Here is a 91087-nt window from a genome sequence, read left to right as displayed (position 1 = left end):
GTTGGCTCCCCGAACAGGACTCGAACCTGTGACCCAATGATTAACAGTCATTTGCTCTACCAACTGAGCTATCGGGGAATGACCGCATGCCGCATGGTGTTCGTCGCCGCGTGTAGCGTGACACGCTGAGCGAAGTTGGCTCCCCGAACAGGACTCGAACCTGTGACCCAATGATTAACAGTCATTTGCTCTACCAACTGAGCTATCGGGGAATGACCTCGAACACGGGGCGTAGTATACGGATCGGGCTCGCAAGGTCAAGCCGCGATTGGCAATTTGGTGCCCGCACGGCCGGCCGGCACCCACGAAACAGGCCCAACGAAAAACGCCCGACGGGCCGGAGCCTGACGGGCGTTTCTGCGTGTTCTGGTGGCTACGCCCTGATTCGAACAGGGGACCCCATCATTATGAGTGATGTGCTCTAACCAGCTGAGCTACGTAGCCTTATCAACAGGTTGCCCGACCAAGGCCGGGCAACGGGGATGAATTATGCACGCGGGCTCGCGCCATGGCAAGCCCGCGAGGCACTCAGCTCTCGATATCGAGCGCCTCCTTCACCGCCGGCAGCCCCGGCTCGCCCTCGCGGGTAGTGACACCCTCGAGCCAGGTCTCGAGCACCGCGGGATTAGCCTGCAGGTAGTCGCGGGCCGCCTCGCGGGGATCCTCGCCCTGATCCGAGATCTGCCCCATCAGCTGGTTCTCCATGGTGAGGGTGAACTCGAGGTTCTCGAGCAGCGTCCCGACGTTGCCACACTCCTCGGCATAGCCGCCGCGGGTGTTGGTATAGACGGTCGCCCCGCCCAGGTTGGGGCCGAAGTAATCGTCGGCCCCCGACAGGTAGGCCATGTCATAGTTGGTGTTCATGGGATGCGGCTCCCAACCGAGGAACACCATCCAGGTCTCGTCGGGGGTGCGTGCGCTCAGCTCGGCCAGCATGCCGGCCTCGCTGGAGTCGACCAGCGACCAGTCGCCGAGGCCGAAGGCATCGTCGTCGATCATGTCCTGGATCAGCTGGTTGCCGTCGTTGCCGGCCTCGATGCCGTGGATATTGCCGTCGAACTTCTCGGCATGCTCGGCGAGATCGGCCACCGAGGTGACGCCGGCATCGTGCACGTACTGCGGCACCGCCAGGGTGTACTTGGCGCCTTCGAGGTTGGCGCCCAGGCGATCGACGCTGCCATCCTCGACGTAGGGATCGCTGATCGAGGCCATGGAGGGCATCCAGTTGCCCAGGAAGACGTCGAAGTCGTCGTTCTTCATGCCGGAATAGGCGATCGGCACCGAGACGGTATCGATGCGGGTCTCGTAGCCCAGCGCCTCGAGCACCTCGGTGGTCAGGGCGGTGGTGGCCGTGATGTCGGTCCAGCCGACCTCGGCGAAGCGCACCTTCTCGCAGCTCTCGGGCTCGGCGGCCTGCAGCGGTGCGACGGCGAATCCAAGGGCGGCGGCGCCGACACCGAAGGTCATGCGACGATTCAGGAGGGTCGTATTCATGAAAGCGTTCCTCTTGTTGGACATCAAGTATAGCCGCGACGGCAGCGCCGCCGACCGATAGGGGAAGACCCCACCGGACCTTTATTGATTGAACGTTCAATAAAGAAATGGCATGCTACATGGTAACCACGCCTGATGCGTTGGGTGCAACATCAATTCTCGGGACAGGAGCCAGCAACGGTGCCAAAGGTCGGAATGGAACCCATCCGCCGCCAGCAGCTGATCAAGGCGACCATGGCGGCCATCGACGAGGTCGGCCTGGCCGACGCGACGGTGATGCGCATCGCCCGCCACGCGGGGGTCTCCGCCGGCATCATCAGCCACTACTTCGGCGGCAAGGACGGCCTGCTGGAGGCCACCATGCGCCAGATCCTGAGCGACCTGGGCGCGGCGGTGGCCGCACGGCGCAACGCGCTCAAGACCGCGAGCCCGCGGGCGCACCTGGGCGCCATCATCGATGGCAACTTCGATGGCAGCCAGGTCACCGGCCCGGTCGCCAAGACCTGGCTGGCCTTCTGGGCCAGCAGCATGCATCGGCCGACGCTGGCGCGCCTTCAGAACGTCAACGACCGGCGCCTCTACGCCAATCTCTGTCATCAGTTCCGCCGGCTGATGCCCCGTCACGAGGCGCGCGCCTGCGCCCGAGCCCTGGCCGCCCTGATCGACGGCCTCTGGCTGCGCGGCGCGCTGACGCCCAACGGCCTGGACAGCGACGAAGCGCGTCGTCTGGCCCACGACTACCTGGACCGACTGCTCGAGACGCACGACACCCTTTCCGCTACCTGAACGGAGGTCAGCATGGCACTTTCCGCCCCCCAGACCCTCTACATCGATGGCCGCCACACGGCCGCCACCTCGGGCGAGACCTTCCCCGTGGTCAACCCCTTCGACGGCTCGCTGCTCGCCGAGGTGCCCCAGGCCGCCGCGGCCGACGTGGACGCCGCCGTGGCCGCGGCGCGCCAGGGCCAGCGCGCCTGGGGAGCGATGAGCGGCATGGAGCGTGGCCGCATCCTTTACCGCGCCGTCGCGCTGCTGCGCGAGCGCAATGACGAGATCGCCGAGCTCGAGACCCGTAACACCGGCAAGCCGATCAGCGAGACCGCGGCCGTGGACATCGTCACCGGCGCCGACGTGCTCGAGTACTACGCCGGCCTGGCCCCGGCCCTCGAGGGCGCCCAGATCCCGCTGCGCGAGGACTCCTTCGTCTACACTCGCCGTGAGCCGCTGGGCGTGATCGGCGCCATCGGCGCCTGGAACTACCCGATCCAGATCGCCTGCTGGAAGAGCGCCCCGGCGCTGGCCGCCGGCAACGCCGTGGTCTTCAAGCCCAGCGAAGTCACCCCGCTGACCACCATGATCCTCGCCGAGATATTCAGCGAGGCCGGTCTGCCCGACGGCGTCTTCAACGTGGTCCAGGGCGATGCCCGGGTCGGGGAGATGCTCACCGGCCACCGCGGCATCGACAAGATCTCGTTCACCGGCGAGGCGGGCACGGGCCGCAAGGTGATGGCCGCGGCCGGCGGCTCGACGCTCAAGGACGTGACCATGGAGCTCGGCGGCAAGTCGCCGCTGATCGTCTTCGCCGATGCCGACCTGGACCGCGCCGCCGACGCCGCGATGATGGCCAACTTCTACTCCAGCGGGCAGATCTGTACCAACGGCACCCGGGTCTTCGTCGATCGCGCCGTGAAGGCGGCCTTCGAGGCGAAGCTCGTCGAGCGGGTGGCGCGCATCCGCGCCGGCGACCCGCTGGATCCGAGCGTCAACTTCGGGCCCTTGGTGAGCTTCGAGCACCAGGACAAGGTGCTCGCCTACATCGCGCTGGGCCAGCAGGAAGGCGCCCGGGTGCTGGCCGGCGGCGAGGCCTGGGACCAGGGCGACGCAGATGGCCTCGACTGGGCCAAGGGCGCCTGGGCCGCACCAACCATCTTCACCGACTGCACCGACGAGATGCGCATCGTTCGCGAGGAGATCTTCGGCCCGGTGATGTCCGTGCTCGCCTTCGACGACGAGGAGGAGGTGATCCGCCGCGCCAACGACACCGAGTACGGCCTGGCCGCCGGCGTCTTCACCGAGGGGCTCAACCGCGCCCACCGCGTGATCCGGCGCCTGGAGGCGGGCATCTGCTGGATCAACACTTGGGGCGAGTCCCCCGCCGAGATGCCCGTGGGCGGCGTCAAGCAGTCCGGCGTGGGTCGCGAGAACGGCATCGAGACCCTGGCTCACTACACCCAGACCAAGTCGGTGCAGGTCGAGATGGGCCCCTTCGAATCGGTGTTCTGAGGCCACGTCGTGACCCCGGGAGCGAGGCGCTTCGCCGGGGACCGCTCTTCGAGGAGGCGCTGTGAACCCCTCCATGGGCGCTACCGACGCCATCCCTGGCGTCGGACCTCCTCTTCGAGCGATCCCCGGCGCGCCTCTCGCCCGGCACCGGAGACGTCTCCTCCGGCACCCTTAATCGCGCATAAACGGAACGCGAGGGTACTTGGCGTTTCCGACCGGCAAACGTCCCCTGCGCCGCTTGCAACGCGCCCCTTTTGACTGTTTCAGGGAGGCCCCATGTCCCCGTCCCGTGAATTCGATTACGTCATCATCGGCGCCGGCTCCGCCGGCAACGTCCTGGCCACCCGCCTGACCGAGGACCCGGACGTCAGCGTGCTGCTGCTCGAGGCCGGCGGCCCCGATCATCGCTTCGACTTCCGCACCCAGATGCCGGCGGCCCTGGCCTACCCGCTGCAGGGCAAGCGCTACAACTGGGCCTTCGAGACCGACCCGGAGCCCCACATGGACGGCCGGCGCATGGAATGCGGCCGCGGCAAGGGCCTCGGCGGCTCCTCGCTGATCAACGGCATGTGCTACATCCGCGGCAATGCCCTGGACTATGACGGCTGGGCCAAGCAGAAGGGTCTCGGGGACTGGACCTACGCCGACTGCTTGCCCTACTTCAGGAAGTCCGAGACCCGCGACATCGGCCCCAACGCCTACCACGGCGGCGACGGCCCGGTCAGCGTGACCACGCCCAAGGAAGGCAACAATCCGCTCTATCACGCCTTCATCGAGGCGGGCCAGCAGGCCGGCTATCCGGCCACCGAGGACGTCAACGGCTACCAGCAGGAGGGCTTCGGCCCCATGGACCGCTTCGTCACCCCAAAAGGGCGACGCGCCTCCACCGCCAGGGGCTACCTCGACCAGGCCAAGGGCCGGGCAAACCTGACCATCGAGACTCGCGCCATCACCGATGTCATCACCTTCGAGGACAAGCGCGCCACCGGCGTGCGCTACGCCCGCCACGGCAAGCCCCAGGCGGTTCACGCCCGCCGCGAGGTACTGCTGTGCGCCGGCGCCATCGCCTCGCCGCAGATCCTGCAGCGCTCCGGCGTGGGTCCCAAGGACGTGCTCGACGAATTCGGCATCGAGGCCGTTCAGGTCAACGACAACGTCGGCGCGCACCTGCAGGACCACCTGGAGATGTACATCCAGTACGAGTGCACCCAGCCGATCTCGCTCTACCCGGCGCTCAAGTGGTACAACCAGCCGAAGATCGGCGCCGAGTGGATGCTGTTCGGCAAAGGCATTGGCGCCAGCAACCAGTTCGAGGCGGCGGGTTTCATCCGCTCGAGCGACGAGGAGGCGTGGCCCAATCTGCAGTACCACTTCCTGCCCATCGCCATCAGCTACAACGGCAAGAGCGCGGTGCAGGCCCACGGCTTCCAGGCCCACGTGGGCTCCATGCGCTCGGAGAGCCGCGGCCGCGTGCGCCTGACCTCCCGCGATCCCGAGGCCGCACCCTCGATACTGTTCAACTACATGGCCACCGAGAAGGACTGGCAGGAGTTTCGCGACGCCATTCGCCTGACCCGCGAGATCATCGCCCAGCCGGCCTTCGACAAATACCGCGGCCGGGAGGTCTCGCCGGGGCCGGACGTGCAGTCCGATGAAGCGCTCGACGCCTTCGTCAAGGCCCATGCCGAGACCGCCTACCACCCCTGCGGCAGCTGCCGGATGGGCGAGGGGGACGATGCCGTGGTCGACGGCGCCGGCCGGGTCCACGGCCTGGAGGGCCTGCGGGTGGTCGACGCCTCGCTGTTCCCGGTGATCCCCACCGGCAACCTCAACGCGCCGACGATCATGCTCGCCGAGAAGATGGCCGACAAGATCCGCGGCCGAGAGCCGCTGCCGAGAAGCGACGCCCCCTACTACGTGGCGGGCGACGCCCCCGCCCAGCGGGAACCGCAGCGCCGTACGGCCTGATCGGTTAGCCGAGCAACACCGAGCCGCCCCGCCCCCGTGCGGGGCAACTTGCGTTGAACGGTCGGACATCGAGGGTGAATGGAGGCAGGTCGAAGAGGGGTCTTTTGCCATGGATGTCAAAAGTAGCGCCCAGGGAAGGGTTCACGGCGCCCCGCGTAGACCTGCCTCCATGATCCTCTCGGACTTGGAGAGGGAAAACTGCATCGAGGGGATTGGCCGCCGGGCTCGGGATGCGCTAGGCTGAGGGCATTCAAACAAGTGTTCGAATCTGTCGGAGCCCACCATGCTGACCCTGACCCTGCTCGTGCTGGCCATTGCCGGCCTGCTCATCGTGATGCGCCGGGAGGCCGGCGCCCTGCCCGCCCTGGCCGTGACCGCGGGGCTCGGCCTCGTCGGCCTGGTCGCCGGCGCGTCGATCCTCGGCGTGCTGCTGATGATCGCCGCCGCGGCCATCACCGTCTGCGGCTTGCCCGCCCTGCGTACCCGCTGGCTCACGCCACGACTCTTCGCCCTGTTCAAGAAGGTCGCCCCCAAGGTCTCGGATACCGAGCGCACCGCACTCGAAGCCGGCAGCGTGGCCTGGGACGGCGAACTCTTCACCGGGCGTCCCGACTGGAAAAAGCTGCTCGACTATCGCGACGAGGGGCTCTCGGACGAGGAGCGCGCCTTCCTCGATCACCAGTGCAGCGTGGCCGCCGGCATGTGCAACGCCTGGGAGATCGCCCGGGAACGCGCCGACCTGCCCCAGGAACTCTGGGACTACCTCAAGCAGGAAGGCTTCTTCGGCATGATCATCCCCAAGGCCTACGGCGGCCTGGGCTTCTCGGCCAAGGCGCAGTCCCTGGTGCTGCAGAAGCTCTCGGTCAGCGAGACGCTGATGGTCACCGTGGGCGTGCCCAACTCCCTGGGGCCGGGCGAGCTGCTGCTGAAGTACGGCACCGAACAGCAGAAGGATCACTATCTGCCGCGCCTGGCCGACGGCCGCGAGATCCCCTGCTTCGGCCTGACCGGCCCGCGGGCCGGCAGCGATGCCACGGCCCTTCCCGACACCGGCGTGGTCTGCAAGCAGATGGTCGACGGCGAGGAGGTCCTGGGCCTCCGGCTGAACTTCGAGAAGCGCTGGATCACCCTGGCGCCCATCGCCAGCGTCGTGGGCCTGGCCTTCCGGCTCTTCGACCCGGACCAGCTGCTCGGCGAGGAGGAAGATCGCGGCATCACCCTGGCGCTGATTCCCCGCGACACCGACGGCATGGAGATCGGCCGCCGCCACCATCCCATCGGCAGCCCCTTCCTCAACGGGCCGATCAAGGGCCACGACGTCTTCGTGCCGCTCTCCACCATCATCGGCGGCCCGGAGATGATCGGCCAGGGCTGGCGGATGCTGGTCGAGTGCCTCTCCATCGGGCGCTGCATCACCCTGCCCTCCGGCGCCACCGGCACCGCCCGCTATGCGCTGGGCTGGAGCGGCGGCTTCGCGCGGATCCGCCGCCAGTTCAACGTGCCGGTGGCCGAGATGGAGGGCATCCAGGAGCCCCTGGCGCGCATGGCTGCGCTGGCCTATGTCTCCCGGGCCGCCGTCTACCAGACCGCCAACACCATCGATCATGGCGAGAAGCCGGCGGTGCCCTCGGCGATCCTCAAGAGCCAGCTCACCGAGTTCCAGCGGGTGATCCTCGGCGATGCCATGGACATCCACGGCGGCAAGGCGGTCACCCTGGGGCCGCGCAACTACCTCGGCATCGGCTACAGCGCCAACCCGGTGGCGATCACCGTCGAGGGCGCCAACATCATGACCCGCAACCTGATGATCTTCGGTCAGGGCGCCATCCGCTGCCATCCCTACGTGCTCGAGGAGCTGGCCGCCAAGGATGCAGACGACGCCGCGGCCTTCGACCGGTCTTTCTTCGGCCACGCCGGGCTGATCTTCGGCAACGCCGCCCGCGCCCTCACCCAGGGCCTGGGGCTCGGCCAGCCGAGCGTGCCCTTCGACGAGATCGCCGCCCCCTACGCCCGGGACATCGCGCGGCTCTCCGCCGGCTTCGGGCTCTGCGCCGACGCCGCCATGGCGAGCCTGGGGTCGCAGCTCAAGCAGCGTGAGATGCTCTCCGCGCGCCTCGGCGACGTGCTCTCCAACCTCTATCTCGCCTCGATGACGCTCAAGCAGTGGCACGAAGGCCACAAGGTCGAGGGCGAGGCGGCCCTGCTGCACTACGGCTGCCGGTTCCTGCTGGGGCGTGCCGAGCAGGCCCTGGACGAGCTGTTCGACAACCTGCCGAGCCGCGCCCTGGGCCGCACGCTGCGCGTCATCGTGATGCCGACGGGTCGGCGCTGGAAGCGCCCCGAGGACACCCTGACCCGCGAGATCGCCCAGAACGTCTCCCGGGACACGCCCCTGCGCCGCCACCTGCTCGACGCCACCTGGCAGGAGAACGATGGCAGCCGGGACAACCCGCTGGCCCGCTACAACGCGCTGCTGGCGAGCCAGGAACGCGCCGAGGCGCTCTATCGCCGGGTCAACAAGGCCTACGCCAAGGGCCAGCTGCCGGCCGAGGCGCTGCATCCGGAAGCGCGGGTCGAGGCGGCCCTGGCGGCGGGGCTGATCGGCGAGGAGGACGCCACCTTCATGCAGGAGCGCGAGGCTGCGGTGCTGGAGCTGCTCACCGTGGATGACTTCGCCTACGACGCCTTCGTCACCGACAAGACCAAGGTGCTGCGCCACCAGCCGGCCTGAGCCTCTGGATTAACCCTCTGAACCAGGTACCACACAACGCCCCGGCCAGCCGCCGGGGCGTCTTGTTATTCCCTTGCAGCTCCCAAGAGCCGAATAAAATAGAGTCTGAGCGGCGGGACAGGTCAAAGAGAGGATCCTATGCCAGGGGTGAGAAGCACTGCTTCGAACGGGCTGGCCAGAGATGGTCAGCACCGGCCCTGCAAGCGGACGGGACGCGGGAGCGCCGCAGGGCATCGGTAGCGTACAGGGACGTATTCACAGCGCCCTCTCGGAGACCCATCCCGGCGCAGGATGCGTTCTCGCTAAAGGCTACAGCGGCCAGACGATCAGGATCAGCGGGATCGCCACCGCCATCACCGCCAGGGTCAGCGGCAGCCCCAGCTTCCAGTAGTCGCCGAAGCGATAGCCGCCCGGGCCCATCACCAGGGTATTGGACTGGTGACCGATGGGCGTCAGGAAGGCGCAGGAGGCGCTGATCGCCACCACCATCAGGAAAGGATCCAGGGAGACGCCGAAGCCCTCGGCGAGGCTCGCCGCGATGGGCGCCATCAGCAGCGCCGCCGCGGCGTTGTTGACCACGTTGGAGAGCAGCGTGCAGATCAAGAACAGTCCCACCAGGGTGGCCACCACCGGCCACTCGCGGCCCATGGCCAGCAGGGTCTCGGCGATCAGGGAGGCCCCGCCGCTGGTCTCCAGCGCCTGCCCCACGGGGATCATCGCCCCCAGCAGCACGATCACCGGGCCATCAATGGCCTGATAGGCCTCGCGCAGCGACAGCACGCCCACCATCAGCGAGACCAGGGCGGCAGCGGTCAGCGCCACCGACGAGGGCACGAGGTCCAGCACCATGGCGATCACCGCCACCGCGAAGATCGCCACCGAGACCGCCAGCATGCGCGGCCGCCCCAGGGTCAGGTTGCGGCTGGCCAGCGGCAGGCAACCCAGGGTAGTGAGGCTCTCGCCGATCTCGCCCTCACCGCCCTGCAGCAGCAGCACGTCGCCGGCCCGGAAGCGAATATCGCGCAGGCGCTGGTTGAGGCGGCCGCCGTCCCGGGCCACCGCCACCAGGTGCAGGCCGAACTGGTTGTGCAGGCGCAGCTGGGTGACGGTGCGATGGATCATCATGGAGTCGTTGCGCACCACCGCCTCGACCAGCTGCAGGCCCTCGGTATCCACCGAGGAACGCTGTGCCTCCTCCTCCTCACCCTGCGACTCGTCATCCTGCGACTCACCTGATTGGGCCTTGCGAGGCGCGTCCTGCTCATCGCTCTCCTGTGACTCGCTCTCCTGTACCTCATCGTCCGGCGGCGGCTCGGGACCGACCACCAGGCCCGCCTTGTCTTCGATCAGCTTCATCTCCTCGGGCCCGGCCTCCACCAGCAGGATATCGCCCTCGTCGAGGGTGCCGTGGAAGGCGTGACCGGCATGGCGCTTGTCACCGCGCACCACCGCCAGCACCGGGATGGTCTCCTCCAGGGCCTGGTGCAGGTCGCGCAGCGTCCAGCCTACCGCCTTGCCGTCCTCGGGGACGCGCAGCTCCACGAGGTAGTGAGCGGTATCGAACATCTCCTCCGTGGAAGCCTTGCCGGCTCGCTGGGGCACCAGGCGCCAGCCCATCAGCACGATGAAGGCAAGGCCGACCAGGGCCACGCTGGCACCGACGGGAAAGAAGGAGAACATGCCGAAGCTCTCCCCCACCGCCTCATGACGGTAGCTGGAGATGATGATGTTGGGCGGGGTGCCGATCAGGGTGGTGAGGCCGCCGAGCAGCGAGCCGAAGGCCAGCGGCATCAGCAGCAGCGAGGGCGGGCTGTCGTGCTCCCGCGCCATGCGGATCGCCACCGGCAGCATCAGCGCCAGGGCACCGACGTTATTCATCACCCCGGAGAGCACCAGCACGGTGCCGGAGAGCACCAGCATCTGCAGGATCAGGCGGTCGCCGACCCTGAGGGCCTGCTCGGCGATCAGATCGACGAGCCCGGAACGCTCGAAGCCGCGGCTGAGCACCAGCACCGCGGCGACGGTGATCACGGCGGGATGGCCGAAGCCGTAGAAGGCCTCGTCGGTGGGCACCAGGCCCAGCAGCACGGAGGCCAGCAGCGCACCCAGCGCCACCAGGTCGTAGCGAAAGCGGCCCCACACGAAGGCCGCGAGCGTCGCGCCGAGAACCATAAATACCTGGGTGCTGTCGCTCATCGCCGATCACCTCCCTGTGCCGTCAGGATGATGTCAGCACAACAGCCGAGGCCGAGAAAAGCCAGCGTTTCCCGCTTTCCCCCGCCCCATACGCACACCCCGGCACATGGCCAGGGCGCGCAGGCCGCGAGAACGTCGGTCGGCTCGGCGCGGTCCTGCAGACCGCCCGTCACGTCAGGGCTCGGCGAACGGCAGCGGCTCGCTGCCGCGGCGCACCTCGAAGACGTTGAGCGTCATGGCCACCAGGGCGTAGTAGCCGAACACCCCCACCAGCTCCACCACCGCCGGCTCGCCGAAGGCCGCCACCGCCTCGGCGTAGAGCGCCTCGTCGACGCGCCGGGTGGTGTAGAGCGTCTTGCCCAGGCGATGTATCAGCGCCTCGTCGTCGCGCTCGAAATCGGGCTCGCGCCCATCCTGGAGCGCCTCGATCACCGCCTCGCTGACCCCGGCCTCGCGGGCGATGGGCGCGTGGATCTGCCACTCCGCCTGGGACTGCCACCAGGACGCGGTGAAGAGTATCGCCAGCTCGGTGAGTCGCAGCTCCAGGCGGGTGCCGTAGCGGCAGAAGGCGCCGAGGCGCTGGGCATGATCGGCCAGTTCGGGGCTGTGGATCCAGGCCAGGAAGGGGCCGTCCAGGTTGCCGCGGGGGCCGCTCAGGATGGCGTCCAGCACGCGGCGCTGGTCGGGCGCCATGCTGGCCTCGTCCAGGGGGGAGAGGCGGGAGTCGATCGACATCGGGCGAGGCTCCATTACGAGTGGGTGAGAACGCGCTTGAGGGCAGCATCGAGCTTGTCGACGATCTCGTCCAGGTGGGCGTCGTCGAGGATAAAGGGCGGCGCCAGCAGGATATGATCGCCCCGGCGGCCATCCAGGGTGCCGCCCATGGGATAGCACATCAGCCCCTCATCCATGGCCGCGCGCTTGATCGCCGCGTGCAGCTTGCGCTCGGGGGCGAACGGCGTCTTGGCGTCGCGCTCGGCGACCAGCTCGAGCCCGCGGAAGAGCCCCCGACCGCGGATGTCGCCGACGTGGGGATGCTCGCCGAAACGCGCCTCTAGCCGCTGCTGCAGCCCCTCGCCCAGACTCACGACCCGCGACAGCAGGCCACGCTCCTCGACGGCGCGCTGCACCGCCAGGGCGGCGGCGCAGGCCGTGGCGTGACCGATGTAGGTGTGCCCGTGCTGGAAGAAGCCCGACCCCTCGGCGATCGCCGCGCGAATCCGCTCGCCGACCAGGGTCGCGCCGATCGGTTGGTAGCCGGCGCCGAGGCCCTTCGCCACGGTCAGCAGGTCCGGCGTCACGCCCTCCTGCTCGGCGGCGAACAGTGTGCCGGTGCGTCCCATGCCGCACATCACCTCGTCGAGGATCAGCAGGATGCCGTGACGGTCGCAGATCTCGCGCACCCGCTTGAAGTAGCCCGGCACCGGCGGCACCGCACCGAGGGTCGCGCCGACCACCGGCTCGGCGACGAAGGCCATCACCGTCTCCGGCCCCAGGGCCTGGATCTCGGCCTCGAGTTCCGCCGCCAGCCGCTCGCCGTAGGCCTCGGAGGTCTCGCCGGGGGCCTGGCCACGGTAGGCATAGCAGGGGCTGACGTGGCTTACCCCGACCAGCAGCGGCTCGAACTGCTGCCGGCGCCAGGCGTTGCCGCCGGTGGCGAGCGCCCCCAGGGTATTGCCGTGGTAGCTCTGGCGCCGGGCGATCAGGTGCTTGCGCTGGGGCTCACCGCGCTCGATGAAGTATTGGCGCGCCAGCTTCAGCGCAGACTCCACCGCCTCGGAGCCGCCCGAGACGAAGTAGACCGAGGAGAGCCCCGACGGCGCGCGCTCGACCAGAAAATCGGCCAGCGCCTCCATCGGCTCGTTGGTGAAGAAGGAGGTGTGGGCATAGGCGAGACGACCGATCTGGTCACGCACCGCCTCAATCACCTCGGCATCGCTGTGGCCCAGGCAGGAGACCGCGGCACCGCCGCAGGCGTCCAGGTAGCGCTGGCCCTGGGCATCGATCAGGTAGGGACCCTCGCCGCCCACGGCGGTCGGATAGGAGTGCTTCAGATGACGGTGGAATACGTGGCTCATGCGGCCCTCTCGCAAATATGCAAACACAATAACCATTCTGCAAAAAAGGAAATATATTTGCAAATCTATCCGGCAGCGGCCTGACGCCACGCCCGACGAGCGCTACAATGCCCCACCTCAATCCCCCAGGCCGCGCCGAAACCGACATGACACTCCCCAAGCCCCAGCGACCGGACACCCTCGGCGACCTCGAGCGCCTGCTCGCCACCATCGAGCAGGGCGAGGGATCGTTGCGGCTGGGTAAGCGCTCGCGTCGGGTGCTGTCGGCGATGGTCACCGCGCCGCAGCAGGCCGCGGTATCCTCGATCAGCGACCTGGCGGAGCGCCTGGGCGTCAGCCCCTCGACCCTGTCGCGGCTGGCCCAGCGGCTGGGCTTCGAGGGTTTCGCCGGCCTGCAGGCGGTGTTTCGCCGCCACGTCACCGAGGGCAAGAGCTTCTACAGCGATCAGGTCTCGCGCCTGCTGGACGGCGACGGGGACGACGACGCCCTCGCCCGACTGGCCCGGCTGGGGCGACAGGAGAGCGCCAATATCGCCGACACGGTGGCGAGCATCGACGGCGAGGCCTTCACCGAGGCGGCGCGGCTGCTGGTGGAGGCGAAGCGGGTGAGGGTCCACGGCATGCGCCAGTTCGCCTCGCTGGCCTCGTTCCTGGCCTATGGCCTGGGCATGCTGCGCGCCGATGCCGCACCGCTGGACGCCGTCCGCCACGGCGTCGCGGATGCGCTGGCCCAGCTCGAGGCGGGGGACGTGCTGGTGGTGGCGAGCTGCTTTCCCTACACCCCCAGCGTGCTGGCCACGGCGGAGGTGGCGGCGCGCCAGGGCATCCGCGTCATCGCCCTGACCGACTCCCGGGGCTCGCCGCTCGCCCGGGTGGCGCACCACGTCTTTCCGGTCCCCGACCACAGCCTCTTCTTCAGCAACAGCATGTGCGCCTTCATGCTGCTGGCCGAGGGCCTGCTGAGCGAGGCGGCGAACCTGCTGGGCGACGAGGGGCTCGCCGCGCTCAAGCGGCGCGAGCAGCTGATCGGCGAGCTCAACGAGTCGCTGTAGGCTTTGTCTGAAAAGTCGGCGAGCTAAGGTCAGACAAGGCAAAAATCGGCGAAAAGACGGACCGGGCTCGCGCACGAGTTTACGGGGTGTAAATGAGTACTTTGAGTCGATTTTTAACGCCGTATGGCCGAGCGCAGCCAGTTTTCGGACATAGCCGAGGCGCCGCCCGCGCCTCGGCAGGAGATCAGATCACGGCAGCAGGATGGTCGACCCGGTGGTCCGGCGGGCCGCCAGGGCCGCCTGAGCATCGCCCGCCTCGGCCAGCGGATAACGATTCGAGATATCGATGGTGACCTGGCCGCTCTCGAGCATCGCGAAGAGCTCGCCGGCCATCCACTCCAGCCGCTCGCGAGTGTCGGCATAGCCGTTGAGACTCGGGCGCGTGACGTAAAGCGACCCCTTCTGGTTGAGGATGCCGATGTTGACGCCCTCGACCGCGCCAGAGGCGTTGCCGAAGCTGACCATCAGGCCGCGCTTCTTCAGGCAGTCCAGCGACGTCTCCCAGGTGTCCTTGCCCACCGAGTCGTAGACCACGTCGCACATCGCGCCGTCCGTCAACTCGCGCACCCGCTCGACCACGTCCTCCCGGGTGTAGTCGATGGTCGCCCAGGCGCCGTTCTGCGTGGCCAGCGCCGCCTTCTCCGGGGAGCTGACCGTGCCGATCAGCCGCACGCCGAGCGCCTTGGCCCACTGGCAGGCGATGGAGCCGACGCCACCGGCGGCGGCATGCCAGAGGATGGTCTCGCCGCCCTTCAGGGGGTAGGTCTGGCGCAGCAGGTACTGCACCGTGAGGCCCTTGAGCATGCCGGCCGCGGCGGTCTCGACATCGATCGCCTCGGGCAGCGCCACCACCTTGTCGGCCGGCAGCACGTGCTGTTCGGCGTAGGCGCCGAGAGGTCCCTGGGCGTAGGCCACCCGATCGCCTACCGCCAGGTGAGTGACGCCCTCGCCGACCGCCTCGACCACGCCGGCGCCCTCGGTGCCGAGCCCCGAGGGCAGGCCGGGCGCCGGATAGAGGCCGGTGCGAAAATAGATGTCGATGAAGTTGAGGCCGACCGCCTGGTTGCGGACGCGTACCTCACCGGCGGCCGGTTCGGCCGGCGTGACATCGACGAGCTCGAGGACTTCGGGGCCGCCGGTGCGGGCGAACTGGATACGCTGGGCCATGGGGTATTGTCCTTGTGACGTTGACGGATGGGCCCATCAGTCAAGCGTCCGGACACCCCCGGGGTCAAGGCGCGGGCGGCTGATGTCGCCCGCCGCCTGCGATTCATGTCGCCCGACCATGCGACTCAGAGCGTGGCGGGGAAGGACTCTAGCCCGCGGACGAAGCGCGCCTTGTAGTCGTCGAAGAGCGCGCGGTCGCGCTTGAACGACTGGACCACCGAGGCCTCGTCGAAGGTCAGCGCCCGGGGCAGCTCCGCCACGGAGGTGGCGGGATGCTTGGGGCCGAGGCCGATGCGCACGCCGGCCTTGCCGTCGAGCCAGCGGGTGATGCCCGCCTCGCGGAAGCGCGCCTCCTGCTCGGGGCCCGTGGCGTCCACGCGCAGCGGCGCCTTGAGGGCCAGCTCGGCGACCAGCCGCTCGGACGGCCGGGTCACGCTCTCACCGTCGAGGTCGGCCAGCAGCATCACGGTCATGCTGCTGCCGATCTCATCGAGCACCAGCAGGGCCAGCGCCACCGGGCGCGACTGATCATCTACCAGCGCCAGCACCCGGGCGGCCTCCTGCTTGACCAGCACGCCCAGGGTGCCGGCGAAGGTCGCCAGCGGCGTGAGCCCGGCGTCCTGGCCGTAGGCCTCGGCGCACAGCCGAGCCAGGCAGGCATCGCGCTGCTCGGGATTCTTGATGTGCACGACTCTCATCTCGGTGTCCTCGCATCGTCGTATGTCCGGCGCCAGCGCCAGGATCGAAAGCGCGCAGCCTACCACATCCTGGCCCGATCGCGCGGTGCTCGGCGACCGCCGCGCCGGGGCGTTTCCCGTCCCAGTCCGATGGCGCTACGCTGTCCCTCTTCGCCCCGCCGATCAGGAACCGCCCCATGCCCGACGCCGCGCTCGCCCTGCCCCGCCTGATCGCCCATCGCGGCCTCTCCGCCCGCGCCCCGGAGAACACTCTCGCGGCCGTGCGCGCCGCCCACGGCGTGGGCGTCGACTGGGTGGAGCTCGACGTGCAGCTGCTCGGCGACGGCACCCCGGTGATCTGGCACGACGCCGGCCTGCGCCGCTGCTCCGATCGCCGCGGCCGGCTGGCCGACCTGGATCTTGCCGCGGCGCGACGCCTCGATGCCGGCGGCTGGTTCGGTGAGGCCTTTCGGGGCGAGCCCATGGCCACCCTCACGGAAATGCTGGCGCTGCTCAACGAGCTCGACATGGGCGTCAACCTGGAACTCAAGGTCAATCGCGGCCGCGATCCCCGCGCCCTGGTGGCGGCCGCCGTGCCCGCCGTGATGGAGGCGCTGCCGCCATCGCGCCGGCTGCTCTCCTCCTTCAACGACGCGGCCCTCGCCCACGCCCGCGCCCTGGCCGGACCCGAGGCGCTGTCGCTGGGCGTACTCTTCGAGGGGATCGGCCGCGACTGGCGGCGACGCTGCGAGGCGGTGGAAGCCTTCAGCGTGCATGCCGACTGGAAGCGCCTGAAGGCGCCTCGCGCCCGGGAGGTGACCGCGGCGGGGTATCGGCTGCTCTGCTACACGGCCAACGACCCGCTCGCTTTCGCCCCACGCTGGGCCTGGGGCGTCGAGGCGGTGATCAGCGACGCCCCAACCAGGTTCATGACATGACGCCGATGACTCAGGAGCGCTCGGCAGCGCCCGCCATCACCCGCGCATAGTCGCGCGGATTGAAGCGCAGGGTGACCAGCAGCATCGCCGCCGCGCCGAGGGCCAGCAGCACCCAGGCGGCCAGGAAGCCGCCGGTGGCCTCACGCAGGGCGCCGCTGATCCAGGGCGAGAGCGCGTTGAGCATGAAGCCGAAGCCCTGCATGAAGGCGGCCAGGCGTCCCGCCGCGCGGGGATCGGAGAGATGATCCAGAGCGAGGATCAGGCCCAGGGAGAAGCTGGATCCCAGGCCGAAACCGGCGATGGCCACCCAGACGAGCGCCCCCTGGCCGGGCAGCAGGATCAGCCCCAGGTAGCCGGTCAGCTGAGCCAGCAGGCTGACGGCCAGCAGCCAGCGACGATCCGCATGGGACTGACGCTGCGCCAGGATTGGCATTGCCAGGGCGGCGATCACCTGAAAGATGGTCATCCAGGCCAGCAGCTGGCCGCTGGACGAGGCGCTCCAGCCGAGCTCCCGATAGTAGACCGGCAGCCAGGTGACCAGGCTGGAGTAGCCCGCGTTGATCACCCCGAAATAGAGTGCCAGCAGCCAGGCCCGAGGCAGTCGCCAGGGCCGCGGACCGGCCAGGGCCACCCAGGCGGGCTCCGGCGCCCGGGGGCGGCGGGAGAGCCACACCCAGGCCAGCAGGGTGATCAGCGCCGGCACCCACCACAGGCCCACGCCCAGCTGCCAGCCGCCGAGGCTCGCCAGCCAGGGACTCGCCCAGGCAGACAGGCCGCCGCCGGACATCAGCGCCGCGGAGTAGACGCCCATGGCGAGCGGCATGCGCCGGCCGAATCGGCGCTTGGCGAGCCCCGGCACCAGCGCCTGGATCAGCGCGATGCCGGCGCCGCCCAGCAGCGCCGTGGCCAGCAGGGTCGCACCGCTGCCGTCGAGCTGGCGCAGGGCGCAGGCCACCGCGATGGCCACCAGGGCCAGACTGATGCCGCGCTGCTCACCCAGCCAGGCCTGCAGGCGGCCGCTGGCGAGTGCCACGCCGCCCATGCAGAGGAAGGGCAGGGTGGTCAGCCAGGCCAGCACCGTGTAGCTGAGCCCGGTGGCCACCCGGATCTCCTCCATCAGCGGGCTGGCGGCGGCCAGCAGCGGACGCAGGTTCAGGCCGAGCGCCACCAGCAGCGCCAGTCCGCCGATGAACTGCCAGGTCGTGAGATCCCCTCGGGTCGTGCCGCTCCGTGCCGTCATTACCGCCTCGCGTGGTCACATTGTGAGGCGGCTATTGTATATAAAACTAACGATAATTGGATACAGGGTCGCTGCCGCCCGTCGCCAGCGCCTCGATGGCGGCCATGTCCAGGCTCGCCTCCAGGCCATCGGCCAGGCGGTCGAGTTCGCGTTCGCGATGGGCGGCGAAGTCCACGGCGGCCTCCCCGGCCTTCTCCGGCAGGCCGAGCCGGGCGAGCAGCGCCGCACAGGCAGCCGCCTCCTCGAAGAGGCCATGCAGGTAGGTGCCCAGCACCTGGCCGTCCTCGCTGATGGCACCGTCCGGTCGACCCTCGAGCTCCATCAACGGCCGGGCCAGGGCCGGCCCCTCGCTCACGCCGTTGTGGATCTCGTAACCGCTCACCGGCGTGCCCTCCCCGGCTGGGGTGTCCAAGAGGCGGCCGCGGATGTTGCGCAGCTGCTTGCCTGCCACCATCCGGGTGCGCATCGCCAGCAGGCCGAGTCCCGGCACGCTACCGGCAGGGCCTTCCAGGCCGTCCGGATCGTCGATGGCCTCGCCAAGCATCTGGAAGCCGCCACAGATGCCGAGCACCCGGCCGCCGTAGCGCAGGTGGCGGCGGATCGCCGTCTCCCAGCCCTGGGCGCGCAGCCAGGCCAGATCGCTTGCCGTCGCCTTGCTGCCCGGCAGCAGGATCACGTCGGCGGGGGGAATCGGCCGGTCCGGGCCGACGATGCTCAGCGACACCCGCGGATGCAGGCGCAGCGGATCCAGGTCGGTGTGATTGCTGATCCTCGGCAGCGCCGGCACTACCACGCGCAGGTCGGGCATACCCGCTTCGTGACCGGTGAGGCCCACCCCATCTTCGGCGTCGAGCAGCAGGCCCTGCAGGTAGGGCAACACGCCGTGCACCGGCTTGCCGGTGTGCGCGGTGAGCCAGTCGAGGCCGGGCTCGAGCAGGGCGATGTCGCCGCGGAAGCGGTTGATGACGAAGCCCCGGGTGCGCGCGCGTTCGAACTCGGAGAGCAGTGCGAGCGTGCCCACCAGCTGGGCGAAGACGCCGCCGCGGTCGATGTCACCGACCAGCAGCACCGGACAGTCGATGGCCTCGGCGAAGCCCATGTTGGCGATGTCGCCCTCGCGCAGGTTGACCTCGGCTGGGCTGCCCGCCCCCTCGGCGATGATCACGTCGAATCGCGCCGACAGCCGTTCCCAGGCCGCCAGCACGCTCTGCCGCGCCTGGCGCTTGAAGGCGTGATAGTCGATCGCGTCCATGTGGCCGTAGACCTGGCCGTCGACGATCACCTGGGCGCCCCGGTCACTCTCGGGCTTGAGCAGCACCGGGTTCATGTCGGCATGGGGCGCGAGGCCCGCGGCTCGGGCCTGCAGCGCCGTGGAGCGCCCGATCTCGCCGCCCTGTGGCGTCACGGCGCTGTTGAGCGCCATGTTCTGGGGCTTGAAGGGCGCCACCGAGATGCCCCGACGGGCCAGCGCCCGACATAGCCCCGCGACCACGGTGCTCTTGCCGGCGTCGGAAGTGGTGCCCTGGATCATCAGCGTCGGCATGGCAGCGTCCTCACTGTCGGGGGGCCAGGGCATCGACGGCACGCGTCAGCGCCGAATCCGCCGGTGGGGTCTGCCAGCCGTTGCCGTGCACCCGATCGGCCAGCGGCAGGCGCTGTCGCCAGCCGGCCCGGGCAAGTTCCGGCCCATCGAGGAAGTCGTCGACGTAGCCCAGGCACAGGTAGGCGAGCGGGTATACGTGATCCGGCAGGCCCAGCACCTCGGCCAGATCCTCCTGATCGAGGATGCTGACCCAGCCTACGCCGATGCCCTCGGCGCGGGCCGCCAGCCAGAGGTTCTGGACCGCCAGGCAGGTGCTGAACAGATCCATCTCGACGATGCTCTGGCGGCCCAGCACCTGCTCGCCGCCACGCTCCCGATCGCAGGTGATGCAGAGGTTAAGCGGGCCCTCGAGGATGCCCTCGAGCTTGAGGCGTCGATAGAGTGCGCCGCGCTCGCCACTGTGGGCCTCGGCCGCCCTGGCGTTCTCGCGCTCGAAAATGGCGTGGACGCGGCTTCGCACCTCGCGGCTGTCGATCAGCAGGAAGTCCCAGGGCTGCATGAAGCCCACCGAGGGCGCATGGTGGGCGGCCTCCAGCAGCCGCGCCAGCACCTCCGGCGGGATCGGGTCCGGGCGGAACTGGGCGCGCACGTCGCGGCGCTCGAAGATGGCCCGGTAGAGGCCCTTGCGCTGCGCCTCGGGGAAGGCGTGATCGGGTCGTCCGCTGGGATCTGCCATGCGACGGTCTCCTGGAAAGCTGGGTGGTGGGATTACGCTGCCCCGTGGGCTGATAAGCTTACCCGGGGACAACCCGCCGCGAGGGCGCTGTGAACCCCTCCCTGGGCGCTACTTTTGCCCTGCGGCGCTCTCGCATCCTGCTCCGCTTGCAGGACCGGTGTTGGCCATCCTTGGCCAACCCGTTCGGCGAGGATCGCCTCACCCATGGCGAAAGACCCTCGCTTCGGCTTGTCCCCGGCGCTCATTCGGAGAGTTCATAGCCGGAGCTACTACAGTTCGATTCCTTTCTGAGCCTTGATCCCCTGATCCTTGAAGGCGTGCTTGACCACCTTCATCTCGGTCACGGTGTCCGCCAGCTCGATCAGCGCCTCGGGGGCGTGACGACCGGTGACCACCGCGTGCTGCATGGCCGGGCGCGCCTGAAGGTCGTCGAGCACGGCGTCGAGATCCAGGTAGCCGTGGCGCAGGGCGATATTGAGCTCGTCGAGCAGCACCAGCGCATAGTCCGGGTCCGCGAGCATGCGTCGCGCCTCGGCCCAGGCCGCCTCGGCGGCGCGCACGTCGCGTTCGCGGTCCTGGGTATCCCAGGTGTAGCCCTCGCCCATGACGTGGTAGTCCACCCCCGGCAGGTCGCGGAAGAAGGCCTCCTCGCCGGTGCTGAAGGCGCCCTTGATGAACTGCACCACGCCCACCTTCATGCCGTGGCCCAAGGCGCGAGCCAGCATGCCGAAGCCCGAGCTGCTCTTGCCCTTGCCGGGGCCGGTGAGCACCAGCAGCACGCCCTGCTCCTTGTCGGCGGCCTTGATCCGCTCGTTCATGATCTTCTGCTTGGCGGCCATGCGCTCGGCGTGACGTTCAGGGTCGATCGAGGGTCGGCTCATGCCGGGTCTCCTGTGAAGGGGATGAGAAGAAAAGCGTCAGCGCTGTGGCACGAAGACGGGGGCGCCCTCGACCTCGACGCGAGTCAGCGCCTGGTCGTAGAGCCGCTCCAGGGCCGCGGGCACCAGCATGGCCTCGGCGGGGCCCCAGCAGGCCTCGCCGTCGGGATAGAGCAGCAGCAAGTGGCTGCACCAGCGGGCCGCCAGGTTGAGGTCATGCAGGCACATCATCACCGCGCCGCCGCGCCTGGCCTGCTCGGCCAGCAGGCCCATGACCGCCACCTGATGATGCAGGTCGAGATGGTTGGTGGGCTCGTCGGCGAGCCAGATCGCCGGCGCCTGGGTCAGCACCGTGGCCAGGCTGACCCGCTGGCGCTCGCCGCCGGAGAGGGTCGCGAGCTCGCGCTCGGCCAGATGGGACAGATCCAGGCGCGCCAGGGCCGCCGCGGCGAGGGCGTGGTCCTGGGGACCCTCCTGCTGCCAGGGCGACAGGAAGGGGTGGCGGCCGATCAGCGCGGTCTCCCGCACCGTGGCCGGGAAGTCGTCGTGGCGCTCCTGGAAGACCAGGCCCAGCCGGCGCGCCAGCGCACGCCGCCGCCATCCGGTCAACGGTCGGCCCTCGAGGCACACCTCCCCTGCGCGCGGCGGCCGCAGCCCGGCCAGGGTGTGCAGCAGGGTCGTCTTGCCGGCGCCGTTGGGGCCCAGCACGCCCCACACCTGGCCCGGCGCGATGCCCAGCGTGAGCGCCCGCCCATCCTGGCGTCCCGGCACGTCGACCACCAGCTCTCGCGCCTCCAGCGTCGGGGTCGGCATGACCATCAGCGGCTCCGATGCAGCAGGTAGAGAAAGCTCGGCACGCCGAGCAGCGCGGTGATCACCCCCACCGGCAGCTGCTGGGGCGCGATCAGGGTACGTGCCAGGGTATCGGCGAGCGTCAGCAGGGTGCCGCCGGCCAGCAGGCTCGCCGGCAGGATCCGCCGCTGGTCGCTGCCGAGTCGCAGGCGCAGCATGTGCGGCACCATCAGGCCCACGAATCCGATACTGCCGGCGGTGGTGACCGCCACGGCGGTGAGCAGGCTGGCCAGCAGGTAGAGCGTCCACTCCAGCGGGCGCACCGCCACGCCCAGCGCGGCGGCCTGCAGCCCGCCGCGGGCCAGCACGTTGAGGGTGCGCCCCAGGGGCAGCACGACGACCAGGGCCAGCACGGCCACCGAGAGCACCGGCCAGGGCGTGCCCGCGTAGGCGAGATCGCCCATCAGCCAGTAGAGCATGCCGGGCAGCCGCTCCACCGGGCTCACCGCCAGCAGGAAGGTGATCACGGCGCCCCAGCCGGCGGCCATCACCACCCCGGTGAGCAGCAGGCGGGTGGGCGTCCAGCTTCCGGTGCCGTGGGCCAGGCCGAAGACGATCAGCGTCGAGACGAGCGCCCCGGCGAAGGCCGCGCCGCCCACCAGGGCGGCGCCGAGGCCCGCCAGCATGGCGGCCAGCGCCGCCACCGAGGCGCCGCCAGAGAGCCCCAGCACGTAGGGGTCGGCCAGCGGATTGCGCAGCAGCACCTGCATCAGCGCCCCGGCGAGCGCCAGCAGCGCGCCGGTGCCGAAGGCGGCCAGCGAGCGGGGCAGGCGCAGCTCAAGCACCAGGGTACGATGCAGCGCCTCGCCGCCGCCGGTCAGCACCCGCAGCAGCTCATCCACACCGATCGATACGCTGCCCAGCGCCAGGGCCACGCCCTGGGCCAGCAGCGCGGCCAGCGCGAGCCAGACCAGCGGCCCGGGGCGCGCCAGCACGGCTCTAGCGCCGCTCAAGGGCGCTCTCCAAGCGGGCGCAGAGCGCCCGAGTGCCCTCCAGCAACCGCGGCGTGGCGCGCTGCACCAGGTCCGGGTCGACGAAGAAGAGGTTGTCGCGGCGTACCGCAGTCATCTCCGGGTAGTCGCGCCAGGCCTCGAGCCAAGTGGAGTCGGGCTTGCCCATGCCGCCGGTGATGATCGCCTCCGGGTCGCGGGCCAGTACCGCCTCGACGCCGATGCGCGGCACCAGCGGCGCCTCAGCGGCGAAGAGGTTCTCGCCCCCGCACAGCGACAGCGCCTGGCTGATCCAGTGCTCGCCGTTGACGGTCATCAACGGCTGTTCCCACACCTGATAGAAGACCGGGACCGGCGCGGCGTCGGCGTGCTGAGCGCGCAGCGCCGCCACTTGCTGGCGCAGCGTGCTAGCGGCCTCGTCCGCCACCGCCTCGCTGCCGGCCAGCGCTCCGAAGCGCTCGAGGCTCGAGGCGATGGCGGCGAAGTCGCCAGCGTCGGAGAAGAAGACGGGAAGGCCGAGCCGCGGCAGCCGATCGACCTGCTCGCGGGGATTGCCGCCGGCCCAGGCCACTACGAGGTCGGGTTCCAGGGCCAGCAGCGCCTCCATATCGAGGCGATCATAGCTGCCCACCCGAGGCAGCTCGGTGGCCTCGGCCGGATAGTCGCTGAAGCTGACCGCCCCGACCAAGTGCTCCCCGGCCCCAGCGGCGTAAAGCAGCTCGGTGACGCCCGGCGAGAGCGCGACGATGCGCCTCGCCGGGGCGTCCAGGCAGACCTCGCGCCCGGCGTCATCAATGACGCAGATGCCCGAGACGCTATTGCCCGAATTGGCCATCACCGACGTCGCCACACTCAAGGTGGCGGCCATGATCAGCCGCCGCCCTCTTTGCGCCCCGCGTGGCGTGTTTTTCTTACAGGGCACCAAAGTTCACGCTCAGGTATGCAGCGCGGCCGGCATTGAGATAATTTCTGACTGTCTCGTACTCCTTATCCAGCGCATTTTCCAGTGTCAGGCGAGTCGACCACCCGGGGGAAAATTCCCAACCAGCTCGCAGATTGGCCAAGCCAAAGCCACCGAGGCGCTCTTCGTTTTCCTTGTCACCGTAGCGATGATTCTGCACGACCCAGGAGCCACCCAGCGACCAGTCGCCCAATTCGCGATCAAGGTCCAGTCGCAGGCTCTGAGTGGCACGTCCAGGAAGACGTTTCTCTTCCTTGCGATCTTCGGGATCGAGATAGGTCAGTGCTGCTGCAAGCGTCCAGTCGTTGATCTGAGCTCCGACAGCTAGCTCCGCACCACGTATACGAGCCTCTTCAATATTGGTCGGCTGATAACGCACGACGTTGGGCGACGGTTCATCTTTCGCCCAATCGATCATGTCCTCGACATCAGTTTGATACAGGGCCAGATCCCAGAAATATTGTTGGTACTGGCCACGGACACCCAGCTCAAATGTGGCCGATGTCTCGGGAGTAATATTTTCATTTCCTTCGGTAATATACGTGGTACCAAAGAACGTCGAGGACTGATAAGGGTAATAAAGATCATTGAACGTCGGCGCTCGGAATGCTGTGCCATAGCTAGCCCTGAGGGTGTGATACTCACTCAGGTCATAGCCCAGCGCCAGGCTTCCGGTAAGTTCCTCTCCATAAGCCTCGTTGTCGTCGTGGCGCAGCCCGGCCTGCACGGAGACCGGGGCAAAATCCATCAGCGCCTGGGCAAAAACGGCCAGGTTATCGCGACTCTCCTCGGCATAGGTGCCGGACCCGGTGTCGCTGCCGGCGATGTCGTCCTCCTGGTATTCGGCGCCGGCCACCAGTTCGTGGGGACCAAACCAGGCGCTGTTCTCCCAGCGCAGGGTCTGTGTCGTGGTGTCGAAGAGGCTGTCGTAGGCCGCGGTCTCCGTCTTGTCCCGGGCCTCGCTGAGCGTCAGGCGACTCTTCCAGACCTCGGTCACCAGCAGCTCGCCATAGAGACCGGCGACCTGCTGAACGTAGTCGGTATCGGCGGGAGTCCCGTTAGCATCGAACTCGGTGTTTCCCCGGGCGCGCAGGGCCAGCACGCCCACTTCAGCGCCATTGTTGAAACCGTGAGAGAGCCTGACCAGGCCGGTGGTGTTGTCGTAGCCCTTGTCGCCCTCGCCTTCGATGATCTCGTAGCCGTCGGTATCCAGGCGGCTGGCGGCGACATGGTAGCGAGTGCCGCCCTCGCTACCGGAGAGCGAGGCGCTGGCGCGCCGAGTATCGAAGCTGCCGCCGCCCAGCGAGATGCGCGGCGTGGGCGCCCCCTCCCCTTGCGGGGTGAACAGCTGCACCACGCCGCCCACGGCATCGGCGCCGTAGAGGCTGCCTCGCGGGCCGCGCACGATTTCAGCGCGGTCGAACATCCGCGGATCGAGGAACTGCCAGGACGCTCCCCCAAGCGTTGCCGAACGCAGGCGGATACCGTCGATCATCAGCAGGCTCTGGTCATTGCCGGTGCCACGAATATAGACGCTACTGGTCTTGCCGAAGCCGCCGTTGGTCGAGACGTCGACGCCGGGCTGGCCGCGCAGCAGGTCGGTGATGTCGGTGGGGTCCTGACGGCGCAGCGCGGCCTCGTCGATCACGGTGACCGAGGCCAGCGTCTCATCGGCGGTGCGCGGTGCGCGGGTGGCGGTCACCGTCAGCGGGTTGAGGGTCTCGGTGGCGACCTCATCGTCGGAGGCGCTCGACGGGCTCTGGGCCTGGACGGCCAGGGGCAGAGCGGCCAGGGCGAAGGCCGCCAGGCCACGGAAAGCGTGAGTGGTGTTCATGTGGGTCCCTTGCTGCCGTGCTCACCCGCACGGCACCTTGCGTTTTTTCTGATGGGCCGGCAGAAGGGAGCGAGAACACGGGCGTAGGCGGCATGGCGCCGGGATCCCCGCCTCGTGATCGCCCTCCGCGATCCGGCATGTGCTCTCAGGCCGGTCTCCGGGCTGACGAACGAAGGGCCTGGCAGATGAGCCATGGGGCACCTTCCGGACCGCCGCCTTCCCATGCCGCAGGGGCACAGTGGCATACCAATAGGAGGTAGTGGCGGACCTTGATTCGATCACCGTTGCGGGGGCAGCGTCGGACTCGCCCTGGGGCGCACCGACTTCCCGTTTATCCGATGGAGCGAGCTCCACCGGCACCTGAGAGTGCGGGTAAGCTAGCAACCGGCCCCTGAAGCGTCAACGCGAATCGCCGGCGACGTTGACGCGGCTCATGCCCAGAGCAGGCAGAGTTCAGGTAACGGTCAGACAGCGAGCCAGTCCGTGGCGCACATACCACACCGCCTCGGCGAGAGCCACCGCGTCCTGACCCACCCAGCCGGCGAGATCGCGAAGGCGACGATCCGCCGGGTCGATCGGCACGATGCCGCGGCCCACTTCCGGCAGGATCAGCACGATCTCGCCCTGCCCCCGCCGCTCGGCCTCGACCATCGCCGCCAACTCCGCATCGAGCCGGGCGCGCAGCCGATCGTCGTCGGACTCGTCGGCATCATCTCCCAGGGCGCCGGCGAGCCAGTCGAGCCAGCCGCTGATCACCAGGCACTGCCCCGGGGCAAGCCGATCACGCCAGCCGGAAAGGTCCGCGCCCTTCTCCATCTTCAGCCAAACCGCCTCGGGGAAGCGGCTCGCTACGAGGTCGCGCTTTCCGGCGCAGGCACCGCCGATGAACAGCTGCATTGCCAGCCCTCCTCGCCATGGGTGAAGACGAACCGCCGGCCCTGGGCCTGGCCCACCACGCCGGCCCAGAAGTCGGCGCCCTCCAGGCGCCGGGAGAGCTCGCGGATGGCGCCGCCGTGGCTGACCGCCAGCACCCGCCGGTGGCCGTGCTCGCTGGCCTGCGCCAGCACCTCGTCGAGCCAGGCGGAGAGCCGCGCCCAGAGGTCGTGGGCCGACTCGCCGCCGGGCGTCGCCCGCATGCCGCGGCTGTCGACCCAGGCCCGGTAGTCCGGGTCGTCCTTGAGCGCCTCCCAGGTGCGCCCCTCGTAGTCACCGAAGTCCAGCTCGCGCAGGCGGCGATCGAAACGCGGCGTCTCGGGGTGGGCCGCCCATGCGCTGCCATCCCGGATATGGGCGAGCGTCTGACGACAGCGGGTAAGATCGCTCGCGTGCACGGCATCGAAGACGCTGTCGGCCAGCGCCACGCGCAGCCGATCCAGGTCCGGCAGCGCCTCGGGTAGCAGCAGCGGAATGTCACGCTGGCCCTGGTAGCGTCGTTCACTGTTCCAGCTCGTCAGGCCGTGACGAACGACCACCAGCTCCAGGCGATCAGCAGCAGCCATAGTTCTCCTCCTTCGATGGCGGCCCCGACGATATCGCCGTTGATGCCGCCGAAGGCCCGGCGCATCGCCAGGCCATATCCCATGATAAAGACGACCAGGCCGGCCGCCAGCCAGGCGCCGCCAGGCAACCAGATCGAGAGCGCCAGAGGCAGCGCGGCGGCCAGCGCTAGGTCGCCGCGGGTCAGGCTCTGCTGCCAGGCGTGGGCCATCCCCTCCGCGCGAGCCGCCGGCACCGTCACCAGCAGGCCGACCCCCCCGAGGCGTCCCAGAGCCAGCAGCGCGACCAGCCCCCAGGGGGAGGCACCGGCGTCGAGCAGCGCCCACAGCAGGGCGAGCTTCCAGGCCAGCAGGAAGACCAGCGCCAGGATCCCGAAGCTGCCCACCTGGGGATCTTTCATGATCGCGAAGCGCTTCTCCAGGGGCGCATTGCTGCCCAGCGCATCGGCCAGATCCATCACGCCATCCAGGTGCAGGCCGCCGGTAAGCGCCACCCACAGGCTGAGCAGCGCCAGGGCCAGCAGCGGCGTGGGCAGCAGTGGCTCCAGCAGCGTGCCCGCCCCGGCTACCAGGGCCCCGAGCAGTGCGCCCACTAGCGGATAGGCCCGGGCCGCCCAGCGCCGGGTGGCCGGCGTCCAGGGGCAGGCCAGCGGCACCGGCAGCCGGCTCAGGAACTGGATCGCCAGCAGCACGCCGAAGACCGCGTTTTTCATGAACTCGCTCCTTTCACATCCCTGCCCTGCCCCTCGATATCCTTCTCCTCAATGCCCTTCCCCTCGATGTCCTTCCAATAGACGGCCCGTCCGGCCACCACCTCGATCACCCGATCCGCCTCCTCGGCCAGGTCGCGATGGAGCCGCTGCAGGAAGGCCAGGTAGCGCCATACCAGGGCGTCCCGGGGCGGCAGGTCCTCGTTGAGGTCGTTGGAGACCACCACCAGGGCGATGTCGCGTCGCCGGGCCGAGGTGATCAGCCACTCGAGCATCGCCCGGCCGGCAGCCTCGTCGCGTTCGGCCTCGAACAGCCACTGGCCGGCCCACAGGGTCAGACAGTCGAGCAGCACGCTGCTGCCCGCCTTCACTCCATCCAGGGCGTCGGCCAGCTCCAGGGGCGCCTCGCACGTCAGCCAGCCCTCGCCGCGCTCGCGGCGGTGGCGAGCGACCCTTGCTGCCATCTCGTCGTCACCGACTCGGGCCGTGGCGAGATAGACAAGCGCCCCTCTCGCCTCTCGAGGCTGGTGAGCGAGGTGCCCCATGGCCAGGGCCTCGGCCACGGCGCTCTTGCCCGATCGCGCCCCGCCGGCGACGAAGGCGATCATCCGCGCCTCCAGGCCGCCAGGGCCGCGAGCAGGCGGGCGTTATCCCGCCCATCGCGCAGGGCGAGGCGCAGCCAGCGGCCGTCGAGGCCGGGGAAGTTGTGGGTGTGGCGTGCCAGCAGACCACGGCGCAGCAGGAAGGCGAACAGCGCCTCGGTCTCAGCGGCGTCTCCGCCGTGCAGCAGCAGAAAGTTGGCGGCGGCCGGCGCCACCGTATAGCCCAGGGCGCGCACCTTGTGGGGCAGATCGCGCTGGTCGGCCAGCCAGGCCCGGGTGCGCGCGAGGTAGTCGGCATCAGCGAGCAGCGGCGCCACCAGCTCGAGCGCCAGGGCATTGACGCTCCAGGGCAGCTGGCGCTCGGCGAGGCGCGCCACCGTCTCGGTTGCGCCCAGCAGGTAGCCGAGCCGCAGGCCCGGCAGGTCATAGAGCTTGGTCAACGAGCGCAGCAGCAGCAGGTTCGGCGATTCAGCCAGCAAGGACGTCAGCCGCTCGTCGTTCTCGGTGAAGTCGACGAAGGCCTCGTCCACCACCAGGGTGGTGCCGGTCTCATCGCACCGTGCCAGCAGGCGCTCGATGGTCTTCCGGGGAATCAGCGTGCCGGTGGGGTTGTTGGGACGGCAGAGGAACAGCACCTCGGCGGCCACCATGGCTCGCTCGGCCGCGTCAACGTCGAGCCGGAAGGCCTCGCCGTTAAGCGCCAGGGACGAGACGCCGAGGCCATAGTGGGCGCAGGCGCGGGCGTATTCGCTGAAGGTGGGCTGCACGATCAACGCGCGACCGCCCGCATGCAGGCCCGCGGCGAGAAAGATCGCCTCGGCCCCGCCGGCGGTCACCAGCACCCGCTCGGGGGCCACGCCCTCGTGCTCGGCGATGGCCCGACGGGCGCGGTCGTCGTCCGGGTCCGGGTAGCGGGTCAGGCACTCGGCGGCGCCGGCCAGCCAGTCGCCGAGCCAGGGCGGCGGCCCCAGGGGATTGAGGTTGGCGCTGAAGTCGATCAGCGGATAGTCCGCCGGCAGGCCGTAGCGCGCGAGCAGCGGTGCGGCGCGCCCGCCGTGACCGGGCCAGGACGATGCGGCCCCCAGGCTCATGAAAGAAGCTCCCCCGCCAGGATCGGCAGGCCCATCAGCAGCAGGAAGGCCAGCCAGCCGCCATGCATGAGGCGGATGGCGCAGCCGATATGGACAACGCTCAGGGGCTCGAGGGCCGTGCCCAGGGTGGCGCGGTGCGAGGAGCGCCCGGCGTAGTGGTTGAGGCCGCCGAGCCGCACCCCCAGCAGGTTGGCCACCATCGCCTCCGGCCAGCCGGCATTGGGGCTGGGGTGGCGGGGGGCCTCTCGGCGCGTGGCGGCGAGCGCTCCGGCCAGGCGGCTGCCGGGTATCGCCCAGGCGGCCAGCCACAGCGCCAGTGCGGTGAGCCGCGCCGGCAGCCAGTTGACGGCGTCATCGAACCGCGCCGAGGCGCGGCCGAAGTCCAGGTAGCGCGGGCTTTGGTAGCCGACCATGGAGTCCAGGGTATTGGCGGCCTTGTAGGCCAGCGCCAGAGGTGCGCCGCCGAGCAACGCCCAGAACAGCGGCGCGGTGATGCCGTCCACGGTGTTCTCGGCCACGGTCTCCACAGCGCCGCGGGCGAGCTCCCCCTCGTCGAGCGCGGTGGTGTCGCGCCCGACGATCATCGAGAGCGCCTGTCGCGCCTCGGCCAGGTCGCCGCGGGCCAGCGGCCCGGCCAGCGGCCCGGCCACCGCCCGGCCGGCCTCGGCGAGCCCCCGGGCGGCCAGGGTGGTGGCGAGCAGGCCGAGCTCCGCGGCGAGCGCCAGCCAGGGACTGAGCCAGGCGAGGGCCGCCAGCAGCGCCCAGCCAAGCGCCCAGCTGCCGCCCACCACCACCAGCACCAACCAACGGCCGCGCCGGCGTCGCGCGGCGGCGGCCCCGTGGTTCCAGGCCCCCTCGAGCCGGGCGATCACCTTGCCCATGCCCACCACGGGATGCGGCAGCCAGGGCGGATCGCCGAGCGCCAGGTCGAGCAGCACGGCGGCGACGACCAGACCCAGCAGTGACAGGGAGAAGGGCTCGACGAGCGGGCTCATCGCGCCTCCTCCGTCATCGCAAGGGAGGCCAGGACGGCCCGATACACGGCGTCGCCGATGGCGCGCCCGAGCCGGGTGCCCGAGCCCGCATAGGGCGTCGGGTCACCGCGCTGGGTGGCGGCGATGGCCAGGCAATCGGTGGAGGTGCCGGTGGCCGAAGTGCCGGTATGCGAATCGCGCACGCCCCAGCTCCCCAGGGCCTGCACCTTGGCCTCGGTGACCGACTGGACGGCATTGACCATCGCGCCGTCGTCGAGGTGGCCGTCGATGAAGACCAGGATATTGATCGTGCCGACCACCGGGCGCGGGTCGCCCAGGGCCGGCGCTGTGATGTCCACGGCGTTGCCGACGCCGGCGGTGACCGCGGCCAGCACAGAGCGCTCTCCGGCGTCGGCCGCCTCCAGCGCCAGGTGGGCCGGCGAGACCGCGGTCATCATCGCCACGCTCTGCTCACCGTCGAGGCCGCACCGGGCGAGCCAGTCGAGCAGGTCGGCCCGGGGCGCGTGGCCGGCATAGTCCTTGTCGACGTGGAAGTTGCAGAAGTGGCCCGATCCACTGAACCCTTCGCCCACCAGGGCGCTGCTCAGGGTGCGCAGCGGGGTGGCGTGGTGAAAATGCACGCAGCCAGCGTCCACACTCAGCGCCAGGCCGTCGCCGAAGGCCAGGTCACACCTGTACGGGTAGGAGGGGCGCACGGACGGACGCGTGGCGGCAGTGAGCGAGATCGCCACGGCTCAGCGCGCCTCGCGATCGTCAACGCCGGCGGTGGCGAAGGTAGCCATCTCGGCCAGCATGGCGGTGGTCGCCTCGAGCAGCGGGAAGGCCAGCACGGCCCCGCTGCCCTCGCCCAGGCGCAGCGCCAGGTCGAGCAGCGGCTCGGCGCCGAGGGCCTCGAGGGCCAGGCGGTGGCCCGGCTCGTGGGAGCGGTGACCGAAGATCAGGTAGGGGCGCAGGGCGGGCTCGAGCCGACAGGCGGTCAGCGCGGCCACCGTAGCGATGAAGCCGTCCACCAGGATCGGCAGGCGGTGTGACGCGGCCTCCAGAAAGGCCCCCGCCATGGCGGCGATCTCCAGCCCGCCCAGCCGGGCCAGCACCTCCAGCGGATCGTCGCGATCGGGGGCGCGTTCGAGAAGCGCCGCTTCGATGACCGCACGCTTGTGGGCCAGGGTGTCGCCCGCCACGCCGGTGCCCGCCCCGACCAGCTCACTCACCGGGGCGCCGGTCAGGGCCGCCAGCATGGCGCTGCTGGCCGTGGTGTTGGCGATGCCCATCTCGCCGGCGATCAGGCAGCGACAGCCGGCCGCCTGGACGCGCCGGGCGGCGCGCCGCCCCACCGCGATGGCGGCCAGCGCCTCGTCGCGGCTCATGGCGTCCTCGCGGGCCAGGTTGGCGGTGCCGGGGCGGACCCGGTCGCGCACGATGCCGTGCGCCGGCAGCTCGCTGGCCACACCCACGTCGACCACCTCCAGGCGCGCGCCGATGCGCCGCGAGAAGACGTTGATCGCCGCGCCGCCGGCGACGAAGTTGGCCACCATCTGCGCCGTGACGGCCTGGGGAAAGGCCGAGACGCCCTCCTCGGCCACGCCGTGATCGGCGGCGAAGACCACCACCGCGGGTGGGGTCACGCCCGGGAAATCCTCGCCGGTCAGGCCGGCCAGGGTCACCGCCAGGTCCTCGAGACGCCCCAGGCTGCCGGGCGGCTTGGTCAGGGTATCGAGGTAGCGGCCAACCCGTTCGGCACAGGCCGCGTCGGGCGCGGCGATCGATGGCGAGGGATCATTCACGGGGGGGGCTCTCCAGGCATCGTGATAAGGCCGCACATGCTACCAGAGCCGCGGCCTTCGCACCGCCGTCCAGCCTGCGCCGGGGGTGCTACGCTTGAGGGTGGCAGCACAATCACAACAAGACCCGGCCGAGCGCCTGCCAGCCGCCCGCCGGGCATGCCAGGAGCCACGTCATGACCAGACAGCCCCCCGATACCAGGACGCGCGGCATTCACGAGCTCTACGCCGAGGACCCCGAGGCAGCGGATCGCAAGCTCTGGGATCGCGAAGTCGATCCCGTCACCCGCCGCGGTTTCCTGAAACGCTCGAGCCTGCTCGCCATGGCCGCCGCCGTGGGGGGAACGATCCCCTTCGCCGATCGCATGCCCGGCGGCCTGATTCCCGCCGCCCTGGCGCAGAGCGATGCCCCCTTCACCCTTAAGGGCAAGGAGGGCCTGACCGTCCTCAACGACCGCCCTATCAACGCCGAGACGCCGCCCCACCTCCTCGACGACGACATCACCCCCGGGAGGGTCATGTTCGTGCGCAACAACGGCATCCCGCCGGCCCTGGAGAACATCGACGCCGATACCTGGCAGCTGGAGATCGGCGGAGAGTCCTGCGAGAACCCCCAGAGCTTCTCGATCGCCGAGCTGAAGGAGCGCTTCGAGCATCACACCTACCAGCTGCAGGTGGAGTGCGGCGGCAACGGGCGCAGCGAGTACGTGCCCTCGGCGAGCGGCAACCAGTGGACCACCGGCGCGGTGGCCTGTCCGACCTTCACCGGGGTGCGCCTGCGCGACGTGCTCGAGGCCTGCGGCATCAAGGACGACGCCGTCTATACCGGCTACTACGGCGCCGATGCCCATGCCAGCGGCGACCCCAACAAGGATCCGATCTCCCGAGGCGTCCCCATGGAGAAGGCCCTGGAAGACGAGTCGCTGATCGCCTGGGCGATGAACGGCGAGGACATCCCCTACCTCAACGGCTATCCCCTGCGCGTGGTCTGCGGCGGCTGGCCGGGGTCGGTCTCAGGCAAGTGGCTGCAGCGCATCGTGATCCGCAACCAGAAGCACGACGGCACCAAGATGGGCGCGCCCTCCTACAGCGTGCCCGAGCATCCGGTCGCACCGGGCAGCCAGGTGCCCCTGGAGGACTTCGTCACCATCCAGTCGATGCCGGTCAAGTCGCTGGTGACCTACCCCCGCTCCGGGATCGATCACGCCCTCGGCGAGGCCATGACGGTACGCGGCCATGCCTGGGCCGGCGACCTGGCCGTCAAGGAGGTGCATGTCTCGATCGACTTCGGGGCGACCTGGCATAAGGCCGAGCTGAAGGATCCGCCCAACCGGTTGGCCTGGCAGCGCTGGACGACCCGGGTGGAGTTCCCAGAGCCCGGCTATTTCGAGGTCTGGGCCAAGGCCACCGATGAGAACGGTCGCTCACAGCCCATGGTGGTGCCGGGCTGGAACCCCAAGGGATACCTCAACAACGCCTGCCATCGCATCGCGGTCCAGGTGGCCTAGGAGGTCGTCATGAAACGCTTGCAAGTGCTGGCCATGACCACCCTGGGCGTCGCCTTGATCTGCCTGCCGCTGGCGGCAGGCGCCCAGGAGGGGGAGGCCCCGCCCAAGGACCCGGAGACCGGCCTGATCAAGGCGGAGGGATGGGAGACGGTGCGCAGCAACTGCACGGCCTGCCACTCGGCCAGGCTGGTCACCCAGAACAGCGGCTCGCGCAACCACTGGCAGTATCTGATCCGCTGGATGCAGGACACCCAGGGGCTCTGGGAATTCGATGCCGAGACCGAGTCGACCATCCTCGATTACCTGGCGGAGCACTACGGGCCCAAGGAGGGTGCGCGTCGCCCGCCGATCCCCCGGGCGATGATGCCGGACAATCCCTACTCGACGATGGCCGAGTCGAGCTGAACCGGCGCGCTGCTCGCCATCACAGGCCCCTCGCGAGGGGCCTTTCTTGTGTGGGGAAGCGGCTCGCCTGCGACGACCAGGTTCGAGATCGAATTCGAGGTCAGCGTCAGACTCGGAATCGGAGAGGACGGAGGAGGCACCAGGTTCCGGGTCGGACGAAGCGCCAGGCTCGATATCAGCCCTGGCTCAGGGAATCAGCACCGCCGCGCCGGAGAGTCGCCCCTCGCGCAGGTCCTCGAGCGCCTGATTCGCCTCTTCCAGGGGATAGGCGCGCGTCTCGGTGCGAATCGGCACCTCGGGCGCGAGCGCCAGGAACTCCTCGCCGTCCCGGCGGGTGAGGTTGGCCACCGACTTCAGGCTGCGCTCCTCCCAGAGCAGGCGGTAGGGAAAGGCGGGAATGTCGGACATATGGATGCCCCCGGAGACCACCGTCCCGCCGGGGCGCACCGCGGCCAGCGCCGTGGGGATGAGCGCGCCCACCGGAGCGAAGAGCAACGCGGCATCCAGCGGCTCGGGCGGGGCCTCGTCGCTGCCGCCGGCCCAGACGGCGCCGAGGCGACGAGCGAACGCCTGGGCCTGGGTATCGCCGGGCCGGGTGAAGGCGTAGACCGACTGCCCACGGGCGACGGCGAGCTGGGCGAGGATATGTGCCGCGGCGCCGAAGCCGTAGAGGCCGAGGCGCCGGTTCGTCTCGCCACCGGCCAGCCGCCAGGTGCGATAGCCGATCAGCCCGGCGCAGAGCAGGGGTGCGGCGGCCTGGGCATCCTCGGCCGGCAGGGGAAAGCAGTAGCGGGCATCGGCCACGCAGTACTCCGCGTAGCCGCCGTCGCGGGTGTAGCCGGTGAACTCGGCGCGCTCACAGAGGTTCTCGCGTCCGGCGCGGCAGGGATCGCACTCGCCGCAGGTCCAGCCCAGCCACGGCACGCCGACCCGCTGTCCGATCGCCAGATCGGTCACGCCCTCCCCGCGCGCCGCCACCTCGCCGACGATCTCATGCCCGGGGATCAGCGGCAGCCGGGGCTCGGCGAGCTCGCCGTCGAGCACGTGGAGGTCGGTGCGACACACCCCGCAGGCCAGCACCCTGACCCGCACCTCGCCGGGGCCAGGCTCTGGCAGCGGCAGGCGCTCCAGGCGAAGCGGCTGGCCGGCGGCGTGCAGCCGCATGGCACGCATCTCGCTCATCGGGCTATTCTCCACGGGCTCTTCTCCACGGGCTCTCCTCCTCAGGCGAAGGGATGGCTCAGGGATTCGCTGTCCGAAGAATAGCCCAGGGCTCAGGCGGCGACCCGGACCTCGTAGCCGGTAAACTTGCGCAGGTTGATCACGCCGCTGTCCAGTATCAGGTACTGCCCCTTGATGCCCAGCAGGGTACCGTCGACGCGGGGGTTCTTGTCGAGGTTGTGGGAGACCACCTTGGTGGGGAACTCCAGCACCGGGTACTCGAAGCTCAGCGGCGAGGTGTCGAGGACCCGGATGGCGTCGGCGCCGAAACGCTCGCGCAGGTTATCGAGGCCGCTGCCCAGGCGCTCCAGCAGGCGATCGCGCTCGGCGGCGAGGTCGAGGCGCTCGGTGCTGCCCTTGAGCATGGCCCGCCAGTTGGTGCGATCCGAGACCTGCTCCTTGAACAGCACCTCGACGAAGCCCGACTGCTGACGAGTATCGACCTCGAGGATCGGCAGGGCCTGCACCGCCCCCTGGTCGAGCCAGCGCGTCGGCATCTGGCTGGCCCGGGTGATGCCGACCTTGAGCCCCGAGGCGTTGGCCAGGTAGACCACATGGGGCTGGAAGCAGTGGCGCTCGCCCCAGTCAGGCTCGCGGCAGGTGCCCTCGAAGAAGTGGCAGAGCTCCGGCTTCATGATGCAGGTGTCGCACTGGGCAAGCTTCTTGAAGCAGGGGTAACAGTGCCCCTGGGCGAAGCTCTTCCTGGTGGCCCGGCCGCAGTGAGTGCAGGCGATGGCGCCAGTCCACTCGAGGCTCAGCGGCTTGCCGAGGCAGGCGTTGAGCGCGAGACGCTCCTCGCCGGCGCGCAGCACGTAGCGGGCCGGCGCGCCGGGCTCGATGGCCATCTTGCTCAGGCAGCCCTGGTGCACCTGAGCGGCGTCGATCGACTCAGTCACCGCCGACGTCCCGGGCCAGGCCGGCCAGTTCGGGAGGCACGTCGGCCCCGCTGCTGGCGCCGCCACAGGTGCGGCGCTGCAGGTAGCCGACCCGCTGCTCCTCGGGTACCCGGTTCTCCGCCTCGTAGCGCATCACCGCCTCCAGGCAAAGCTCGGTCTGCTCGGCGGTGAGCATCCGGCCATCGGGCCATTTACGCAGCGACACGGCCTGCTTGAGGCTCTCGTAGATGGACGGGGTCATCTGCTGAATCATGCGATCGAAGGACATTTCGCTCATGACGGACTCTCTCAGAATGGGCGACCTAGGAGGCGCGGCCTTAGGGGGCTCGGCCTCAGGAGGGGCGGCGGGCACGGCCGGAATGATACCAGCCAAGCGCCAGCCCCACGACCAGCCCGCCGAGGTGCGCCTCGTTGGCCACGTTGCCGAATCCCACTGCGGCGGCCATGTCGGTCATGGCGAAGACCAGCCAGCCAAGCATGAAGACCACCAGCATCTGGGGCACGAAGAAGCCGCTGCGCGGCGCGCGCCGGGACATCAGCCAGACATAGCCCAGCAGCGCGAAGTCGACGCCGGACATGCCGCCGAACAGCACGGTGCCGGCGGCGTACTGGGCCAGGTTGGCGCCGATGCCGGCGACCAGGAGCAGCGTCAGCATGCGCCGGCTGCCCTGCAGCGCCTCGACCTGGCGGCCGAAGTACCAGAGCCAGAGCATGTTGAAGATCAGGTGCATCCAGCCGAAGTGCAGAAAGGCCGGCGACAGCAGCCGCCACACCTGCCCCGAGGCGAGGGTCTCGCCGAGATCGCCGAAGGCCAGCGCGCCCTTGACCACGACCACCGGCACGATGGTCAGCGCCGCGACCACGCGATCATCCAGCACGCCCATGATGGCGAAGACCACCAGGCAGAGCGCCAGGGTCAGCGAGGTCACCGGCACCTGCCTGAACGGCGCCAGCAGCTGGTCAGTCGGAACGCGCCCGGCCCGCGGCGCCTCAGGCATCAAGGACTCCCCTCGTCGCCAGCGCTCGATCAGCCCAAGCATCGCCTCGTGCTGCGCGGGGTCGACCAGCCACAGCACCTGCCCCTCGCCCTCCTCGGTGATCCGATGCCCGATACGGTGGGCCCATAGCGCCTGTCGCAACGCGCGGGTATCGACATCGTGGGGCAGCAGGATTACCCGGTACATGGTGTCTCCAGCGGTACGGTGTTCAGCGGCGCGTGCACTGACGGTGCGCTCATCAGGCGGTGAACGGTCGACCGTGACGACGCCGGCCAGTCATGCAAAGAAAAAGTCCGGCGGAGGGGGCCGCCGGACAAGAGCAAGGGATCATTCAAGGGAACACCTACTCTGATGGCGTCGGTCAACGAGAGTTCATCCCGATGACGCGCTTTTTGCGTAAAGAATTGTATCAATCGAAATCGATCTCCCAGGGCTGCGGTCGGGCCTCCTCCTCGCGGGGCACGCGGATCCACACGAAGTGGTTGGCATCGAGCCGCGACTCGCCGCTCCAGCGGTAGGCCACCAGGCGGCCGAACTTGACGGCGCTGTAGTCCAGGCAGGCGATATTGGCCGCCGGCAGGGCCGGAATCCCCTCGCACCAGTAGTGGCCGATGAACAGCGGCGGCTGCTCGGGTCCATAGTAGCTGAGCCGCGCGCGCTCCTCCTCGGTGAGCGCGCGGCGCTCCAGGTCGCCCGGCAGGTTGTCGGGCTGGAACACCACGTCGCCCCAGGTCCGCGGATGGTGCGCCCAGAAGTGGGCGCGGAAGCTGCGCCGGGTGAAACCATCCCCCGAGTGAATCGCCACGCCTTCGGGCAGAGGCACGTGGGTGCCGCGAGTCAGGCGGTCGAGGATCCGGAACTCGCGGGTTCCGGGTACCACCGAGGCGGCCAGGAAGTCCTCGTCGATGCGCCCGTCCGGATGGTCGCGGCGCAGCTCGTCGATCAGCGCCGGGTCCCAGCAGGCGTGCACCACCCTCAGGCCGTCGAGCTCGAGGAACAGGGGGATGTCCATGAACCAGGCCAGCGCCTCCTCCCACTCCTCGGGGTGGTCGCGATACTGCTCCAGGGTCTCCTCAATGATGCGGTTGTGCCGCGGCGTGTGCTCGCGCAGCCAGTCGCGGCCCATGCCGGCCGGCGCGCGGTGGCAGTAGGCCAGGGCGTTGAGCTCATGGTTGCCCATGACGATATGCGCCTCCCCCGCCTCGACCATGCGCCGAGCGATGGTGACGGCCAGGCGAATGCGCGGCCCCCGGTCGATCAGGTCGCCGAGGAAGATCACCTTGCGGCGAGGATGACGATAGACCCCGCCGCGCTGGTGGTAGCCGAGGCGTTCGAGCAGCGAGGCCAGGGTCGCCCCGCAGCCGTGCACGTCACCGATCAGGTCGTAGCCTTCTAGGGCACCCGACAGCGTACGTTGACGCGGGTGAGTCTCTGGAAGAGTGCCTTGCATGCTCACCTCAGTCGCCCAGGCGATTGCTCCAGCCCAGCTTGCTGCGCAGGACCTCGAAGAAGTTATGCCCCAGCGGATGGACCAGTTGGACCCGCCGCGGCTTGCGGCGGATCACCAGCACGTCGTCGGGCTTGGCCACCGCCCGCGTCTGGCCATCGCAGCTGATGTGCGGATAGGTCTGATTGGTCTCGCCGATATGGATGCGAATCTCGCTGGCGGCGTCGATGACGATGGGCCGACTCGACAGGGTATGCGGGAACATCGGCACCAGCGTGATGACGTCGAGCTTGGGGTGCATGATCGGCCCGCCGCCGGAGAGCGCATAGGCCGTGGAGCCGGTGGGCGTGGCGATGATCAGGCCGTCGCTACGCTGGCTGTAGACGAACTGGCCGTCGAGGAACAGCTCGAACTCGATCATGCGCACCGCCTTGCCCGGGTGCAGCACCACCTCGTTCAAGGCATCGCCGTTGCCGACCTGCACGCCGTCGCGGTAGAGCTCGGCATCCAGCAGGAAGCGCTCCTCCAGCTCATAGCGGCCCGCGAGGACCTCGCCGACCCGCGCCTCCAGCTCATCCGGAGAGATATCGGTGAGAAAGCCCAATCGCCCGCGGTTGACGCCCAGCACCAGGGTGCCGCTGTGGCAGAGGGTTCGCGCGGCGCCCAGCAGGCTGCCGTCGCCGCCGACCACGATCACCAGGTCACAGAGCTCCCCCAGCAGTCGGCGGCTGGCCTCGGGGTGTCCATGATCGAGCAGCACCGTGGCGGTCCGGTCCTCGATGATGACGTGATAGCCACCGTCCTCGAGAAAGCGGATCAGCCGCTTGAGGGTATCGACCACCTTGGCGCTTCCCAGACGACCGATCAGACCGATGTTCTTGAAAGTTGGCATGCACGGGCCTCTCGCTTCGCGGCCGCTCATTATGGCGATTGGCCACGGGGCGAGCAAACGCCCTCAGGCCGCGCTCAGGCGCCGGCGTTTCAGCCACCACTCATTGAGCCACAGCGAGCCGACGATGATCGCCCCGCCCATGACCAGGCGCGTGAGGTCGGCATCGCGATTCCAGATCAGCAGGTTGACCAGCAGCCCCGCGGGGATCAGCAGATTGTTCATGATGGCGAGCGCGCCGGCATCCACGCGAGTAGCCCCGAGGTTCCACAGGAAATAGCCGAGCCCCGAGGCCGCCAGGCCCAGCCACAGCAGCACGCCCCACTGAACGCCGGTGGTAGGCAGGCCCGCGGTGTTACCCAGCAGCGCGAAGGCCGGCACGGCCACCGCCAGGGCACCCAGGTAGAACCAGGCGAAGACGCTGTGGCGGGGCAGCGAATCCGGCAGGCTCGCCGACAGCCGGCGATAGCCCACCTGCCCCAGAGCGAAGCAGAGGTTGGCCCCCTGGACGACCAGAAAGCCCGACCAGAAGCCGCTGTCGAGCCCTTGGTAGCGAATCACCGCCGCGCCCAGCACTGCCAGCGACGCGGTCACCAGATAGAAGGGGGTGAAGCGGCCGAACAGGGCGTCGTCGAGCAGCGCGATGTAGAGCGGCGTGAAGATGGTGAAGAGCAGCACTTCCGGCACGGAGAGCAACAGGAAGGACTGATAGAAGAAGATGTACATCACGCCCAGCTGCAGCGCGCCCAGCCCCATGAGGGCCAGGCGCTGGCCGCCGCGCAGCAGCGAGGGGCGCAGAAAGGGCAGGAAGACCAGCGTCGCCAGGCCGATGCGCATCAGCACGGAGAAGTAACTGTCCACCTGACCGGCCAGATAGACGCCGATCAGCGAGAACGAGAATGCCCAGAGGACGGTGACGCCGACGAGAAGGCCCAAGGTAAACTCCTGGAAAATGAGTAGTTGACGGAGATTATACCCGCCCCGCTCACCCAGCCAAGGCCCCACGCCGCGTCAGGGCGACGGTCGACGCAACCACCAGAACGCATAGGCCACGCCGGGCAGCCAGCCGAGCAGGGTCAGCGCCAGGCTGAGCACCACGCGAGTCGCTCCGCCTCGCATGAGCCCCACGGCCAGCGGCGGCAGCAGCACGGCCAGGGCGTACAAAGCCACCGTGGGCCCGGCGGTGGGCGGCAGGTCCTGAGGCGGGGGCTCGGCGTGGCCCTGAACCTTACGCGCCCTTTGATCACCGCGAGGCGGCGCGCTTCCCAGCTCCTCGTCGACCTTGACGCGCTCGCCGGCGGCCGGCGTGAAGTGCCCGACGGCCGAGCTCGCCTCGTGGTCGAGCGCGCGACGGTGGGCCTCGTGATCGATCTTCTGCTCCAGCGTCTCGGCGCCATCGGCGAGCGTCTCGTGATAGCGCTCCCAATCCTCCCAGTCGAAGGGCGTGCCGGCGCGAGGCGGTTGCTCCCCCGCCTCGATAGCACGCGACCAGGCCTTCTCCTCCAGGGTGTTGGGGCGCTCCTGATCACGCCCCGTATCCAGCCCCTTGCGGGCCATGTACTCCCGAGCATCCATGATGCGACTCCCTCGGTCGGTCACCGCCGGCGACACCGACGGCTGGTGTGCATGAGTGTGCCATATTGGAGCCGGCAAGCGTTGTCGGGTTCCTGACCGAGCGCCGGACGCGGCGACGCACGCCGCCAGCGTTAACAGGCCCCTTCGCCGCGCGTGGGGGGTGTCGACTATGCTGGAGGCGAGACGAGGCAGCGCCACGAGTCGCCCTGGCCATCACCCCGGGTATCGCGGCGCCGTCCAGACCATGATTGCCCGGCACAAGGAGCTATGCCATGCCCAACAAGGCCCCCACGATCGTGCGTGAGATCATGTCCCGGGACTGCTACCGGGTCACCGGCCAGACCTCGGTCGCTACCCTGGCCGAGGGCCTCGCGCTACACCGCCTGCCCGGCGTGCCCGTGGTCGATGAGCGGGACCACTTGATCGGCTTCATCTCGGAGCAGGACGTGATGGGCAAGGTGCTGGAGAGCTCCTATCTCGGCGACGAGCCGCCGCTGGTTCGGGAGATGATGCGCAACGAGGTGCTCTCGGTGTCGCCCACCAAGAGCATCACCGATCTGGCTCAGGAGATGCTGGGTGCCAAGCCCAAGGTCTATCCGGTGGTCGAGCAGGGCCGGCTGGTGGGGATCGTCACCCGCCGCGACGTGCTGAGCGCATTGATCCGCATGCGCCACTCCTGATCCTCGACGACAGGACACCCGCCCTCGCCACTCGACCCCGCGCTGGGTGGCGAGGCCTGTTGGCTCGGGCCGACACGTGGCGGGTCAGGCCGGCTCAGGACAAAGCCCCAGCAGAACACCTGACATGCCCTAAAAGAAAAGCCGCCCCATGAACCATGGGGCGGCAAAGATCGATAATGCAAGCTAGGCAACAGTGTTAGCGACTGCTATCGCGTTGCTGCCTATGCAACATCTGACAGCGGTGAAGAGAAAAGTTCGGCAGAGCGCAAAAAAAACTCTGCTATGCCTTCCTGACACTCCCTGCCGACCGGCAAGGCACCGCGGAACAGCCACTTAGCGCGGATCCAAAAGAAAAAATCGGCGGCTCGCTTGCAAAGGCTAACCACTTGGTTTTACTATCCAAATCCCCTCGCGGGTGTAGCTCAATGGTAGAGCAGAAGCTTCCCAAGCTTAAGACGAGGGTTCGATTCCCTTCACCCGCTCCACGCCCCGGCGTGCCGCCTCAGCCCTTGAAGACATCCATCTACTGGATCCGCCGCACCTGCCGCTGAGCGATCGGTACCTGCTCGATTGCACGGAGCCGCGACCATGTCCATTTTCCTGCTGGTCCTCACCGTCTGCCTGGTCATCTTCGGCGGCATGATCGCCCTGATGATGCTCTCCGGCACCCCACGCTATCGCACGGAGCCCGAGCAGCTGATGGCGCTGTTCGACAAGGCGCTGGCGAGCAGCGTCAGCGAGACCGAGTGGAACACCATCATCGGCTACCCGATTCGCCACGACGACTACCTGGAGGGGATTCGCCGCCGGGCCGATCGACTGATGGACGAACATGGGCGGCACGGGCGCATGGCGCGCGGCAAGCCTCTGCTCGACGACGAGGGCCAGGAGGAGCTAGCGGCACTGCGTGATCACCTGGCGGCCCACACCGCCCTGCGCCGCCGCGAGGATTGACGCAAAGCGTTGAATCCTCGCCTGGTATACTGTGGTGTCATGCTGCTGACATGCCCCGCCGGAGGCCTCTCGTGACCAGTGCCATCCGCCAGATCCCCCTCGACACCGCGATTCACCACCACGCCCACGACTTTCACCAGATCGTGATCGGCCTGCGTGGCAAGGCGGAGTTCGAGATCGAGGGGCTGGGTGGATCCATCTCGGCCTTCTCCGGCTGCATCGTGCCGGCCAACCACCTGCACTACTACGCCGGCCACGGCGACAACCGCCAGCTGATTCTCGACCTGCCCCACGACGCCTTCGCCGTGACGGGCCACCAGCGCGACCTGATCCAGCTGTTCGACGCGCCGCGCTTCTTCTCCCTCGACCCCGCGCTGCGCCACTACCTGGATTTCCTGCTCCAGGAGCTGAGCCTGCTGACCCACGAGGGCAACCTTGCGCCGCTGCACAGCGAGCGACTGGCCGGCACCCTGCTAGGCTCCCTCCACGCGCGGCTGGCCAACGAGCCGGCCACGCCCGCGCGTCGACTCGACCTGACGGCCCTCGATCGCTTCATCGATCATCACCTGGGCGAGCGGCTGCGCGTCGCCGACCTGGCCGCCGAGGCCTGCCTCAGCGAGGCACACTTCAGCGAACGCTTCCGCCAGAGCACGGGGATGTCACCCTGGCAATACGTGATGCGCCGCCGACTGGATAGCGCTCGCCAGCTGGTGCAGCAGAGCCGGTTGCCGCTGTCGGAGATCGCCGCGCGAACGGGCTTCACCAGCCAGAGTGCCCTGTCGCGGGCCTGCCGGCAGGCCTTCGGGTATCCCCCCAGCCAGCTGCGTCGCGACCCGCGCGGTCAACTCGCCTCACCCGTCACCTCGCCGGCCCAAAGCGCAGCGGCCAGGACCCTTAGACCAAAGTAGAAATTTCAACCGTTTCACGGCCATAAACCGTGAAACCGTTAAATACTACCGAGAATTCGCCAAGCAGGACGACACTCGCGCTCCTACCCTCAACGCATCTCCCGCGCCGCCCGCGACAGCTCTCGGGCGGCCGGGCATCGCCCTCTGACGACGGCTTACACTCTGGGGAGTTAGATGCTAAACGCCAACAACATGCTGGCAGGTGAGACCTGGCAGCAGGACCTCGACACCCTCTTCGCCCGCATCAGTGATCACTATGCGGTCGACGAGGAAGCGTTCGTTCGCGAGCTGGTCGACCTGCTGTCCGCCGACGAGGCCGATTTCAAGCGCACCGCCCACCAGGCGGCGGAGCTGGTGCGAGAAGTCCGCGAGATGGACACCGCCGTGGACTCCATCGATGAGCTGCTTCAGCAGTACAGCCTGGACACCCACGAGGGCCTGATGCTGATGTGCCTGGCCGAAGCCATGCTGCGCATCCCCGACAAGGCCACCGCCGACGCCCTGATCGAGGACAAGCTGGGCCCGTCGGACTGGAAGTCACACCTGGGCCAGAGCGAGTCGTGGTTCGTCAATGCCTCGACCTGGGGCCTTTTGATGACCGGCCGCGTCATCAATCTGGACAAGCCCAAGGAAGGCAAGCCCGCGCACTTCATCAACAAGCTCGTCAATCGCATGGGCGAGCCGGTGATCCGCCGCGCCATGTACGAGGCGATGAAGATCATGGGCAAGCAGTTCGTGCTGGGGCGCGACATCGATGAGGCGCTCAAGCGCTCCAAGCCGCTGTTCGATAAGGGCTACACCTACTCCTACGACATGCTCGGCGAGGCCGCCCGCACCCGCGCGGACGCCAAGCGCTATTTCGAGTCCTACGCCGCCGCCATCAAGAGCGTCGGCAAGACCAGCAAGGCGCTCACGGCCAGCACGCCGTCGCCGTCGATCTCCATCAAGCTCTCGGCCCTGCACCCCCGCTACGAGTTCGGCCGCCGCGAGCAGGTGCTCGAGGAGCTGGTCGGCACCGTGCGCGAACTGGCCGCCATGGCCCGCGAGCGCGACGTCGCCATGACCATCGATGCCGAGGAAGTCGATCGCCTGGAGCTGTCGCTGGAGGTCTTCCGCGCCGTCTACGAGAGCGACACCTGCCGCGGCTGGGGGCACTTCGGCCTGGTCGTGCAGGCCTATGCCAAGCGCGCCCTGCCGGTGCTGCACTACCTCAACCGCCTGGCCGACCGCCAGGGCGACGAGATCCCCATGCGCCTGGTCAAGGGCGCCTACTGGGACACCGAGATCAAGGAATCCCAGCAGATCGGTGCCGACGGCTACCCGGTCTTCACCCGCAAGGCCAATACCGACGTCGCCTACCTGGCCTGCGTGAGCTTCCTGCTCTCGGACAACACCCGCGGGCGCATCTTCCCGCAGTTCGCGACGCACAACGCGCACACCATCAGCACCATCCTCGAGCTCGCCAACGAGGCCAGGCGCCCCTTCGAGTTCCAGCGCCTGCACGGCATGGGCGAGGCGCTCTATGACGCTGCCCTCAAGCGCGCGCCGAAGGGCACCTACTGCCGCATCTATGCGCCGGTGGGGGCTCACAAGGACCTGCTGCCCTACCTGGTGCGCCGCCTGCTCGAGAACGGCGCCAACTCCTCCTTCGTGCACCAGCTGGTCGACCCGCGGGTGCCGATCGAGTCGCTGTGCGTGCATCCGGTCGAGACGCTCAAGCAGTACAAGACCTATGCCAACCACCGGATCCCGCTGCCCAAGGACATCTATGGCCCGGCGCGGCAGAACTCCCGGGGCGTCAACCTGAACATCAACAGCCAGTACCGCCCGCTGATGGACGAGATGGCGACCTTCATGGATCGGGAGTACCACGCGCGGCCGCTGCTGGCCTTCGACGTCGCCGAGGACGCCGGCGCTCGCCACGACGTGCTCTGCCCCTTCGACCTCCGCGTCAGGGTCGGCAGCGTGCAGTGGACCTCCAGGGACCAGGCTGCCAGGGCCGTCGACGCCGCCTGGGCGGCCTTCCCGCGCTGGGACGCCACGCCGGTCGCCGAGCGCGCCGCCATCGTCAGCCGCCTGGGCGACCTGATGGAAGAGAACCTCGCCGAGCTGATGACGATGTGCTCCCGCGAGGGCGGCAAGCTCTTGACCGACGGGGTCGACGAGATCCGCGAGGCGGTGGACTTCTGCCGCTACTATGCGGTGCGCGCCGAGGAGCTCTTCGGCAACACGACCCGCCTGCCGGGGCCCACCGGTGAGTCCAACGAGCTGATGATGGGCGGCAAGGGCGTGTTCGCGGCGATCAGCCCCTGGAACTTCCCGATCGCGATCTTCTGCGGTCAGGTCGTGGCCGCCGCCGTCGCCGGCAACCCGGTGCTGGCCAAGCCCGCCGAGCAGACCTCGCTGGCCGCCAACCGCATCATCGAGCTGCTCCATGACGCCGGCATGCCGCGCGACGTGGTGCAGCTGCTGCCCGGCGACGGCCCCACCGTGGGCAGCGTGCTGAGCGGCGATCCGCGCATCACTGGGGTGGTCTTCACCGGCGGCACCGATACCGCCCAGATCATCAACCGTGCCCTGGCGGCTCGCGAGAACGCGCCCCTGCCGACGCTGATCGCCGAGACCGGCGGCATGAACGCCATGATCGTCGATTCCACCGCCCTGCCCGAGCAGGTGGTGGCCGACGTCATCCAGTCGGCCTTCCAGAGCGCCGGCCAGCGCTGCTCTGCCCTGCGCGTGCTCTACGTGCAGGACGACGTGGCCGACCGGGTCATCGAGATCCTCAAGGGCGCCATGGACGAGCTGCACGTGGGCGACCCGCGCCACCTGGGCACCGACGTGGGCCCGGTGATCGACGAGGACGCCCGCCGGGGCCTGATGGCGCATATCGACCGGCTCAAGGGCGAGGGTCGACTGGTCGCCGAGACGCGACTCGATCCGACCCACACCGCCAACGGCACCTTCGTCGCACCGGTGGCGTTCGAGATCGATGGCATCGAGGCCCTGGAGCGCGAGCAGTTCGGTCCCGTCCTGCACATCGTGCGCTACCGCGCCAGCGAGATCGATCGGGTGATCGACTCCATCAACGGCCGGGGCTATGGTCTGACCTTCGGCGTTCACAGCCGAAACCAGACCTTCGCCGACGAGATCGCACAGAAGATCCGTGCCGGCAACGTCTACATCAACCGCAATATCATCGGTGCGGTCGTGGGCGTACAGCCTTTCGGCGGACAAGGGCTCTCGGGCACCGGTCCCAAGGCCGGCGGTCCGCACTACCTGCTGCGTTTCGCCACCGAGAAGACCGTGACGGAAAACACTGCCGCCCTGGGTGGCAACGCGTCGCTGCTGGCGCTAGGCGACGAGTGATCCCCGCTCGTCATCACAACAAGACGGAAGGACCCTCTGATGATTAAAAGCAATGCCGCTACTGGCTTCATCTCCGTGCCCTGCCCGATCGCGATGCTCGCCATCGACGCGACGGCCTGAAGGCGCACTAACAACTTGTCGGTGCTACATCCGACCCAATAATTTGGAGAAGTTCATATGGCTATTGGCGTGTGGATCAGTCTATTTGCCTACTTTGCGCTCATGATCGCCATCGGCTTTTATGCGATGCGCAAATCCACTTCCACGTCTGAGGATTACATGCTGGGCGGCCGGGCCCTCAGCCCCCAGGTCGCCGCCCTGTCGGCGGGTGCGTCGGACATGAGCGGCTGGCTGCTGCTGGGCTTGCCAGGCGCCATGTTCGTGTCAGGGCTGGGGTCGGCCTGGATTGGCATCGGCCTGCTCGTGGGGGCGTTCTTCAACTGGACGCTGGTGGCACCGCGCCTTCGCGAACAGACGGTTCACTATGGTAACGCGATCACCATTCCGGAATTCCTGGCCAACCGGTTCCCGACTCGGGCCATGTCGCTGCGAACGGTATCCGCCATCGTTATCGTGGTCTTCTTCGCGGTCTACACGGCGTCGGGCCTGGTCGCGGGCGGCAAGCTGTTCGAAAGCGCGTTTTCCGGCGTTATCAACATCGGCGGCATGAGCGACTACGCTGCGGGCGTCGTCATCACACTGGGCGTGGTGCTGGCCTATACAGTCGTCGGCGGCTTTTTGGCCGTGAGCATGACGGACTTCGTGCAAGGCTGCATCATGATGCTGGCCCTGGTGATCATGCCGGCGGTGGTGCTCTTTGGCGAAGGTGGCGGCGGTTTCAACCAGGCGTCCCAGACGCTGAATGAAGTCGACCCCACGTTGCTCTCCTGGACGGAGGGGCTGACCATCGTCGGCTGGCTGTCGGCAGTGACCTGGGGGCTTGGGTATTTCGGGCAGCCGCACATCATCGTGCGCTTCATGGCCATCCGGACCCTGAAGGACGTCCCTGTTGCCCGTAACATCGGCATGAGCTGGATGCTCATCTCTCTGATCGGCGCAATCTCGCTGGGTGTGTTCGGGCGGGCCTATGCCGTCCGCAACGGCATGAATGTGGAAGATCCGGAAACGATCTTCATCATCCTGGCGGACCTGCTGTTCCACCCGCTGATCACCGGCTTCCTCTACGCGGCCCTGCTGGCGGCGATCATGAGCACCATTTCCAGCCAGCTGCTGGTGTCGTCTTCCTCACTGACCGAGGACTTCTACCGCCTGTTCCTGCGCAAGGAGGCCACGGACAAGGAGACCGTCACCATAGGCCGGATCAGTGTCGTCCTGGTGGGCCTGGTGGCAGCCGTCATTGCCTCCGATCCGGACTCCCAGGTTCTGGGCCTGGTCAGTAATGCCTGGGCAGGCTTCGGTGCGGCGTTCGGCCCGCTGATCATCCTGTCACTGATGTGGTCGCGCACCAACGGTGCCGGCGCCATCGCGGGCATGGTGGTCGGTGCCGTCACCGTCATGATCTGGATTTCACTGGGCTGGAACGCATCATTCCTGGGCGGACCCGGTGTGTACGAGATCATTCCCGGCTTCATCGCTGCCTTCGTTGCCATTATGGCGGTGAGCAGCGCGACGGCCGATGCCGGTGAGTATCAGCACATTACTCGCTAAAAGAGCGCGAATAACGCAATCCACGTAGTAAAAGGGCTCCCGCGGGAGCCTTACCCATCGATACGCCAGCGATGGGAGCACATGAAGAGAGCCGCCTTCGGGCGGCTTTTTTCGTCTCGGGTTCAGCGCCATGCCTCAAGGCAAACGATCACACTCGCGAATCCCCACAGGGTCCATCGGCTGAGCCCTGCGCCCGCCAGGCGCGAAAGTCCGCCTTCCCCCACCTCGAGGGCCATCGGCCGCACAAAAGCCGTCCCCAGCGCCCAGGCGCCGACCAGGATCAGTGGCAGGCGCCACGCCATCGGCAGAGCCTGGATGGGCTCGGGGCGAAGCAGCAGCCAGAGTGCCAGCAGCGCCGCCAGCAGCAGCGACAGCAGCGGATGGTCGAGGCGTCCGGCAAAATCGGCACTAACGAGAGGTCGGCCAGCCATGAGCGACTCCGGTGTCATCATCCCCCTTGAGTGAAGCCGAATTTCGGCGTGCTTTCGAGGCGCCGTGAAGGAAAAGTGAAAAAGTTATACAAGGGCTTTATTTATCGGCTATGGTAACTGCAAGTCTCGCAGAAAAATCCCCAAGACGCCTATCTCACCGGTAGCAAAATGCGACAAGACATTAACAAGATTCCTTCGCTACGCTAATAAGTGCCTTCTTCCCCACCACTCGCCCGAACGGTCGATGACACGAGGAACCCTCCCATGAATTCCAGACATCTGATCGCTATGGCCTCCCTCGCCACAACCGCCCTCGCCACCGCCCCGATCGCCGAGGCCTACCAGGTCGACGACACTGTCATGCGCGGAGGTATCGCCAAGGCCGAGGTTACCGACGACAGCGGCTCTCTCGACATTCTCGGGGAGCTAAAGGCCTTCGACCCGCGCAGCATGTCCTCCGGTGCGAGCTACCTGTTCAGCAACAGGCCGGGCATTGAACTCAACGGCATCGCGGCTTTCGGCAAGGCCGCGGGCAGCGTGGATCGCCTGCCCCTCAATCTAATGATCCACGTCTACCCGATGGGCGACAGCGGCTCGCTAATACAGCCCTACGTGGGGAGCGGTCTCGACTACACCCACATCTCCGAGGAAGAGCTCGAGGGGTTGGACGTCGATGAGCCCTACGGCCCGGCCGGCCAGGACGGTCTTGACATGGCGGTGACGAGCTATCTCTTGATCGGGGCCTTCGCCCGATATGCGATTACCGATGCCGAGGTCGGCGCCAGCGGCGCGGCTCCGGGCGAGGCCGATATCGACCCCATGATCCTCGGCGACGGCGCCACCTTCCGCTTCTGATCCGCCCCCATGCATGAAGGCCAAGACGTCACACCGCCGCGAGGGGCCTGAGTCTCAGAGTAAGCATGTCTTTACCTGCAGCCTCATAACGCACTACTCTTGCGCTGGATCAATATTCTCCAAAAAAGATGCCGATAGACTATTAGCATGATCCGATGCGGCAAGGCCGCCGCCCCCTCATCCATCAGGAGATGACCCATGCGCAAGAACGCCCTTTCCTCGCTGCTCGTGGCCGGCATTGCCGCCGCCGCCTTTACCACCAGCACCCAGGCCTTCGCCTACGGCGCCGGCGACTTCTTCACCCGCGTGGGCGTCGCCAAGGTCGAGCCCAAGAGCGATAACGGCACTATCGCCGATGGCGCTATCGAAGTAGACGTTCAAGATGACAGCGCCTTCGCCTTTACCCTGGGCTACCGCTTCACCGACAAGCTGGGCATCGAGCTGCTGGCCGCCGAGCCCTTCGATCATGACATCGAACTCAACGGTGCAAACGTTGCCGCCACCGATCACCTGCCGCCGACCCTGACCGTGCAGTACTACCCGCTGGGCGGTACCGACGCCCGCGTGCAGCCCTATGCCGGCATCGGCGTCAACTACACCATGTTCTCCGATGAGGAAATCGAAGGAGCAGATCTGGAACTGGATGACTCCTGGGGCGCGGCCGGCCAGGTGGGCGTCGACCTGCTGATCGACGACAACTGGGCGCTCAACGCCGCCGCCTGGTACCTGGATATCGACACCGACGCCAGCCTCAATGGCAACGACATCGGCGAAGTCGAGATCGACCCGGTGGTGGTGATGGCCGGCATCAGCTACCGCTTCTGATCTGATCGCCTCGACCGACACGACAAGGCCCGCCATCTGGCGGGCCTTGTTGCGTCTGGGCCGGATGAAACGGGGCGAAGCGAACGGCTAGCGCGGGGTATCCCGCGAGAGCCCGAGGGCGGCCAGGGTCGGTGCATCGAGGCCTGCCACCGCCTCCACCGCGGCGAGGCGGGCATGATAGTCGGGCGTCAGGAAGGGCTCACCGGCCAGCAGGTGCTCGAGGTACTCCCGAGCCGGACGCAGGGCCTCGGCGGTGGTGCCCGGCGCGGCCATGTAGACCCAGGCCTCGATCGTGCCCTCGCGGGTCGCGATCGGCAGGCGATGACGGCCGTACTCGTGGGGATAACCCTCGAAGGGGTCCATGTCGCGGATCTGCTCGGGGTGCGCGAGCTCGAACAGCGCGCCCTCTACCCGCTCACCACCCGACGGGGCCACGTTGGCATGGGCGATGCCCGCCACCCTCGAGGCCTTGTCGAAGCGCAGGCCATGATCGTGCAGCACGCCGGCAAGCGCCCGGCGGGTACGACCGATCCGGGCGGCGACCCGGGCGGCATTCATGTTACTGCCATAGGCAAAATAGAAGGGCATCGGGCGGCCTCAGTTCTCGGTGACCAGGCGATCGATCTCCTCGACCACGCGGCACATCAGCAGCCGGTCACTGGCGCGCGTGTCCTCCTGGGTCAGCCAGGCCTCCACCGCCGGCGCCACGTCACACTGGGCCGGCATCGGCGAGCGTGTCTCGACCAGCACCTCCAGGCGCGCGATGAAGACGAAACGCAGCCACTGGGGCAGCGTCATGGTATCGATGCAGAATGGCTGCACGCTCTCGAAGGCGTTCGCGTCAGGACGCTCCATGCGCCACAGGCTGGCGGCCTTCATGGTGGCCTCGAGCTCGCGCAGGGCGTCGCCGAGTTCATCGTGAACGGTCATGATCAATCTCTCCGGTACATTTGTCGCTATTATCCCCGCTTGGCCCCGTCACTGGCCACCCCGGCGGGTTGTCCACCGCTCGGAAGGCGACGCACGTCGATCTTGTGCACAATGCACAGATACCCTGAATGGGCCTGTGGATAAACGCTGGAAAGGTGCCCCTTGGCCAGGCCTCATGGGCCCTGACGCCGACTGATCAGGAAATGACCAGCACGGCGGCACCAATACGACGCCCCGGGACGGCTGACAGCACCCCGGCGCCGCGGTAGAGTGCACGGTTCGTGACCCGGAGACAGCATGCAACCGATCAACAGCCTTCACGACTTCTTTCAGCGCAGCGGCGCCGAGGTGCGACTCTATCACCTGGGGCGGCGCGTCGAGCCCTGCCCGCTCGACACCCTGGCCGCCTTCGAGGCCGGGGAGCTGGCCTGGCCGGCGCCATGGCAGGGCACCGCGCGCCTGGCCATGGTCTTCCGGGTCGGTGAGATGGACGACCCGCTGATCTGGTTCCTGGCCCTGCCGCTGGACGAGCAGGGCCACCTCAATCCGGCCCCGCGCGATGCCTTCGTGCAGCGCCTACTGGAGACTCTGGGTCGCAGCGTTCAGGGCCTGGGACGGGCCGAGGGCGAACGAATCGATAACCTGATGAAGGACAATCCGCTGGCCTTCACGCCCTCGCTGCCCTTCCGAGCCGTGCTGCATGCGCGCGCCAGTCGGGATGCCGGCCAGCCGGCCAGCGAGCACCTGGAACCCGCCGAGGCCTACCTGACCGGGCAGCAGGCGATCGACTGGCGCGCCCTGGGGCTGCAGGGGCTGGCCGACGCCGCGTTGCGCCTGGATGCCGCCACGAGCCAGGCTGTCGCCGCCCGCCTCGACGCCCTGCCCTGCGAGGTGTTGACCTCGCTGTGCTATTGCCTGGAACACGTGGCCATCGACGATGCCCTGGCAAGCGCGTTGCGGCGGCGGGGCGAGGCCGCTGGCGCCAGCGGCGATATCGAGACGTTCTGCGCCTGCGTGCGCGCCATGGGCGGCGCCTCGACGGAGCAGGCGGGCGCCTGGTTCGATGCCCTGCTCGACGATCCGGATGCCTGCGGCCCCGACCTGCTGGCGGCCATGGCCGGGCGGGGCTGGCACCACCTGGAAGACGCCGAGCGCCTGCCCCGCTTCCTCAGGCGACTGGCCGAAGCGCCCGGCACCGACTTCATGGCGGTGGCCCGTGACCTGGCCCTGATCCCGCGGCTGCGCCTGCCGCTGCTGATGACGCTGCGCGACGCCGAGGCGGATTCCGCCATTGGCCGGCGCCTGGCAGACCTGTCACGCTGAGCGCAGAGACCTGGGAGCGAGATGATGAAAGAACTGCCCTATACGCCCAAGGCGGTGATCGGTCGCCGCGAGATGGTGACCCTGCCGGAGCTGCATCTGACGCTGTGCGCCAAGGCCGACACCGGTGCTCGGACCTCGGCGCTGCACGCCGAGGACATCGAGTCCTATGAAGAGGATGGGCTCCTCTGGGTCGGCTTCACCACGCGCAGCGGCGGCCCCGGCACGCCGGCCCACGTGCATCGCATGCACCTGCACGACCGGCGCCGGGTGACCAGCTCCAACGGCCAGGCCGAATGGCGCTACGTGATCCGCACGACCATGCAGCTGGGCACCCTCTCCTTCCCGGTGGAGCTCAGCCTGACCGACCGCCGCGACATGCGCCACCCCATGCTGCTCGGGCGACGCGCGCTGCGTCGCCTGCTGGTGGCACCCGGCGTCGCCTTCCTGCACGGCGAGCCTTGACCCACGCCGTCCTACATCGCCCACGCCCTACACCGCCTCTGCCCCGATCCGGAGTCCTGCTGAATGCATATCGCGCTGCTGTCCCGCAATCGTAACCTCTACTCAACGCGGCGCCTGATCGAGGCCGCCGAGCAGCGCGGCCACAGCGCGCGCGTGGTCGACACCCTGCGCTGCTACATGAGCATCGCCTCGCATCACCCCTCGATCCACTACAAGGGGGAGGAGCTCGAGCCTTTCGACGCGGTGATTCCGCGCATCGGCTCCTCGGTCACCTTCTACGGCTGCGCGGTGCTGCGCCAGTTCGAGATGATGGGCACCTACGTGCTCAACGACAACGTCTCCATCACGCGCTCCCGGGACAAGCTGCGCTCGCTGCAGCTGCTGTCACGCAAGGGGCTGGGACTGCCGATCACCGGCTTCGCCCACTCCCCGGACGACATCCCCGACCTGATCACCATGGTCAGGGGCGCTCCGCTGGTCATCAAGCTGCTGGAGGGCACCCAGGGCATCGGCGTGGTGCTGGCCGAGACCAACCAGGCCGCCGAAAGCGTGATCCAGGCCTTCATGGGCATGAAGGCCAACATCATGGTGCAGGAGTACATCAAAGAGGCGAAGGGCGCCGATATCCGCTGCTTGGTGATTGGCGACAAGGTGGTGGCTTCGATGAAGCGTCAGGCCGCAGAGGGCGAGTTCCGCTCGAACCTGCACCGCGGCGGCAGCGCCAGCTCGATCCGCATTACCCCGGAGGAGCGCTCCACGGCCATCCGCGCGGCCAAGGCGATGGGGCTCAGGGTGGCCGGCGTCGACCTGCTGCGCTCCAACCACGGCCCGGTGATCATGGAGGTCAACTCCTCGCCGGGCCTGCAGGGCATCGAGACGGCCACCGGCAAGGACATCGCCTCGCTGATCATCGAGCACCTGGAGCGCAACGCCGCCCCGCGCCACAAGGTGCCGCCCCGCCCCAAGGGGTGAGAGAATCGGCCTGCGTCCAAAGACTAACGGTGAACCCGGGATTTATTGGTCCGTGGGGGTGGCAAATGCACGGCGACAGCCCCACAATCTGCGTCACCGGAGGAGGTGACCGCTCATGTTTCTCGACAATCGCCAGGTGGCGATGGACAGTGCCCTGGAGGCAATGGCCGACAGCATCGATTATTTCCAGGACAATCTCGAGCGCCTGCATCCGGCGCTGCGCGATAGCCTGAAGCCTCACTATGAGGCGCGCAGCCGATCGATGCAGAAACTGCAGGAGCTGTCGCGCAAGCACCTCAACCTGCTGCCCCGCGATGCCGATGTCGAGCGCGACGACTACATGTGGCTGTGGAGCCGCCTGAAGAGCTTCGTCGGCAACGAGAGCCTGGTGGTGATCGGTGAGCTGCTCGAACAGGAGCGGGTGCTGATGCAGGCCCTCTCCACGCTCTTCACCCATCCCCTGCCCGAGCCGCTGGAGCCGGTCATCGAGGAGTGCTGGAAGGGCTGTCGGGCGCTGATTCGGGAACTGTATCGCCTGCAGAAGCAGCGCCAGAAGCGCTGAACATCCCCGGCGGCAGCAACAGTCGTTCTCGCTCGGCCGGTGTGATGTCCAGCGGCTCGAGCGGCCCCAGGAAGTGCGGCTCCCGCTCCCATACGTAGAGATCCCCCAGGGTGGCCACACGCGCCACCCACTCGCGCAGTTTGAGCCGCCAGAGCCCGGACACCGCGCGCTCCGGCGCCGCACAGCCGCGCACCTCAAGGCCCAGCGCCTCACCGATGAACAGCGCCCGTGGAAGATGCCAGTCCTGGGTGATCAGCAGCGCGCGCTTCACGCCGAACACGTCCCTTGCCCGCGCCAGGGTGTCGAAGGTGCTGAAGCCGGCATAGTCCAGGGTCATGTCCACGTCGCGCACGTCGCGGCCGCGCAGGTCGCGCCACATGGTCACCGGCTCGTTATAGTAGCGGGTACTGTTATCGCCCGAGATCAGCAGATGGTCGACCCGCCCCTGGTGGATCAGCCTGGCGGCGGCCTCCATGCGCCCCTCGAAGTGAGGATTGCGACTCCCGCTGCGCGTCCAGTGGGACGTGCCGAAGACGATGCCCACCGGTTCACTGACGCACTGCGAGGAGACCGATTCGATGCGACCCACGGTGCGCCCCAGCACGTAGACGTTGGCCAGCACGAACAGCAGAGCCGCCAGGAGCGCGAGCGCTCCCAGCGTCATCAATACTCCCTTGAAGACCTTCCCGAGTGGCAGGCGCATGGATCTCCCCGGCGCAACTGCTAGAACATGCCCAGTTCCAGCTTCGCTTCGTCGCTCATCATCTCACGACTCCAGGGGGGATCGAAGACGATCTCGGTGTGCACCTTGCTGATCTGAGGGGCGCCGAGGATCTTGTTACGCGCGTCGGCGGCGATCACATCGCCCATGCCGCAGCCCGGGGCGGTCAGCGTCATGCGGATGGTGACGATGCGCTCGCCGCTGATCAGCCGCTCGATGCGACAGCCGTAGACCAGGCCCAGGTCGACGATATTGACCGGAATCTCGGGATCGAAGCAGGTGCGCAGCTGGTCCCACACGAACTGCTCGATCTCCTCCTCCGAGGCGCCCTCGGGAAGCGTCGGACGCGGCAGCGCTTCCAGGCCCAGGGCGTCCAGGTTGGCGCCCTCGACCAGGAAAAGGCGCCCCTCATAGCCCACGCTGACCGTGCTGCCCTTGGCCTGCATCACGCTGACGACGCTGTCCTCGGTCAGGGTCACGGTCTTGCCGAAGGGAATGGAGATGGCCGCCACGTCACGCTGCAGGGGCAGCTCCTGACCCTTGTGCAGGGTGGCTATCTGCTCGATATCGCTCATGTCGCTCCTTGATAAGCCTCAGCGCAGCATGCCGACGACGCGCTCGAGCCCCTCGACGAAGACGTCGATCTCCTCGGGCGTGTTGTAGGCGGCGAAGGATGCCCGGCAGGTCGCGTCCAAACCGAACTGCGACAGCAGCGGCTGGGCACAGTGGTGGCCGGTGCGGATCGCCACGCCGAGCTGATCGATCAGCAGCCCGATGTCCTGGGAGTGGGCCCCGTCGACCACGAAGGAGAGCACGCCGGCCTTGTCCGGCGCGGTGCCCAGGATGCGCAGCCCCTCGATGCCGGCCACGCCCTCGGTGGCGTGCTCGAGCAGGCGCGCCTCCCAGGCACCGATCAGATCGAGGCCGATGTCGCTGACCCACCTGAGGGCCCGCCCGAGGGCGATCACCTCGGCGATGGCCGGCGTGCCGGCCTCGAACTTGTGCGGGATGTCGGCGAAGGTGGTCGGCACCTCGAGTGAGACCGTCTTGATCATCTCGCCGCCGCCCTGCCAGGGCGGCATCGCCTCGAGCAGCTCGGCACGGCCGTAGAGCACGCCGACGCCGGTGGGCCCGTAGACCTTGTGGCCGGAGAAGGCGTAGAAGTCGGCGTCGATGGCCTGGACGTCGATGGCCTGATGGGGCGCGGCCTGGGCGCCATCGATCAGGATGCGGGCGCCGTGCTCATGGGCCACGCGGGCCATCTCGGCCACCGGATTGACGGTACCGAAGGCGTTGGAAACGTGGTTCACGGCGACCAGGCGGGTGCGCTCGGTGAACAGGTCGCGGTAGGCCGCGAGGTCCAGCACGCCGCGCTCGTCGACCGGAATCACCTTGATGGTGAAGCCGAGCTCGCCGGCCAGCAGCTGCCACGGTACGATGTTGGAGTGGTGCTCGAGGCGCGAGATCAGCACCTCGTCGCCGGCCTTCAGGTTGGCCCGACCCCAGGCGTTGGCCACCAGGTTGATCGCCTCGGTGGTACCGCGGGTGAAGACGATCTCGCGGTGGTCTGCGGCGTTCAGGAAGGCGCGCACCGTCTCCCGCGTGCCCTCGAAGGCCGCGGTGGCCTCGTCGGACAGGGTATGCAGCCCGCGATGGATGTTGGCGTTGTAACGACCGTAGTAGTCGTCGTACACCTCGATCACCTGGCGCGGGGTCTGACTGGTGGCGGCATTGTCCAGGTAGATAAGCGGCTTGCCGTGGACTTCCCGATCGAGGATCGGGAAGTCGCGTCGCAGCTTCGCCACGTCAAGGGTCAGGTCGCTGAAATCGGCCATGGCTTACTCCTCGTTCAGGGCCACGGCGGCTTCCACCAGGCCGGCCAGGTTGAAGCGCTCGGGCAGCTTGCCGGCGACCGCCAGCTCGACCCGTTCAGCCACGGCGTCGAGAGCCACCTGATCCATCACCTCACCGGCGAAGGCCAGGGTCAGCAGGCCACGGGCCGTCTGCTCGTCGATGCCGCGGGTACGCAGGGCGAACACCGCCTCCTCGTCGAGCTGGCCGGTGGTGCTGCCGTGGGAGCACTTGACATCGTCGGCGTAGATCTCGAGCTCGGGCTTGGTATCGATCTCGGCGCGGTCGGAGAGCAGCAAGTTGGCATTGCTCTGGTAGCCCTCGATCTGCTGGCTGTCGCGCTTGACCATCACCTTGCCGTTGAACACGCCATGGGCGCGGTCGTCGAGGATGCCCTTGTAGTTCTCCTTGGAGTAAGTGCGCGGCGCGTTGTGGTTGACCAGGGTGTGGTTGTCCACGTGCTGGCGCCCCTGCCCGTAAAACAGGCCGTAGAGGTTGGCCTCGGCTCCCTCGCCGTTGAGCTCGGCCACCAGGTCGTTGCGCACCAGGCCGCCACCCAGGTTCAGGTTGAAGGAGGTATAGCGGCTGTCGCGGGCCTGTTCCATGTGAAGGCTGGCCACGTGCAGGTCCTGGAGCGAGGCCTCCTGCAGCTTGTAGTGGTTGAGGATCGCGCCGCGCTCGAGGATGATCTCCTCGACCAGGTTGGTGAAGTTGGCGGCCCCCTCCTCGCCCACGTGATGCTCGATCACCGTAGCCTCGCTGCGACCGGCCATCTGGATCAGGATACGCGGATGGCTCATCACCGCCTGCTCGCCGGCCCGCGAGAGGAACTGCAGCACGATGGGCTTCTCGACCACGGTGCCCGGCGCTAGGCGCAGCACGGCGCCCTCCTCCATGAAGGCGGTGTTGAGCGCGGCGAAGGACGAGAACTCGACGCCGGTCAGTCGGCCCAGCGGGCCGCCCACGGCTTCGTGATTCTCCTCGAGGGCCGCCGAGAGCGGCATCAGCGCAACGCCCCCGGGCAGCTCGTCGAGCCGCGACAGCGCCGGGGCGAAGACGCCGTCGACGAAGGTCAGGCGGTGCGCCTCGATCGGCAGCGTCAGCGCCGCCGCGCTGGCGGGCGAGAACTCGGCGTCGCGGGCCAGGGAGAAGTCGCCCCGGGCGATGGCGCGCACGTCGGTATACTTCCACGCCTCGACCCGGCGATGGGGAAAGCCCATGGCCTCGAAGCGCGCCGCACCCGCCTGGCGCCGCGCGGCGATCCAGGTGGGTTCCGGCTCGCGGGCGGCGTTGCGCTCGGCCAGGCGGTCGAGGAAGGTCTTCACGTCTTCACTCATGCGGCGGACTCCTCCTGTACCCAGTCATAACCACGGCTCTCGAGCTCGAGGGCGAGCGCAGCGTCGCCGCTCTTGACGATGCGGCCGTCGACCAGCACATGAACCCGATCCGGCACGATGTAGTCGAGCAGGCGCTGGTAGTGGGTCACCAGCAGGATGGCCCGATCCTCGGCACGCAGGGAGTTGACGCCATCGGCCACCACCTTCATGGCATCGATGTCGAGGCCGGAATCGATCTCATCGAGCATGGCAAGGCGCGGCTCGAGCACCAGCATCTGCAGAATTTCGTTGCGCTTTTTCTCACCGCCGGAGAAGCCCTCGTTGACGGCCCGCTGCAGGAAGCTGGTGTCCATCTTCATGGAGGCCACCTTCTCCTTGATCAGCTTCATGAACTCCGGCGCGGGGATCTCGCCCAGCCCCTGCGCCTCGCGCTTGGCATTCAGCGCCGCCTTGAGCAGGTAGATGTTCTTCACTCCCGGGATCTCCACCGGGTACTGGAAGCCCAGCAGCAGGCCGGCACGGGCGCGCTCCTCGATCTCCATCTCCAGCACGTCCTGGCCCTCGAAGGTGATCGAACCCTGCGTCACCTCGTAGCCGTCCTTGCCGGCGATCACCGCCGAAAGGGTCGACTTGCCGGCCCCGTTGGGGCCCATGATGGCGTGGACTTCACCGGCGTTGATGGTCAGGTTCAGGCCCTTGAGGATCTCGGAACCCTCTACTGTGACGTGCAGATCCTTGACTTCGAGCATGTTGACTACCTTTGATTCGTGGTGAGCCGCCGGCGCGACTCCTTGAATGTGTTGACCTTTTCGCGAATCCGGAGAAACGCGCGAGCGGCGCCTGAACAAGGCGGAAGCAGGTGAGAGAAGCGGAGTTTACGACCGTAAATGAGCATTCTCGATCCTGCTTCCAACGCCGTGCAGACGTCGCGCAGCCGTTTCCTCAGCCCACGGCGCCTTCCAGGGTGACGTTCAAGAGTGCCTCGGCCTCCACGGCGAACTCCATCGGCAGCTCCTGGAAGACGTCCTTGCAGAAGCCGTTGACGATCATGCTGACTGCGTCCTCCTCGGAGATGCCGCGGCTCTGGCAGTAGAAAAGCTGGTCCTCGCCGATCTTGGAGGTGGTGGCCTCGTGTTCCACCGTCGCGGTGCTGTTGCCGATCTCCTGGTAGGGGAAGGTGTGGGCACCGCACTGATCGCCGATCAGCAGGGAGTCGCACTGGGTGAAGTTGCGCGCGCCCTTGGCTCGCGGGCCCACCTTCACCAGGCCGCGGTAGGACTGGTTGCTGCGCCCGGCCGAGATGCCCTTGGAGATGATGCTCGAGCGAGTGCCCTCGCCGATGTGGATCATCTTGGTGCCGGTGTCGGCCTGCTGGCGGCCGTTGGTCACCGCCACGGAGTAGAACTCGCCGATGCTGTCCTTGCCGCGCAGCACGCAGGACGGGTACTTCCAGGTGATGGCGGAACCGGTCTCGACCTGGGTCCAGCTGATCCGCGAGCGGTCGCCGCGGCAGTCGCCGCGCTTGGTGACGAAGTTGTAGATGCCGCCCTTGCCGTCCTCGTCGCCGGGGTACCAGTTCTGCACCGTGGAATACTTGATGTAGGCGTCTTCCAGGGCCACCAGCTCGACCACCGCGGCGTGCAGCTGGTTCTCGTCACGCTGGGGCGCGGTACAGCCTTCCAGGTACGACACCTGGGCGCGGCTCTCGCAGATGATCAGCGTGCGCTCGAACTGCCCGGTATTGGCGGCGTTGATACGGAAGTAGGTGGAGAGCTCCATCGGGCAGGTCACGCCCTCGGGCACGAACACGAAGGAGCCGTCGGTGAACACCGCAGAGTTGAGCGCCGCGAAGTAGTTGTCGCCCTGGGGCACCACGCTGCCCAGGTACTGCCGGACCAGCTCCGGGTAGTCGCGCATCGCCTCGGAGATCGAGCAGAAGATCACCCCCGCCTCGTGCAGCTTCTCCTTGAAGGTGGTGGTCACCGAGACGGAATCGAAGACCGCGTCCACCGCCACGCCCGCCAGGGCCGCCCGTTCGTGCAGCGGGATGCCGAGCTTCTCGTAGGTCTCGAGCAGCTTGGGATCGACCTCGTCGAGGCTCTGGGGCTTGTCCTCCTCGCGCTTGGGCGCGCTGTAGTAGGAGATCGCCTGATAGTCGATGGGCGGGTAGTCGAGGTGGGCCCAGGAGGGCGGCGTCATCTTGAGCCACTGGTGGTAGGCCTTGAGCCGCCATTCCAGCATCCATTCCGGCTCGCCCTTCTTGTTCGAGATGAAGGCGATGGTGCTCTCGTCCAGGCCGGGCGGTACCGTGTCGCTCTCGATGTCGGTCACGAAACCTTCCTTGTATTCGCGACGGACAAGCTGTTCCATTTCCTGACTTGCCATGATGTCTCCCCTCCCGGGCGGTTGGGTCGGCGAGCACTGGCTCGCCTCGGGTAGTGAAATACTCGAGTGCGTCAGGCCTCAGCGGCCAGACTCACGCTTTGAATGGGCAGCTGCACCGGCAGCTTGATCGGATTGGTATCGGCCAGGTGGGCCAGGGTGACGCTGTCGAGCAGGGTGCGAATGGCCAGCGAGACGCGCTGCCAGTTGTCGGCGACCCCGCAGGTGGCGGCCAGGTCACAGTCGCCGCCGACCTGACTGCACTCGGTCATGGCCACGGGCCCCTCGATGGCCGAGATGATGTCGCTGGCGGTGATACGGGAGGCCGGACGCGCCAGCGAGTAACCACCCTGGGCGCCGCGTCGCGACTCCAGCAGCCCGGCACGCACCAGCATTTTCAGCGTCTTGCTGACCGTGGGGTGCGGCAGCTGAACCGCCTCGGCGAGCTCGGCCGCGGCGTGGGGCTGCTCGGGGTGCCTGGCGATCTGCGCCATCACCACCGCCGCGTAGTCGGTCAGTCTGGAAAGCTTCAGCAAGGCCTGACTCCCCGGGGTTCGACCCCCTCGTGTTCGATTGGGGACCAGTTTAGTCCTGTATGAATTTGATGTGAAGCCCCGCTGCCCGGGATGCGTCAGAACCGACAGGATCGCGGCACGTTCGCCGCCATTCGACCAATAATGCCAATCATTCTCATTTAGCCCGCTGCCGATCTTTCCACCGACGCGACGCCTCGGTAGCATGTCGCTAACCACATTCGTCGTTACCCGCGAGGCCGACACGATGACCACGACCTTCATGCTGCTGATCGGCGCGGCGCTGGCCGCGCTCGCCGCCCTGCACTGGCTGGTGTTTCGCCTGGTCAAGCGGGCGATCACCCGCTCGGAAACGAACCGGCAGGACGATGATCCGCGCCGGGGCTGAGCGACGCCGCCCCGCAGCAGACGCTGCACGGCGACAGGTGAGGCGATGATGCGCGAAGCCCCCGTCGTGGTCTTCGGCGGCACCGGCTTTCTCGGTGACGCCGTCGTTCGAGAGCTGGTGGAAACCGGCCGTGCGGTGCGCATCGCCGCCCGCCGCCCGGCGCTGCCCGCCTGGGCCGAGGAGGGCGACGTCATCGAGCTCGCCACCGCCGACCTGCGTGACGAGGCGAGCGTAAGCGAGGCACTGGCGGGCGCCGGCGCCGTGGTCAATGCCGTCAGCCTCTATTTGGAGACCCGAGAGGCGAGCTTCGAGGCGATCCATGTCGACGGGGCCGGTCGACTGGCCCGCCTGGCACGGGCGGCGGGCATCGCGCGGCTGGTGCAGGTCTCCGGCATCGGCGCCACCCCCGATTCGCCTTCGGCCTATGTGCGGGCCCGCGCCCGCGGCGAGGAGGCGGTACTCGATGCCCTGCCCAAGGCGATCATAGTGCGTCCCAGCGTGCTGTTCGGCCTCGACGACGCCTTCCTCTCGGGCCTGGCGGGCCTCACCCGGCTGCCACTGATTCCGCTGTTCGGCCGCGGCGCGACCCGGCTGCAGCCGGTGCATGTGAACGATGTCGCCCGAGCCATCGCCCAGCTGACCGGCCGCCCCGCGACCCCGCGTCGCCTCTTCGAGTTCGGCGGCCCGGAGGTGCTGCGCTACCGCGAGATCCTCGAGCTGCTGCTCGCCCACCTCAATCGCTCGGGCCCCCTGGTGCCGCTGCCCTTCCTGGCCTGGCGCTTCGTCGCCGCACTGGCCAGCCGGCTGCCCGGGCCGCCGCTGACCCGCGATCAGGTCATCCTGATGCAGGTCGATAACGTCGCCGACGCCGAGGTCGGCGACTTTGCCGACCTCGGCATCCTGCCCCACTCGCTGCGCGAGAGCCTGCCGAGCTGCCTCCCGGCACCCGCCGGAGACTGACCTCAGGCCTTTTTGACGAACTCCGACTTGAGCTTCATCGGTCCGATGCCGTCGATCTTGCAGTCGATGTCGTGATCCCCGTCGATCAGGCGGATGTTCTTGACCTTGGTGCCGACCTTCACCACCGAGGAGGAGCCCTTGATCTTGAGGTCCTTGATCACGGTCACGGTGTCTCCATCGGCCAGCGGGTTGCCGTTGGCATCACGGATCAGCGCCTCGTCCTCGCTCGCCGCCGATGCATCCTTGGACCATTCGTGGCCGCACTCCGGGCAGACGTACTGAATGCCGTCGTCGTAGGTGAACTCGGAGCCGCACTCGGGGCAGTTGGGCAGATCGCTCATCAAAGATGTCCTGTGCATGGAAATGAAGGCGGCAAGACTACACCCGGCGCGCGTACCGCTCCAGTCGACAGCTTGTCGCGGTCTCAAGCGCCGCCCCCCGGAATCCACACTCGGCCGCCCGCTCGCTGTTACCCTGTCGGGCCTTGCCCCATCCCCCCAGGAGGCCCCGATGACTCGGCCGCGCATCACCCTCGATGTCTTCAGCGACTACGTCTGTCCGTTCTGCTACCTCGAGGCGCCTGAACTCGAGGCCTTGGCCGAGCGCTTCGGCGACGAACTGGCGGTCCGCTGGCGCGCCTTCGAGCTGCGCCCCGCACCCGAGCCGACCCTCGATCCCGACGGCGACTACCTGCACGACGTCTGGGCGCGGGCCGTCACTCCCATGGCGGCGGAGCGCGGCATGACCCTGCGCCTGCCCCGACTTCAGCCGCGCTCGCGATTGGCCCACGAGTCCAGCGCCTGGGCCGAAGATCAGGCCCATGAGCGCCCCGATGCCGGCGCGGCGATGCGCACGGCGCTGTTTCGCGGCTTCTTCGAGGAGAGCCTGGACCTGGCCGACCCCGAGGCCCTCGCCCGGGTGGCCGACGGCCTAGCGCTCGACGGCGCGGCCCTGCGCGGGGCGCTCGCCGCGGGCGACTACCGCGAGCAGGTGCTGGCCGATCAGCGACTCGCCCGGGTGCTCGGCATCGGCGGCGTGCCGGGCCTGCGCTTCTCGCTGGATGGCGAACATGCCGGGGTGCTCGAGGGGGCGCAGCCGCGGCGACAGCTGTTCCTGGCCGTGGAGCGGCTGCGCGACCTGATGGGGTGAATCACACTGCCGCCGGGTCTGCCCGATGTCGGTCTCCACGCCCGGCCGGCAGTTCGCAGTCCGGCCGGGCGTGGAGTCTGCTCGACCTTGCGGCGGTTGCCGACTCGCCCTGGCGACGCGATGCCGAACGGCCGGCGCTGCGCCATGTGCAGGTAGGCGCTACTCGCCGATGTCCTCATGCCACAGCTCGGGCGAGGCCGCGATGAAGGACTCCATGAGCGCGATGCACTCAGGCTCCTGCCACACCTCCACCTCGACGCCGCGCTCCTTCAGCAGCGCCTCCTCGCCCTGGAAGGTGCGGTTCTCGCCGATCACCACCCGGGGAATGCCGTAAAGCAGGATGGCGCCGCTGCACATCGCGCAGGGCGAGAGCGTGGTGTAGAGGGTGCTCTCGCGGTAGACCTCGGCCGGATGGCGGCCGGCATTGTCCAGGGCGTCCATCTCGCCATGCAGCACCGCGCTGCCCAGCTGCACGCGACGGTTCCGGCCACGGCCGAGGATGACACCGCGGTGCACCAGCACCGAGCCGATGGGGATGCCGCCCTCGCCGAGCCCCTGACGGGCCTCCTCGAGCGCGGCCTGCATGAAGTGTTCCATTGGTGGTCTCCTGCCGGGTGACGATGCGCCCCAGCCTACGTTGCCCGACCACAAGCGCGCCAGCCCCGTGCCGGTCGGCCCGGCGTCGATCAGCCCGGCGCCCTGCGTTGAGTGCAGGCCGCCCCCATGCCCGCGAGGCCCTGGACTGCCGGCTAGTGATGATCATCGACTGGGACGCCCATCACGGCAACGGCACCCAGGAGATCTTCTGGGTCGCCACCGACGTCCTGTTCATCGACATCCACTGCGCCAGCCCCTTCTACCCCGGCTCGGGGCTACTCGACGAGGTCGGCGCCGGGCGCGGCGACGGGGCCTATCTCCAGGCCTTCCGCGACATCCTGATCCCCGCCGAGGACTGATTCCGCCGCGTCCTGATCCTGGTCTCGGCGGGCTTCGGCCCCCACTGGCAGGACCTGGCGCTGAACGTCTCCTACAAGGGCTTCGGTACCATGACCGGATTGCTCCAATCACTCGCCCGCCGACACTGCGACGGCCGCCTGGTCTTCGTGCTGGAGGGCGGTTACAACCTGGAATCGCTCTCTAGGTGTGATCTCTCGGTGCTGGCCGGCGAGACACCTCCTAAACCCGGCAGCTGCGGCCTGGCCGAGGTGGAGGCGGCCGCCCCAGGCTTGACCTCCGGGTGGTCGACGACCACAGAATGGAGCATCCCCGGGAGGCCATCCTGGCCGCTGTCGCCGATCAGGACACCCCGCCAGGACACCATGGCCAGGTCCCGTGACCGGGCCCCGTTACCAGGACCCCATGAAAGAGGAGACGTCCATGACCGATCGCCAGCCCCATCCGCGCCTGCTGGTCTTCGCCGGCAGCACCCGCGCAGGCTCCTACAACAAGCTCTTGGCCCGCCAGGCCGCCGAGAGCATCGAGCGGGCGGGTGGCCGCCCCACGTTCATCGACCTGCGTGACCATCCGATGCCGCTCTACGACGGCGACCTGGAAGCCGAGCAGGGCCTGCCCGAGAACGCCCTGGTGCTGCGTCGCGGCCTGGCCGAGCATGATGGCCTGCTGATCGCCTCGCCGGAGTACAACGGCTTCATCACCCCGCTGCTCAAGAACACCATCGACTGGCTGACGCGCCCCCACGAGGGTGAGAGCGGCCTGGACCTCTTCGCGGGCAAGCTGGCCGGCGTGGTGTCCGCCTCGCCGGGGGGCCTCGGCGGCCTGCGCAGCCTGGCGCTGACCCGCCAGCTGCTGACCAACATCGGCGTGACCGTGCTGCCCGACCAGCTCGCCGTGGCCCGCGCCGCGCAGGCCTTCGACGATCAGGGCCAACTCAGCGACGACGCACAGCAGCAGAAACTCGATACCCTCTGCCAGCGATTGGTCGATACCCTGCACCGACTGGGGAGCTGAACGAACGGCTTGAACGAGAGCGCCGCCTCGACGCCTCGGCCGAGGCGCTGAGCGGCCGTCGAGGATCGCCGCGCATCTCGAGTCCGGCGCCCTAGCGTTATCATGACGGGAGCCGATGGGCTCGCTGCCATGGGCAGACGAACGGCTGATTCTCACCGATCAGGCGGCGCTTTTGGGCGCCGTCGTGCCGCGACGCAAACGCCGGGCCCTATACTGATAGGGCCAGCGCCAAGAACCTCGGCTGTCATGTCAATCAGACCCTCCTTCTTCACGCGACCCTCTCCAGCTCAGCCCGCCTTGACGACCGGCACCCCAGGTGTCCGCCATGACACGTCCGCCTTCGACCGGCGAGCCCTGCGATGATGGACACTCACGGATCGGCCCGATAGTTGGCGCCCGACCGACCCGACAGCGTCAGCGTCAGCGTCAGCGCCATGACACGACACGATGAGGCGTCCCATGAAACTCACGACACTGACGGCCATCCTGGTGATCAGCCTGGGCTCCGTGAGTGCTTCCCTGGCGGGTGATTCGACGTATCTAGAAGAGCGCAGTGCGCGCCTGCATCAGGGAATCGCCGACACGAGCCAGGCAGCCGGCCAACAGGAGATGGGTACCACAAGCGTATCCAGCGCCAGGAAACACCGCTGAGCTCCCCACAACAGGAGCCTTGGTGGCACTAAGGTAGACGGCGGTATCGCTAGGCCCACGACCATGCGCAGACGCCAAGGAGGGCCAAGCCGGTCACGACCGCCCGTTCGATACGGCTTCAGACGAGACACTCTGCCCCTCCCCCGACACAGGCTAGGCCCCGCGAGGAGCCTGGCCTGCCTGCGTAGAGGCCGGCCTGCCATCACCCGCCATGACAGCCTCGACTCGACGAGGGATACTGAGCGTATCGCCCACCACCTAAGGTCATCGAGGCTCATGACGACCGAGACACCGCGACGCGGGCGAAGCCGCCTGAAGAACGGCCTGCAGACCCTGCTGATCATCGGCGGATTGGGGCTGGTGCTGGCGGTACCCGGCTATCTGCTGGCCGGTGGTCTCGGCCTGCTGATGAGCCTCGGCGTGGCGGTGGGCGGGGCGCTGGCCGGCAGCTGGGTGCCGGCTCGCGTCATCCTCGCCGAGGCCGGCGCCGGCCTGGTCGAGCGCCATCAGGCGCCGACCCTCTATCGACTGCTCGACGCCCTCTACCAGCGGGCCGGACTCGCCGCCGCCCCCCAGCTCTTCTACGCGCCATCCCCCGATCTCAACGCCTTCGCGGTGGGCTCTCGCCACGATGGCGGCATCGCCGTCACCGCCGGTCTGCTGCGCACCCTGACCATGCGCGAGCTGGCCGGGGTGCTGGCCCATGAGGTCAGCCACCTGCGCCATGGCGATACCCGCGTGATGTCGATGGCCGCGGCCATGACGCGCCTGACGCTCTTTCTGACCACCGTGCTGCAGGTCGGCCTGCTGCTGATGCTGCCGATGATCCTCGCCGGCGAGCTGCGCCTGCCCTGGGGAGTACTGCTGATCGTGGCCTTCTCGCCCACCCTCAGCACCCTGCTGCAGCTGGCCCTCTCGCGACACCGCGAGTACGCCGCCGACCAGGAGGCCGCGAGCCTGACCGGCGATCCCCAGGCCCTGGCCTCGGCTCTGGCCGTGCTGGAGCGTCATCACGGCCGCTGGCTGTTGACGCTCTTCGGCCGCCAACCGCCGGCGGGCCCCGAGTGGCTGCGCACCCACCCCTCGACCCGCGAGCGCATCCGTCGGCTGCTGGCGGCCGAGGCGCCCGTGGGTCAGGCGACGCCTTCGCTGCTCGGCGATCCGGCTCACTCCCCGATGATCAACGAGCCTCCTGGCCCCCTCGGCTGGCGCTACTGGCTGCGACGCTGAGTTGCGCGCCCGTGGAACGAGGCCGCATCCTGTGGATCACGACCCGGTGCCATGACCCAACCTGTGACAAGAACCATGACCCGATCCCTTTACCCGAGCCACCGAGAGAGAAGCCCCATGAGCGACCCCCAAGCCCCCTGGACCCAGGCCATGCCCGAGGCACAGTTCGATCTGATGCGGCGCATCCTCGCCGCCCCGAGCCCCGTGGGGCTGGAAGGCGCGATGACCTACGGCGTGCTGAAGCCTCACTTCGAGGCCACCACACCTGCCCACTGGCAGCTGCAGCAGTTCAAGGGTCACGCGGGCGTGGTGCTCGACACTCACCCGGGACGCGACGATCTGTTCAAGGTGATGATCATCGGCCATGCCGACAAGATCCGCATGCAGGTGCGCTCGATCGGCGATGACGGCAAGATCTGGATCAACACCGACTCCTTCCTGCCGGGCGTGCTGATCGGCCACGAAGTCACGCTGTTCAGCGAAGACCCCAAGGCGCCCGGTCACTATCGGCGCATCGAGGGCGGCACCGTGGAGGCGCTTGGCGCCATTCACTTCTCCGACCCGGCACAGCGCTCCGGCGAGAAGGGCATCAAGAAGGAGCAGATCTACCTCGACCTGCAGATCCACGGCGAGAACAAGAAGCAGCAGGTGGAGAACCTGGGCGTGCGTCCCGGCGATTCCGTCCTGCTGAACCGGCCCATCCGCGAAGGCTTCAGCCCGGACACCTTCTACGGCGCCTACCTGGACAACGGCTTGGGCTGCTTCGCCACCGCCGAGGTGGCGCGGCTGATCGCCGAGGCGGGCGGCACCGAAAAGGTGCGCGTGCTGTTCGCCATCGCCAGCTACGAGGAGATAGGCCGCTTCGGCAGCCGAGTGCTGGCCGGTGAGCTACGCCCCGACGCCATCATCGCCGTGGACGTGAACCACGACTACGTGGCCGCCCCGGGCATCGGCGATCGACGCATGCAGCCGTTGGAAATGGGCAAGGGCTTCACCATGTCGGTGGGCGCCATCGCCAGCGAACAGCTCAACCGGATCGTCGAGACCACCGCCCGGGAGCGGGGTATCCCCATGCAGCGTGACATCGTGGGTCCCGACACCGGCACCGATGGCATGGCCGGCGTGCTCGCCGCGGTGGACTGCGTGGCCACCTCGATCGGCTTTCCGATTCGCAACATGCACACCATCTCCGAGACCGGCTACACCAAGGACGTGCTGGCGGCGATCCACGCCATCACCCATACCGTCCAGGCCCTGGACGCCCTCCCGGATCCACACCGGGAGTTTCTCGACCACCATCCGCGCCTGGATCAGGCGGGGCCGCTGGGGCACCAGGGGGCCGCCAAGCCCGAGGCAAACAAGGAGGGTGATGAGCCGAGCTAGTCTGGCGAGCCGCGCCGGGACCTCGAGAAGATCCCGGCGCGGCCGCGGTGTCGATGACTAGGGCCTGGCACCGCGCAGCTGCTCGAACTCTTCGTCGCTGACCTCGCGGCGCTCGGCGTCGAGAATCTTGCCGCCGATCGCCGCGATGGCGCGGGTGAAGTCGATCAGCGCGTCGGGACTGTGGGCGACGCGGCGCCGGTTGCGGAAATGCACCAGGATGGAGAGGCCGTCGACCACCGGGTGCTCGCCCTCTTCGTGCAAGGGCGGCAGCGCGCCGGGTGGCGTGCTGTTGGCAATCATCATGCGATAGCCGGTGCGCGGCGGATGAATGTTGTAGACCCGCTGTCGGACGTCAAAGACCGCCCCGGCCTCTTCCAGCTTGCGGCGGATGCGGCGATTGGTATCGAGCCCGGGCCAGTCGAGGACCACGAACAGGCATTGCCGGACCTCGCCATCCGTGGCGACACGAAAACGCTGCGCCACCTGCTCGGGCTCCGGTGCCGCCGATTGGCTCGCGGCCGGTATGGACGACGCGGGAGGATCGACCGGGGACGGGCTCTCCGGCGGCGCCTCGGGGACGGGCTCCGCAAAATCCCTCTCGACCGGCGCCTCAGGGCGGCGGTCGCGGCGCCAACGCCAGAGCACGGCTACAGCCGCGAGCCCCATGGTCAAAGCCACGCCGGCCAGCAGCACCGCTCCGTTCGTCATCTCCATCGCGCGTCGCCTTTTGTATCGCACCATTATCGATATCTTTAAACAAGAACATGACGATAAAATGCGCACAAGGCGCTTAGAGCGATAACATGAGGCAAAAGCTCTCGCTATTCCACGCTTTGACTACTCCTCTCGCCAGATGCTTCCCCGTCGAGCGCGCCTGTCGGCTCTCCAGCACAGGGTCCACGGGCTATTGCGCGGCCGCGAGCACCCGCTCGAGGGCCGCCGCCAGCAGCGGCGCCAGGGCGATGGCGTTGCTCGGGTGCGCGATAGCGTCGGTACTCCAAACCTCCCCCACCCCGGCGGCCTCGATCACCGCCAGGGCATCGTCGGCGAACAGCGCATGGGTGACGGCCACGTCCACCGAGGCGGCTCCGACGGCGAGCAGCGCCTCGGCGGCGCGGGCCAGGGTGTGGCCGGAGCTCGCCACGTCGTCCATCAGCACCACGTGACGGTCGGCCACGTCGATCTCGGGCAGCGTGATTGCCACGTTGCGGTCTCCGTTGCGGGTCTTGTGGCAGACGCCGACCTCGAACCCGGTGATCCCGGCGGCCTGGCGCACCCACTGCAGCGCCTCCTCATCGGGCCCCAGCAGCAGGGGGTTCTCGCGTTTCTCGGCGATCAGCTCGGCGAGTCGCGGGGCGCCGGAGAGCGCGATGGCGTGTTCGAGGGGAATCGCCTGATCGAGGCGCTCGATGCGGTGCAGGTGGGGATCGACGGTGATCACCGCGTCGAAAAGCTCGGCGAGGAAGTGTCCAATCAGTGGCTGGCTGACCACCTCTCCGGGGTGAAAGGCGATGTCCTGGCGCATGTAGGCGAGATAGGGCGCCACCAGCACCAGTCGGCGCACGCCCCTGGCCCGGGCGTGGCGGGCGATCAGCAGCAGTTCGACGAGCTTGTCGTTGGGCCGGTCGAGGCTGCGATAGACCACCAGGGTCTCGGGGAAGGCCGAGGCATCGTGCAGGGGCAGCGTCAGGCGCAGCTCCTCGTCAGGGAAGCGGTGGCGCTCGATGGCGGCGGTGGACAACTCCGCGGCCTCGGCCAGGCGGCGGGCGGCGGCGGCCTCGTCGTCGCAGTAGAGCAGCACGGGGGTCATCAGCCCTCCACGTTGAGTCGGTTGATCTGGTCGGGCCGGCCGATGGCGAAGCCGCTGTCGCGCTCGCTGGCCTGGCGGGAGAAGGTCAGCTCGTTGGGGTAGGCGGCGTAGACGCGATACAGCGGCTGGCCGGCCTGGACCGCATCGCCGATGCGCGCCAGCACGTCGACTCCGGCACCGATCGCCCGCGGCGCTCCGGCGAGCCGGGCGATGCGCGCCAGCTGCAGGTTGTCGATGGCGGTGACCACGCCGCCGGAGCGAGCGGTCACTTCCACGCAGTGCGGCGCCAGCGGAGGATGATCGGGATCGAAGGGCTTGGCGCCCTGGGCCGCGATGATCGCCTGCATCTTCTCGAAGGCCCGGCCGGAGTCGAGGATCTCCCGCGCCAGGCCGAAGCCATCACCGCCGCGCACGTCCGGATCGAACTCCAGCATTCGCCCAGCCAGGCGCAGGGCCTTCAGGCGCAGGTCCATGGGCGCCTCGGGGTGGTTGGTGAGCACTCGCATCACGTCCCGGGCCTCCAGCACAGGGCCGATGCCCCGCCCTACCGGCTGGCTGCCGTCGGTGATCACCACGTCGAGTGTCAGGCCCATGCGCCCGGCCACGAACTCGAAGAGCCGGCGTAGCCGGCGCGCCTCGGGCATCGAGCGCACCTTGGCGTGGGGGCCGATGGGGATGTCGAGCAGCAGGTGGGTGGAGCCGGCGGCGACCTTCTTGGAGAGGATCGAGGCGACCATCTGCCCCGGCGAGTCGATGGAGAGCGGGCGCTCCACCGAGATCAGCACGTCGTCGGCCGGCGAAAGCTGACTGGTGCCGCCCCAGGCGAGGCACCCCCGGTGAGTACGCACTAGCTGACCCAGTTCCTCGAAGGGCAGGTCGACGTTGGCCAGCACCTCCATGGTGTCGGCGGTGCCCGAGGGCGAAGTGATGGCGCGGGAGGAGGTCTTGGGGCAGAGCAGGCCGTGGGCGGCGACGATCGGCACCACCAGCATCGAGGTGCGGTTGCCGGGGATGCCGCCGATGCAGTGCTTGTCGACCACCGGATGCTCGTGCCAGTCGAGCCGGCGCCCCACCCGGCTCATGGCATCGCTCAGGAAGAACACCTCCTCGCGGTCGAGCTCGTTGCGATCACAGGCCACCACGAAGGCGGTCAGCTCGATCTTCGAATAGCGCCGCTCGGCGATGTCCCGAACGATCTGTCCAAAGTCATCGCGGGACAGGCGCTCGCCGGCGATCTTGCGATGCAGGGCAGGAATCGAGGGCGGCGGCTCGGCCTGCAGGATGCTCACCGGATGGCCCTCGGCCACTCCTAGCGTGGCGAAGGCGTCCTCGGATAACCCCAGCTCCCCGCAGGAGACGATCGAGGCATCATCTACCACGTTGAGCGAGGCGAGGATGCGCTGGCCGTTGGCCCGCACCTCCACCTTGGCCAGCGCCTGGAAGCCTTCGGCCCGATAGCGGTCGCACTCCCGGTGCATGTAGGCCACGTTCTCCCGGTAGGTATCGATGCCGACGCGGATCAGCTTGAGTGGCGAGAGGTGATCCTGGGCGGACGCCGCCTCAGCGGCGGGGGATCGGGTCATCGTGTCGTCCTTGCGGGGTGCCTGGTTGGCGCCGCGCCGGGGGAGCGCGGGCAGGTCACCCGATGATAAATGGCTTCAGCCTAGCAGCGTCCCGGGGCAGCGTCATTTCAGGGGCCTCGCCAGGCCCGTGACGGCGGGGGCGGGATCGCGCTAGGCTTGCCGTTTATTCGACCCGAGGAATGCCCACCGTGCTCGCTGCCTCGCTCTACAACGGCCATCTCTGGGCGGTGGCGATCACCCTGGTTACCGTGCTGATCTGCATCCTGATGCACTACGAGGTGTCGCTGCGCCTCTGGCAGCGCCTGGAGCGGTCGCGCCACTCCCTGCGCGTGCGCTTCTTGATGCTGAGCTTCGTGCTGTTCGGCACCCATGTTGCCCAGATATGGCTCTTCGCCTTCGCCCTCGCGCTGCTCGGCGCGCACCCCCTGACCGGCGAGCTGGTCGGCATGGCAAGCCTCGATTTCTTTGACTACGTCTACTTCTCGGCGATCACCTACACCACCCTGGGCTACGGTGACCTGGTGCCGACGGGACCGATCCGGTTCACCACCGGCACCGAGGCGCTGATCGGCCTGATGCTGATCACCTGGTCGGCCTCGATCACCTTCCTCGAGATGCAGCGCCACTGGTCCGCCCGCCGCGAGCGCTGACGGAGCCTGAGCAGAAAAGGAGGATGACGAGGGCGACGCGGCCTTGGCCCCACTGTCGGCGAGCCCGCCCCATGGCATGATGGCAGGCGACACTCATCCCTCGGGAGATCGCCATGCCTCGCCTGCTGATCGTGGCCCATGCGCCCTCACCCAATACCCGCCGACTGCGCGAGGCCGCCGAGCGCGGCGCCCGCCACCCGGACATCGAGGACGTGGAGGTGGTGGTCATGCCGCCGCTGGAAACAGGCCCCGAGGACGTGCGGGCCTGCGATGCCATCCTGCTCGGCACCACCGAGAACCTCGGCACCATGAGCGGCGCGCTCAAGGACTTCTTCGATCGCAGCTACTACCCGGTGCTGGAAGAGCAGCAGGGGCTGCCCTGCGCACTCTATGTGCGCGCCGGCCACGACGGCACCGGCACTCGGCGCGCCGTGGAGAGCATCGTCACCGGGCTGCGCTGGAAGTGGGTGCAGGCGCCGCTGATCCTGCGCGGCGAGTGGCAGGAGGGCTTCGCCGATCAGGTAGAGGAGCTGGCCATGGCGCTGGCCGCGGGGCTCGACGCCGGCATCCTGTAACGCCGTTCGAGATACAGCATGATGTTTCGCCCTCGACGCACCAGGAACATTCCCCTCCCCTTGGACGCGTCATGCTAAACCTCAAGAGTGTCCCGGCAGCTTCCCGAAGCAGAAACCCGGTTTATTGAGTATTACCTCAATAAGGCAGTTAGCCGCGAAGGGCCATAACGCACCGTCGCGACTTACCTTCACAACGCACAACGGCACCCCTGAGGGTGCCGTTGTGCGTTCGACGTCGTGGCCTGGCCGCGAACCCGGTGGTTGCGGCTATTTCAGCCGCTCGAACACCGTGGCCACACCCTGCCCCATGCCGATGCACATGGTGGCCAGGCCCAGGGTGGTGTCACGCTCCTGCATCACGTTGAGCAGGGTGGTGCTGATGCGTGCACCCGAGCAGCCCAGCGGGTGGCCCAGCGCGATGGCGCCACCGTGGAGATTGACCTTCTCGTCCATGGCATCGCGCAGTCCCAGGTCCTTGAGCACCGGCAGTGCCTGGGCGGCGAAGGCCTCGTTGAGCTCCACGGTCTGGATGTCGTCGATGGTCAGGCCGGCGGCCTTCAGCGCCTTCTTCGAGGCCGGCACCGGCCCGTAGCCCATGATCGAGGCATCGCAGCCGGCGACACCGGTAGAGAGGATGCGGGCGATGGGCGTAAGCCCCAGGGCCTGAGCCCGCTCGCCGCTCATCACCATCATGCCGGCGGCGCCCACGGAGAGCGCCGAGGAGGTGCCGGCGGTGACCGTGCCAGCGCGCGGGTCGAAGGCCGGCTTGAGCTCAGCCATCTTCGCCAGGCTGGCATCGCCGCGGATCACCTCGTCGCGATCCACGCGGACGCGGAAGCCGCGCGCGTCGTGGCCTTCGATGCCGACGATCTCACGATCGAAGCCGCCGTTCTCCATGGCCGCCTGGGCCCGCTGATGGGAGCGCACGCCGAAGGCATCCTGATCCTCGCGGGAGATACCGTGCATCTTGCCCAGCAGCTCGGCGGTCAGGCCCATCATCATGGCCGCCTTGGCCACGTGCTTACTGGCCGCCGGATTGACGTCGACGCCATGGGTCATGCCGACGTGCTCCATGTGCTCGACGCCGCCGATGAGGTAGACATCGCCCATGCCGGCACGGATGTTGGCGGTGGCGATGTGCAGCGCGCTCATGGAGGAGCCGCACAGGCGGTTGACCGTCTGGGCCGGCACGCTTCGCGGGATGCCGGTGAGGATCGCCGCGTTGCGGGCGATGTTCATGCCCTGCTCCAGGGTCTGGTTGACGCAGCCCCAGATCACGTCGTCGACCTCGGCCGGGTCGAGCCCCGGGTTGCGGTCGAACAGCGCCTGCATCACCGCGGCGGAAAGGTTCTCGGCCCGCACGTGGCGAAAGGCCCCCTGCTTGGCCTTGGCCATGGCGGAACGGGCACAGTCGACCACCACCACGTCTCTCGGATTCACGCTCATCGATTACTCCTTGGAATTCTGTCCGACACTTGCCGATCGTGGGTCGTGGCCTCAGGCCGGGGACGGGGCGGGATAGAAACGCTCGCCGGCGCTGGCCATCTCGCGCAGCCGTTCGGTGGGCGCATAGAGCGGCCCCAGCTCTTCTGCCAGGCGGTCGGCCTGCTCGACGAAGGCATCGAGGCCCATGGCGTCGATGTAGCGCAGCGCGCCGCCGCGAAACGGCGGAAAGCCGATGCCGTAGATCAGCGCCATGTCGGCCTCGGCCGGGCTTGCCACGATGTCATCCTCGAGGCAGCGCACGGCCTCCAGGCACAGCGGCATCATCATCCGGGCGATGATTTCCTCGTCGGAGAACTCGCGGTGTGACGTCGCCACGCCCTTGGCCAGTTCGATGGCCGCGTCGTCGACGACCTTCTTCGGCTTGCCCTTCCGGTCTTCCTCGTAGGCGTAGAAGCCCCGGTCGTTCTTCTGACCCAGGCGATCGTTGTCGACCATGACCTGGATGGCGCTCCGGTCGCCGTCGCCGCCCATGCCGGCCATGCGCTCCGGGAAGCCCTCGGCCATCACCTCACCGGCGTGCACCGCGGTATCCATGCCCACCACGTCGAGCAGATAGGCGGGGCCCATCGGCCAGCCGAAACGCTCCATCACCTTGTCGATGTGCCGGAAGTCGGCGCCCTGCGCCACCAGCTGGCTGAAGCCGCCGAAGTAAGGGAAGAGCACCCGGTTGACCAGAAAGCCCGGGCAGTCGTTGACCACGATGGGGGTCTTGCCCATGGCGCGGGCGTAGGCCACGGTCGCCGCCACGGCGGCATCCGAGGTCTTCTCCCCGCGGATGACCTCGACCAGCGGCATGCGGTGCACCGGGTTGAAGAAGTGCATGCCGCAGAAGTTCTCGGGGCGCTTGAGGTTCTCGGCCAGGCGCGTGATCGAGATGGTCGAGGTGTTGGAGGTGAGCACGGTGTGCTCGCCGACCTGCCCTTCCACCTCGGTCAGCACGGCGTCCTTGACCTTGGGGTTCTCGACCACCGCCTCGACCACCAGGTCGACGTGATCGAAGTCGCCGTAGGAGAGCGTCGGGCGGATGTTGGTCAGCTTCTCGGCCATCTGGGCGCTGGTCAGCTTCTTGCGTTCGACCTGCTTGGCGAACAGCTTGCGCGCCTCCTTGAGGCCGAGTTCGATGGCCTCGTCCTTGATGTCCTTCATCAGGATCGGCGTGCCCTTCGAGGCGCTCTGGTAGGCGATGCCGCCGCCCATGATGCCGGCCCCCAGCACCGCGGCCTGGGCGATCGGGCGGGCCTCGCGCTCATAGCGACTGCCCTTCTTCTTGACCACCTGGTCGTTCAGGAAGAGCCCGACCAGGTTGAAGGCCACGTCGGAGAGCGCCAGCTTGGCGAAGGCCTTGCCCTCGATGGCCTGGGCCCGCTCACGGGTCTCGCCGGCGCCCTTCTGGATGACCTTGATGGCCTCTACCGGCGCCGGGTAGTGCGGGCCCGCCTTGCCGGCCACGTAGCCCTTGGCGGTCTCGAAGGCCATCATCTGCTCGATGGGGCCGAGGTTCAGCGGGGCCTGCTTCTGCGCCCGGCGCCCGCGATAGTCGAGTTCGCCGTCGTGGGCGCGGGCCAGGATGTCCAGCGCCGCCGCCTCGAGCTCCGCCTGGGGCACCACCGCATCCACGGCACCCATCGAGAGGGCCGCCTCGGCGCGGTTCTCCTTGCCACCGGCGATCCACTCCACGGCGTTGTCGGCGCCGATCAGCCGCGGCAGGCGCACGCAGCCACCCCAGCCCGGCAGGATGCCGAGCTGAGTCTCGGGCAGGCCAATCTTCGCCGACTCGACCATGACGCGAAAATCGGTGGTCAGGGTCAGCTCGCAGCCGCCGCCCAGCGCCAGGCCGTTGATCGCGGTGACGGTGGGAAACGGCAGGTCCTCGATGGCATTGAAGATGCCGTGCACGCGCTCGAGCATGGCCTTGAGCGATTCGTCGCCCTGTTCGAACATGCCGTGAAACTCGGTGATGTCGGCACCGACGATGAAGACCTCCTTGGCGCTGCCGATCACCAGCCCCGTGAGGCCCTGCTCGGCGCGGATCGCCTCGACGGCGTGGCCGAGCTCCTCGATCACCGCGCTGGAGAGCTTGTTGATGGACTCGCCCTTCAGATCGAGAGTGAGCCTGGCGATGTCATCGCCGCCATCCTCGGGACCACGCGCCACCGTGATGGCATTGCCTTGATAGATCATCCACGAATCTCCCTACAGGAATTCATACGGCCGTTTGATTTTCGACAGCTTGGGACAGTCCCGCGTCCACGTCAAGCCCGTTCCTCCAGCATGGCAGGTAGAGAGCGGCTCACCCGGCAAGAGGCCATACTGGTAAGATGCGGCCATGACGCGAGCGCCCCACACCGATCTCCCCTCTCTATCGACAGAGCCGCCCTCCGCCGAGCCACCTGCCGACGGGCCACCGTCGCGGCTGGCGGTCTGGCAGGCGCACCTAGAGCGCCTGATGGAATGCCTGAGGCCCTGGCGCTGGCTGTGGCCACCGATGGCCCTGGCGGCGGGCCTGGCCAGCTTCTTCCTGGTGGAGCGCCAGCAGTGGCTGGGAGCCATGCTGGCGCTGGGCATGCTGATGGCCTGGATCCTGCTGCTCTCCGAGAGCCTGATCGGCCGCCTGCTGGAGCGCCGCGGCTACCCGGCGCTGCCCCGCGGGGTAACCGCCTTCATCGCCCAGCTGATCCACCAGGAGACCCTGTTCTTCGTCCTGCCGTTCCTGCTGGCCACCACGGTATGGCACAGCGGCCAGGCGCTTTTCACCCTGCTGCTCCTGGCCATGGCGCTGCTGTCGATCCTAGACCCGCTCTACTACCGAATGGCCGAGCGTCATCGCTGGCTCTACTTCGCCTTCCACGCCCAGTGCGTGTTCGTGGTGGTGCTGGTCACCCTGCCGACCCTGCTGCAGCTGACCACCGGCCAGAGCCTGGTGCTGGCCACCGTTGCCATGCTGCTATTCAGCCTGCCGAGCCTTATGCAGCTGCTGCGCCCGCTGAGCACGCCCCGCGTGCTGGCGATGCTGGCCCTGCTGCCGCTGCTGGCGGGCGCCGCCTGGGCCGGTCGGGCCTGGGTGCCACCCGCCAGCCTGTGGATCTCGGGCAGCGCGCTCTCTCCGGCCTTCGTGCGCCAGGCACGCCATCCGCTGGGCAGCACGCCGCTGACCCCGGCGGCCCTGACCGGCCAGGGGCTCTATGCCTACACGGCGATCCATGCGCCCCGCGGCCTGAACGAGGAGATCGTGCACGTCTGGCGGCACGACGGCGTGGAGGTCGACCGCATACCGCTGGCGATCCGGGGCGGGCGAGCGGCGGGCTACCGGGCCTGGAGCCACAAGCAGAACTTCCCCGAGGATCCGAGCGGTGACTGGCGCATCGACGTGATGACCGACAGCGATCAGCGCATCGGGGTGCTGCGCTTCACCGTCAGCGACGACAGGGAAGCGGCCACCCTGGCCGACGGCACGATCCAGGCACCCTCCGGCATGCCCGGCCTGGACATCCGCGGGCTGCTGCCGCAGCCCGCGTCGGCCCGCGACGGCGACCGTTGACGGGAGAATGATCACCACAGGGAGCGTTGATGAAGGGAGGGTCGGCAAAGGGCGATATACGCAGGGCGCACAGTAGAGGGGCACGCGATGCGGGGTGTCGCCGGTGAAATGGTAAGCCTGCTTGCATTTCACGCCAGTGGTTCCGACAATCCCGTCAGACTTCCCGCGGATGCACAGACCCATGCCCCAGAACATCGGCTTCCAGCTGTCTCGCGTGCCGCGCCTGTGGCGCGCCGTCCTCGACCGCCGTCTGGCCCCCCTGGGCTTGACCCAGACGCGCTGGATCACCCTCTATCACCTGTGGCGCCTCGGCGACGGCCAGCCCCAGTGCGACCTGGCCCGAGCCATCGGCGTCGAGGCGCCGTCGCTGGTGCGCACCCTCGACCAGCTCTCCGAGCAGGGGCTGATCGAGAGGCGCGGCTGCGACCAGGATCGGCGCACCAAACGCATCTTCCTGACCGACGAGGCCACGCCGCTGCTCCAGCAGATCGATGCGGTGGTCGATCAGGCCCGCGCCGAGATGCTGGCCGGCCTCGATGCCGAGGACGTGGCGCACCTGACGAGCCTGCTGTCACGCATCGAGGATAACGGCCTGGCGATCCAGGCCCGCGAAGCCCAGGAGTGAGCGGCCTCAGCGCGGCATCGAGGGCGTATCCGCCTGGCCGCTTGGCCGGTTGCCGCCCGGCCGATCGGGGCGCCCAGAGAGGGCATCGCGCAGCGCCGTGAGCCTTGCCAGCAGCGGCGACAGGGCCTCGATCGCCACTGTCTCCTCCCACCACAGGGTCAGGGCAAGGCTGCCGGACTCCAGCACCAGCGCGTCCCCGGGCAGCCCCGCCAGGGCGTCCTCGAGTCGTGCCAGGGCCTCGACCGGCAGCGGGCGCAGCGGCTCGACGCGCCAGCGCCAGCCCTCCCGGAGGGGCTTCAGCGAGGCGCTGGCCGCCTCGTCGCGCACCAGCACGAAATCCGGCCCTGGGTGCCGCTGGGAATAGGCCCAGCGGTAGGCCGCCATGGTCCCGCGCACCCCGTGAAGGGGCGGCGACTCGAACCTGACCGTCACGTCCGCCTGGCGAGCCGCCGTGCGCAGCCTGCCCATGCGCCGCTGAGCGGGCGAGGGCTTGAGCCACATCACCGGAGCAAAGACCAGTCCGACGATGGCGATGATGAGTAACCAGACCATGGCGGTCTCCTCGCTGAATATTGACGCAAGTCGTTGTCTTGTCTTACAAGGCGTCCTAGAGTTGAAGCACCATCAGACACGCTGGACGCGGTACGGAGAGTCACACCATGAGCAATGAATATCGTCATGTCCTGGTCGCCGTCGACCTGACCAAGGACTCCCACAAGGTCCTCGAGCGCGCGATGCAGATCGCCGATCGCAACGAGGCCAAGCTGTCCATCATGCACACCCTGGAGCCGCTGGGCTTCGCCTACGGCGGCGACATCCCCATGGATCTCACCAGCATCCAGGACCAGCTCGACGAGCATGCCAAGCAGCGTCTCGCCGAGATCGCCGACGGCCACGTCGACCGCGAGAATCAGCACGTGGTGGTCGGCATGCCGGACACCGAGATCCACCGCTTCGCCGAGGAGCAGGACGTCGATCTGATCGTGGTCGGCTCCCACGGCCGGCACGGCTTCGCCCTGCTGCTGGGCTCCACCTCCACCGGCGTCCTGCATGGCGCCCAGTGCGACGTGCTCGCCGTGCGGGTCGGTGCCAAGAGCGAGGAGTAACCCGCCGAGACGACCCCGCGATCCCCCTTCGGAAAGGCGCCCCTCGGGCGCCTTTCTCGCATCTAGGCCCGATTCACCGGGCCGCGGGGAACACCGGCGCTGCCCGCCGGCGCGCCCGCAACCGTCACTCGCCGGCGGCCATCGCCTCCAGCTCCATCCAGCGCTCCATCGCCGCGTCCAGCGCGGCCTGGGTGTCGTGAAGCGACTGCAGGGTCGCGGCGACGGTCTCGGCCTCCTGCTGATAGAAGGACGGCGCTCCCACCTGCTCCTCGAAGGCCGCGACGTCCGTCTCGAGTCGCTCGATCTCGGCGGGCAGGCCATCGAGTTCGCGCTGCAGCTTGTAGGAGAGCTTGACGCGCTTGGGGGCCGTCGGCGACGGGGCCGCCTCGCTCTGCGCCCTGGCTTCACTCTCCTTGCTGGCCGCCTCGGCCGTCGGCTCGACGCCCTGGCGGGCCGCCCCCTCCCAGGGCGCCGGCGGCAGCTTGCCGCCCTGACGCACCCAGTCGGTGTAGCCGCCCACGTACTCCTGCACCCGGCCCTCACCCTCGAAGGCCAGCACGCTGGTCACCACGTTGTCCATGAAGGCCCGGTCGTGGGAGACCAGCAGCAGGGTGCCATCGAAGTCGAGCAGCAGCTCCTCGAGCAGCTCCAGGGTCTCGACGTCCAGGTCGTTGGTCGGCTCGTCGAGCACCAGCACGTTGGCCGGCTGGGTGAACAGCTTGGCCAGCAGCAGGCGGTTGGACTCGCCGCCGGAGAGCGCCTTGACCGGCTGGCGCACGCGATCCGGGGTGAACAGGAAGTCCTGCAGGTAGCTCATCACGTGGCGGTCGCGCCCGCCCACGCTGATGCGATCGCTGCCCTGGGCGACGTTGTCGTAGACGGTCTTCTCCGGCTCCAGGCCGGCGCGCAGCTGGTCGAAATAGGCCACCTGCAGCTTGGTGCCGAGCAGCACCTGACCCTCGCTGGGCTCGAGCTCGCCGAGCAGGATCTTGAGCAGGGTGGTCTTGCCGGCGCCGTTGCGACCGATGAAGCCGAGGCGATCGCAGCGCTGGATCTCCAGGCTGAGGTCGTCGATCACCACCTCGTCACCGAAGCGGTGGGTGACGTGGGAGAGCTCCACCACCCGCTTGCCGCTGCGCGCGCCGCTGTCCACGGAGAGCGCGGCCTTGCCCTGGCGCTCGCGACGCTCGCTGCGCTCATGACGCAGCTGCTGCAGCGCCCGCACCCGGCCCTCGTTGCGGGTCCGCCGCGCCTTGATGCCCTGGCGGATCCACGCCTCCTCGCGGGCGAGCTTCTTGTCGAACTCGGCGTTCTCCCGGGCCTCGATCTCCAGCTCGTGCTGCTTCTGTTCCTGGTAGGCGGCGTAGTCACCCGGGTAGCGGCCCAGGCGCCCGCGATCGAGCTCGAGGATCGCCGTGGCGAGCTTCGAGAGGAAGGCCCGGTCGTGGGTGATGAACAGCACCGCGCCATTGAAGTCGGCGAGCTGCTCCTCCAGCCAGGCGATGGTGTCCAGGTCCAGGTGGTTGGTGGGCTCGTCGAGCAGCAGCAGGTCGGGCTCGGCGACCAACGCCCGGGCCAGGGCCACGCGGCGTCGCCAGCCGCCGGAGAGATCGGCCATGGCGGCATCTTCGGGAAGTCCCAGCCGGGTCAGCACCACGTCGATGCGCTGATGGAAGGACCAGCCGTCGATGGCCTCGATGCGAGTCTGCAGCTTGGCCATGCGATCCATGTCCGGATCGTCGTCGTGAATCAGGTGATGGTACTCGGAGAGCAGCTCGCCGGCCTCGGGGAGGCCCTGAGCCACCACGTCGAAGATCGTCTGCCCACAGGCATCCGGCAACTCCTGGGCGAGCACGCCGATCTTCAGCCCCGGCGCGCGCCAGATGTGGCCGCTGTCGGCCTGGATCTCCCCCGACACGATCTTCAGCAGGGTCGACTTGCCGGTGCCGTTGCGCCCCACCAGGGCCAGGCGCTCGCCCTTCTCCAGCACCAGGTCGGCGCCGTCGAGCAGTACGTGGGTACCGTAAGCCAGTTGCAGCTGTTCCAGTCGTAGCAGGGTCACGCGTTCACCTCGTCGTTCATCAAGGGCGCCAGTGTAACGCATGGTCGGGCCGACGTGGCCCCACCCCCGCTCTCCCGGGTACAATGCGCGCCCGCTTTCACAGGAGTGTTCCGCCGTGGCCGACGCGACGCCCCCCTTCGACGACGTGCTGCCCGAGGCGCTGAGGCTGTGTTCACCGGCCCCGCTGGTCGACATCGGCGCCAACCTGACCCACGAGAGCTTCGCCCGCGACCTCGAGGCGACGGTCCAGCGTGCCCGGGCCGCCAACGTGACCACGCTGATTCTTACCGGTACCGATCGAGAGCACGCCGAGCAGGCCGTGGCGCTGGCGCGCCGCTACCCGGGGGTCTACGCCACGGCCGGCGTGCATCCCCACGATGCCAGCCAGTGGTCGCCGAGTCTCGCCGCCGCCATGAGCGAGCTCCACCAGGCCCCGGAAGTGGTCGCGGTGGGCGAATGCGGCCTGGATTTCAATCGCAACTTCTCGACCCCCGCCGAGCAGGAGCGCGCCTTCGAGGCCCAGCTCGGCCTGGCGGCCCAGAGTGGCAAGCCGCTGTTCCTCCACGAGCGCGATGCCGGACGGCGCATGCGTGAGATGCTCCAAGCCTGGCGTGACGACATCAATGACGCCGTGATCCACTGCTTCACCGCCGATCGCGAGACGCTCTACGGTTACCGGGACCTCGACCTGCACATCGGCCTGACCGGCTGGCTGTGCGACGAGCGCCGCGGTCATCACCTGCGCGAGCTGGTCGGCGAGATTCCCCTGAATCGGCTGATGGTGGAGACCGACTGCCCCTACCTGCTGCCGCGTAATTTACCTGCCAAACTCAAGGGCAGGCGCCACGAGCCGGCCCTGCTGCCCTGGATCGTGCGCGAGATCGCTTACTGGCGGGGCCTGGACGAGGCCGAGCTGGCACGGGCCACCACGGCCACCGCCCGCGCCTTCTTCCGCCTGCCGAAGGGCGCGACGCCCCCCGACACCGAACGAGAGGAATGCTGACATGGCCGGTTCCGGCAATAACGAGACGCCCGGTTTCATCGCCGTGGAGACCGGCGACGACGACGGCCTGCCGCTGGCGATCGCCTGGACGCTCACCGACGGGCGCATCAAGCACACGCTGATCCAGCCCGACGACGACTGGCTCGACAGCGAGATGCACTCGCTGGGCGGCTACAGCATGGAGGAACTCACCAGCATCGGCGTGAGTCCGCTGGACGTGATCCGCGAGCTGGAGAACGACCACTTCAACCAGACCCTATACACCGCGGGCGTCGGCGACGACGAGGCGGCCATCTCGCGCCTGTTCGACACCTATGGCCTCGATCCCTTCGTGGAGCTGGCCCCTGCCGAGAGCCTCTATGGCGACCTGGAACCCGGCGACTGGCCGCGCGCCCGCGGCGATCTGTTCGGCGAGCTGGGCCTCGAGCCGCTGCGCCCGGAGCACGAGGTGGAGGTGATGCTGCACCTGCACCAGCGCCTCTCCCCGGACGCCGAGGCCCGCGAGGCGATCCCCTTCGATGGCCGGCTGATGGATGGCGACGACATCGACGACTGACGCGTTGCGCCGGCTTCGCCAGGCAGCGACGACTGCCTACTCGACCGTCTCGAGCCGCCGCGGCCCCGCCGGCCCCGCCGGCGTCTCCGGCTCGAGCAGGGCACGCCCGGCGGCTACGGCGGCCGCCAGGCTCGCGCCCTCGCGGTAGTAGGCCGCCAGCGTACGCCGGAAGGCCGCCGCTCGCCCGGGCAGTCCCTCGTGCAGGTAGCGCTCGGCACGCGCCTCGACCCGCGCCCGGAAGCCCTCGCGATCGACCTGGACCTCGCCCAGGTTGTCGACGCTGACGTTGAAGGGCAGCCCACAGGCCTCGGCGAAGAGCCGCTCCAGCGCCTGGGGCGCCACCTCGACCGATTCGAACTGGCGCTGCTGGTCGGCATCGCGACCGTAGGGCAGGTACCAGTAGCCGTAGTCCTCGAGCTCGCGGCGCCGCGCCCCGGCGATGCACCAGTGGCTGATCTCGTGCAGGGCGCTGGCGAAGAAGCCGCGGGCGAAGATCACCCGATGCCAGGGGCTCTGCGCATCCGCCGGCAGGTAGAGCGGCTCGTCGCCGCCTCGCACCAGCCGAGTCCCGAAGGTCGGCTGGAAGAGGCCGTCGAACAGGGCGATGACATCCTCGAGTCGGTGGCTCACGCGGGCTCCCGGGCAGTGGCAAAGGGGGCCATTATAGGCGCCGGAGGCGCGGAGCGAAAATCGCTGCCGCCTGATAGACTGAGCGCCTTTACGGCGCGCGTCGCGGATCGACGGCGCACTCCCCACTGCTGCATGGAGCCTCGCCTTGGTGCCGTTTTCCTCACGCCTGCTGGCCGCCAGCCGCAGGGAGACCCCCGCCCTGATGCGCCTGGCCCTGCCGATCTGCGGCGCCCAGCTGGCCCAGGCCGGCATGAGCGTCGTCGATGTAATGATGACCGGGCGGCTCAGCGCCACGGACCTGGCGGCGGTCTCGGTCGGTGCCAGCCTGTGGATGCCGCTGATGCTGTTCATGACCGGCACCCTGATGGGGCTGACGCCCATCGTCGCCCAGCTGCTCGGCGGCGGGCGCACCGCGGGCATCCGGCCCAGCGTCCACCAGGCGCTATGGGTAGCCCTTGTGCTGGGCATCGTCGCCGCGTTGCTGCTGTGGAGCGTGGTGATGCCGATCTTCCGGCTGATGGCGGTGCCCGAGGAGGTCGCCAGCCGCGCCACGGCCTACCTGGCGGCCCTGGCCTTCGGCATGCCGGGGGTGGCGCTGTTCCAGGCGCTGCGCGCCTTCTCGGACGGCATGAACCACACCCGCCCTTCGCTGTGGATCAGCCTGGTGGGGCTCGCCGTCAACATCCCCTGCAACTTCGTGCTGATCTACGGCGGCGACGGCCTCACGGGCCTGTTCGGCGCCGGGCTGCCCGCCTGGCTGCAGGGTCTGCCCGCCCTCGGCGCGCTGGGCTGCGGCATCGCCACGGCGATCTCCATGTGGGTGATGTGCCTGGCCATGGTCGCCTATACCCGACGCTCCAGGGCCTACGGCGACGTCGACCTCTGGCAGGCGCCCTCCAGGCCGCGCTGGCCGCTGATCGGCGAGCTGCTGCGCGTGGGGGTACCGATCGGGGTGGCGATCTTCGTCGAGGTGACGCTGTTCACGCTGATTGCGCTGTTCGTGGCCAGCCTCGGCGAGATCACCGTGGCGGCCCACCAGATCGCGCTCAACTACACCTCGATACTCTTCATGCTGCCGCTGTCGCTCGGCATGGCGCTGACCGTACGGGTGGGCAATACCCTCGGCCAGGGCCGCCCCGAGCAGGCGCGGCTGGTGGCTTGGAACGGAATATTGGTGGCACTGGGCGTGGCGGGGCTCAATAGCCTGCTGCTGTGGCTCACGGCCGAGCCGGTAATCGCGCTCTACACTCACAACAGCGAGGTGGCGCGCCTGACCCTGTCGCTGGTCGGCCTGGCGATGATCTACCAGGTCTCGGACTCGCTGCAGGTCAATCTGGCCGGGGCCCTGCGCGGCTACAAGGACACCCGGATCATCATGCTGATCACCCTGCTGGCCTACTGGCTGGTGGGGCTGGGGGGCGGCCACTGGCTCGGCCAGGTCGGTCTCGCCGACTGGATCAAGCCGCTGGGCGTACACGGTTACTGGATCGGCCTGGTCGCCGGCCTGACCACTGCCGCGATACTCTTGGGCGAACGACTCAGGCGCATCAGCAAGGCGAGGACCCATGACACGATCGAGACTTCCGGCGATTGAGCGCAGGCGTCGCCGCCCGGGACGTTGCCTGCTGCTGGCCGTGGCGTTGACGCTGCTTGCCGGCTGCGGCGAAGGCAACAGCGAGGCGCTGCTGGGTGACTACCAGCAGCATCTGGCCGACACCCTGGACCTCGAGGCGCCGACCCGAGCCTCCCCGGACAATATCGGCGCCTTTCCCGAACGCGACCAGCGGCTCTTCGAGGTCGCCGAGACCCGCGAAGGGATGCTCGACATCTATGCCCTGCGCGACTGCCATCTCCCCTCCCTGGTGGCGGGACGCAACAATCAGTTGGGACGAGTGGCACCGCCCAGCCAGCGCTGGCTCTACGAGCTCGAGCTGTGGCGGCGACTCAGCGAGTGCTGGAACACCGAGGTGCCGGCAACGCTCTCCGACGCCAGCCGCGAACGGCTCTCGCGCCTCACCGACATCAAGACCGAACAGCTGCCGCGGGTGAGCTGGAATGCCCTGTTCGCCTCCGAGGAGTGGGTCAAGAATTTCTCCCGGGCCAGTTCGCCCCTCGCGCCCGAGGCCCTCGACGAGACTCGGCCGCGCAGCGCGGCCCTGGCCTACCTGCGTGAGGCGACCCTGCGTCAGTTCGATCCCGACTGGGCCGCCGACTCTGCCACCCTAGAGAGCCATTTCAAGACGCTGCAGGAGCGCCCGTTCTCCGCCGAGCTGCTGCGCACCCTGCTGCTGGCCGAACAGCGACTGGGTGAGGCCTCGACGCTGATCGAGCAGGCGCTGGCCCGCCCCGATGGGCAGGCCTGCCCCGCTGGGCTCGAGGGGCTGACCCGCTCCCCGGAGGCCGCACGCCTGACCGAGTGGCTGGCGGCCCTGGAGCGCTCGGCCCGCCATTGGCTCGAGGCCATCGACGCCCTGCTCGACGCCCAGGTGGCGCCGCCGCCGGCAGTGGCCGAATATCGCCGCGCCTGGCTGTCGCTGAGCCATCCCGAGGCTCCCCTGCCGGCCTTCATGGAGGCCCGCGATCACCATCAGGCGCTGCTGTCTCGCCTCGCCCGTCGCTGCCAATCCATCCCCGGGACTTAACCTCGGCAATCACTCTGTGCTATTGATGAAGCTACAGTGACGCAGTGCGCTGCTGACCAGGCCGATGCCGCGACCATGCAGCACTTGGAGGGACATCATGGGAATCCCGCAGTCACATCGCAGCGCTCGAGTCATCGACCTCGAGGCCATGCGCCAACGCCAGCTGGCACGCCGCCGGCTGATTCGCCTGTCACCCGAGCTGGATAATCTGGAGATGGTCTATCGCCTCTCCTCGGATGGCGACACCCTCTACGGCATGCCCCTGCTGGCGTGGGGATTACAGGAAGATGGTGAGGTGGTGGGCCTGGTGCCCTGGATGGAGGCCCTGACGCCCTGTCACCGCCTCGATGACGCCGAACACGGCCATTTCGTCGGCTATCGCGACCCCGAGACCGAAGAGCTCTTCGAGCAGGCGCCGGAGCACAAGGTGCTGGAGCTCGAGCATGCCGCGGCCTACTTCGACTACGAGGAGACCGACGAGACCACGCTGATCCAGCAGCTCCCGGAGACGCAGGGGACCCATGCCCTGTGCATGGACGAGGGCGATGCGCCCTGGCAGCTCAAGCAGGTCTTCGGCTGGCGACTCTACAGCGACGGCGCGGTGGAGGCCCTGCTCGCCGATGAACGCCTCGTCAAGACGACGCCGATCCTGCCCGGCGACCCCTGCCTCTATCCCGGCCATAGCCAGCACAGGGTGGTCTACTTCTTCCAGCGTCAGATCGCCAGCCGTATCCGCGAGGAAGATCCCACCACCCTCGAGGCACTGGCCCTGATGGTCATGCCCGGCAGCGACTCGGCCCCCTCGGCCGAGTGACGAGCCGGGCGCGTCTCAGCCGAGCCGGATCACATAACGATAATGGCCGTCGTCCTCGTGCTGATAGATAAGCTCGTGACCGAGAAAACTGCAGAACTTGGGAATATCCCGCGTCGTGGCCGGATCGCTGGCCACCACCTCGAGCACCTCTCCGGGGCTCATGTCGCGCACCCGGTTGTGCATCAGCATGATCGGTTCGGGGCAGTAGAGCCCGGTAGTATCGAGCCGTGCGTCAGTGGGCGGCAAGGAATCCGCTGAATCAACCATCGATGACCTCGTTGCAGGACAGGAAAGTAGGAGAGTTACCGGATGATCAAGATCATTATCGAACGTCGTATCATGCCCGGCCTGGAAGAAGAATACGAGGCGGCCGCCCGGGATGCGATTCGCCACTCTCTTGGTGCACCGGGCTTCATCGGGGGCGAGAGCCTCGTGGAGTTCGGCCACAGCGATCGGCGCTTGATGATCACCAAGTGGCGCGACCTGCGCGCCTGGAAGGAGTGGCACCAGAGCGAGACCCGTGCCCGAGTCATGCAGGGCCTGCTGCCGCTGCTGACCGAGGATGAGCGCATCAGGATCTATGCGGCGACCAGCGTCTGATGGCCGCCGCCAGCACCCGAGACGCGATGAGTGCCTTCAATCCCGGAGCCGCACGTGCACCGTCACCTCTTCACGGTCGTGGTAGAGGTGGCGGCACGCCACCTGCGCCCGCACTCCGGCCTCGGCAAGGGCCGACTCGAGCCGTGACAAGCAGTCGTTGACCTCCTGCCAGCGCCGCTTCATCGGCAGCTTGAGGTTGAACACCGCCTCCCGGCACCAGCGGCGCACCAGCCAGCGCTGCACCATCGACATGACCCGCGACGGCTGATCGACGATATCGCAGACCAGCCAGTCAAGCTGCCCGGGAGGCGCCCAGACGAAGCCGTCCTCGCGCAAGTGCTCTACCATGCCGGTGGCCATCAGTCCCTTGTCCATGGGGCCATTATCGATGGCATAGACATGCATGCCACGCTGCACCAGCTGCCAGGTCCAGCCCCCCGGAGCCGCGCCCAGGTCGGCCGCCTGCATGCCCTCGCCCAGCCGCTCTTCCCATTCGTCTCTCGGCACGAACTCGTGCCAGGCCTCTTCCAGCTTGAGCGTAGAGCGGCTGGGGGCTGCATGGGGAAAGCGCAATCGCCGAATGCCACCCAGCAGTTCGCTGCGGTTGCCAGGAAAGCTCATGCCCAGCTGAACGCGATCCCCGTCACTCCACAGCAGGTGCAGTCGACGACCACCCGCCTTGCGCCGCAGCGCGCCACGCTTTTTCAGCATCGATTCCAGCGGACGCTTCAGCGCCTTGATCAGGCCGGCCAGGGCCTTGGCCTCGTTGGTATCCGGAGTCTCCTGCCACAGCGCCTCGAAGCTCCATCCGCTAGCCTTCACCTGCTCGAGGATCGGCGAAAGCCGGTCCTCCCGGGAGAGCGACAGCGGTGGCAGGGCCACCAGGCTCTGGCGCGCGAACACCAGGCCAGAAAGCGGCAGGTCCCGATGCAGCCCGTTGGCCGGCTCGTCACCCTCGGTCAGGAAACGTACGAAGCCCCCATCGGGACGATACTCGGTCGTCCCGGGACGGCCCAGAGCAGAAGCTTTGTCAGTGATCTCGGCGGCCAGGTCCGGCTCGAAACCCGGACGGCAGTAGAGCAGCAGTTCACTCGGCGTGGTCATGGTGTTCCTTGCTCGACAGTGATCGCCGGGAACCGGAGGCCACCAGCGCCTCGATGTCCTGGAGCTGGACATTAAGGGCATTGGTGGATATCTGGATCTCCCAGCAGGAGTAGATCAACGAGACGGAGAGCAGCACCAGGCTAGCCCCGAACAGCACCACCCCCGGCAGGTCGAGAGAGAGAAAGAGCGCAAACATCGAGAGGGTGCAGAACAGGAAGCTCAGCACGCCGGCCAGCTGCATCCGTTTAGTCAGGGAAATACGCCGGCGCAGCAGCACGATCTGCTTGGCATTGCCCTCGTGGTGCTGGGTTCGCTCCTCATCGGCCAGCTTGCGGATCAGCTGGGCCAGGGTGAGGAAACGATTGGTATAGGCCAGCAACAACAGCGAGATGGCAGGAAACAGCAGGGCGGGAGTGGTCAGCGTCACGGGTATCTCCGGGATGATGGCTGCGCTCATGGCGACAGGCAACGCTGTCGCGGACTGAACATGAAAAAACCCCGAGCTCTTATGAGCTCGGGGTTTTTTCGGAATAGGTGCCTGACGATGACCTACTCTCGCATGGGGAGTCCCCACACTACCATCGGCGCTGATCGGTTTCACT

Annotated in this window: 90 protein-coding genes, 4 tRNA genes, 1 pseudogene and 1 riboswitch; of the genes and pseudogenes, 39 read left to right on the top strand and 56 right to left on the bottom strand. The window is 68.3% G+C overall.

What is annotated here, in order from left to right; genetic code table 11:
• Nucleotides 1-2: 2 nt before the first annotated feature.
• The 4 genes from RSO68_RS15200 to RSO68_RS15185 all read right to left on the bottom strand — a co-directional run bounded on the left by RSO68_RS15200 (nt 3) and on the right by RSO68_RS15185 (nt 1494).
• Nucleotides 3-78: transfer RNA gene (locus tag RSO68_RS15200), tRNA-Asn, on the bottom strand.
• A 58-nt stretch (nt 79-136) separates the two neighbouring features.
• Nucleotides 137-212 (bottom strand) — tRNA-Asn (locus RSO68_RS15195).
• A 155-nt stretch (nt 213-367) separates the two neighbouring features.
• Nucleotides 368-444 (bottom strand) — tRNA-Met (locus tag RSO68_RS15190).
• A gap of 84 nt (nt 445-528) precedes the next feature.
• Complete coding sequence (locus tag RSO68_RS15185; RefSeq protein ID WP_390882423.1) at nt 529-1494, bottom strand: choline ABC transporter substrate-binding protein; 966 nt, start codon at nt 1492-1494, stop codon at nt 529-531.
• Between the two features lie 180 nt (nt 1495-1674).
• Here RSO68_RS15185 and betI point away from each other — a divergent pair, with 180 nt between their 5' ends.
• The 4 genes from betI to RSO68_RS15165 all read left to right on the top strand — a co-directional run bounded on the left by betI (nt 1675) and on the right by RSO68_RS15165 (nt 8476).
• Nucleotides 1675-2280 (top strand): transcriptional regulator BetI, encoded by a 606-nt coding sequence (betI, locus tag RSO68_RS15180; protein WP_175535005.1) that lies wholly within the window; start codon nt 1675-1677, stop codon nt 2278-2280.
• A 12-nt stretch (nt 2281-2292) separates the two neighbouring features.
• Entirely contained in the window at nt 2293-3777 is a 1485-nt protein-coding gene (gene betB / locus RSO68_RS15175) for a betaine-aldehyde dehydrogenase (protein ID WP_315587196.1), read from the top strand.
• A gap of 276 nt (nt 3778-4053) precedes the next feature.
• Nucleotides 4054-5745: a choline dehydrogenase gene (gene betA, locus RSO68_RS15170; RefSeq protein WP_315587195.1), complete on the top strand. Its 1692-nt coding sequence runs from the start codon at nt 4054-4056 to the stop codon at nt 5743-5745.
• A 283-nt stretch (nt 5746-6028) separates the two neighbouring features.
• Nucleotides 6029-8476 carry an acyl-CoA dehydrogenase gene (locus RSO68_RS15165; protein WP_315587194.1) on the top strand — a complete coding sequence of 816 codons (2448 nt, stop codon included), beginning with the start codon at nt 6029-6031 and terminating at the stop codon, nt 8474-8476.
• Nucleotides 8477-8785: 309 nt separating this feature from the next.
• Here the strand turns inward: RSO68_RS15165 and RSO68_RS15160 are convergent, their stop codons facing one another.
• The 3 genes from RSO68_RS15160 to RSO68_RS15150 all read right to left on the bottom strand — a co-directional run bounded on the left by RSO68_RS15160 (nt 8786) and on the right by RSO68_RS15150 (nt 12750).
• Nucleotides 8786-10672: an SLC13 family permease gene (locus RSO68_RS15160; RefSeq protein WP_315587193.1), complete on the bottom strand. Its 1887-nt coding sequence runs from the start codon at nt 10670-10672 to the stop codon at nt 8786-8788.
• Nucleotides 10673-10846: 174 nt separating this feature from the next.
• Nucleotides 10847-11407 carry a carboxymuconolactone decarboxylase family protein gene (locus RSO68_RS15155; RefSeq protein ID WP_089845919.1) on the bottom strand — a complete coding sequence of 187 codons (561 nt, stop codon included), beginning with the start codon at nt 11405-11407 and terminating at the stop codon, nt 10847-10849.
• A gap of 14 nt (nt 11408-11421) precedes the next feature.
• Nucleotides 11422-12750 (bottom strand): aspartate aminotransferase family protein, encoded by a 1329-nt coding sequence (locus RSO68_RS15150; RefSeq protein ID WP_315587192.1) that lies wholly within the window; start codon nt 12748-12750, stop codon nt 11422-11424.
• A 146-nt stretch (nt 12751-12896) separates the two neighbouring features.
• On the opposite strand from RSO68_RS15150, the gene RSO68_RS15145 reads away from it, so the two are divergent.
• On the top strand, nt 12897-13802 hold the full coding sequence (locus RSO68_RS15145; RefSeq protein WP_089846325.1) for a MurR/RpiR family transcriptional regulator: 906 nt from the start codon (nt 12897-12899) through the stop codon (nt 13800-13802).
• A gap of 189 nt (nt 13803-13991) precedes the next feature.
• Here RSO68_RS15145 and RSO68_RS15140 read toward each other — a convergent pair whose 3' ends face one another.
• Nucleotides 13992-14969, bottom strand: coding sequence for an NADPH:quinone reductase (locus tag RSO68_RS15140; protein WP_315587191.1), 978 nt, complete (start codon nt 14967-14969; stop codon nt 13992-13994).
• A 125-nt stretch (nt 14970-15094) separates the two neighbouring features.
• A complete protein-coding gene (locus RSO68_RS15135) occupies nt 15095-15667 on the bottom strand; it encodes a hypothetical protein (RefSeq protein ID WP_089845912.1) in 573 nt (190 codons plus the stop codon).
• Between the two features lie 176 nt (nt 15668-15843).
• Between RSO68_RS15135 and RSO68_RS15130 the strand changes: the two genes are divergently transcribed.
• Nucleotides 15844-16584, top strand: coding sequence for a glycerophosphodiester phosphodiesterase family protein (locus RSO68_RS15130; protein ID WP_315587190.1), 741 nt, complete (start codon nt 15844-15846; stop codon nt 16582-16584).
• 10 nt (nt 16585-16594) lie between these two features.
• On the opposite strand, the gene RSO68_RS15125 is transcribed toward RSO68_RS15130, so the two are convergent.
• The 16 genes from RSO68_RS15125 to cobT form a co-directional block, all read right to left on the bottom strand.
• A complete protein-coding gene (locus tag RSO68_RS15125) occupies nt 16595-17824 on the bottom strand; it encodes a CynX/NimT family MFS transporter (RefSeq protein ID WP_315587189.1) in 1230 nt (409 codons plus the stop codon).
• Nucleotides 17825-17870: 46 nt separating this feature from the next.
• Nucleotides 17871-19367 carry a cobyric acid synthase gene (locus tag RSO68_RS15120; protein ID WP_315587188.1) on the bottom strand — a complete coding sequence of 499 codons (1497 nt, stop codon included), beginning with the start codon at nt 19365-19367 and terminating at the stop codon, nt 17871-17873.
• A gap of 10 nt (nt 19368-19377) precedes the next feature.
• On the bottom strand, nt 19378-20103 hold the full coding sequence (gene bluB, locus RSO68_RS15115; RefSeq protein ID WP_315587187.1) for a 5,6-dimethylbenzimidazole synthase: 726 nt from the start codon (nt 20101-20103) through the stop codon (nt 19378-19380).
• Between the two features lie 269 nt (nt 20104-20372).
• Entirely contained in the window at nt 20373-20984 is a 612-nt protein-coding gene (gene cobO, locus RSO68_RS15110; protein ID WP_315587186.1) for a cob(I)yrinic acid a,c-diamide adenosyltransferase, read from the bottom strand.
• 36 nt (nt 20985-21020) lie between these two features.
• A complete protein-coding gene (locus RSO68_RS15105; protein WP_315587200.1) occupies nt 21021-21794 on the bottom strand; it encodes an ABC transporter ATP-binding protein in 774 nt (257 codons plus the stop codon).
• Between the two features lie 5 nt (nt 21795-21799).
• Entirely contained in the window at nt 21800-22786 is a 987-nt protein-coding gene (locus RSO68_RS15100) for a FecCD family ABC transporter permease (protein ID WP_315587185.1), read from the bottom strand.
• Nucleotides 22773-23651 carry a cobalamin-binding protein gene (locus tag RSO68_RS15095; RefSeq protein WP_315587184.1) on the bottom strand — a complete coding sequence of 293 codons (879 nt, stop codon included), beginning with the start codon at nt 23649-23651 and terminating at the stop codon, nt 22773-22775. Before RSO68_RS15095 ends, RSO68_RS15100 begins: the two co-directional genes overlap by 14 nt.
• Nucleotides 23652-23694: 43 nt before the next feature.
• On the bottom strand, nt 23695-25578 hold the full coding sequence (locus RSO68_RS15090; protein ID WP_315587183.1) for a TonB-dependent receptor domain-containing protein: 1884 nt from the start codon (nt 25576-25578) through the stop codon (nt 23695-23697).
• A gap of 131 nt (nt 25579-25709) precedes the next feature.
• Nucleotides 25710-25957, bottom strand: a riboswitch (cobalamin riboswitch).
• 74 nt (nt 25958-26031) lie between these two features.
• Nucleotides 26032-26475: a bifunctional adenosylcobinamide kinase/adenosylcobinamide-phosphate guanylyltransferase gene (locus RSO68_RS15085; protein ID WP_315587182.1), complete on the bottom strand. Its 444-nt coding sequence runs from the start codon at nt 26473-26475 to the stop codon at nt 26032-26034.
• A complete protein-coding gene (locus RSO68_RS15080; RefSeq protein WP_315587181.1) occupies nt 26427-27077 on the bottom strand; it encodes a histidine phosphatase family protein in 651 nt (216 codons plus the stop codon). Before RSO68_RS15080 ends, RSO68_RS15085 begins: the two co-directional genes overlap by 49 nt.
• The gene (cobS, locus tag RSO68_RS15075; protein ID WP_315587180.1) at nt 27029-27787 is read right to left on the bottom strand and encodes an adenosylcobinamide-GDP ribazoletransferase; all 759 of its coding nucleotides are present in this window, start codon (nt 27785-27787) and stop codon (nt 27029-27031) included. Before cobS ends, RSO68_RS15080 begins: the two co-directional genes overlap by 49 nt.
• On the bottom strand, nt 27784-28392 hold the full coding sequence (locus RSO68_RS15070; RefSeq protein ID WP_315587179.1) for a bifunctional adenosylcobinamide kinase/adenosylcobinamide-phosphate guanylyltransferase: 609 nt from the start codon (nt 28390-28392) through the stop codon (nt 27784-27786). Before RSO68_RS15070 ends, cobS begins: the two co-directional genes overlap by 4 nt.
• Complete coding sequence (gene cobD, locus RSO68_RS15065) at nt 28389-29477, bottom strand: threonine-phosphate decarboxylase CobD (protein WP_315587178.1); 1089 nt, start codon at nt 29475-29477, stop codon at nt 28389-28391. The genes RSO68_RS15070 and cobD overlap by 4 nt, the downstream gene beginning before the upstream one ends.
• Complete coding sequence (gene cbiB, locus RSO68_RS15060) at nt 29474-30472, bottom strand: adenosylcobinamide-phosphate synthase CbiB (protein WP_315587177.1); 999 nt, start codon at nt 30470-30472, stop codon at nt 29474-29476. Before cbiB ends, cobD begins: the two co-directional genes overlap by 4 nt.
• Nucleotides 30469-31203, bottom strand: a complete 735-nt coding sequence (locus tag RSO68_RS15055; protein ID WP_315587176.1) for an adenosylcobinamide amidohydrolase — start codon at nt 31201-31203, stop codon at nt 30469-30471. Before RSO68_RS15055 ends, cbiB begins: the two co-directional genes overlap by 4 nt.
• 3 nt (nt 31204-31206) lie before the next feature.
• A complete protein-coding gene (gene cobT, locus RSO68_RS15050) occupies nt 31207-32256 on the bottom strand; it encodes a nicotinate-nucleotide--dimethylbenzimidazole phosphoribosyltransferase (RefSeq protein WP_089849652.1) in 1050 nt (349 codons plus the stop codon).
• Between the two features lie 173 nt (nt 32257-32429).
• Between cobT and RSO68_RS15045 the strand changes: the two genes are divergently transcribed.
• Both RSO68_RS15045 and RSO68_RS15040 read left to right on the top strand, forming a co-directional pair.
• The gene (locus RSO68_RS15045) at nt 32430-33761 is read left to right on the top strand and encodes a sulfite oxidase (protein WP_089849650.1); all 1332 of its coding nucleotides are present in this window, start codon (nt 32430-32432) and stop codon (nt 33759-33761) included.
• 9 nt (nt 33762-33770) lie between these two features.
• A complete protein-coding gene (locus RSO68_RS15040) occupies nt 33771-34166 on the top strand; it encodes a hypothetical protein (protein ID WP_315587175.1) in 396 nt (131 codons plus the stop codon).
• A 186-nt stretch (nt 34167-34352) separates the two neighbouring features.
• Here the strand turns inward: RSO68_RS15040 and RSO68_RS15035 are convergent, their stop codons facing one another.
• The 8 genes from RSO68_RS15035 to RSO68_RS15000 form a co-directional block, all read right to left on the bottom strand.
• Nucleotides 34353-35348, bottom strand: a complete 996-nt coding sequence (locus RSO68_RS15035) for a zinc-dependent alcohol dehydrogenase family protein (protein ID WP_089849646.1) — start codon at nt 35346-35348, stop codon at nt 34353-34355.
• A gap of 92 nt (nt 35349-35440) precedes the next feature.
• On the bottom strand, nt 35441-36232 hold the full coding sequence (locus RSO68_RS15030; protein ID WP_089849680.1) for a DUF2797 domain-containing protein: 792 nt from the start codon (nt 36230-36232) through the stop codon (nt 35441-35443).
• A 43-nt stretch (nt 36233-36275) separates the two neighbouring features.
• The gene (locus RSO68_RS15025) at nt 36276-36560 is read right to left on the bottom strand and encodes a YeaC family protein (protein ID WP_089849644.1); all 285 of its coding nucleotides are present in this window, start codon (nt 36558-36560) and stop codon (nt 36276-36278) included.
• 55 nt (nt 36561-36615) lie between these two features.
• On the bottom strand, nt 36616-37467 hold the full coding sequence (locus RSO68_RS15020) for a rhomboid family intramembrane serine protease (RefSeq protein ID WP_089849642.1): 852 nt from the start codon (nt 37465-37467) through the stop codon (nt 36616-36618).
• Nucleotides 37468-37690: 223 nt separating this feature from the next.
• Nucleotides 37691-38731, bottom strand: coding sequence for a metallophosphoesterase (locus RSO68_RS15015; protein ID WP_089849640.1), 1041 nt, complete (start codon nt 38729-38731; stop codon nt 37691-37693).
• 7 nt (nt 38732-38738) lie between these two features.
• On the bottom strand, nt 38739-39620 hold the full coding sequence (locus RSO68_RS15010) for an NAD(+) kinase (RefSeq protein WP_089849638.1): 882 nt from the start codon (nt 39618-39620) through the stop codon (nt 38739-38741).
• Between the two features lie 63 nt (nt 39621-39683).
• Nucleotides 39684-40553, bottom strand: coding sequence for an EamA family transporter (locus tag RSO68_RS15005; protein WP_315587174.1), 870 nt, complete (start codon nt 40551-40553; stop codon nt 39684-39686).
• A 75-nt stretch (nt 40554-40628) separates the two neighbouring features.
• Nucleotides 40629-41192: a YqaE/Pmp3 family membrane protein gene (locus RSO68_RS15000; protein ID WP_315587173.1), complete on the bottom strand. Its 564-nt coding sequence runs from the start codon at nt 41190-41192 to the stop codon at nt 40629-40631.
• 272 nt (nt 41193-41464) lie between these two features.
• Here RSO68_RS15000 and RSO68_RS14995 point away from each other — a divergent pair, with 272 nt between their 5' ends.
• From RSO68_RS14995 to putP, 6 genes are all read left to right on the top strand, one after another.
• Nucleotides 41465-41872, top strand: coding sequence for a CBS domain-containing protein (locus RSO68_RS14995; protein WP_089849633.1), 408 nt, complete (start codon nt 41465-41467; stop codon nt 41870-41872).
• Nucleotides 41873-42283: 411 nt separating this feature from the next.
• Nucleotides 42284-42357 (top strand) — tRNA-Gly (locus RSO68_RS14990).
• 103 nt (nt 42358-42460) lie between these two features.
• Complete coding sequence (locus RSO68_RS14985) at nt 42461-42826, top strand: hypothetical protein (RefSeq protein WP_089849631.1); 366 nt, start codon at nt 42461-42463, stop codon at nt 42824-42826.
• A gap of 71 nt (nt 42827-42897) precedes the next feature.
• A complete protein-coding gene (locus RSO68_RS14980) occupies nt 42898-43734 on the top strand; it encodes an AraC family transcriptional regulator (protein WP_315587172.1) in 837 nt (278 codons plus the stop codon).
• A 174-nt stretch (nt 43735-43908) separates the two neighbouring features.
• The gene (gene putA, locus RSO68_RS14975) at nt 43909-47100 is read left to right on the top strand and encodes a bifunctional proline dehydrogenase/L-glutamate gamma-semialdehyde dehydrogenase PutA (RefSeq protein ID WP_315587171.1); all 3192 of its coding nucleotides are present in this window, start codon (nt 43909-43911) and stop codon (nt 47098-47100) included.
• Nucleotides 47101-47277: 177 nt separating this feature from the next.
• On the top strand, nt 47278-48768 hold the full coding sequence (gene putP / locus RSO68_RS14970; protein ID WP_089849625.1) for a sodium/proline symporter PutP: 1491 nt from the start codon (nt 47278-47280) through the stop codon (nt 48766-48768).
• Between the two features lie 122 nt (nt 48769-48890).
• Here putP and RSO68_RS14965 read toward each other — a convergent pair whose 3' ends face one another.
• Entirely contained in the window at nt 48891-49199 is a 309-nt protein-coding gene (locus RSO68_RS14965; protein ID WP_315587170.1) for a hypothetical protein, read from the bottom strand.
• Nucleotides 49200-49463: 264 nt separating this feature from the next.
• Here RSO68_RS14965 and RSO68_RS14960 point away from each other — a divergent pair, with 264 nt between their 5' ends.
• Both RSO68_RS14960 and RSO68_RS14955 read left to right on the top strand, forming a co-directional pair.
• Nucleotides 49464-50054, top strand: a complete 591-nt coding sequence (locus tag RSO68_RS14960) for an OmpW/AlkL family protein (protein ID WP_315587169.1) — start codon at nt 49464-49466, stop codon at nt 50052-50054.
• A 198-nt stretch (nt 50055-50252) separates the two neighbouring features.
• Nucleotides 50253-50879, top strand: coding sequence for an OmpW/AlkL family protein (locus tag RSO68_RS14955; RefSeq protein WP_315587168.1), 627 nt, complete (start codon nt 50253-50255; stop codon nt 50877-50879).
• A gap of 87 nt (nt 50880-50966) precedes the next feature.
• Here the strand turns inward: RSO68_RS14955 and RSO68_RS14950 are convergent, their stop codons facing one another.
• Together RSO68_RS14950 and RSO68_RS14945 are read right to left on the bottom strand one after the other, a co-directional pair.
• Nucleotides 50967-51467 (bottom strand): gamma-glutamylcyclotransferase family protein, encoded by a 501-nt coding sequence (locus tag RSO68_RS14950; protein ID WP_315587167.1) that lies wholly within the window; start codon nt 51465-51467, stop codon nt 50967-50969.
• A gap of 9 nt (nt 51468-51476) precedes the next feature.
• On the bottom strand, nt 51477-51809 hold the full coding sequence (locus RSO68_RS14945; protein ID WP_315587166.1) for a YqcC family protein: 333 nt from the start codon (nt 51807-51809) through the stop codon (nt 51477-51479).
• Nucleotides 51810-52106: 297 nt separating this feature from the next.
• Between RSO68_RS14945 and RSO68_RS14940 the strand changes: the two genes are divergently transcribed.
• The 4 genes from RSO68_RS14940 (at nt 52107) to RSO68_RS14925 (ending at nt 55128) form a co-directional block, all read left to right on the top strand.
• Nucleotides 52107-53132 (top strand): DUF3549 family protein, encoded by a 1026-nt coding sequence (locus RSO68_RS14940; protein ID WP_315587165.1) that lies wholly within the window; start codon nt 52107-52109, stop codon nt 53130-53132.
• Nucleotides 53133-53156: 24 nt separating this feature from the next.
• Nucleotides 53157-53594 carry an ATP-dependent zinc protease family protein gene (locus tag RSO68_RS14935; protein WP_089849611.1) on the top strand — a complete coding sequence of 146 codons (438 nt, stop codon included), beginning with the start codon at nt 53157-53159 and terminating at the stop codon, nt 53592-53594.
• Between the two features lie 63 nt (nt 53595-53657).
• On the top strand, nt 53658-54566 hold the full coding sequence (gene rimK, locus RSO68_RS14930; protein WP_089849609.1) for a 30S ribosomal protein S6--L-glutamate ligase: 909 nt from the start codon (nt 53658-53660) through the stop codon (nt 54564-54566).
• 115 nt (nt 54567-54681) lie between these two features.
• Nucleotides 54682-55128 (top strand): hypothetical protein, encoded by a 447-nt coding sequence (locus RSO68_RS14925; protein ID WP_315587164.1) that lies wholly within the window; start codon nt 54682-54684, stop codon nt 55126-55128.
• On the opposite strand, the gene RSO68_RS14920 is transcribed toward RSO68_RS14925, so the two are convergent.
• From RSO68_RS14920 to RSO68_RS14890, 7 genes are all read right to left on the bottom strand, one after another.
• Nucleotides 55049-55831 carry a SanA/YdcF family protein gene (locus RSO68_RS14920; protein ID WP_315587163.1) on the bottom strand — a complete coding sequence of 261 codons (783 nt, stop codon included), beginning with the start codon at nt 55829-55831 and terminating at the stop codon, nt 55049-55051. The genes RSO68_RS14925 and RSO68_RS14920 overlap by 80 nt on opposite strands.
• A 20-nt stretch (nt 55832-55851) precedes the next feature.
• On the bottom strand, nt 55852-56424 hold the full coding sequence (gene sufT, locus RSO68_RS14915; protein ID WP_315587162.1) for a putative Fe-S cluster assembly protein SufT: 573 nt from the start codon (nt 56422-56424) through the stop codon (nt 55852-55854).
• A gap of 18 nt (nt 56425-56442) precedes the next feature.
• Nucleotides 56443-57684 (bottom strand): aminotransferase class V-fold PLP-dependent enzyme, encoded by a 1242-nt coding sequence (locus RSO68_RS14910; protein ID WP_315587161.1) that lies wholly within the window; start codon nt 57682-57684, stop codon nt 56443-56445.
• 3 nt (nt 57685-57687) lie between these two features.
• Nucleotides 57688-59037: a Fe-S cluster assembly protein SufD gene (gene sufD / locus RSO68_RS14905; RefSeq protein WP_315587160.1), complete on the bottom strand. Its 1350-nt coding sequence runs from the start codon at nt 59035-59037 to the stop codon at nt 57688-57690.
• Nucleotides 59034-59786: a Fe-S cluster assembly ATPase SufC gene (gene sufC, locus RSO68_RS14900; RefSeq protein ID WP_315587159.1), complete on the bottom strand. Its 753-nt coding sequence runs from the start codon at nt 59784-59786 to the stop codon at nt 59034-59036. The genes sufD and sufC overlap by 4 nt, the downstream gene beginning before the upstream one ends.
• A gap of 193 nt (nt 59787-59979) precedes the next feature.
• Nucleotides 59980-61422 carry a Fe-S cluster assembly protein SufB gene (gene sufB / locus RSO68_RS14895; RefSeq protein ID WP_089849594.1) on the bottom strand — a complete coding sequence of 481 codons (1443 nt, stop codon included), beginning with the start codon at nt 61420-61422 and terminating at the stop codon, nt 59980-59982.
• Nucleotides 61423-61493: 71 nt separating this feature from the next.
• A complete protein-coding gene (locus tag RSO68_RS14890; RefSeq protein ID WP_089849591.1) occupies nt 61494-61955 on the bottom strand; it encodes an SUF system Fe-S cluster assembly regulator in 462 nt (153 codons plus the stop codon).
• A gap of 244 nt (nt 61956-62199) precedes the next feature.
• Between RSO68_RS14890 and RSO68_RS14885 the strand changes: the two genes are divergently transcribed.
• Together RSO68_RS14885 and RSO68_RS14880 are read left to right on the top strand one after the other, a co-directional pair.
• Complete coding sequence (locus tag RSO68_RS14885; protein WP_175535071.1) at nt 62200-62340, top strand: hypothetical protein; 141 nt, start codon at nt 62200-62202, stop codon at nt 62338-62340.
• Between the two features lie 48 nt (nt 62341-62388).
• Complete coding sequence (locus RSO68_RS14880; RefSeq protein WP_315587158.1) at nt 62389-63300, top strand: complex I NDUFA9 subunit family protein; 912 nt, start codon at nt 62389-62391, stop codon at nt 63298-63300.
• 2 nt (nt 63301-63302) lie between these two features.
• On the opposite strand, the gene RSO68_RS14875 is transcribed toward RSO68_RS14880, so the two are convergent.
• A complete protein-coding gene (locus RSO68_RS14875; RefSeq protein ID WP_089849590.1) occupies nt 63303-63641 on the bottom strand; it encodes a zinc ribbon domain-containing protein YjdM in 339 nt (112 codons plus the stop codon).
• 169 nt (nt 63642-63810) lie between these two features.
• Between RSO68_RS14875 and RSO68_RS14870 the strand changes: the two genes are divergently transcribed.
• Nucleotides 63811-64449, top strand: coding sequence for a DsbA family oxidoreductase (locus tag RSO68_RS14870; RefSeq protein ID WP_315587157.1), 639 nt, complete (start codon nt 63811-63813; stop codon nt 64447-64449).
• A gap of 159 nt (nt 64450-64608) precedes the next feature.
• On the opposite strand, the gene RSO68_RS14865 is transcribed toward RSO68_RS14870, so the two are convergent.
• Nucleotides 64609-65046: a nucleoside deaminase gene (locus RSO68_RS14865; RefSeq protein WP_315587156.1), complete on the bottom strand. Its 438-nt coding sequence runs from the start codon at nt 65044-65046 to the stop codon at nt 64609-64611.
• A gap of 23 nt (nt 65047-65069) precedes the next feature.
• On the opposite strand from RSO68_RS14865, the pseudogene RSO68_RS14860 reads away from it, so the two are divergent.
• The 5 genes and pseudogenes from RSO68_RS14860 to RSO68_RS14840 all read left to right on the top strand — a co-directional run bounded on the left by RSO68_RS14860 (nt 65070) and on the right by RSO68_RS14840 (nt 69681).
• Nucleotides 65070-65969: pseudogene (locus RSO68_RS14860) on the top strand (hypothetical protein).
• On the top strand, nt 65854-66417 hold the full coding sequence (locus RSO68_RS14855) for an NADPH-dependent FMN reductase (RefSeq protein ID WP_315587199.1): 564 nt from the start codon (nt 65854-65856) through the stop codon (nt 66415-66417). The pseudogene RSO68_RS14860 and the gene RSO68_RS14855 overlap by 116 nt, the downstream one beginning before the upstream one ends.
• 459 nt (nt 66418-66876) lie before the next feature.
• Nucleotides 66877-67068 (top strand): hypothetical protein, encoded by a 192-nt coding sequence (locus tag RSO68_RS14850; protein ID WP_315587155.1) that lies wholly within the window; start codon nt 66877-66879, stop codon nt 67066-67068.
• 276 nt (nt 67069-67344) lie between these two features.
• Nucleotides 67345-68298, top strand: a complete 954-nt coding sequence (locus RSO68_RS14845) for a zinc metalloprotease HtpX (RefSeq protein WP_315587154.1) — start codon at nt 67345-67347, stop codon at nt 68296-68298.
• Between the two features lie 117 nt (nt 68299-68415).
• Nucleotides 68416-69681: a M20/M25/M40 family metallo-hydrolase gene (locus RSO68_RS14840; RefSeq protein ID WP_315587153.1), complete on the top strand. Its 1266-nt coding sequence runs from the start codon at nt 68416-68418 to the stop codon at nt 69679-69681.
• Between the two features lie 57 nt (nt 69682-69738).
• On the opposite strand, the gene RSO68_RS14835 is transcribed toward RSO68_RS14840, so the two are convergent.
• The 3 genes from RSO68_RS14835 to RSO68_RS14825 form a co-directional block, all read right to left on the bottom strand.
• The gene (locus RSO68_RS14835; protein ID WP_315587152.1) at nt 69739-70395 is read right to left on the bottom strand and encodes a hypothetical protein; all 657 of its coding nucleotides are present in this window, start codon (nt 70393-70395) and stop codon (nt 69739-69741) included.
• A gap of 190 nt (nt 70396-70585) precedes the next feature.
• Nucleotides 70586-71491, bottom strand: a complete 906-nt coding sequence (locus RSO68_RS14830) for a ribose-phosphate diphosphokinase (RefSeq protein ID WP_315587151.1) — start codon at nt 71489-71491, stop codon at nt 70586-70588.
• Nucleotides 71491-73074 (bottom strand): thymidine phosphorylase family protein, encoded by a 1584-nt coding sequence (locus tag RSO68_RS14825; RefSeq protein WP_315587150.1) that lies wholly within the window; start codon nt 73072-73074, stop codon nt 71491-71493. The genes RSO68_RS14830 and RSO68_RS14825 overlap by 1 nt, the downstream gene beginning before the upstream one ends.
• Before the next feature lie 188 nt (nt 73075-73262).
• Here RSO68_RS14825 and RSO68_RS14820 point away from each other — a divergent pair, with 188 nt between their 5' ends.
• Together RSO68_RS14820 and RSO68_RS14815 are read left to right on the top strand one after the other, a co-directional pair.
• Nucleotides 73263-73724, top strand: a complete 462-nt coding sequence (locus RSO68_RS14820; RefSeq protein ID WP_315587149.1) for a potassium channel family protein — start codon at nt 73263-73265, stop codon at nt 73722-73724.
• Nucleotides 73725-73837: 113 nt separating this feature from the next.
• Nucleotides 73838-74299, top strand: a complete 462-nt coding sequence (locus RSO68_RS14815; RefSeq protein WP_315587148.1) for a flavodoxin family protein — start codon at nt 73838-73840, stop codon at nt 74297-74299.
• A gap of 267 nt (nt 74300-74566) precedes the next feature.
• Here RSO68_RS14815 and fadA read toward each other — a convergent pair whose 3' ends face one another.
• Both fadA and fadB read right to left on the bottom strand, forming a co-directional pair.
• Nucleotides 74567-75745: an acetyl-CoA C-acyltransferase FadA gene (gene fadA, locus RSO68_RS14810; RefSeq protein WP_315587147.1), complete on the bottom strand. Its 1179-nt coding sequence runs from the start codon at nt 75743-75745 to the stop codon at nt 74567-74569.
• Nucleotides 75746-75796: 51 nt separating this feature from the next.
• Nucleotides 75797-77986: a fatty acid oxidation complex subunit alpha FadB gene (gene fadB / locus RSO68_RS14805; protein WP_315587146.1), complete on the bottom strand. Its 2190-nt coding sequence runs from the start codon at nt 77984-77986 to the stop codon at nt 75797-75799.
• A 145-nt stretch (nt 77987-78131) separates the two neighbouring features.
• Here fadB and RSO68_RS14800 point away from each other — a divergent pair, with 145 nt between their 5' ends.
• The gene (locus RSO68_RS14800; protein WP_390882418.1) at nt 78132-79343 is read left to right on the top strand and encodes a DUF5924 family protein; all 1212 of its coding nucleotides are present in this window, start codon (nt 78132-78134) and stop codon (nt 79341-79343) included.
• 181 nt (nt 79344-79524) lie between these two features.
• Nucleotides 79525-79968 (top strand): transcriptional regulator SlyA, encoded by a 444-nt coding sequence (gene slyA / locus RSO68_RS14795; protein WP_089849553.1) that lies wholly within the window; start codon nt 79525-79527, stop codon nt 79966-79968.
• Between the two features lie 6 nt (nt 79969-79974).
• Here the strand turns inward: slyA and RSO68_RS14790 are convergent, their stop codons facing one another.
• The gene (locus RSO68_RS14790) at nt 79975-80520 is read right to left on the bottom strand and encodes a preprotein translocase subunit YajC (protein WP_315587145.1); all 546 of its coding nucleotides are present in this window, start codon (nt 80518-80520) and stop codon (nt 79975-79977) included.
• 107 nt (nt 80521-80627) lie between these two features.
• Here RSO68_RS14790 and RSO68_RS14785 point away from each other — a divergent pair, with 107 nt between their 5' ends.
• Nucleotides 80628-81074, top strand: a complete 447-nt coding sequence (locus tag RSO68_RS14785; protein WP_089849549.1) for a universal stress protein — start codon at nt 80628-80630, stop codon at nt 81072-81074.
• Nucleotides 81075-81198: 124 nt separating this feature from the next.
• Here RSO68_RS14785 and RSO68_RS14780 read toward each other — a convergent pair whose 3' ends face one another.
• On the bottom strand, nt 81199-83136 hold the full coding sequence (locus RSO68_RS14780) for an ATP-binding cassette domain-containing protein (protein ID WP_315587144.1): 1938 nt from the start codon (nt 83134-83136) through the stop codon (nt 81199-81201).
• 115 nt (nt 83137-83251) lie between these two features.
• Between RSO68_RS14780 and RSO68_RS14775 the strand changes: the two genes are divergently transcribed.
• The gene (locus tag RSO68_RS14775; RefSeq protein ID WP_315587143.1) at nt 83252-84139 is read left to right on the top strand and encodes a TatD family hydrolase; all 888 of its coding nucleotides are present in this window, start codon (nt 83252-83254) and stop codon (nt 84137-84139) included.
• A 1-nt stretch (nt 84140) separates the two neighbouring features.
• On the top strand, nt 84141-84695 hold the full coding sequence (locus RSO68_RS14770) for a hypothetical protein (RefSeq protein ID WP_315587142.1): 555 nt from the start codon (nt 84141-84143) through the stop codon (nt 84693-84695).
• A gap of 36 nt (nt 84696-84731) precedes the next feature.
• Here RSO68_RS14770 and RSO68_RS14765 read toward each other — a convergent pair whose 3' ends face one another.
• Entirely contained in the window at nt 84732-85325 is a 594-nt protein-coding gene (locus tag RSO68_RS14765) for an elongation factor P hydroxylase (RefSeq protein ID WP_315587140.1), read from the bottom strand.
• 202 nt (nt 85326-85527) lie between these two features.
• Between RSO68_RS14765 and RSO68_RS14760 the strand changes: the two genes are divergently transcribed.
• The 3 genes from RSO68_RS14760 to RSO68_RS14750 all read left to right on the top strand — a co-directional run bounded on the left by RSO68_RS14760 (nt 85528) and on the right by RSO68_RS14750 (nt 88781).
• Entirely contained in the window at nt 85528-86919 is a 1392-nt protein-coding gene (locus RSO68_RS14760; RefSeq protein ID WP_315587197.1) for an MATE family efflux transporter, read from the top strand.
• On the top strand, nt 86891-87967 hold the full coding sequence (locus RSO68_RS14755; RefSeq protein WP_315587139.1) for a DUF3080 family protein: 1077 nt from the start codon (nt 86891-86893) through the stop codon (nt 87965-87967). Before RSO68_RS14760 ends, RSO68_RS14755 begins: the two co-directional genes overlap by 29 nt.
• Before the next feature lie 97 nt (nt 87968-88064).
• A complete protein-coding gene (locus RSO68_RS14750) occupies nt 88065-88781 on the top strand; it encodes a hypothetical protein (RefSeq protein ID WP_089849537.1) in 717 nt (238 codons plus the stop codon).
• A gap of 15 nt (nt 88782-88796) precedes the next feature.
• Here RSO68_RS14750 and tusA read toward each other — a convergent pair whose 3' ends face one another.
• Nucleotides 88797-89048 (bottom strand): sulfurtransferase TusA, encoded by a 252-nt coding sequence (gene tusA, locus RSO68_RS14745; RefSeq protein ID WP_089849535.1) that lies wholly within the window; start codon nt 89046-89048, stop codon nt 88797-88799.
• Nucleotides 89049-89090: 42 nt separating this feature from the next.
• On the opposite strand from tusA, the gene RSO68_RS14740 reads away from it, so the two are divergent.
• Entirely contained in the window at nt 89091-89381 is a 291-nt protein-coding gene (locus tag RSO68_RS14740; protein ID WP_089849533.1) for an antibiotic biosynthesis monooxygenase family protein, read from the top strand.
• Nucleotides 89382-89417: 36 nt separating this feature from the next.
• Here RSO68_RS14740 and rlmM read toward each other — a convergent pair whose 3' ends face one another.
• Nucleotides 89418-90485 carry a 23S rRNA (cytidine(2498)-2'-O)-methyltransferase RlmM gene (rlmM, locus tag RSO68_RS14735; protein ID WP_315587138.1) on the bottom strand — a complete coding sequence of 356 codons (1068 nt, stop codon included), beginning with the start codon at nt 90483-90485 and terminating at the stop codon, nt 89418-89420.
• On the bottom strand, nt 90469-90912 hold the full coding sequence (locus tag RSO68_RS14730) for a DUF2721 domain-containing protein (RefSeq protein WP_315587137.1): 444 nt from the start codon (nt 90910-90912) through the stop codon (nt 90469-90471). Before RSO68_RS14730 ends, rlmM begins: the two co-directional genes overlap by 17 nt.
• Between the last annotated feature and the right edge of the window lie 175 nt (nt 90913-91087).

The sequence above is a fragment of the Halomonas saccharevitans genome (assembly GCF_032333995.1).
GTDB classification, from domain to species: domain Bacteria; phylum Pseudomonadota; class Gammaproteobacteria; order Pseudomonadales; family Halomonadaceae; genus Halomonas; species Halomonas saccharevitans.
This window is presented reverse-complemented; position numbering and strand designations above follow the sequence as displayed.

Excerpts from the sequence above, each read along its gene's own strand:
- RSO68_RS15185 (WP_390882423.1), bottom strand. The coding sequence starts at position 1,494 with ATGAATACGACCCTCCTGAATCGTCGCATGACCTTCGGTGTCGGCGCC.
- betB (WP_315587196.1), top strand. The coding sequence starts at position 2,293 with ATGGCACTTTCCGCCCCCCAGACCCTCTACATCGATGGCCGCCACACG.
- betA (WP_315587195.1), top strand. The coding sequence starts at position 4,054 with ATGTCCCCGTCCCGTGAATTCGATTACGTCATCATCGGCGCCGGCTCC.
- RSO68_RS15165 (WP_315587194.1), top strand. The coding sequence starts at position 6,029 with ATGCTGACCCTGACCCTGCTCGTGCTGGCCATTGCCGGCCTGCTCATC.
- RSO68_RS15160 (WP_315587193.1), bottom strand. The coding sequence starts at position 10,672 with ATGAGCGACAGCACCCAGGTATTTATGGTTCTCGGCGCGACGCTCGCG.
- RSO68_RS15155 (WP_089845919.1), bottom strand. The coding sequence starts at position 11,407 with ATGTCGATCGACTCCCGCCTCTCCCCCCTGGACGAGGCCAGCATGGCG.
- RSO68_RS15150 (WP_315587192.1), bottom strand. The coding sequence starts at position 12,750 with ATGAGCCACGTATTCCACCGTCATCTGAAGCACTCCTATCCGACCGCC.
- RSO68_RS15145 (WP_089846325.1), top strand. The coding sequence starts at position 12,897 with ATGACACTCCCCAAGCCCCAGCGACCGGACACCCTCGGCGACCTCGAG.
- RSO68_RS15140 (WP_315587191.1), bottom strand. The coding sequence starts at position 14,969 with ATGGCCCAGCGTATCCAGTTCGCCCGCACCGGCGGCCCCGAAGTCCTC.
- RSO68_RS15135 (WP_089845912.1), bottom strand. The coding sequence starts at position 15,667 with ATGAGAGTCGTGCACATCAAGAATCCCGAGCAGCGCGATGCCTGCCTG.
- RSO68_RS15130 (WP_315587190.1), top strand. The coding sequence starts at position 15,844 with ATGCCCGACGCCGCGCTCGCCCTGCCCCGCCTGATCGCCCATCGCGGC.
- RSO68_RS15125 (WP_315587189.1), bottom strand. The coding sequence starts at position 17,824 with ATGACGGCACGGAGCGGCACGACCCGAGGGGATCTCACGACCTGGCAG.
- RSO68_RS15120 (WP_315587188.1), bottom strand. The coding sequence starts at position 19,367 with ATGCCGACGCTGATGATCCAGGGCACCACTTCCGACGCCGGCAAGAGC.
- bluB (WP_315587187.1), bottom strand. The coding sequence starts at position 20,103 with ATGGCAGATCCCAGCGGACGACCCGATCACGCCTTCCCCGAGGCGCAG.
- cobO (WP_315587186.1), bottom strand. The coding sequence starts at position 20,984 with ATGAGCCGACCCTCGATCGACCCTGAACGTCACGCCGAGCGCATGGCC.
- RSO68_RS15105 (WP_315587200.1), bottom strand. The coding sequence starts at position 21,794 with ATGCCGACCCCGACGCTGGAGGCGCGAGAGCTGGTGGTCGACGTGCCG.
- RSO68_RS15095 (WP_315587184.1), bottom strand. The coding sequence starts at position 23,651 with ATGGCCGCCACCTTGAGTGTGGCGACGTCGGTGATGGCCAATTCGGGC.
- RSO68_RS15090 (WP_315587183.1), bottom strand. The coding sequence starts at position 25,578 with ATGAACACCACTCACGCTTTCCGTGGCCTGGCGGCCTTCGCCCTGGCC.
- RSO68_RS15085 (WP_315587182.1), bottom strand. The coding sequence starts at position 26,475 with ATGCAGCTGTTCATCGGCGGTGCCTGCGCCGGAAAGCGCGACCTCGTA.
- RSO68_RS15080 (WP_315587181.1), bottom strand. The coding sequence starts at position 27,077 with ATGGCTGCTGCTGATCGCCTGGAGCTGGTGGTCGTTCGTCACGGCCTG.
- cobS (WP_315587180.1), bottom strand. The coding sequence starts at position 27,787 with ATGAAAAACGCGGTCTTCGGCGTGCTGCTGGCGATCCAGTTCCTGAGC.
- RSO68_RS15070 (WP_315587179.1), bottom strand. The coding sequence starts at position 28,392 with ATGATCGCCTTCGTCGCCGGCGGGGCGCGATCGGGCAAGAGCGCCGTG.
- cobD (WP_315587178.1), bottom strand. The coding sequence starts at position 29,477 with ATGAGCCTGGGGGCCGCATCGTCCTGGCCCGGTCACGGCGGGCGCGCC.
- cbiB (WP_315587177.1), bottom strand. The coding sequence starts at position 30,472 with ATGAGCCCGCTCGTCGAGCCCTTCTCCCTGTCACTGCTGGGTCTGGTC.
- RSO68_RS15045 (WP_089849650.1), top strand. The coding sequence starts at position 32,430 with ATGACCAGACAGCCCCCCGATACCAGGACGCGCGGCATTCACGAGCTC.
- RSO68_RS15040 (WP_315587175.1), top strand. The coding sequence starts at position 33,771 with ATGAAACGCTTGCAAGTGCTGGCCATGACCACCCTGGGCGTCGCCTTG.
- RSO68_RS15035 (WP_089849646.1), bottom strand. The coding sequence starts at position 35,348 with ATGAGCGAGATGCGTGCCATGCGGCTGCACGCCGCCGGCCAGCCGCTT.
- RSO68_RS15030 (WP_089849680.1), bottom strand. The coding sequence starts at position 36,232 with ATGGCCATCGAGCCCGGCGCGCCGGCCCGCTACGTGCTGCGCGCCGGC.
- RSO68_RS15025 (WP_089849644.1), bottom strand. The coding sequence starts at position 36,560 with ATGAGCGAAATGTCCTTCGATCGCATGATTCAGCAGATGACCCCGTCC.
- RSO68_RS15020 (WP_089849642.1), bottom strand. The coding sequence starts at position 37,467 with ATGTACCGGGTAATCCTGCTGCCCCACGATGTCGATACCCGCGCGTTG.
- RSO68_RS15015 (WP_089849640.1), bottom strand. The coding sequence starts at position 38,731 with ATGCAAGGCACTCTTCCAGAGACTCACCCGCGTCAACGTACGCTGTCG.
- RSO68_RS15010 (WP_089849638.1), bottom strand. The coding sequence starts at position 39,620 with ATGCCAACTTTCAAGAACATCGGTCTGATCGGTCGTCTGGGAAGCGCC.
- RSO68_RS15000 (WP_315587173.1), bottom strand. The coding sequence starts at position 41,192 with ATGGATGCTCGGGAGTACATGGCCCGCAAGGGGCTGGATACGGGGCGT.
- RSO68_RS14995 (WP_089849633.1), top strand. The coding sequence starts at position 41,465 with ATGCCCAACAAGGCCCCCACGATCGTGCGTGAGATCATGTCCCGGGAC.
- RSO68_RS14985 (WP_089849631.1), top strand. The coding sequence starts at position 42,461 with ATGTCCATTTTCCTGCTGGTCCTCACCGTCTGCCTGGTCATCTTCGGC.
- putA (WP_315587171.1), top strand. The coding sequence starts at position 43,909 with ATGCTAAACGCCAACAACATGCTGGCAGGTGAGACCTGGCAGCAGGAC.
- putP (WP_089849625.1), top strand. The coding sequence starts at position 47,278 with ATGGCTATTGGCGTGTGGATCAGTCTATTTGCCTACTTTGCGCTCATG.
- RSO68_RS14965 (WP_315587170.1), bottom strand. The coding sequence starts at position 49,199 with ATGGCTGGCCGACCTCTCGTTAGTGCCGATTTTGCCGGACGCCTCGAC.
- RSO68_RS14960 (WP_315587169.1), top strand. The coding sequence starts at position 49,464 with ATGAATTCCAGACATCTGATCGCTATGGCCTCCCTCGCCACAACCGCC.
- RSO68_RS14955 (WP_315587168.1), top strand. The coding sequence starts at position 50,253 with ATGCGCAAGAACGCCCTTTCCTCGCTGCTCGTGGCCGGCATTGCCGCC.
- RSO68_RS14950 (WP_315587167.1), bottom strand. The coding sequence starts at position 51,467 with ATGCCCTTCTATTTTGCCTATGGCAGTAACATGAATGCCGCCCGGGTC.
- RSO68_RS14945 (WP_315587166.1), bottom strand. The coding sequence starts at position 51,809 with ATGACCGTTCACGATGAACTCGGCGACGCCCTGCGCGAGCTCGAGGCC.
- RSO68_RS14940 (WP_315587165.1), top strand. The coding sequence starts at position 52,107 with ATGCAACCGATCAACAGCCTTCACGACTTCTTTCAGCGCAGCGGCGCC.
- RSO68_RS14935 (WP_089849611.1), top strand. The coding sequence starts at position 53,157 with ATGAAAGAACTGCCCTATACGCCCAAGGCGGTGATCGGTCGCCGCGAG.
- rimK (WP_089849609.1), top strand. The coding sequence starts at position 53,658 with ATGCATATCGCGCTGCTGTCCCGCAATCGTAACCTCTACTCAACGCGG.
- RSO68_RS14925 (WP_315587164.1), top strand. The coding sequence starts at position 54,682 with ATGTTTCTCGACAATCGCCAGGTGGCGATGGACAGTGCCCTGGAGGCA.
- RSO68_RS14920 (WP_315587163.1), bottom strand. The coding sequence starts at position 55,831 with ATGCGCCTGCCACTCGGGAAGGTCTTCAAGGGAGTATTGATGACGCTG.
- sufT (WP_315587162.1), bottom strand. The coding sequence starts at position 56,424 with ATGAGCGATATCGAGCAGATAGCCACCCTGCACAAGGGTCAGGAGCTG.
- RSO68_RS14910 (WP_315587161.1), bottom strand. The coding sequence starts at position 57,684 with ATGGCCGATTTCAGCGACCTGACCCTTGACGTGGCGAAGCTGCGACGC.
- sufD (WP_315587160.1), bottom strand. The coding sequence starts at position 59,037 with ATGAGTGAAGACGTGAAGACCTTCCTCGACCGCCTGGCCGAGCGCAAC.
- sufC (WP_315587159.1), bottom strand. The coding sequence starts at position 59,786 with ATGCTCGAAGTCAAGGATCTGCACGTCACAGTAGAGGGTTCCGAGATC.
- sufB (WP_089849594.1), bottom strand. The coding sequence starts at position 61,422 with ATGGCAAGTCAGGAAATGGAACAGCTTGTCCGTCGCGAATACAAGGAA.
- RSO68_RS14885 (WP_175535071.1), top strand. The coding sequence starts at position 62,200 with ATGACCACGACCTTCATGCTGCTGATCGGCGCGGCGCTGGCCGCGCTC.
- RSO68_RS14880 (WP_315587158.1), top strand. The coding sequence starts at position 62,389 with ATGCGCGAAGCCCCCGTCGTGGTCTTCGGCGGCACCGGCTTTCTCGGT.
- RSO68_RS14875 (WP_089849590.1), bottom strand. The coding sequence starts at position 63,641 with ATGAGCGATCTGCCCAACTGCCCCGAGTGCGGCTCCGAGTTCACCTAC.
- RSO68_RS14870 (WP_315587157.1), top strand. The coding sequence starts at position 63,811 with ATGACTCGGCCGCGCATCACCCTCGATGTCTTCAGCGACTACGTCTGT.
- RSO68_RS14865 (WP_315587156.1), bottom strand. The coding sequence starts at position 65,046 with ATGGAACACTTCATGCAGGCCGCGCTCGAGGAGGCCCGTCAGGGGCTC.
- RSO68_RS14850 (WP_315587155.1), top strand. The coding sequence starts at position 66,877 with ATGAAACTCACGACACTGACGGCCATCCTGGTGATCAGCCTGGGCTCC.
- RSO68_RS14845 (WP_315587154.1), top strand. The coding sequence starts at position 67,345 with ATGACGACCGAGACACCGCGACGCGGGCGAAGCCGCCTGAAGAACGGC.
- RSO68_RS14840 (WP_315587153.1), top strand. The coding sequence starts at position 68,416 with ATGAGCGACCCCCAAGCCCCCTGGACCCAGGCCATGCCCGAGGCACAG.
- RSO68_RS14835 (WP_315587152.1), bottom strand. The coding sequence starts at position 70,395 with ATGGAGATGACGAACGGAGCGGTGCTGCTGGCCGGCGTGGCTTTGACC.
- RSO68_RS14830 (WP_315587151.1), bottom strand. The coding sequence starts at position 71,491 with ATGACCCCCGTGCTGCTCTACTGCGACGACGAGGCCGCCGCCGCCCGC.
- RSO68_RS14825 (WP_315587150.1), bottom strand. The coding sequence starts at position 73,074 with ATGACCCGATCCCCCGCCGCTGAGGCGGCGTCCGCCCAGGATCACCTC.
- RSO68_RS14815 (WP_315587148.1), top strand. The coding sequence starts at position 73,838 with ATGCCTCGCCTGCTGATCGTGGCCCATGCGCCCTCACCCAATACCCGC.
- fadA (WP_315587147.1), bottom strand. The coding sequence starts at position 75,745 with ATGAGCGTGAATCCGAGAGACGTGGTGGTGGTCGACTGTGCCCGTTCC.
- fadB (WP_315587146.1), bottom strand. The coding sequence starts at position 77,986 with ATGATCTATCAAGGCAATGCCATCACGGTGGCGCGTGGTCCCGAGGAT.
- RSO68_RS14800 (WP_390882418.1), top strand. The coding sequence starts at position 78,132 with ATGACGCGAGCGCCCCACACCGATCTCCCCTCTCTATCGACAGAGCCG.
- slyA (WP_089849553.1), top strand. The coding sequence starts at position 79,525 with ATGCCCCAGAACATCGGCTTCCAGCTGTCTCGCGTGCCGCGCCTGTGG.
- RSO68_RS14790 (WP_315587145.1), bottom strand. The coding sequence starts at position 80,520 with ATGGTCTGGTTACTCATCATCGCCATCGTCGGACTGGTCTTTGCTCCG.
- RSO68_RS14785 (WP_089849549.1), top strand. The coding sequence starts at position 80,628 with ATGAGCAATGAATATCGTCATGTCCTGGTCGCCGTCGACCTGACCAAG.
- RSO68_RS14770 (WP_315587142.1), top strand. The coding sequence starts at position 84,141 with ATGGCCGGTTCCGGCAATAACGAGACGCCCGGTTTCATCGCCGTGGAG.
- RSO68_RS14760 (WP_315587197.1), top strand. The coding sequence starts at position 85,528 with ATGCGCCTGGCCCTGCCGATCTGCGGCGCCCAGCTGGCCCAGGCCGGC.
- RSO68_RS14755 (WP_315587139.1), top strand. The coding sequence starts at position 86,891 with ATGACACGATCGAGACTTCCGGCGATTGAGCGCAGGCGTCGCCGCCCG.
- RSO68_RS14750 (WP_089849537.1), top strand. The coding sequence starts at position 88,065 with ATGGGAATCCCGCAGTCACATCGCAGCGCTCGAGTCATCGACCTCGAG.
- tusA (WP_089849535.1), bottom strand. The coding sequence starts at position 89,048 with ATGGTTGATTCAGCGGATTCCTTGCCGCCCACTGACGCACGGCTCGAT.
- RSO68_RS14740 (WP_089849533.1), top strand. The coding sequence starts at position 89,091 with ATGATCAAGATCATTATCGAACGTCGTATCATGCCCGGCCTGGAAGAA.
- rlmM (WP_315587138.1), bottom strand. The coding sequence starts at position 90,485 with ATGACCACGCCGAGTGAACTGCTGCTCTACTGCCGTCCGGGTTTCGAG.